This is a genomic window from Hanamia caeni, from assembly GCF_003721595.1.
Taxonomy (GTDB): domain Bacteria; phylum Bacteroidota; class Bacteroidia; order Chitinophagales; family Chitinophagaceae; genus Ginsengibacter; species Ginsengibacter caeni.
The window spans coordinates 461,372-576,714 of sequence record NZ_RJJR01000001.1 but is presented as its reverse complement, the minus strand read 5'-3'; the positions used below and the strand labels follow the sequence as shown (position 1 = coordinate 576,714).

The following is a 115,343-nucleotide window of genomic DNA, read 5'->3' as shown; positions in this document are numbered from 1 at the left end:
ACGAATACTAGTAGAAGGCACCGTTGTACCAGAACTGTTCACTAAATTATACGAAATCGTTCCCCCGCTAAATACAGAATCGGCGTTATCCTGGTACTGGTATCCCGTAACTTTTGAAGTAAATGCGGGTGGCTGATCGCCATAAGAAATAATTGCCGAATCGGTCTTCAGGGTGAGGGGCGCAGGCAAAATAGTCAACTTGCCGAGGCCATAAGTTATATCAAAATTTTTAGACAATAAAGCGCCCGGAACTATCGTGTTGGTTCCTGCTGTGATACCTGTGATTAGATTGATAGATTTAAAAATAGTTAACGTATCCGTAGCTGGCGCGGAGACATCCTCCTCATCAATAATTGCAGCAACATTTGAATTGCTGGTATCTCCAATAGTAGCGCTGTTCACCATTGCATAACCATTTACCAGTGCACGGGCATTTACCAGTGCTCTCGAATTTACCAACGCTCTTGCATTCACTAAAGCCCTTGCATTTACCAGTGCCCTGGCGCTCACTAATGTAGTGGTATCGGGCGATACTTCATAATTAAATATAGAAGCTGTTGCTACATCAACAATATTTGTTGTATCATTTACCGTGGTGCCGTTTACCAAAGCTCTCGTATTGACCAGTGCTCTCGTATTTACCAGCGCCCTGGCACTTACTAAAAAGCTCAGGTTGGTGAGATCTGAATTGACCAAAGCCCTTGTATTTACCAAAGCCCGCGCGTCTACCAGGGCAACAGCATTGGTAACCAGGTTTTCCTGGTAAGTTGATTCAAGGGAATTCAGGAAGGCACTTCTGTTGTTAATTGCGATCAAAGAATCTCCATAAGTATAATTGTATTGAAAGCCGGTAATTTTATCTCCATAAGTAAGGGTGGTATCTCTTGGAGTGATCACCAAAGGCATGGGATTAATCGTAAGGATGCCGTTATTGAAAACATATTTGTACTCCTCGTTTAATGCAATCGCTACTGAATCGCCTGTCATAAAGTTTTTCATTGCCGGTTTGATTACGTACAACCCTACATCACTGAGGTTTGTGGCAGTAGTAGCATATTGAACGGTATCAAGGCCAAGATCTTTTAAAGTCAATCCTGTTTGTGACAATGGAATGCTATCTACTAAAACGGTCGAATTAAATGCAGGAATATTCTCTCCATATTTTTTTGACGCATCGCTGGCAGTAACCGTTATGATCTTTTTTACCGGGGAAAAGAAAAACAATGAATCAGATGCGCCTCCATCCACGCCAGTGGATGAAACCGAAGGTGTAAAAACGTGGATAGCAGGGTTACCAATGAAAGAAGGGACAGTGGCTGTAGCTGTAGAGCTGTTTATTATCGTTGTTGCAAGCGTGTCCGACCTGAATATAATTTTGGAACTGATGTCCAGGTAAGAGCCTGTTACAGTCAGGGTAAAGGGTTGAGAACCGGGTGTTACCTGGGTGGTATCGTAAACTAATTTTATCAGTGATGGCTTTGGAGTGGCAAAGGTGCGCATCGCCCTGTCAGCCTGTATGAATCCGTAACCGGTAGTAAAATCAAATCCCGGAGTGCCCATATCGATAGCTGTACTTTCCATTAGTGACCTTATTTCACCAGGTGTGATGGTTGCATTTGCAAATTTTTTCTTGCCTTCAATCAGTAAGGCAGCAACAGCGGCTGCATGAGGCGCGGCTGCAGAAGTACCGGAGAAATTGGGAAACGCATCTCCGTCAATATTAACCCCGCCCATGTTTACGGTAGTGTTTACACCATTCGGTGCGGTAAATTCCGGTTTGTTTCTGACTACTCCGTTATCCGGTGTTCCACCGGTAGAGGAAAACGAAGCGATCGTTGGAATAGTTACCCCATATGCCGGTGTGTTGCTATAAAGTACTGCGCCCACTGCCATAGCGCCTGCTGCATTGGCCTGGCCTACAATGGTAGAATTACCCGAATTGTATTTACTGATCACGCCATTTCCACGGAAGAAAACATACTTAAATGTAACGTTGCCTGTTCCTGCAGCTCTTACGATCATTATGTTGGTCTGGGTAGTTTGAGTTACAGTAAAAGGCAACACTTCAATAGGATCGCCACCGATATTATTCCTGTTAAATCCGAACAGCGTATTTCCGTTATTATCGGTTAAATAAATATCCAGGTCATTCATCGTTCCTGTTTGACCGGCGGAATAAATACCATCCTGCCATTGCAATACAACAGTATAAGTGCCTGGTTGAAGGGTGATCGTTTGGTAAATATCACCATTGCCAAAATTATGTGCACTGCCCGTAATTGCTGCAGGTGCAGCTACCGGATTGAACACACCGGCATAAGATTGATTTCCATAATTGCCCGCTGCAGAGAAATAGGCAACTCCTTTTGCAGCAGCAGAATCCACTGCCCTCGCTACCACACCATCCTGGAAGAAAGGCTCGGTAATATAAGTTACGTCATCTACAATTACATTGCATCCATCCTGCTGCAATTGAGAGATCCCTTGCGCAAAGTTATTCGCATTGATAAATCCGGTATGGAAAGCAAGTTTTGCACCGGGGGCTACATCATGAACAATCTGCAGCATGGCCCTTCCCTCATCAGATTGCCGGCCAAAAGGATAATCCTGCAACACTTCTACCGGTATTGGATAATCGGGGTTCCCGGTTCCCGGCAGATCGCCGTTCAAAACATCTGTTTGAGCACCCTCTAATGTATTATAGCTGTTGGATATAACGCCCACTTTCACTCCATCGCCCGACACGCCATATCCATTGCGAACGAATAAGGATTGAATGGCCGCATCGCCCTGGCTGGTGGTAATTCCGGCATTGCCGATAGACGGGTACAAAGGCCGGCAATAATCTATTAAATTGGGTAAGTTATTCAGTTTTAAGAGATTCTTTATCGGGTATTCTCCGGTTATAATTAATGAATTTGGTCCGTTATCAATCAGATTCGTCATCCCATATTCCGAAGTTTGCAACAGGGATAATAAAGTTTGATATTGGCCCTTCAACGCAATCACTTCAATCATCACACTGTCATCCCTGATAATAAAAATGTTTTGGGCGCTATCTGTTACAAATCCAAAGTTCAGTGCCAGGGAATTCAATTCTGCCCCTATCAGATTATTTATTTTCCCGCCATCAGGTGGTGGATAATAGGGCAGGATACAATTGCTGAAAATTACTTTTACGGTATCCGTTGCGCTACAACCTCCTGCCGGATTGGTAACAGTCAATACATAAGTTCCTACCGCGTTTACAGCAGGAGTTAAGGTAGTAGTTCCGTTAACGATCTTACCATTGTTGAAAGCCGCCCAGCTATATTGCAAACCAGGTGTAGAGGCAGTTCCATCCAATTGAACGGAAGAAGTATTACAATCCAGTACTTTATCAGTTCCTGCATTGGCAATGGGTGTAGTGCATGCTGAAGGCTGTGGCGCATAATTGACGGTCACATTATTCGCAATGTTAATGCTGGTTGCCGAGTAGATAGCGCCGGTAAAAGTGGTATTGGCAGAATTATCAAAAGAACCGATACTGACTCCTCCATAAGGTGCCCAAACGGTGCCCAGCCAATTGGATCCTCCTCCCACAATCCAGGAATATTTTGCGGTTGACTGATTTCCATTTCCGTGGGTTTCACAAAAAATTCTTGTTGCATCTCCGCCGTTGATGACTGTTGCATTTACTTTACCCAGGTTCACATCGCCAACAATATAGATTTTAAAAGTTCCGCCAGCATTGTTCTTAAAATCAAAAACGATTTTATTTGATCCACTGTTATTAATTGAATTAAAAACATAAATACCGGTGCCGGATAAGGTGAGCTTTTTATTTCCATTCAGCCTGATGTCGCCATAATAACCCGGGGATACACTCTTTGAGGAATTGAAGCCGGTTTTGCCTGCGGCAGGAAATGAAGAAATGGGTGGAAGATCCGGTAGTTGGGGCAAGGTGGGTGTACCAGTTATATCTCCTTTCAAAGGAGTTGGGCCACTATAGGTTGTTCCTGCCGGATGGGTAACTGTTCCGCCTACTGAGCCACTCTCGATGGTTGTATTCCCATTTACGTCAATGTTGCCTGATATGGCCGCCTTCGAACCGACTAAAATGGCATTCTGTAATCCTCTTGAATTGGCTGCAGCAATATCCCCACCGATGATATTATTATTGTCAAGTTGTATGATTCCGCCGCTATACACATTTCCATAGACGGAGGTATTCACGTTCGTTGTTATCGAGGTGTGGCTTCCTATTGACCCGCTAAATTGGTCAGGACTGGAACTTTTATGAGAAAGGAAACCGGTGCCGATAGTTATGCTGTCACTGCTGTATAACGCAAACTCATTTATTTGTAATTTTTGCGCAGTTGTGTTGGCAGAAAATTGAAATAATGAAAAAAGAATAAGAACAAGCCTGGGAGCTATCCTGTAAAGTAATCGGGAGTACATAGATGTTAATTAATGATCAATAAAGCAATTCTGGCTTTTATGAGGGATAGCAGTAACGTATAATACAGTACAGTCTTGAATGTCACCTATCTTTTTCAAAGCTACAAAATACGGAATACCTCAGTTATTTAAAAAAGAGTAGAATGATTAATACTTCTTTAAGGGGTTATACCTTTTGCATCCCGGAATTCTATAGTTATGGGAAGCAGATAGCGTAATTTTAAAAGGTCTTATGACCAGATATTAAAATGTAAATGTAGGGGTATTATCAGACAATTCAAAAAATCTATACTAAATCCACAATCTTTTTACCCGTTTTATAATCTTTATTGATTACATCATGTTTTTATTACATAAATGAAGACCACAGTCCGCAAATGTTTGAATGTATTGAAGGATACGACCAGGCTGCAACCTTATAAATAGTCTTTTAAAAAGCAATAATTTTTTCCTGGCCCGAAACGTTTCCTGGTTAATTTCCTCTACATTTGGGTTATATATATAAGATTCTTTGTAGTTTTAAATAATCAAGTTTCCACTCTAATACTTTAATACATGGATCACAATCAAAAATTATCACTGCTTAAAAAGACAGCAATCTTCAGGAACACGCCGGAAACAGACCTCGCTGCTATAGCTGATATTCTGGATGTGATATCTGTAAAGCCAGGCGACTCCATATTTTTAAAGGGCGATAAAGGCGATAGTATGTACATCATTCAAAAGGGAGTCATCCGCATTCATGATGGAGCCTATACTTTCGCATTCCTTAAAAAAAATGAGGTTTTTGGTGAGTTATCCCTGCTTGATGCTGAAACAAGATCTGCCTCTGCTACGTGCGACAAGGAAAGCACGATTTTGAAACTTGAACAGCCGCCCTTTTACGAAATTTTAGCCAAAGACCAGGAAGTGCTTAAAGGCATTTTACAAATGCTATGCCGCAGGATACGGGCTTTAGATGAGAAAAGTGCACATGAATAAACAAAACCATTATTCGCCAGAATAACGAACCGGGAGCTAAACTAAAAACCAAGGAACAGGAGGTTCCATTCCTGCAAATACGCGTCAAGCCCTGGTAAAATAAACAAAACATCGCAGGAGAACCTTTTAACCGCAAAGTCCCCGGTTATTCCATCACAGAATTTCTTCCAACAATATCCAGCGACTCAGGTTCTTCTTATCAACCCGGGATCCATCCGTTCATTGTCATCCTCTTGCCAATATTACCTCCGGTGGATCGGCGGTCACTTGTTTTGTGTCGTATCCGGGCTTTGCAAAGACCAGTCGCTATCGTTGTAAGCTGTGATAAAGTAGCGGGAAGTCACAGGTCGGCAGACCTGCGCCAAATGCAGTAAACAAAGAAATAACGCGGTATTTGGTTTTCTGATCAGCGGTCACTTGTTTTGTGTCCTATCCGGGCTTTGCAAAAACCAGTCGCTATGGTTGTAAGCTGTGATAAAGTAACGGGAAGTCACAGTTGAGCAGACCTGCGCCAGATGGAAAAATTTATGATCGCTGGCATTGTAAATAAATGAAAAGAGAAGGAATAACCGTTGCGGATTTATTCCCTTTTGTTTTGCAACAAAAGTAATTGTCCGCGATGATTGCTGAGATGAATGGTGCGGTCTAATAAAACATTCAGCCGGTTGCGATGAGGCTCTTTGATAAAATCTTCTTTAGAAATATTCGCATGACGGGCAAACCAATCCTCAGCAGGTAAATCCTGGATATGATTTAATAAAGCTTCATTTACCTCTTTCCATTGTTGTCGCAACTCCGGAGCTGAAGGAATGGCTTCCACTGCTTTATCAGGCGCGTCTAAAAACACAGGTTTCAGTTCAGGATATTTTGCTTCCTCAAAACGAAGCAACGGCAACATTAAATCGTGCACTGCTGTTAAATGGCCTAATAAATAGATGCCGCGATTTCTGCCGGGCGCAACTTCGTGCTGTAACTCTTCGTCGGATAAATTGTCAAAAATTTTGTTGGTGGCCGCAATTTGTTTCCGCCAGCTATCTGTTGTCATCTTTATCAATAGTTCATTATTCATTCTATAGTTTTTAAACAAATGTAAAGGAAAAAGAAGTGGCGGGTTAGAGGCTGCTGTTACCGGCCCGCCAACCGGCAGGAATACAGTTTAATTCATAATTATCTTCTTAGCGATTCAAGTAACAAACACAGGCCCGGCCCTGTCTTGGTTCGCTACATAAATCCTTCTTCAAATCAATGTTGCATAATATAGAATTAGTCATATAATAGAATCCACCAATTATAGTTAATTGCAGAAGGATAATAAAAAAACCAATCGAATCTTTTCAGTTTTCATCGATTAATGATTTTAATTACCTGGCGTTCTCTATTGTATATTACGTCGCGAAGATTTCCCCTTGGCCGGTGTCCTCATCTGCGCCAATTATTTATTTTCTTTTTTATCACTCCATTCAAACCAATCTTCCATTTGCTTTATTAACGACGCCGACTGTTTCTGAACTTCAGACTGGTCAAAATCTTCATCATAATATATCACGCCGGTGGCATCTTTTGAAGACACCTCTTGTATATTCACATTAAAAGGGCCGGCACAGGCAAGAGAATAAGTGGTATCGTCACCATCATGAAATGTTAGTTTATAAAAATAAAACCGGGACTGCCTGCCTTTAAAATTGATTACTTTTTGTAAAAGATAAGTAACCGCTGCAGGGGTATTGTCTTCATCAGCAGTAAACGCATAGCTTTCTCCAAAAGATTTTTGAGTAAAATAAGCAGCAGGGAATAGATTCGTTTTATGGTACGCCTTTAAAGTATCATATAATTCTATCAGGCTGCTGTTATCTTTTGCCAATGCCGCGATGGCGACCGGGTTAATTGGCTGGTTGTTCCGAAGCAGTAGGTTTACTGCTTGTAAGGCGGTGTAAGATGGCTTTGAAAGGAGACTCCATTTTTGAAGCACTGCATTAAATTCAGGAGTATTCATCTTGCCCATCAAATCCACCAGCAAATAGTCATAGTAGCTATAATTATCAGGATCTTCCTTTAGAAGCGCCAATTCTCTACCTGATAATTTTAAAATATCAGGATGATACGGTTTGAAGATATTTTTATGAACCAGGCCGCTATCCAATAATTGGTTTGACAGGTTAATCAATGACGGGCCCATGGCAGTATCTTTTAGCAAAGGCAAAAGATCCGGTAATATGGTAGCTGTAAGTTGCAGCGAATCGCTTAATGGATTGATGAACTGGTAACCAGGGTCAACCATAGGTGGCTGTTTCAACAACAAAGTTTTGATATCATTATAATTTTCCTCAGTTGGAAAGGAAGCCATAATGGAGAGCAACAAATTGCGTGTGGTATCATTTGCGGTGGCATAATTATTTTTGGCAAAGATGAATGAAGACGGGTCTTTAAAATTAAGAATGATTTTCTTTAGCTTGTTTTTTATTTCACCGGCAGAATAGTCCGGTTCAGGATAATTTTTCAATAAGGCGCGGTGCAGCAGAGGAAGGTCTTCTTTGGTAAAAGGCACAATAGTTAAATATTTTACAGCGCTGCAACTTACAGAAGAATCTGGTGAACCCATATCCGTGAGCAAGAGTGCTGCTTTTGAAACCAGGACATTTGTATCAGGGTGAATAGAAGTAAAATGAAAGGATTCAAAAAATTTATTGGTGTTTTCATTATTGATCTCTCCGGCTGCCTGAAGGGCCATAAGGGTGTACAGTTTGCCATTGTTTAAAAAGAATCTTAATCGTTTTACATTTGACGAACCATTTGCCTTCAACGCTAACTCATACCCTTTTAAGCCGTTATTGCTGATTTTTTTCTTAACAATTACACTATCTGAATTATATCTGCCTGTCACTTCGTTCCATAAAGCAGAATCGCTGTTTTGCCAGTAATACTTACTAAATTCGTTGGCGATTATTTCATAATTATCACCTCTTGAAGAGTCATAACATTCATAATTCCATTCCCGGTTTCCATCTTCATCTTTTTTATTTGGCTGATAGGTAAACGCCGTTGGCGACCAGGTAGAAAAGCTGTTATCTGCCGCAGTATGATTATCCCATTTTACGGGTGCATAATCAAGAGTAGTAAAAGAACTAAAGAATCTTTGCACTGATGATTTATCTTTTGCAGTATCATAAATAGCCACCAGGCCATACCAACGGTTTCCCCTGAATTGAAAGCGCGTCTTCATCATCAATGGTGCCTGCGCCATCATTCCTGCAAGGTCAAGTATTCTGCAACCATTTTTGATATACGCCGTATCCATGCTCATCCTTTTAAACTTTGATAATTGTGATGCACGAATCGCAACCAGCATTACACTATCGTTTTCTAAATTGTAACCAGGGGCAGCCTCATTGGTACCAAAGAAAAAATAAGCACCGGTTACCGGATCTGAGGCAATATTTAATTTAGTCACGATCCCGCTGTCCTTTTTCGTTGCTTTGGAGTAATCGTCACCTGATGTTGGCTCGCCGGGAACTTCTAAACGATAGGCTTTTATTTTGTTGGTATAAGTGAAGATGCGACTGGTATCGGGCGCCTTTTCTGTTATGGAAAATGAATGCAAAAAGCGGTTAATAGCCGGCTCACCTGCACGGCCACTTTTTGTGCTCAAACCTAAAGCAATATACATTTTCCCATCTTTAAATAACAGGTAGCCGTGACTGTAATTTTGCTTTTCTGATATAAACTCCTTCCCGGGAATATTATTTATGGTGATCGGTTTTCCTTTCGCATTTCCAAAATAATAGGTGGCCATTGCACGGAGCACGCTGTCAGCCATTTTTGGAGAATACGGAGTTTTTACAGCCGTGGTCATGTAGAGGGTACTCGAAAAAATATCAAAATACATTTTCATGTTCATGATACCGTACAAAACCATATCGCCCGGCTTACCCGGCATAGACGCCGTATATAATCCCTGTTCATCTTTTACGTCATACCACTTTAACGGCACTTCCTTAACTTTATAATCCGACGGTTTTATTTTCTTTGAAGAAAAGACAGGCGTTACTGTAAATCCTTTTCCTCTTAAAAGAGAAATCAATCCTTTTGCTCCCGGCAAATGCGCCGCTCCAACGGCAAATACCATACTACGAAGCTGTGACAGGCTGTCCATGCGCCTGGCCATTTTTACGTTACGCTTAAAAAGAAGTGCCTCTTCAAACAAGCTATCCTGTGAATTGGACATCCTGTCAATCTCATTCAAATCATTATCCAGATAAGCCTTTATAAGGTATTCTGCATTCTTGTTATCTTCCTTCATGTTCTCCCCGCTTCCACCGATGGCAATCTGTTCAATGTCAGATTCATCCACGAGGTCTAAAATGCCTTGCTGATCTTTCAGGTCCTCAACACCGCCGGTCCATTTCCCCAGTCTCCTGGCTATGTCAAACAGGTATGCATCGAGGAATGTTTGCATTTTGCCATTTTTGAAACTCTGGCGGATCCATTTATTTTTTTCCTCGAGTATATCAGATGTGGTAATTTCTTCGGCATTTTTATTTAATTTTTTAGCCAGCATCTTTCCATACTTTTCGTACTGCGCGCTACTCATTAATTCTTTAATGGGTTGCCCCTTTTGATAGATCTCCTTTTTGGCTTCATCAATCATTAAAGGTGTAAACTCCTGCGGGTCAATTTCAATTGCAAAGCCTTCACTTTGCTCAATTGATCTATAGAGCGAATCGCCCAGGTTGAAAACTCTTTCATCAGTCAGATGCAATGTTCCAAACAGGTAGGATGATTTTTGCAGCCCATTACCACTGATCCGCCATAAAAGTGTTGAAGGCAATTGTTGAGAGAAGGATGATTGACAGAACGATAGTTGAATGCACGTTGCAATCAGCAACAGCAGCAGATGGTTTTTCTTTTTCATAAGCAGTTGACAGGAGTTGTTCAATTCGGGGGTTAAAATTAATAAAACACCTTAAATATCCAAAGCTTAATAGAAATTTTCCTTACCTGGTGAATGGTAAAATGAAATTTATGTTTATTACCCGTAATCTTTTGAACCTATTTTAATCTCCCACAAGATGATAAGGACCAACAAAGTAATCGTGATCGTTGCAGGCAATGATTGAGTAACGGGAAGCCAGCCAGAAGTAGCGTTATTTTCCCTGGCATAGTCGCAAAAATTATCCGGTCCCAGGCAACCTTTTATCTTTAAGGTGCATTTATCTTTTTATAAACATCCTCAGTCATTGTTTTTATGGATATATCACAACTAATCAAAGAAGCGAAGCAGGGAAGCACTGCCGCACAGAAATGCCTCTTTGATGAAATGGCGGATAAGTTGCTGATGATTTGCCGCCGGTATGTGAAGAACCGCGAGGATGCAGAAGAAATGATGCTTAACGGATTTTATAAGTTCTTTAAAAATTTATCTTCCTTCAGCTACCAGGGCGATGCGGCTTTATTTGCATGGCTGAAAAAAATCATGGTCAATGAATGCCTGATGTTTTTGCGAAAGAAAAATGTGTTTACCATTTCATCCGACCTGGTGGCAGAGGAAGTTTCATTGCAGGAAGAAGCGCTGAACAACTTATCAGCCGCTGAAATTTTTAACCTTGTTGTGCAACTGCCGGTGGGTTACCGCACTGTCTTTAACCTGTATGAAATAGAAGGAATGAGCCACAAAGATATTGCGGCATTGCTCAATATTTCAGAAGGCACTTCAAAGTCGCAGTTGAGCAAATCAAAAGTTTTATTACAAAAAATGTTGCTTAAAAAAGGCGTAGAATATGTCAAACGAAAATCACAATAGCATACATAACTGGAAAAGCAAGCTGGAAGAATTACAAAGTTTGCCAGGTGAAACCATGCCGGATAAAAATGCAGCCTGGGAAAAGATTCATGCAAGGCTGGAAGGCAAAAGACCCGCAAAAAAACCGGTATGGTACTGGCTGGCAGCCGCTTCTGTTGTGTTTTTATTGATGGTAACTATTTTTATTTCAAATAAAAATAGTGAGCAGATGCCTGGCACGGCGTCAAAGCAAATTCAACCTGAAACAAAACAAAAACTGACGGAAGAGAATGTTCCTGCCAAAACAGAAAATCATCATAAAGATTTGTTTACTGCCGAAAACCCGGCACTCCAGAAAAAAAGCATCCCGGTTATTTTTGATAAACGGAAACACAATGAGACGGCACAACAAAATATCGCAGAAAGGAGTAAAGATGAACTTCGCTTGTACGATTCCGTTAATGCGCAGGATCAAACAACAGTAACGATAAATAACCCTTTGCCTGCCACAGATACCGCTTCCCGCATCGCCTCAGTGATGCCGGTAAAGAAAAGATTACCGGTGGTACAGATTAATGAATTAGGCGATCCTGATGACCTTCCACAGGTGGCACACAGTTCCGAAAAGTCATCTGTTCCTTTTCTAAGACTGGGGAGCGGCGAAGTGTATAAAAGTCCTTCCTCCATAACAAAGAATTTTGCAACGATCAATTTTAAAACTTCTCCAAACTAAAATAACATGAACAAATTATCCATCGTAATGATGCTTTTGATAAGCATCCCGGCAAGCGTTTGCGGCCAAACCAAAACCAGCAGTACAAGCGATAAAGCTTTTGCAGTGCCTGAAAATATCATCATGTCGAGGCGCTTTTATATTGACCTCGGCAAGAAAAATAAACTCACGATTGAAGTGACAGATCTTTCGGATCTTCAAATAATTGATAATATGGATTCGATCCTGGAGGTTTTTAAAAAGGACATGGCGCCTTTTAAAGATTCTTTTTCGAATCAGCTTACTTCAAAAAAAGTGGATTATGTATCTGATGGCAAGGGAAGAAAAAAGATCCGGTTTCAGCAATTTCAGCCTGGGGGAACCAGCTTCCTCCTGGACAATGGCCAACTGGCTTCGCTGAAAACAGAACAGGACACAGTAAATATTATCGGCGTTATTACCAATCCTCCAAAACCTGAAGATCGCATCAACACAAGCAGACCCCGCTATTACCATCTTACCTTTTACTTAAACAATATAGAGGAATTGGCTACCTATATGAATGGGCGTTTAAACGAAAAAATAAAAACGATCCGGAATAATATCACCGGCAAATGGCCCACTGTTTTGGGAACCGGCTATCACTATATCAAAAATGACGCAAGCATTTATGCCGATCATCCCAAAGGCTTTACCAACGCTGGCAGCGGAGATTTTATAAACGGCTACATCACCGTTAATGTACAGAATTACAAAAACTATTTTGTGCCTTCTTTTAGTGTAGGAACACAACTAACGCTGACAAACCGCGACAGAAGTTACAAGTGGGTGCCGGGATTATTTTGGGAACCGCATTTTTTATTTGCGAAAGATGCCGACGGTAAATTGCGGACTTACAGGAATGATTTTCTCACACTTACCTACGGGCAGGGTGGCACTACTGACCGTGATCCGCACAAGGATTTCTCTTACAGTGCGGTATTTTCCCTCGGTTATCTTATCAGGCGGGAAGGAGAGTTCATGGAGAAAAACACTTTCCGTTTAGGCGTGGGTAGACTGAAATTGTCAAAGACCACTATCGAGCCTTCCATGTATTTCAATAACTTTTTTAAAGGTGTTACACCCGGAATCAGGATCAGCCAGACCTTTTAAAATAAAGCGTTTCATGTGTTACGGGGATCGGGTAAACCGTGTGGGGGGGTCACCTCAACGCTGAGCTGTCAAAAATTCCACCAAAAATTTAGTAAACCTGTAAAAAGACTTCATTTTCTAAATAAAGATTAAGGGGAACCTGTTTTGCTTTCAATCACTCAAAAAATAGTAGTTCGTGGGGGGAGGAAGGCGTGGATAAGCGCCTGGAACCTAAAATCCATTTGCTTATGCTTGCACCGGTTTCTGTTTCTGTGACCGGCCTTCACTTGATTTTGTGTTCTATCCGGCTTTACAAAAAGTAGTTACCATGGTTATGCAGTGATGGAGTGGCGGGAATTCCAGGACTGTAGATATACGTCAGTGCCGGGTGAATGTTACCATTAAGCGTTACAAGCATGGAAAAGGCAGAAAGGAATCGCTGAGCTCCGGGGGTAACCAAATAAATAGCATAATTTTTTTTTGTAATCACAGTCAGGCCTTACGCTGGCGCAGGTCTGGAATGAAAGTTAACTTTTACCTGATCAGTGTAACAGTTCCTTTTTCGGTTTTTAGAGGCATATTATTAAATTGGTAATTACAATACCATACATAAATGCCTGCGGGCTGAAATGCTCCTTTAAATGTTCCGTCCCAGCCAATCCTTTGATCATTGGTTGAAAACACAACCTCTCCAAACCTGTTGTATACCTTAAGAGAATATTTCTGCAGGAGCGATCTGATAACCGGCTTGAATTGTTCATTTATTCCATCACCGTTTGGTGTAAATGCATTAAAAAAATAAATCTGGCCAGAACAACTTGGTTTCTCCGATACGATAATGGTATCTTTTCCTATACATCCATTTTGGTCTGTAACGGTAAGTTGAAAAGCACCAAAGTCTTTAACACTTATAAAACTGCCCGCTTCTCCGGTTGACCATTCATAATTCATGAACTGCTTTGTGGGTTGCAATATAACTCCGTCTCCATAACAGATTTCCATTTGATACGGTAAAAAATTTTCAGGTTTATTGTAAACATTTAGAATGTTGATGGTGTCAGATGCAATACAACTATTTTGATCAGTAACTTTCACCCAGTAGACACCCTTATTATATACGGTTATGGAATTATCGGTGATTACTCCATTACTCCACTCATAGGTTTTATAGTTATCGGGCAGAAGATGAATAACTGTGCCTTCGCAAATTGAAGTGTCGTTACCCAAAAAAGGCTTGATAAAAGGATATTTATTAACCTGGATCGTATCCCTGGAAATACAATTATTGGAATAAGTAGCACTAAGGAAATATAAGCCTGGAGAGGTTACCTCGATTGAAGAAGAAGTGCTGCCCTCACTCCAATCATAATTTGCAAAACCGGTTGATGCCGTTAAAATTATCGACTTGTCCTCACAAATTGAAGTATCATTTCCCAGGTTCAGGGATGGAGAAGTATTTACGGTTAGGAGGAAAGAATCTTTTAAAAAGCAACCCTGAAGAGTTTCAGCGGTTGCATAATACCAGGTGCTCTTTAAAGGGCTTACTTTTACTGTACTTCCATCAGAAATCAAATTCCCCGAAGGAGCCCATTGATAATTTGCATAACCTCCATTAGCCGATAAAATAACCGTATCATTATTACACTTTTCGGGCGCACCAGTGATGTGGAAGTTGTTTTCAATAAATGTCACTCTTATTGAATCTATAGCTTCTTCTCCACATTTATCTGCTACTTTCACAAAATAAACGCCCGGAGAGGAAACGGCAATAGTTGAATCGGTGCTTGAATTATTCCATAAATAAGATGAGTAAGCTGCTCCGGCGTGCAGGGTGATAGTGCTTCCCGAACAAATAGTTGTATCTGATCCAAGATTTAATGAGGACGCTTTTAATGAAACGGAAGCCAGAATACTATCCGTTTGTATCGAGCAACCGTCTGCTATGGTGGCATAAACAAAAGATTCACCTGTCTTTTGCGGAACTAACCGCATACTATCTGCTTTTGATGAGATCAATTTAAAAAATGTGGTGTCGTATTTCCAGGTCGCGACAGCGCCACACCGATTATCTGCGAGATAATACACAAGCGTATCTTTTTCATTGCATTTATTCCCCCTGACGGATAAAACAACCGGCGGGCAATCGCTTTTTTTATTAACATCCAATGTTGCGTCATACGCCACATCAAGCGATATTGGATTAATATCAGCCAGGGCTACACTTTTAACATTAATAACAGAATCAATTCCCGAACTGGTTTCGGTAGTGCTGATTGCAGAAGTATTGAGAACAGCAGGCGCAGGACTGTAAGTTCCTGAAGCATTCGGGCTGATTTCACCATTACCATTTAACTTCATTAAAAAGGCATTGGTGAAATAGGGATCCTTATTCCTGTTAGCAGTACCTGCAATTGTAAAACCAGTTCCATCGGGATGAATGTTATATACAAAATGAGTAGGCAGGCCCGGATAATTTTTTGACCATTTTACGGTTCCGTTTTTATCGAATCTTGAAACATTCAATTGGGTGCCGGTGGTTGTTCTTACCTGGTTGCTCATCACGAAATCATTTTGGCCGGTAATGGCAACCGTTGGGCGGTCTTCATCGAGATAATCAAACCTGTTGGTTAAGTAGGTGATGGGATCTCCCTCAAATGATATTGCACTAACAGAAGAACCGGAGTCAGTAACTTTTAGAAGGTAAATGCCAGGCTGCGACATATATGGGTTAATAGCCACCAGGTTATTTATAAATGCATATAGCGTGTCATTGCTTACAATTAATTTATTCATCCTCACCAGGGTACTTTGAAAGACAAATCGCTTGTCCCAAATATTTTTTCCGGTTGCGTAATCTAATTTTTGCAGCCCTATTTTATCCTGGTCATAACTATTGTATGAATCATTTGAAATATAAACAGCATCTTTAGTACAAAAAACAGAACGGAAGATGGGAGCGGCGAAGGAATGAAAATGAGCAAGTTCCTTTTTCCATACTACCTGCAGATTGGAATCAAACCGGATTACATAGGAAAATAGAGAGCCGGTACCGTAACCATCATTAACAAGAATAACAAATCCCCCATCCGGTGTAGCAAAAACATCACTCATCTGTGCATATTCTAAATTGTAGCTGGCGTTTAATTTAAGTTTTTTTGCAAAAAGAATGTTTCCGTCAGTATTTAATTTATAGATATCTAATTCACTATGTTCGATATGATTCAGTGTGTAATATTTGTTAGCGAAAGCAATAATATTATTGTCATTGGATATCACTCTTTCGAACAGTTGGTTGCCTCCGGTAGTTCCTATGTTCTTAGCCCAGTCAACGTCCCCATTTTCCTTAAATTTCACGATCAATCCATTTCTTTCTATATCTCCTACAGCCACTTTACCACCATCAGATGTATTCACAAAATCGCGCAGAATACTAAATCCGTTTGCTGCATACTCAATAAGCGAAGTGTTATTGCATCCCGGAGGCAGGGGTGTAATATCTTTACAATAAATGCTATCACATATTCTTTTTTGAGCAATTGTAAAAGAAGTCGTGGTGAGAGAAATTGATTCAGCTATTACTACAGTCAGTGGCGGCTCTTGAATCCAGGAAAACGGCTGCTCTGAAATAGTAGCTGTATCCATAACAAAAGTATTTCCCCCGGCCTGGCAATCGCCTGTTTCACCCATGGCATTGGTTCGCGATACGATCATTTTATTAATTGCACCATTGTTGTAATCCGGGTAATAGCCTGCCGAAACACTGCCTCCGGCGCTGGTTGTATCTACACTGTAATTTTTTTGTCCATGATCATACCACAGATTTGATTGAAACGCACTCCATTGTATCAGGTTAAATTTGTTAAACTTAATCACGTCCGGATTGTAGCCCCATTTATTCATAGAAAGCAGCAGCAGGAATCCGTCTTCAGTTCTTTTTAAATACGATGCTTCATTACCAGCCCAATCCTCTATTACACTCTTATAGGTTTTATTGCCCTGCAGGTCCATCTTAACAACAAGCATTTTATTGAGCGAACTATTTTTTAAACCGTAAGAAACCTGGTTATCGTAAACTTCCATATCCGTAACTTCCTGGTCAATAGTGCTGTCTCCGGAATATAATTTTTGAGAGGCTATCACCGAACCATCCATGCTTTTCATCGTAGTGATTACACCCTTTCTTTTCCGGTCAGTGTAAAAGCCGCCCACATAAATTTTGTTATTATCAAATCCTATCGAGGTAAAGCTGGTGGCGGAATGATTATCAAACCGGCGAGCCCATTGTATTGTTCCATCTAATGCTATTTTAAAAACAACAGGATTACTATTTGTACTGCTGTCATTACTGTTAAATGTACCAATTAAATCGCCATCAGCAGACTGTTTTATTGCTTTTATCCTATCAATAGTATTTCCTGGCAGTCCCAATTGCTTGCTCCAGATTAAGTTTCCATTACTACTTACATTTACGAGCAGGATCTTTCCCCCTGTATGCCCAAATGAAGTAGTAGTACCATACAACAAATAACTACCATCATGAAGAAGGTCGATACCACTAAACCTGTCTTCAACATTTCCTCCCAACATGATGCTCCATATAACAGAGCCGGAAGAGGATAATTTAATTGCCATCGCTTTATAGGGTGAATTTGCAGATAAAGTGCCTTTCCCGGCTATCAATACTTCACCATTACTTAAACTTTTTGTTGCAAAAGGTTCAATATTTCCTGGTGCCGTGTATTCGTGCAAATAGCCATGATCGCAAACCATTTGTGCATGGCATATAAAACAGGCAGACATATTTAGTAACAGGCTAATCGTAATGTTAAGCGTATATTTATATAAGTGCATCTTAAACAGGAAAGCGTTATACTTTTTACAGTGATTTGGCTATTGATCTAAGCAGTAGCTATAAAATAAAACGAAGATAAAAAGATATTAGTATTGTTTGTCTGAACTAATTATCAGGATACAAAACTGACGCAGTCCGGCGTCAAAGTAAGTTCGATTGTTATCATCGCAAACTCAACACTGCGGCGTCATTTGCGGGTTTTAATAAAGCAAGATAAAGTAACGCTCACGCACAGGTCAGGAGACCTGCGCCAGAGCGCAATGACGTACAGATTAGCAAATACACTTACTATTCAAAGGTCGTCACTTCCAATAACTCTCCAAATATTTGGATGATTCCTATTAACACCCAAATAGAGGGTTTGCGAAACTGAAGCAGCATTTCCTCCAGGTCTGCCTTATTTATGATACATATTTTTCCAACTGCTGAATAAGCCAGCCAGCCGTTTTTGAGCCATTTGCCGAGCGTTTTCGGATGCACATGAAGTTTTTGTGCCAATACTGACCACTCATACCAGGTATCTGAAAATACGATTGGTTTAAACTTATCCTGTTCTTCTTCCAGCTTTAATGATTTAATTAATGCTGCATCCTTGCTCATGGCCAATTTTACAGCCATCGCTTTGGACAATTCCTCGCTGGTGGGTTTAAAATTACTTAAACGTGCAGAAGTTGTTTTCTTTTTTTGTGAAACGGTTTTGGTTGCAGTTACATTTTGCTTTCTCATATATATTGGTTTTTAATTGCAGTTATGTTTGGGAAACTCATTAGCACCAAATGCCTGTTAGCAGGTAAAGAACTAATGCGTCATAAATATAAACTGCCGAATTGTTTATTGCAAGAAAAATCGCGGTTTTTTTTGGGAAGCTATAGCACAAACATCCGGGATGAATCATTAAAAAAAGGTTACCACCGTCCAGGTGATAACCTTATCTGTTTCTGAATTAACGGTGACATATTTATTGTGCGAACCATACAGCCACCGTGCTGTATGCAATCTGCTTTCTGCTTCCGATTACTGCAACTCTTACCCAGTATTGTTTTCCGGGAACAAGGCCCTCCCAGGCAAATTTGCTGCTGCTGGAATTTTTACTTATCCAGGCAGTGTTGTCATCCGGGAGTTCGGTTGTCATCTGGTGCACATAACCGGTTGCAGCCTTCTGGCCCTTCACCATGCTGATCATCTGTCCGCTGGTGATGCCCTGTGAAACAGTTACGTTTCCGGGGTTAGCGATGTAGCGCACTTCCCTGGTTTTTACCAGGGTAAATCCGCTGCTGATCAGCATGGCTTCGTTACCATTGGCTTCAGCCATTACGGCCAGGCCAAGCTGTTGTAAAAGGGCAGTCAGCTCAAAACGGCTTTGGTTTTTCTGAGCAACCGCATTTTTGTCGTTTGTAGCCGCTGCAGCAAGATCTGCAGTGTACTTATCGAGTGCTGTTTTTACCACCACAAGAAGCGTAGCAAGGGTTACAAATGCTGTGTTGTTGATCAGTGAGTCGTAAACGTGCTCACCATTTTTCCGGAAATTAACATCGGTGAATCTGCTGAATGAAATACGAATTTTTTTCATCTTTTTGGGTTTAAATTTTTTGGCCAGCATATCGTGGTTAATGGTATAAACTTCTTTTCGTTTTTCATATTGCAGGCCAGGGCATCAATCTTATCATCGTTCCTCCAAAATGCCCGAAATTCCTCCAAATTCCCAAAATATTTTTTTTGGATAGGAAAATAAGCCGGTTTAATGGATGAAACTGACATAAAAAAAAGTATTTTTTGGCCCCGCAAAATCACCCTTCTTTCCGGTTATTCCCACAAATTATAATGGTAAACTTGAGTGATTTGCTGGCAGACAATCGCCATTGCATCTGAAACAATCGCCATTGCATCTGAAGCAATCGCCATTGCATCTGAAGCAGTCGCCATTGCATCTGAAGCAGTCGCCATTGCATCTGAAACAGCCACCATTGCATCTGAAACAATTACCATTGCATCTGAAACAATCACCATTGCTTCTGAAGATATCGCCATTGCATCCGAAGATATCGCCGTTGCATCCGAAACAATTGGCATTGTCTCTGAACAGATTGATAAAGAGGTGACACCTTTTGAAAAGGTGTCACCTCTTAAACACAAGTTGTAATTTTCACACGCCCGGTTATTCTTATAGCACGTCCGGTTGCGATTTTTGCACGTCCGGTTATGATTTCAATACGTTTGGTTGTGATTTCCACACGCCCGGTTATTCCTATAGCACGTTTGGTTGCGATTTCAGTACTCCCGGTTATGGCTTCCATACGTTTGGTTATGATTTCGGTACGCCTGGTTGTAAATATTGTACGCCCGGTTGTAAGTATTATGCATACGGCAGTTACCAGGGAGGAGCCTGTTTTAGGTTCTCCGGATTCTGCGCCCGCCAGCGCATTGTTATTATTATTCTACGAAGCCACCGGAATTTAATTTTGAAAGATCGTTTGGTGGAGTTAGTATCTGGGGAAAAAGAAGTTGTACAGTAAACGAGGAAATAAATGGTTTTTTATTTTGGTGAGTGATGGAAAAAATGATGCAACGTTTTGCCAGATGCCGTTGTCAATAAAACCAAATGTAAATATTCTCTAAATTAAAACGCCCTTTAATGAAAAACATATTCTTCATTTTAATAGTTTTCATATTTGTTACTACTCCCGGTTGCAAAAAGGATGATATAACTGTTGCGGATAATTCCAACCTTACCGGGCAGTGGCAATGGCAATATTCGGAAGGTGGTTTGGCCTTTCATAAAATAAAGGCGGAAAATAACAGTGTGCTTTTATTGAACTTTAACCCCGATTCCTCTTTTTATGTAACTGAAACCGGAAAGCCTCCTTTAAAGGGAAACTACTATGTTACAGGTGATACAACTTCCGTAAAAGTAATTCACTTTAACTCTGATCAGTTTGGCGACCCCACTGGAGAAGCATATACCATCGAAAATAACCAACTGATACTTACTGATTATATGATCTCAGATGGCTTCAGGCATTATTATAAAAGAGTAAAATAAATGGGCTGGAGAGGTAACTTAAGTTTAGCGCTTTGCCCCTAGACGACAACTGGCGCAAGCGTCTCGCTTGTGTTTTAAATGATTAAAAATCTTCTTTTTGAAAGTATGAACCGGAAGTAAGGATGTTGATTAAAGATGAGTAAATTATCTTTTGTTATCAGGAATTAGCGAAAGCCAAAAGAGTTATGTTTGTGGCCGGGCACGAATTGCAAATTTCTCTTTCATTCAGGATTAGTAACGAACAGTCACAGGTCGGAGGCCTGCGCCAGCCGGGTGTTTCTGAAAGCGAGTTATCCGCTATTACTTTTTTACCAATTCTTTCCTGATACGGCTTAATGATTGTGGCGTGATCTTAAGATAAGAGGCGATATATTGTTGCGGAACTTGCTGAGCTACTTCAGGATAACGCTTTATAAACTCAAGATACCTGGTTTTAGCATTTCCAAAATTTAAAAAATCATTGTCCTTTAGTTTGTTTAACAATGTAGATTCCGAAACGCTTTTGAAAAAAATATAGAGGCCCGGGATTTCAACAAATAGTTTTTCAATAGACGAAAAGTAAATCCAGGATATCTGGCAAGGCGTTACTGCCTGTATGGCGTCTGTGGCAGGCTGTGCCGAATAATAACTTATCATATCTGCAAAAAATTGATTTTCTCTCACAAAATATTTTGTTGCATCATCCCCTTGTTCATCTGAACTAAATGTTCTCAAAACACCCTTCTCCACAAAGGCAATCTTATCAGCTATCTTGTTGAACTTTTGGAAATATTCCGCTGGCTTTAGCGCCCGGTGTTGGAATGCTGATGCGATGATAGCAATGTCGCCTTCCGGCAGGATGCCGCCAAATGATAAAGCCGATTTTAATTTTTCCATCTTAGGTTACAATTTTGTTTTCCAAAACACTTTGAGCGCACGATAGTATGGCTTCTTTGGATGATAAAGGCTGCCATTGTAATTCTTTGGCGGCCTTACCGGAATCAATTTTTCTTCTGCGATTTTCAAGTAACACAGGTTTCAATAGTGGCTGAAAAATAGAAAATATTTTTGTCACCAAATCAGGAAGCACTATAGAAGGTATTTTCCTGTCCGGATATTCCTGTTTTAAAATTTGTGCGATTTCTTTATAAGTAAAATGTCCCGAAGCGGCAATGTACCTGTTATTTGCAGCTTGTGGCATTTCCATAGCTTTAATCAGTAAGTCTGCAACCGACCTGACATCTACTATATCAAATTCAATTTTAGGCAATGCGGGAAGACTGCCATTTAACAGGCTGATAATAATGTTGGCAGACGTGCCATAGTCATTATCTATTACCGGGCCTAAAATTGCTCCCGGGCAAATAGTAGCCAATTCCAACCCGTTTTTTTCCTGCTTTATAAAATCCCAGGCTACTTTTTCGGCTATTGTTTTACTTCTGTAATAGGGCGTCGTGTCTTTAAGATTAGAAACGTCTGTCCAGTCATTTTCATCAAAGATAGTATCCAATTCTTTTTTTGTTTTGCCATAGGCGATCGAGCCTAAAGACGATACCATAACTACCCGTTTTACCTGGTTGGTGCTGGCAGCTTTCAGAATATGTAAAGTTCCATTTTTAGCAGGGGTTATAAGCTCATCCTCGTTCGCAGGAACTGTTCTTGGAAAAGGCGAGGCAATATGTTGTATGTAATCTACATTTTTGGTAAGCTTAAGCCATATATCGTTGTCATCCAGGTCTGCTTCAGCAAAAGCCAGGTGGTGAATGTTTTTTGTGTGCTTACCAATGACTGCTTTAATAGCATGTATCCTGTTTTTGCTTCTCAATGTTCCGACAACTTCATACCCCTTATCTAAAAGCTGAATAGTCGTGTGAGCACCTAAAAACCCTGTTACACCTGTTACTAATACTCTTTTGTTTTCCATTGTTTATTGTTTAGTGCAAAGGAAGAAAACAATACACTTGCTGCAATTACCATTTGGTAAAAAATTGATCATTGGACATTACAGATTATCGCCATCGACATGGTTCGAACCTTCGCGAGCCGGAACCGCTTGCTGGCTCTGGCGCAGGCCTCCTGGCCTGTGCATGAGCGTTACTTAAAACCCCCACTGGCGTAAGCGTCGCGCTTGTGTTTTTAATGATTAAAATCTTCTTTTCTCCAGTACGAACCGGAAGTAAGGATGTTGATTAAAGACGAGTAATTAGCGAAGGGCAAAAGAGTGATGTTTGTGGCAGGGCAGGAATTGCGGATTTATTCTTTCATCCGGGATTAGTAACGAACAGTCACAGGTCGGGAGATGCGCCAGCCGGAAGAATTTGGGATCGATACAGTAAATGAAGAAATAACGGTGATTGTTATTTTGGTGTTGTGATTAAGTAGCTGGTAGCACGTGGTGCCGCTTCAAAATTCCAGCAGAATTTAGTAAATCTATAAAAGGTCTTCATTTTCTAAATAAAGAGTAAGGGGAACTTGTTTTGCTTTCACTCAAAAAATAGTGGTTCGTGGGACACGAACCAAGGCGTGGCTAATTAAGGCAATATTACCTGCAAGTAAGCTTCACTGCATATTTGCTCCAGTTGTCATATCCATCAATCCGGAGTACAGTTTTGCCATTCAAACTGACCCAGCTAACTTTTAAAAATTCAGGATCTTTTTTTGGAATATTGAGTTCATAATAGTTGTATCCCGATACCTTATTATCACAGGCTTTAATCAGCCTGGCTTCATATTTTTTGTTCCCAAATAAACTGTCAAGTGTAACCTGGTTATTATATTTTTCCGAAGGCTGGCTAAGCATGCTGAATGAGGAATATCCGCTTCTTGCTCCCTTCAGCATAAGCTGCCATTGCAAAGGTGTGCTTCCCAAATCGTTAGTTAAAATGACTGTCGCATTTCCGCGCCTGTAAAAATTAATACTCGTGTCTTCACTCATTATGATGCCATCATCTTTCCATTTCACCGGGTATTGTTTTGGATTATCTACCGCCCAGTCACCTACATTTTCGTAACCGGTGCTGTCGTACATAAAATTTTTTATGAGATCATATAAACCGGTTTTAGTGGTTTGTGCAGTGACCTGCGATTTAATTGTCAGCAGCATGAGAAAAAGGAAAATGAAGCGCATATTATTCATTTAGATTTTGAAATAAATGGCTCCATTAGTAAGAGGCGTGCTCCGGAAAATCAGCCAGTGAAGGTTTGCTTTTCCGGAGCAGGAATATAAAATTAACGTAATTAACGGAATAGATTTTCTGTAAGCGGCGATTATTTTAATTGCAGGTTTTTACTATATCTATCATATCTTAACTTAAATTTTATATGGTACGTGCGAACATGAAATCCAGGGGATGAGGAAAAGAAGTTGTTGGTTGTACTTATCCGTGGGAAATTCAAACCCTCGAACCGCAAACGAACTCAAGAGTTTGCTGCTCGTATTTGATTTGCAAAAAAAAGTTGCTATCTCTGATAAGCAATGGAGCGTCATAAGCATGGCCAAGGCAGAAAGACATTGCTGCCAGGTTTGCACCAGAAAAAGACTTTGACTTCAATATGATTTTGGATACTTGACCATTTTTTTTATTTTCGGCTCACTAATTTACTTTTATGGCAGATGTCCGGAACGAGGATATAATTACTTATTTCCAAAACCGCAATAATCGTTTCAGAAATTCAGTAGGAATGGAGTTTGGCAAAGCAGAGGGAAACATGCTGTGGACGTTCTTTTCATTATCCAATCACGATTACGGGCCTAATGCCTTCGACATTAGCACTGAAGGAGATACTGTTGATGAATTTATTGCCGGTTTTAAACTGAATAAAACAGAAGATGTTGATCATCTCGGCTATACTCAAAGCTGGATGCGTTATCTTAATGGCGCGGCAGAAATAAGCGTTACGCCATGGGACTTAGAGGCTACGCTGAAATTCAAAATCAATAAACATAAAACGATCATCTTTAGCCTGGAACTTTATTTCTATGATGAGGTATATGAGCACTTAACCATTCCGGAAGATTTTGAAAGATATATTTCCTCTCACGAAAACAGGCTGGCGCTTGCCGGAGAGAACCGTTACAAAATGAACCGGAATTAAATAAGCAGCGCTGCTGCTGAATCTTTGCTGATCTCTTGCTTTATATTGATAAGCTGTAAAATATTCCTGCGACAGACCAGCAACAAGGTGGTAAAGTAACGCTCACGCACAGGTCTGGAGACCTGCGCCAGAGCGGTATACAATCAGAGCTGGTAAGGTAGGCTGAATATCATGAAGCCACTGCTCTTCCGATTCTTTTACAAATGCGCTGCTCATCATTTAGTAATTTAATGATTAAAATATACGGGGAGCAAAATGTAAACCAAATTTCTTACAAAAATTGGGATTTGGATGTACCGGCCTCACTGAAAGGGTACTGGCAAACTTTTTTTTTACAGTACGAAGCCGAAATTAAATTCTTACGCTTTGTGAAGCCGATTGATTGATAATCAAACTTCTCCAGTAATATGGAAAGATGTAGGTTCTATAATGCCTACTAGCTATTAATCCAATTATCCATAAGTTTTCTTTAATAAAATAATAATTGGCCTCTTCGCAATTATTTACATATTCTGTCAAAGTTATTTGCTTAAAATCCTCAAAGCTATCTAACAACTCGATATTGGAAAGACTGTATCCTGTATTTGGATAAGCACATTCTGTATATAGATTTTTCTCTGTTTCATTGTCCGGAAACCAAAGAATCAAGTCAATGTCTTTAAAAAGACGGTTTTTTAATTCAAAGAAATTCTGATATACCTCAGCATCATTTATAACAAGCGCCCACTCTGTAAGAATTAATAATAGGCAAGATGATTTATAGTCATGTTTTTTTCTCTTGTTAATATCAATATCCAATTCGTAAATTTCGTCAATACTGTTATTAAAAGATGGAGCAACATTTGAGAACATTTTTGCACGAGCAATGCCTTCATTAAATTCTAAAAGCAACGTTTTTATATCGTCGTTCTTTTCAAATTTGAAAAGTAAAAGAAAGCACAGATTAATTTCAATAATTTGATCATCAGCACGTGGACTAAAAACAATTACATTATTATTGAACACACCGATAATACCATTTACACATTCCTTCGCGTAATTTATCAGCATTGTAGCAATCTCAGGGCTCTTTGTTGAATATAATTCTGCAAATTGAAGAAATTCTAAACCAGATAAGGCTATAAGGCCTAAATGCTCATAAACCGCTAACGAATAAGTAACAGAATCATGACTATGCTTACTTAACCCATCCTTAATATAGCAGATAGGAAGAATTTTGTTTAAGTATTTATGAAGAAGATCATGACGAGTAATTAAGGTTTTGAAAAATTCATTAAAGTAGTCAACATCAGATACATTTCCATTTTCATTGATTATTTTCCACATTTGCAAACTTGTTATCTCAGAAAGCTTTAATCCTAGTCGTAAGTCATTTTCATATTCACAATAAGAAATAACAATAGTATTTATGAGATTTATTTTTCTTAGTTGTTTTAAATTCTGCTTTTTACTACTCTTTTTAAACTCTATTTGATTAACTATTTCTGCCAATAAAAAAATGTAATCCGCAAAATCATAATCCGGATTTGAAACATTAATAACTATCTTTCTCAACGCTCTTTTAGCCTTGTCTGAAAATACATTTTCATTAATCAATTTTTCTTGCACTAGTGAAACTAATGTTTCCAATTGCCAAATATCAAATTCATAATTTGGGTTCAAATCAGCAAAACCGACAAAATTTTGTTGAATAGCTGAATCATTTTCACCGTTATGTGCTACAAGAATTTTTATTGGAAGATTCTTATGGGCAGGCAAAATGTTATTACGTACAAAGACTGTGGTTATGTTCTGCAGTGAAGGTTGTAAAGCCTGAGGCCCATTTTCCCAATTCTTTCTGTCTAAATTACCTTGTTTAACAGTTATAAGAAACAGTTTTTTGATACCATCTTTCCAATCCGTCCCCACAGCATAAATATCAACACCATACTGTCTTACCCCTTTTTTCGGACTGAACACTATTTCAAAATCATACTCACGTAAAATGTCCTCAATGAGACTGTCAAGTTCCTTTTCCTCTTTTAAAGATGCGATATAGTCAGTGAAAATTAATTTCATTCTTTTGTATTTTTTGATAAGTTCTTCGGATATACTCTTGGTAAATAGGATTTAAAATTTCCCCCGAAGGAAATTCTGAAGTTACAGATATATGACCGAGGTCTCTAATTTCATGCTTTAGTTGTCCTGAACGACGTATTGCCCATTTGCTGGAATTTATCTGGGTATTTTTAAAAAGATTTGAAATCGAGTTTTTTCTTGCAGTCTCTGGCAAACCAGAGAATTGTTTCTGCATATAAAATCTCTTCAGCAAAAGATGTTCTTTATAAGGTTTTAATTCCTTATCCATCAAAATGCTTTTTAACTGAGTAAAATAGTTTTCGAAATATTCAATGGTCTTTTCAAATAATTCTTTTGCAAAAGCCGTAAGCTTATGTTCAATCAAAGATTTTTTTATAAGCTCTAAGGTTCCTCTATAGTTATAAGCCACATACTCAGTTAGAATAAAATACATCGCGGTGTTTAAACTGTCGTTTTCTTTATCTATCGACTCAACTAATGAAAGTATTAGTCTTTGTAATGCAACCATAGAATACACATATCCTACAATTTTATAAGCGATATAAAGTTTGTCCTCATTACTATAGTTTTCAAATAGATTTATGGGAATTTCAAAAAGGCTTTGATTAAGTTCGTGTATAGAACAAATCTCCCGAACAGCAAGATGTAAATATGAATCTTCCTGATTTAACCAGTTTATAAGTTTGGATTGAAACAAATGAAGGTCCTTTTGTACTATATGAATAAAAGCAGCTTTTAGCAAATTAATGTGCGCCATTATTTTCATTCTCGCCTCAAATAATTCATAAGCCTGCTGCAAATCTCTATCTGCAATGGAAATTAAAAAATAATCGAGTTCATTTTGGATAGAATCAATATTTTTAGCAAATAAAAAGTAACTGCTTTTTAGTTTCCAGGACGGTTCTATTTCATTTTTTTCGTCATTAATTAATAGTCGAATAATAGATCTTAGCTCGCTCTCATTCTCGGAAATCTTAATTATATTATCAATTTTTGAAAACAATTCTTGCCGATGCAATTGGAAAATAGAACATAGACTAATAAAATCACTTAACCTGAGATTCTCGTGATTAACTTTGTATAGAAGCAACTGATAATAAATATCAATTGAAGTTTTATCATCTAAACTGATTATTCCGAGCGCATGTAAAATTTTATAAGCATTACTTTCTACAATAATATTTTCAAGTTTTCGAATATAGTATTTATTATTCTTTTGTTGCTTTTCCTTTATACCCCTTAGCAGGGACCCAAGAATGAGATTCACGGAATTATTTGCAGCTAATTCAACTAAATCACGATCTATTTCAAGATAAACAGTCTTGCTTCTAATGATCCATTCGTAAATATATTTTGCAATTCCATTAAGAGCTAAATCCTTTGATTGCTTTTCAACAACTAATGAAATCCATACAATAAATTCATCAAGTTTTGCATTAGAAATTGGTAAGGTTTCAGCTAAGAGATGAATTTCTTGCCAGTCGTTTCCATTGAACCCTTCAATAAATTTTACCCAAGAACTTTTACGTCGATATAAAGCATGCACTAGAGAAATAAACGCCAAATCATTATGTATTTGATATGCCACTTTATATATTGGAATACTTCTAATTTTTTCTAATACAGTTTTGTAATTCGATGATTTGTGAAAATTATATTGATTAACACATAGATTAATGTAAATATCCAATGGAATATCATCAGAAATAGTAGGAATAAAAGGTTTAAATAGCTTCTCTTGATGAATTACATGTGCCAGTGTAGGGCTATGTATTTGATTGTTGTTATGATCAATTGCTTCCTTTTGAGGACTGGCTTTCAAACAAGCATTTAGTCTTTTTATTATTTTTGGGTCTAAGCTATTTATGTATTTAACTAGACTTAAAGTTTTTGTATAATCTATATTCTTAAACATGAATTATTGAGATTAAAGTGCTATATTGAACATGTGCTCATAATCTTTGCTGATTTTAGTGAAAATAAGGTCACGTAAGCTTCGATCAATTGCTGTTTCAAAATATTGTGAGTATGAATTTTATATCATCTCGATACCCCTCTCCTGCAAATATTCAAACGTTCCATCGTAATATTCCGGCTTCCTTGTTGCATCTCCTACATTACTTCTGCAACTATAATTCAGTTTTTTTATTTGCCCATTGTAATATTAATCCTTCAAGGATTTGTTTTTTATTTAGGGTTTCTGATATATTCTGGTGTAAAAATTTCTTCTGATCTGGGGGTAATGATTTTGTGGCTATCAAATAAGCTCTTCGGGTCCATTCGCTGTATCGTGCTTGATCTTCCTTCAATTGATAAATCCAGGACGCATTTTCATAATTAATACTATCCAAAAGAATTTTTCGTCTAACATCCTCATTGCCCTTTTTGAAAACCTTTATTAATTCGCTAATGTGATTTAATCTTTTATTATATACAAAAAGATTTAAAAGAGATATTTGATAGAAGGGATTGTTTTCTACCATTTCATCCTCCATCAGATTTATAATAAACTCGCCTATATTCTTCCAATCTGATTGGTAATTTTCAGCACACGAATTAATATAAAGACACATGTCATTAAGAGCAGGAATTAATTTTTGAAAATTATCTATGGAAAAATCTATAGCATGAGGAATTCCTATTTGAGATAGCCGCCTATAAAGCCAGCGAAGCTTTTCGAAATTCTCTACTTCAAGGTATTCATTCAATAAGTTAATAATGTTTTCGCGGGAAAGTATTTTTAAGTCCTCGTCTTCAATTTCATTTAAGTTGATTTTTGTATAAGAGTTTCCACCAGTGTATTCCCTAATTATTTCGACGATTTCATTTTCAGTTTCATAAGCGGGCTTTTCCATTAGCATTTTTTGGACATAATCCATGAATGCAGTGGTGGTAAACTTTTGGGTTTTTTGACGTTGTAGAGTTAATCTTTGCTCTTTATCCAAAATCTCAGCAATTTGAAGGATTCTAATTCTAGCTTCTTTTTCGCCTTTACAAAAAAACACCATATCGTCTACATATCTGAAGTATTTAATATTTTGAAAAGAAAGATTTGCATCTACTGGAATCAGACTCATTTCTGCAAGTAGGTGAACACTATGTGGTCCTATAGGAACTCCTCTTGAAGTTGATAAATTAAGTTTCTTAATTAAATCAATAATTCGTTTTTGCACTTGGTTAGGAAATCCGCAATCGGTTAATTGGTTTTCAATTGTGTGTAAATAGATCTGATTATAAAAATCAGAAATATCGCAAGTGACAACATACTTGTATGTTTCATCAAAAATATATTTATGATCATCTTCATCCCAAGTAGAAATTTCATTTCGACACGCTTGCCAGAAATCGTTCCAAGCTGTTTTATTGCCATACATACTTCCATCTGTTGTTGGCTTAAATCTATAGCTGAATACTACGGTTTCAGGCTGTCTCTTTTGCTCAATTAAGAATCCGAATTCATAAAGTATTGCGCTAAGTAATATACTGTCAATTGGGTGAAGTTGAGTAGCATTCCTATAAGCCATATTATCTTTAGGCACGAGGAAACGTCTTGCAGAATTCCATTGATAATTTGAGATATCAATATCAACTAAGGTTTTGATAAGACTTTCCTCCATCTCTCGAATAATTGATAACTCAAAAGGACGTGGAAACAAATCAGTATCACTTTCTTTTAACAAGTGTTTTATTGCCCAACGATAGGATGCTTCTTTTAATTTTGACATGTACTCTAACTAATTTTAATTTTGAACAAGATCTCGACTGTATTTTTGGCGTGATAAATTCAATTAATGGGAGTGCCAACTTATATAAATCTTCTATTCAAGTGCTGTTTTCAAACCTTAGCTGTTCTATATTATTCCAACCCCAATTTGCCTTAAATACTCAAACGTCTCATCATAATATTCCTTCTTCCTCGTTTCATCTTCTTCATCACCTTCCGGCGCAACAATCACCATTCCTTGCCGCGCTCTGGTTAATAAAACCCGGTAGGCATTTTTCAAATACAGTTTTCTTTCTTCTTTATTAATGTTATGCCATTTACTACCCACAAATGAAAAAGCTTTCCAGCCATCTGGCGAATATCTTAAATCTCCGTCCCATGTAACGCAAGCCCAATCTAATTCTAAACCTTGCACTTGAAATTCTGTTGCTACATCTTCCAAATAATAAGAAGAACGGATGTCTTCCTTACCATCCAAAAACCAATGTATAGGATCCATTGGCGATTTTACATCAATGGCGTAAGGCTTTAATCTGATTGCTTGTGATGAAACAACAATTCCATACCGCTCTGTACCCCGCGCTTTTTCCCGCAGCCATTGCTTTGCTTTTTTAATATCGCGCGTAAGAACAATTGGATATTTATCTTTTAATTCTTCATAATTTTTTCTGGCTTCTTCCATATTCATGTCCAAAAGATTCTTTACAAAAAGAGACACATTCTCTGCCCGAAAAGAGCGCATCGAAACTGACAAATGAAGGTCTTTGTTAAAAACAACTGTTTTGTGTTTTTCTAATAATTGCAAAGCATGTCCGGCGGCATATTCGCTATCAGTTAATCTATCAGAAACATAAACCTGCCATTCAGGAAAGGAGCGATTTACAGATTCTATCCATTCGCTGATTCCCGCTTCACCGGTATTTATTTCTTGTCCACCACCCACGAGGCAAACTATCACCGCCCAATCTTGATGTCTGTCCAAACAGGAAATAAGAAACTCAGGTTCAGAAATATTAAAGTCAGCAACATTCTTTTTTCGCTTCATGAAGTTGGAAGTCTGTGTAATATCCCAGGCTCTTTGCGCTTCATCAAAGATGGTTACATGTTCAAAAGGAGGAGTAGCATCTATAAGACAGCCATCGCGAAAATTATGAACGTTTTGAATCATTGATTTCACCTGACTGAAAGCATCTCCCTTTCTAATTTTATTTCCCTTCTTCCTTTCTCTTTTTACTTTATCTCTGGTGAGTGCTTCGCGTAACACAGCTACTAAAGGGCCGTTACCTGAAAGAAAAACAGTAGAAGATTTTTCATTGTCTTTATAATTCTTAGCGCCAATATTCAATCCCACTAAAGTTTTTCCCGCACCCGGAACTCCGGTAACAAAACAAATGGCTTTTTGGTGTTGCGCTTTTGCTTGCTTAATGATATTCAAAACAGCATCTGTGGTGGTAGATAAATTTATGGCCGAGGCATCTGTGCGCGCGATTTCTTCTACGCCATGACCGCTATACAAAGACATAGCAGCCTCAATGATAGTAGGAGTAGGCGAATAGCGTCCACCAGCCCAACCATCTACATTAATATTTTCGCCATCGGCAAAGGCAAGAACGGTTTTGATAACCTCACTTAAATTTTCTTCATTGGTTTTTATCGGAAATAACAGATTGTCTTGATGTGGCATTTCCGAAATAAATACAAATGCTTTTTTAGATTCTGTACAAACTAAAACCGGAGCAATTAAATTGGCGTGACTCGTTTCATGGAAATTTTTTAAATCCAATGCGTAATCCCAAACTTGATCAATCGCACTTTGATAGAAATCTTTTTCACCCACTTTAAATTCTACCACAAAAATTACATTCTCGATAATTAAAACGACATCAATTCTTCTTCCCATTCTGGGGATAGAATATTCAAAGAATATTTTGCCGTGATAGTTGATTAAAACTTCTTTTAAAGTTTTTATTTCCTGAGTCCACGCACCCTTTTGTGTTGGCTCATCCGGAAAATCGCTGTTGCGGGTGATAGTTCCAAAAATCTCGTTAGTTGAAGACGTAAGAAAATCTTGAATGGTATTTGAATAGAAGTAAGAATTCATTTATTTCGGCTGCATAATTTTTTTATAGTAAGCAATTAACTTATCTAAATCGCTTTCGATTTCATTATAGTTTAAATCAAGATTGGTATTGTAAACTTCGTAAACATAGGACAGGCCATATGTATGTGGCACTTTGCCAAATTGCCGAAAGTATTGCATAATTGTTTTTGTACCTGGCGGAACGTTCCAGTTCTTATTCGGCTTTTCTTGTTCACTTATTCCATAAGCAAGAATTAGCTTGTGTTCTTGTTTAAAAAAATAGAAAACAGGAAAGATGCCATTGGTTACTTTTTGATCTTTGCCAAGAAAAGCAATCCACGCTATTCTAGCAACTCTTCCTTGTCCGAAACCAGCTTTTAAATTTAAGCCTGAATAAAAACGAGGATAATGACTGGTAGCAAGACTATCCGTTTCGGTTTGTGCAAAGAAAGCTGGAAGAATTACTTTAATATCTTCTTTCATGGAAATAATTTAAAAGTACCGTTAGTTTTCAGGAGCAGTCGTAAACTATATCACAATGTAGCAAATTCTTTCTTTCGAATATGTGTTTATGAAGGTTTTAGGTAAGAAATAATTATTTTGATCAACCTTCACTCATACCTTACGCCATTGGTTTATTTTGAACAAGGTAAAATAATAAATTGAATCAATGTAATCTAAAGGCGAATTGATGCCCCATTTGATATGTTTATGTAAACGTTCAAATTCTTTTGCCCATTCAATAAACTGGCTGATCATTTCGCGGCTGTCGTCGGTGGTATAGTTTTCTTTGGCTGCTATGTAGCTTATGTCAGCAACGGCTTCACATAGTGAATAGACTTTCTTTTTTTTCATTTTGCAACTTAAAAAGGATAACCGTAAAAAGCTGTGGGTTTTAAGACACTATTTGTTCTTGTGTGTTATTTTTTTCTTGAAATTTGCTTTGTCACTTTTTCTCTTGAAAGAAAAAGTAACCAAAAAGTTCAAGGAAAACACCATCGCTCCGCGGGTTTTTCCGGGCTAGCGCGCGGCAAAAGCCGGTGGATAGACTATAAAGGAAGGTGTAGCTATTTCGTGATGCAAGCTGGCAACAGTATCCCAGGCTTTGTGTTCTTGCCTTTGATAGCCGCCATATTTTTACTGCGTATTTCTTTGGAGTGCACATCTGCCATGAGGCACAGTTAAATGCCTTGTATTGCTTTTTCTCCTAAATAAAAAATCACATCATTTGTTGGTTCACTGTTATTCGCGGTCTGACCTTCAGTTCCTTTGCTCTTTCTTTTGTCTTGATACATTTTTGGTTTACTGTCCCACGGAGTTGAGAAGTTACCTATCACTCTAATAACTTGCTTTGTCACTTTTTCTCTTGAAAGAAAAAGTAACCAAAAAGTTATCCGCGGATTGTTGTTGTTTTTTAAGGTGCCTATGAGATCGCTTCGCTAAGTTCAAGGAAAATCCGCCGGTGGGCGGGCAGGCTACCATCGCTCCGCGGGTTTTCCGGGCTAGCGCGCGGCAAAAGCCGGTGGATAGACTATAAAGGAAGGTGTAGCTATTTCGTGATGCAAGCTGGCAACAGTATCCCAGGCTTTGTGTTCTTGCCTTTGATAGCCGCCATATTTTTACTGCGGATTCCTTTGGTATGCACATCTGCCATGGTATAAAGTTACCAAATAAGAATCGTGGGGATTTAACTGTGTGCAGTACAGGCAGGATAGTTCACTTTTACATTGATGACAACATAGAAAGTGATCAGCAGCAAATATATTTCAATCACCTTACTTTCGTGGAATGATAATTCTTCATGCGGTACAAAAGCCTTTAAATACCTCGCGTTTGCCACCGGTGATGTATATATCTGCGCCATCAGAAAACCAGCATATGCACTCGTGGTATGCAAAATTATTGTCCACCGGATTTGCGGGAAAACAATTGGTGATGTACGTCCATGATCCTTCTTTGTTGCTGGTGCTGGCACCCGGGAAAAGCATCAACACAACATTGCCTTCTTTTTATCAACACCTTCCCCTGTTACTGGCGCGTAATAAATTTAAGAAGGAATTTATTGAGCACTAGATGCGGCTGGTGCAGGAAGGGTATGTGATAAGCAAAACGAACAGCCGGTCAATGCTCGGGCGGATGAATTCTATTTCCTATAATATTGAATCGCGATGCCGCATGGCGCCTTCCTATAATGCATTACATCCCGATGAAATTGAAGATAGCTATGTTGATTGGCTGACACAAGATGGTGCCTCAGGCAAATATCTTCGCACCAGGGATTATTGGGCAGAAAAAGGTTTGCTGGATAAATAATCTTACTTCCTGCTGATGCCGGCGTCTCAGCCAACATCCTTCCAAACCGGAGATCAAATCTATAAAATAAAAACCAGCCTTATTTGTCGGTTTGCTGCACGGCTGAGTGTGGTATCCTCGTTGGACTCGCTATGCAGCTTAGCCCTGCCAATTTTTAAGGAAGCGGGCATAAACAGATCTCCAGGCTAAAAAAATATCTACCCACTATAATAATCTTTACTTTAGCCCGTTTTTTAATCACTTTATGGCCCCATTCTCAAAATTGCTTACGATTTTTTTGGTGTTATTTATAGTTTCCCCGGTTACTACAAGGGCACAAACACCATTTCAGCCAGCAAAAGCATTCAGACAAGCAGATTCGGTAATAAATCGCAGATCGCAAAGCAGCTTGAGAGATATTTATCCAAACAGGCGGCCCGCATCTTTCAATAATTATATATCCACATTTATAAAGAACCGGCAGCGAAGTATCGGTAATTACCAACCAGGAGTAATATCAATGAACAAAGAAAGAGTAGCCACTACCCAATGCCAGGATACCAGCCAGAGGCTCGTTTATGAAAAAAGCGGCGGAGTATGGTTTGCCAACGACTTTATTACCAAAACAAGGGATGGTAATGTTTTAATACCCGGATTTGATTATGATCCGTATTCAGGCAATACGAGTGCGCATTTGGTAAAATGTACCCAGCAGGGTGATACGCTCTGGAGCCGATCCATTGAGCGTGACTCTTCCAACCGGTTTATGGATGTATATAAGGCTTTTGAATTAAATGATAACAGCATTTTGCTGGCAGGCAATATGGACATCCGGATGCCTTATAACGGACGGTCAGATTTCATGATGCTGAGGGTATCTTCTACAGGGGATTTGATATGGGAAAAAACCTTTAAAACCAAATTGTGGGATGCCGATACCACTGATGGCGCTATAGATATTATAGACTGCAAACAGGATGCAAATGGCGATTTATATGTAGCGGGGGATGTAAGGCATTATGGCTTCCCGCGGCAGGCGCTTGCTTTTAAAATGGATTTGTCAGGAAATGTGATTTGGAGCAAAGGGGTGGCAACAGGAGATTCTCCGATGTTTATCGGTATAGACATATCCGGCCATACCGTGACCTTTGTGGGAAGAAGGGGTGGATATGTTGGTATGGGTTATAGTTACGATTGTTTGGGAATGGTAGTAAATGCATCAACGGGTGACACCTTGTCCACCAACATGCTGAGAGCAGGGCAACCTAATTTCTGGCATGTATTTTACCCAAACAATATGGTAAAGCTTAACAATGGTAATTTGGCTGTATTTGGCCCGGGCGTTTCTGATGCAACCTCACCGGTAGACCCGGAAATGGCTACTCATTTTGGCATATTAGAAATGACCCCCAAGATGGATTTTGTTCGTTCATGGATTTTCAGGTCGCCCGACGCGAGCAATTCTTATAATACTAAAGTTACCGTATTTGAAGATGGAAGCGCCGCCTATACGCGAATGAATTACATTTCAGGCTATAACGGAAATGTAATTTTTGGCAATTGCAGGAATGGTCAAATTTTGAAAGAAAGGGTGATTAATTACAGGGGAATCGGCATATCATGGATATCTAATTTTCTGCAAATGGATGATGGCGGCCAGATAATAACCAGCTTCTTTGGAGATTCAGCCACTTCCTTAAGCGCTATGGAATTTATGAGACTTCATAATAGTGACACGGCCAGCACCTGCCTTGGCAAGGATACATTGAGCACATTTGTGGAGCCGGTATCTTTTTACAATGCGGTACCCTGGATTGACAGCATCAGCGAAAATGTATTAGCAGAAGACCCGCGCCCTTTTAAAGGCGTTTTCAATAACAGCTTTATTATTTCCAGCAATTGTAAGCAGGTTAGCTTTTGTGATTCACTAAAAATAAGTGTTCCCCGCGATACCATTTGCGCCAACACGACTCTTACTATCAACATAAAAAAGAATAAGGAATGCGGGGCAATACCTGCCTGGGATTATGATGATTCTTCTGTGAAATTCTTTAACCGTGTCAGCGATTCTACTTTTAATATTTCTTTTGACAAACCGTGGCAGGGCTATCTTTATGCGAACGTAAATGGTTGCGGTATGGTAAAGGATTCGGTAAAACTAACCGTGCTTCAATCGCCCACGCAGCTTAACCTGGGCGCTGATACTATGATATGCGCGGGCAACAGTTTTTTATTAAATGCCAAAAAAGGATATGCTTCTTATAAATGGCAGGACGGTTCCGGGGATTCCGTTTTCAATGTAACGCAGCCGGGTAAATATTATGTAACTACCATGGATGCCTGCGGAGGAATATTTAGTGATACAATTGCAGTAAAGCAATATCCTGCGGCTATTCTTAATTTGGGCGCTGATACGGTAATGTGTCCGGGGACCTATTTTTCATTAAATGCCACAAACGGGTTTGCCTCTTATACCTGGCAGGACGGCTCTGCTGATTCTGTTTTCACCGTATGGGGGCCGGGTAAATATTATGTTACTGCCACTGATATTTGCGGGAATATATTTAGCGATACCCTGATAGTGAGCCCACACACACCGACTACTTTTGATTTGGGCGCGGATACGGTGATGTGTGCCGGCAGCAGTTTTATATTACATGCGAAAACAGGCTTTGCCTCTTATAAATGGCAGGATGGCTCCGCGGATTCCATTTTCACCGTAACGCAACCCGGAAAATATTTTGTAGCAACAATGGATGCCTGTGCTATTTTGTTTAGCGATACCATTATTGTAAGCAAGCATCCGACAATTCCTCCATCTCTCGGGCCGGATACGGTAATTTGCCCGGGCAATACGATGATATTAAATGCCAAAAAGGGATATGCATCATACAAATGGCAGGATGGTTCCATAGATTCTGTTTTTACCGTAACGCAGCCGGGGAAATATTTTGTAACTACCCGGGATGCCTGCGGCACTAAACTTAGCGACACTGTTATGGTGAGCACACATCCGCCAATTCCTTTTAGTGCCGGGCCGGACCGGGTTAAATGCAACAGCGATACGATTCAATTACATGCCACACCCGGATTTTTAAATTATGAATGGCGCCCGGATTATCAACTCAGTTCTGCTAATTCGCCGGATTTAATTGCCACCCCTTTAACCAATACTTCTTATACCGTAAAAGCGGAAAAAACACCCGGATGTTTTGCATATGATACGGTTTATGTAAAAGTGAACCACTCCCTGCCGGTAAACCTTGGCGCGGATACCAGCTTTTGCATGGGAGACAGCGTGATTTTTAATGCAGGCAATCATTTTTCATCCTATATGTGGAGCAATGGCTCGGCTGCTTCTTTCATTGTTGCAAAGAAAGCGGGTGTTTATTTGATTAATGCGATGTCAGCCGAAGGCTGCCATTCTTTGGATACGGTAGTGGTAAATTTATTTTCAAATCCTGTGGTCATGCTGGACCCAAATAATACGTTGTGTTCCGGCGGGTCAAGATTATTAGATGCGGGAAATTTTGCTTCTTATTTATGGAATGATGGCAGTAGTGGAAAAGCTTTATTGGTTGATAAACCAGGAACTTATTTTGTAAGGGTAACTGACGAAAAGGGCTGCCGGGGCAATGATACTTCTGTAATTACAAGCATTGTTCCTTTACCGTCGGGCTTTTTGCCAAAAGACACGTCTATTTGTTCCTATGGAACACTTGTCATAGCAGCGAAGCCGGGATTTGTTGATTATTTATGGAGCAATAACACAACTGCTTCTTCTGTAACGATTGATAAACCAGGGAGCTACTGGTTGCAGGTTACGGATAATAATAGCTGTGTGGGTAAAGAGTTTATTACCATCTCACAAAAAGACTGTATGGTTGGGTTTTATATACCCAATGCATTTTCACCCAATAATGACGGCAAGAATGATGTATTTAAGCCCATAATATTTGGCAATGTGGTTCATTATTCTTTTATGGTATATAATGGATGGGGGCAGAAAGTATTTGAAAGTAAGGATTTATTAAACGGATGGAATGGGACTTTTCATGGGGCTGATTGTGATACCGATATTTTTGTATGGATGTGCAGCTACCAGCTTGCCGGCGGAAATGCAGAGAATAAGAAAGGAACGGTGATGTTGATGAGATAGCACAATGAAAAGAAACAGAATTTATCGTTCTGATTTACATTTCAGTATCTTGTACCAACCAAATAAAAATCTTCTTTATTTGTTGCTTTACTGTTCATTGAAAGATACGGTTTGCCGGGGGAGACTTTTATCGTGGAGTTTATAACGGAAGCCGTTGGCATGAAGAAATTTTCTAACGAGCATTTCAGGCTTTGTGTTCTTGCCTTTGATAGCCGCCATATTTTTACTGCGTATTTCTTTGGAGTGGACGTCTGCCATGAGGCAAAGTTAAATGCCTTGTATTGCTTTTTTCCTAAATAAAAAATCACATCATTTGTTGGTTTGCTGTTGTCCCTCTTGCCCGCGGTCTGACCTGCGGTGCTGACCGCTACGTTTCACTGTTGCCCGCGGCCTGACCTTCGGTGCCTTTACTTTTCTTTTGCCTTGATGCATTCTTCGACAGGCTCAGAAGAAACAAAAAATCAGGGAAAATCCGCCGGTGGGCGGACAGGCTCCGATCGCTCCGCGCGTTTTTCCAGGCTTGCGCGCGGCAAAAGCCAATTTAATGCCTGTCTTGTTTCGGAGAGCTGATTTATTATATCGGCTTTGTCGGGAGGCTTTTATTAGAATAAAATAAAAACCGGAGATATTTACCTGCCTGCCGGTAGGTATGGTTTGTTCACTGTTATCCGCGGTATAATTTATTAGGATTGCCAACTTTTCAAAAGCTGACAACCCTTAATGCACAGTAATTTTAAATAAATAGTTTCAGGGATAGATTTAGGAATATCTGTGTGTGAAAATGCTTATTTTTGAGAGAACAAGTGAATACTTAAAGTCAGATTAAAACATGCCGGATAAGCAGGCAGACAATAATTTTATGCCGACATTATTAGTGATTAACGGGTTTAGGTTTTTCTTTTATAGTAATGAAAATAGTGAGCCGATACATGTACATGTGACAAAAGGAAGTGCGAATGGAAAAATCTGGCTCTTACCAAATATAGAAATAGCATATATGAACGGATTCACAAATAGCGAAATAAAAATGATTATGGAAACAATAATAACCCATTCAAAAACTTTTAAAGCTAAATGGAATGAGCACTTCAATAAATAACAGGTATGATGCAGTAGAAAAAATAATCTTTGAAGATGGATTGCGCATTATAGCGATTGAGGTATATCCCGAACTGGATATGATGTTGATCATTCTCAATACTTCGGCCATTCTACGTCAAAAGTTATCATCGTACCCTAATCTCAAAGCAGCAGGTAAAGACGCATTGAATGAATATGAAATAATTGCGGATGGTGCCGGAATCCACTGGCCTGCCCTCGATGAAGACTTAAGCCTGAAAGGCTTTTTGCGCGATGAACTGCGTAATATCGTAAAAGGCGCCAAAGGTTTTATTGCTGCGTAATATTCTTTTTGGCCATGATGTAAGTAACAGATGCATAGCTTCACCATAATGAATACACTTTCTCTTTTTTCATGATGCAACTCAAAAACAGAATTAGAAAATACTGTTGCTTTTAATACCCCATTTATTTTTGCTTGTTATTTTACCAGGAAAGCCGGGGTCGCGGTCTGCAGAAAACTCTTGAATAAGATCGTTCAGACCGCCGAAGGCAAGCGTTCCGACCGTTTTCTAACCAGCATTTCAGGCTTTGTGTTCTTGCCTTTGATGCGGCTCATGTTGTAGCTGCGCATTTCTTTGGAGTGGACGTCTGCCATGAGGCAAAGTTAGGTATTGCTCTTTCTTTTGTCTTGATACAAAAGAAACAAAAAATCAAGGAAAACCCGATCGCTCCGCGCGTTTTTCCGGGCCTGCGCGCGGCAAAAGCCGTTGGATAGACTATCTTTCTTTGCAGCAAACGTCTTAAGTTAACGCCTTGTATTGCTTTTTGCCTAAATAAAAAATCGCATTGTTTGTTGGTTCACTTAATCCGCGGTCTGGCTTGTGCCGACCGCTATGCAGATATTTAAAAACAAAGCCACAAAGCACACGAAGTGGCACAAAGGAAATCTTCTTCTTCGTGAACTTTTGTGCTCTTTGTGGCTTAGTGGTGAAAAAACTGGCATCTTAATCCGTGGAGGATCGAAAAAGACAGCCAAATTAAAAGAATAAAATACCGTCATATTGAGAACTGGTGCAACAACTATCTCATCCTGAAGTTTATATAAAATTTAAGGATGAACGGTGAGCAAACCGGTTTTTTTGAAAGTATTTTTTGTAATTTTATTTCAATTTGATACATCTGTTTTATTCCCCGCCTGCTTCTTCCAATAGGTTTAAATTATAAGTAAAGATGAGCGTCATTACCCGCAATAATGTAGTAGTAAAAGGTAAAGGTTCTCAGCCGATCATGTTCGTTCATGGGTTTGGCTGCGACCAGAATATGTGGAGATACGTATACCCGGCTTTTGAAGAAGCGTATAAAATCATCCTGTTGGATCTCGTTGGCGCGGGCAATTCTAACCTGTCGGCCTACGACCCGGAAAAATACAGTGATTTAAGAGGTTACGCTCATGACATTATTGAAATTGCACAGGAACTGGAGTTAAAAGACATTATATACGTCGGCCATTCTGTTAGCGCGCTGATTGGGATTATTGCCTCTCAAAAAGCGCCGGGGCTTTTTAAATCGTTGGTACTCGTTGGCCCTTCACCTTGTTATATCAATGACGGCGATTACTATGGTGGCTTTACGAAACCGCAGATTGAAGAATTGCTTGAATCCCTGGATGATAATCACCTGGGCTGGTCAATGGCAATGGCGCCTGCGATAATGGGAAACGCGGAAAGAAAAGAACTGGGTGATGAACTTGCCAATAGTTTTTGCAGAACCAATCCGGATATAGCGAGGCAATTTGCGCGCACCACTTTTTTATCGGATGAAAGGGCGCTTATAGGATCGGTAAATATTCCAACACTAATTTTGCAATGTTCAGAAGATGTAATTGCGCCCAGGGAAGTGGGAGAATATGTGCATCAGCAAATTAAAGGCAGCAAGTTAGTATTTATGAACGCTACAGGACATTGCCCCAACCTGAGTGCGCCTGAAGAAACTACTTACGAAATATTACAATTCTTATCACAGTGAAATCTTCCATCGCAAATGCCAAACCACAGCAGGAAAGCTTTGACGACTTTTTCGAAGAAAATCTCTGTGGTTTCATTATTGCAGACTCAAAAGCTATTATTACAAAAGCTAATAAGACGTTAGCGAAGTGGACGGGTTATACGCCGGAAGAATTAGCAGGCAAACGTTTTTCAGACATCCTTACCATAAGTGGTAAAGTATATTATGAAACGCATTTATCCCCGCTATTAAAGATGCAGGGTTTTTTTGATGAGGTAATGCTTGAAATTCTACATACTTCCGGTTCCCGGATGCAAGTGATTATCAATGCCCTTGACAGGAAGGATGAAACGGGAAACGTTGCATTTACCCGGTTTACCATTTTAAAAGGTGGCGACAGGCTTATCTACGAACAAAACCTGAAGCATGCCAAAAAAGAGACGGAAAGGAAACTGGCGGATGAAAAAAGGAATGTCACTTTGCGCGAACAATTAATTGCTGTGTTAGGACATGACCTTCGCAACCCGCTTTCTTCTATTGTGATGGCGGCTCAACTTCTTGATGATTCTACGGATAAAACCAATTCAATATTAATTGGCACTTTAAAGCGCAGCGCCTACCGGATGCAGGAACTTATTACCAATATAATGGATTTTGCAAAAACGCGCCTGGGCGAAGGAATCGTTTTGAACAGGCGAAATATTTTGATAAAGCCTGTGATTGAACAGGTGATTGCAGAATTGAAAATAGTACATCCTGCCACACCAATCATTGCACAATACGATGTGACCGGTACCGTAAACTGTGATTCCAGCCGGATTGCCCAATTGGCTTCCAACCTGGTATCGAATGCGCTTACTCATGGAGAAAAAGACACGCCTGTCATTGTCCGTGTTGTGCAAAACGATACCCAAATGGAATTGTCGGTTATTAATAAGGGCAATCCTATTCCTGAAGTGTTGCACCAAAAGCTTTTTGAGCCTTTTAACAAAGAAAGCCTGAGAGCAAGCCGTCAGGGGCTGGGGCTTGGCCTTTATATTTGTGCTGAAATTGCCAGGGCGCATAATGCTTCACTTACTTTTACTTCAGATGAGCAAGAAACCTCCTTCAGGTTTTATATGGAATATTGAACCCTTTTAAATCCTTGAGAGAGATAGAACACAAATCCCGGACATTTATTGGTTGACTGTAATTGGTATGGACGGTGGTATTCTATAAAGACAATAAGGCAAAGGCATTTACACACAAAACCACGAAGCACGAAGTGGCACAAAGGGAAATCTTTTTCTTCGTGAAGCTTTGTGCTCTTTGCGGCTTTGTGGCAAAGAAAAGTTCCATGTTAATTCGCGGTCTGACCTTCGGTGCCGACCGCTACGTTTTTGAACAAGATTGGATTGTCATTTTCAAATAAGCAAAACAAGAATCGAACATATTTGTTATTTCACTGTTATCCATGGTCTGACCTTCGGTGCAGGCCGCTATGCAGGCATTTTACACCAAATCAAACCACTGGCTTTTTTCCTTGTAATTTTCTACAGGTGTTACTGTATTTTCAGCATGGAAGGAACTTATCAGTGTTGACACATCTGCTTTTATCATGTTGATGCAATTGGTAACCAAATCATTTCTAAATCCTTTTTCTCCCATTTCTATTACAAAATTTGAGGCGATGATGCGGGAAAAAACTTTTCCCAAATCAATCATTTTACGCTGACTAATGCCCGCCGCTAAATTGAAATCAATATCTTTTTTAAAAAAAGAGCAAGCCTTTTGGGTAAGGTTAAATTCTTTCAAAAACCGGTAAATATTCGATTCTTTTTTTCTCTTCATCAACTTCGCAATCATTTCTCCTATTTGCGTATAAAGCATTTCATTTGATCCTTCAAATATCTGGAAAGCCCTGCTGTCCATGATGCCACGGCCACCAATATTACTGATCCTGTAACCATTGGCTCCTGACAATTGGGTGTAGGTCTGTGAAGATTCCTGCATCAGATCTGTTATATAAGCTTTCATTGAATTGGCTTCTATACCTTCGGCTGAAAGATCATGCTCTATGCCGCTTACATAACTGCTTCTGAAACACATGGCAGAAACAACCGTAAACGCACTTTGAATTTGGGAAACCTGGTATTGAACCTCGTCCAGTTCGATCAGTTTCTTTCCGCCAACGATTCTTTGGTTGCATTGTTGTAAAGCCTCGTCGAGCATTCTTTTGATAAAACCCATCGCCATGCCGGGAAATTGCAACCTGCTCCGGTGAAGGATATCCAGCATCATTTTTAAACCCGACGTTTGGGGCACTAATTTATTTTGTTCCGGTACCAGGATGTCTACCCTGTTTCTGCCATAAGGAATCAGCTCAAGGCCTAAATTATTATACACCTGCTCCACCACTATTTGCTGTCTTTCCTTAGATACATCGCAAATAAAAAAATCAATATCGCGGTTAAGTTCACCGTTGGCATTTTTTTCGCGTGAAGTGATCAGCCAGTAATCGGCTATGCCGGTGAGGCCCTGCCAATGCTTTATTCCCTTTACTTTATAAGAATCTCCCACACGCTCATTCCAGGTATGCATATTTAACGCATCACTTCCAAAATCGGGTTCGGTAATCATCAATCCGCCCATATTTTGTTTCTCTAAAAAGTTTTTAAAAATAGCTTCCTTCACAGATTCATTCGCGTATTTAGCTACCGGCTCTAAAAACAAAGCGATGTTGATACCAAACATTAAGGATAAGGAAATAGACTCATAAGATGCTGCTGACAAAATACCCAGGCATTCTTTTACTTTCACACCGCGGCCACCATACTTTTCCGGAATCGCTACCGCCAAAGGCCTCGCCTCCATGATTTTATTTAGTTCATCGGGGCTTAAAGCTCTTTCAATGGTAAATTCATTTCCGCCAAATTTTTTTTCAAAAACTTCTTTTAATACCTTTTTATAATCCTCCAGGTAATCTGTAAACTCACTCTTCATATATTAGCTGTGATTTTGTTCGCTGTAAGCTACCTAAATTATTTTTGTAAAATTACGTCACATAACCTTTGTCAGTGGCAGCGGTCTTTATTGCCGGAACTTTAGCTTCATTAAAATATTGATATGGATAATTGGAAAATGTCTGCAAGTTAGGATATGAACCGGGGATATTTGTTGGTTCACTGCTATCCGCGGTCTGACCTGGGGTGCTGACCGCTATACACTGTACTAACGTATCTAATCAGAAGAAAATAATTTATGTCGCTTCAGGCCAGAGCGATATTTTTTTGACGAAAGCTTTTAAGGAAGCGTTTAAAAGATGATTTTCCTTGTAGTTTTATCAGATGCATATTACTATATGATAGCAGGTACCCAATCTGGACAAATTGATGTATTTTTCATTTTTATATATTTCCCATTTCTTTCTTCAAAAGTAACTTCATGAATTCTATCTTCATAAGCTATCGTAGGGATGATGGAATTGATACAGCACAATTGCTTCAGATAAGTCTTCAAAAAATATTTGGAGAAGAAGCTGTTTTTCTTGATACAAACACCATGAAGCCCGGTGATGAATTTCCGGCGTATCTCCAAAGTGCAATGGGGAATGCGAAAGTGGTAATTGTAATGATTGGCAAAAACTGGAAAGGTTCAAACCCTCAACAAAACAGGCTGGCAAATGAAGATGATTGGGTGCGGAAGGAACTGGAAATGGCTTTGCAGAAAACGGATGCCAGAAAAAAGATATTTCCGGTTCTTGTTAAAGGTGCTACAATCACCGATTCTTTTAAAGACCTTCCCCCATCCCTTCAAAAACTTTCCGAATATAATTGTGCAACGCTCAGGGAAAAGGAATTTAGCCAGGATCTGTTGCCACTGATTCCGCTTATTGAAGCATATATTGATGTAGGTAACCCTTTGGAAGATCTGCCTCTTGATGATGAATCTTATAAATATCCTATAGGTAGCCCCTTTAAAGGGCTGGCATATTTTACTGAAAAAGATGCAAAACTTTTCTTCGGGCGTGGACAGGAAATCCGCCAGCTATATAATATTATCTGCGAAAGAAATATTGTGTTTTTCTATGGACAATCGGGCGTTGGCAAATCATCATTATTATTTGCAGGTCTTAAGCCACGCATGAATTTCAAGGGCTGGAATATCGTTTATTTCAGGAGGGAAACGGGAGTAAACCTTGCCAATAAACTTCATGAATATACTTCTAATCTTAAATCAACGGATAAGCAATTAGTAATTCTTGACCAGGTTGAAGAAATATATACGAATCCTTCTGCTGAATTTTCGTCACAGGAAGAATCTGCTCAATTATTTAAAGAAGTGAAACTGGGTGCTGAAACAAACATAAATATGATTCTAAGTTTCAGGAAAGAATATTTGGCTGAATTTAAAAATTTATTTGTGAACCTGGAAGTGGAAGATTTTTACCTGAAGCCACTTCAGGCAAATGGCGTGTTGGATGCAATACGCGGTGTAACACAAGAGCAAAAAGCCCGGGACATTTACCAATTGCAATTTGGAGACAAAACAGTTCCTGCAACTATTGCCCAGGCTATACTTAGCGATGAACAATCGCAAGTAGCTCCTTTATTACAGATTTTACTGCGAAAGATGTGGGATAAAGTGAGCGACAAAAAGCCCCGCATTTTCACCAAAGATTTATTTAATGAAGTTAAAAGTAGTAGCCTGTTAACATTGATAAATGATCAGATTGTGGCGGTAGGCGTAAAATTTCCCGAGGAAGTTGCCAGTGGGCTCGTTCTTGATATACTCTATTTTTTTACGACACCAAGAGGAACTTCTGCCTCACATACGGAAGAAGAAGTGTTTCAACGCTATGAAAGTAATTTGACCTCCGGATTAGTAACCGAACTCAAAAATAAATATTTACTCACTGAACCAAAAGAAGAAAATGATAGCGTTGCGCGATTGGCGCATGATTCACTTGCGCCCATCATCCGTGAAATGTTTTCTAATTCCACGTTGCCTGGCCAACGGGCATCCATTCTGCTCGATAGTAAAAAATATGAGATTGAAAATCTCCCTGACAAAGTTGAATTTAGTAAGGCAGACCTTTCAATTATTGATGCCGGAAAAGCAGGCATGAGGAAATGTACAAATTCCGAAAGTAGAGAAATTGAAGAAAGCAGGCAACGCATTAAAATTGATGAACAGCAGCGGGAGGAAACGAAGATAAAGCAGCTAAAGCGAACGAGGATATTTTCAGTCGCTATTTCAATATTAGCTTTAATAGCCGCAATAATTGCGATTATTGCGTTTCGTCAAAATGAGCTTGCCGATTCGAATCGTTTGCTTTCCGAAGCTCGCCTTGCTTTGGAAAATAATGATGCCTCACTAGCGCTCCGCCTTGCAGAAGCCAGTATAAAAATGTATAGTGATTCAGTAAACGTAGCCTTCGCAACTTCGACTTATATCAATAATAGCTTTTATTCAACAGAATTTAAAGGCCATTCAGACTGGATTAATTCTGTAGCCTTCTCACCGGACGGGAAACACATTCTTACAGGTTCTGCTGATAGTACCGCCCAACTGTGGGATTTAAAAGGAAACATGATTCAGGGCTTCAAAGGCCATTCCGGTGAAGTTTATTCTGTAGCTTTTTCTCCTGATGGACAATGGATTCTTACAGGTTCAGAGGATAGTACCGCCCGTCTGTGGAATTTGAAAGGAACTATGATCCGGGAATTTAAAGGACATTCCGGTGAAGTTTATTCTGTAGCTTTTTCTCCCGATGGAAAAATGGTTCTTACAGGTTCAGAGGACAATACCGCCCGCCTGTGGAATTTGAACGGAACTGTGGCTCAGGAATTTAAAGGTCATTCTGGAGAGGTTACCTCTGTTGCTTACTCTCCTGATAGTGTACACATTCTTACGGGTTCATCTGATAGTACCGCCCGTCTGTGGGATTTGAAAGGAACTATGATCCGGGAATTTAAAGGACATGCTGGCAAAATAAGTTGTGTAACTTTTTCGCCAGACGGCAAACAAATTCTTACAGGTTCCTATGATAGTACCGCCCGCTTGTGGAATTTGAAAGGAACTATGATTCAAGAATTTAGGGGACATTCTGGGGAGATCTATTCTGTGGCCTTCTCTTCCGATGGTAAAAATATTCTAACTGGTTCTTATGACCATACTGCCCGTGTGTGGAATTTGGGAGGATTTACAATCCAGGTATTTAAGGACCATTCACAGGTGGTTATGTCTGTAGCCTTTTCTCCCGATAGTGTTCATATTCTTACAGCCTCCGGTGATGGAACAGCCCACCTGTGGAATCTGAAAAAAATGATTCGGGAATTTAAAGGACAGGTTGGTCTTGTTTATTCTGTTGTTTTTTCGCCCGATAGCATACACATCCTTTCCCGTTCTGATAACGGCACTATCCGCTTGTGGGATTTGAAGGGAACTATGATCTGTGAATTTAAGAGCGAAAGAGGATGGGTTAATTCTATGGCTTTTTCGCCAGACGGCAAACAAATTCTTACAGGTGCTTTCGATAGTACAGCTCGCTTGTGGGATTTAAAAGGAACCTTAATTCAGGAATTTAAAGGTCATAACGGATGGGTTAATTCTGTGGCCTTTTCTCCAGATGGCAAAGAGGTTCTTACCGGTTCTTCTGATAGCACTGCTCGTCTGTGGAATTTGAAGGGGATAATGATCCAAAAATTTAGAGACCATTCAGAGGAGATCTATTCTGTGGCTTTTTCTTCCGATGGCAAAAATGTTCTAACAGGTTCTTCCGATAATATCGCCCGATTGTGGGATTTGAATGGAACTATAATCCATGAATTTAAAGGTCATTCAGGCAGGGTTACATCTGTTACTTTTTCCCCAGATAGCAAATGCCTTCTTACGGGATCTTATGATGGTACTGCTCGTTTATGGAACTTGAAGGGAAAAATGATCCGGGAATTTACAGGCGGATCAGGGAATGTTTTTTCCGTTGCTTTTTCTCCTGATGGCAAATACATTTTAACCAGTTGTTCTGATAGGACTGCCCGGCTGTGGAATTTACAGGGAACCTTGATTCAGACATTTCAAGGATTTTCAAATTTGGTTAGTTCTGTGGCTTTCTCTCCTAATGGCAAATATGTTCTTACAGGGTCTTTTGACCAATCAGTCCGGTTATGGGCAATAGTTCCTTATGATGAGTATCTCAAAAGTGATAAAATCGCTTCATTGACGCCAGAACAAAAGAAACAGTATGGAATTGGAAAATCGCTATTCGGATGGAAATAAATAATTTTCATATAATTGTTCTGCTAGTAGTCTCTCCGCCATTAATACAATAGATTCTCCTTTGTCGAAATAAAACCATCTCCCTCAAAACAAAATTCCGGGATATTTATAGGTTTACTGTTATCCGTGGTTCTATTCGCGGTTTGAACTCGGTGGTGGGCGCTGCGATTTACTGTTGCCCGCGGTCTGACCATCGGTGCCGAGCGCTATGTTTTCAACAAAAATTACCGTCTTGTATTTTGGTAAAACAATATCAGGTTTGCCGGGGAGGCTTTTATCGTGGAGTTTATAACGGAATCCATTTGCATGTAGAAATTTACGCACCAGCATCTCAAGCTTTGTATTCTTGCCTTTAATGCGGCTCATATTGAAGCTGCGTATTTCTTTGGAGTGCACATCTGCCATGAGGCAAAGTTAAACGCCTTGTATTGCTTTTTTCCTAAATAAAAATCAATCAATTTATCGGTTTACTGTTATCCCTCTTGCCCGCGGTCTGACCTGCGGTGCCGACCGCTATCTCTTATCCGCGGTCTGACCTGCGGTGCTGACCACTACGTTTTAGCCGCGGTCTGACCTGTGGTGCTGACCGCTATGTCTTAGCCGCGGTCTGACCTGCGGTGCTGACCGCTATGGTTTACTGTTATCCGCGGTCTGACCTTCGGTGCTGACCGCTACGTTTTATCCGCGGTCTGGCCTGCGGTGCTGACCGCTATGAAGATTTCAACTCTTACTCCAATTCATCAGGCAGGTAATTGAATAATAAACTCAGTAAAGCCACCCTCTTTACTTTCCACTTTCAATTCTCCGCCATGGGCTTTTATAATATCGTATGATAAGGATAAACCCAGCCCGGTTCCTTGTCCTGCTGGTTTGGTAGTAAAAAATGGCTGGAAGATTTTACCGGCAATATCTTTCGGAATACCGATGCCATTATCTTTAATATAAATACTTATGTGGCCGTCCAGCTTTTTGGTAATTACAGAAATGGAAGGTTCATACTTTTCGCTTTCGTCATTTTGCGTTAGGCCTTTAGCCTTCTGCTTTTCGCTTACGGCATAAAATGCGTTATTAAAGAGATTTAAAATCACTCTTCCTATATCCTGTGATATCACATTTATTTTGCCAATACTTTCATCAAAATCTGTTGTCATGGTGGCATTAAAGGTTTTGTCTTTTGCCCTTAACCCATGATAGCTAAGCCGCAAATATTCATCCGCCAAAAGATTAATGTCTGTTGGTTCTTTTTGCCCTGTACTTTTTCTCGAATGTTGCAACATTCCTTTTACAATGGCATCGGCGCGTTTGCCGTGATGATTTATTTTTTGTTCATTTTCTTTTATATCTTTTAATATCGCGTCTTCCAGTTGCTCATCTCTTTCTGCTTTTGGCTTTAAGCGTTCCGCTTTTAGCTCTTCCAGTAATTCGGCATTTACATCAGAAAAATTATTGACAAAGTTTAAAGGGTTTTGTATTTCATGTGCAATGCCGGCGGTGAGTTCGCCGAGGGAGGCCATTTTTTCTGACTGGATCAGTTGTGCCTGCGCCTGTTTTAAATCAACTAATGTTTTTTCAATGCGGGCTTTCGCCATCATCGCTTCCCTTGCCTGTGCTTCTGCTTTTTCCAAATCAAGAAAACGGGTGTAGGTGCCATCAAAAACTTTGGCATACCGTTCGAGCACGTGCATTGTTTCAGGCGGTAAAGGATCATCAGATATGACTCCTATCACACCTTTGCTGAAGTTAGCCATATTGTAGGCTCTCCTGCCTGACCAGTTACCGGTATTCATGTGAAAGCCTGCTTCCCTGAGATAGCGCCTGTAGCTGGTCAATTCTTCACGCTCCAATTTGATAATAAATGATTGGCTTTTCGTTTTCCAGTTATCATACATTTTCCTGTTTACCGAATGGTCATCTATGCTGCATTTGTAAAAAGTGTTGCGCTGGTCCAGGCTGTTTGCCACATTGATTTCCATCGACAAATCGCTTTCATTCATAATAACAATAAGACAAACCGGAAAATTTACTCCGTTCAGGTGCATCTGTTCCAAAAGAATAAGACCCACTTCTTTCATTTCTTCACTGTGTTGCATAGCCATCGTGGTTTCCCATATCTTTTGCAATGAAGCTTCTATTCTCAGTTCCCGTTTTTTTGCAGCGAGCTCTTTTTGCAGCTCAGCATTTTTTTCCATGAGCAATTGCTCTGGTTGAGAAATCATCATAGTATTTGTGGTTTATTGCCTAAGTCAGCTTTCAATCTCCCAAAATTAAACAATGAAATATCCTGTTAGCAGTATGACGAAAGCCAGTGAGAAAAAAAACAGGTTGGCATCTACATTTTTGAATATCGGGGGAACTCCATTAGGGTCTGATAACGTTCCGGCGTAAAGCTTTCTAGCGCAGACATTTATTAAAAAACTTCCGAGTACAATTAATCCAAGAATAAATGAAAAATTGACGGAGAAGTTTTGGCCAATGCCGGAAAACCATAACAAATAGAGGCTTAACAAGCCAATGCCTGTAGTGATCATTACCTGCCATACCACATGAAACCTTGCATGTGATACCCAAAGCGGATTGGTAGCATGGCTGCGGCTTAAATCCACAATTGGCGGAACAATACAATACATGAGCGTTGCGATAGTAAGAAGGATCTTTCCGGTTAAGTACATTGTAGTCATTGGTTGATATTTAGTCAATACAAAAAAGCAGGTTGCCTGCTAATTGCCCAAAGCATCTTTATGGGCAGTTGGCAGCAGTACGTTTACATACGGTTTATATTCACTTTACAAAAAAATAGGTGGGAGGAGTTAATTCCCAAAGCACATTAGTCTCTTAAATTATTTTCTAAAAGTTCAGTTCCGCCGGATAAGCTAAAAACAACTTTCAAAAGCTGTGAAAAAACAATTGTTTTATTTTTTTGCCCGATAAAAGTAAATAAAATAGTATTCGTTCTTTTCAAAAATATTTTAGGAATCAAAATGGGTTTACCTATTTGGTAGGTCTTATCCGCGGTCTGACCTGCTTTGCTTTTGCCCTTTCTTTTGCCTTGATGCATTCTTCAACGGCGCTCAGAACGAAACATACACGGATTTGCTCTTTGCTTTTTCTTTTGTCTTGATACAAAAGAAACAAAAAATCAAGGAAAATCCGCCGGTGGGCGGACAGGCTCCGATCGCTCCGCGCGTTTTTCCGGGCCAGCGCGCGGCAAAAGCCGGTGGATAGACATTATTTCTTTGTAGTGAATGTTTGAAGTTAAACGTCTTTGCTTTTTTCCTAAAATAAAAAAACAATCAATTTGTTGGTTTACTTTTACCCGCGGTCTGACCTGCGGTACTGACCGCTACTTTAACGACTATTGCAATGAAAACACGCCCTTTAAAAATTAAGGTTTCACCTTCCATTGGTAATGTATCGGCTGAATATCTTTTGCCCGCGAATGCCAAATGCATCCTGGCACTGGCCCATGGTGCCGGCGCAGGAATGAATCATCCTTTTATGGTGGCGCTGGCCAATTCCCTTTCTGACACAGGGATTGCCACGTTGCGCTTCAACTTTCCCTTTGCAGAAAATAAAAAGGGAAGTCCTGATCGGCCGGCTGTCGCGCACGCTACTATTGAAGCGGCTATTACAAAAGCGCATCAGCTATCTAAAGGCCTTCCTGTATTTGCCGCCGGTAAATCATTCGGAGGACGAATGAGCTCCCAATATCTATCAACGCACCCGGAAAGTTTGGTAAAGGGAATTATTTTTTACGGGTTTCCGTTGCATGCACCCGGTAAGCCGTCAACCGACAGGGCAGCGCATTTGAAAGAGGTAAAAGTGCCGATGCTTTTTTTGCAGGGTACGCGTGATGCGCTGGCACAGTGGGATCTAATCGAATCGGTATGTTCGTCACTCCCAAAAGCGACACTGATAAAAATCCAAGGAGCGGATCATTCTTTTAAAGCAGGTAAGACAAATACGACAGAGATACTTTCAAAAGATACGAACCACTGGATAGAGAAATTATTGAAAAGAGGAGCGGTTAATTTACCAGGGACGTTGACCGCTACGTCTTAACCGCGGTCTGACCTGCGGTGCGACCGCTACGTCTTGCCCGCGGTCTGACCTACGGTGCGACCGCTACGTTTTTTCCCGCGGTCTGACCTACGGTGCTGACCGCTATATCTTATCCAAAAAGTATCACGTTGGGGTGAGCGGGTTAGGCGACTCAGAGAGCAGTAAGAGTTTTAATTGACATTAATTTCCATTGCCCCGTTATGAAGGTCGGACATGGCGATCAGCAGATCGTATCGTTTCAGAAATTCATTCCACACATTGTATATGGTGGTAGTCTGGTTGTTCAGATTGGTATAATTGGTAAGTACATTATCGCAACTGTGCAGCAGGTGTTCACACTGGTTTGCGACGGAATTGGCGTATCCTTTGAATTGATTAAATTGCTCGTCGAAAGCTACCGGATCGATGGCATTGTTTTCCGAATTTTCTATATGATCCATTGACAGACTGGTCAGTTCATCATACAAAGCCTCCAGCTTTTCTTCGTCGCTGTCAGCTTCTTCATTCATCTTTTTGTTCAGCGCTTGCGCGGCCTCATAAACTGATACGATTTTAGTATTATAGTCTGATAGCTCCGAGACGGTTTCTTCACGTGCGGCCATCATTTTCTCCAGGCTGGCCTCTTCCGGGTTATAACCGGCCGCGGAGAGCTTATCAGCTATTTCCACGCAGCTATTAAAAGTGGCCCCTACTTTTTCCAGCTCCTTGTGCAGAAACGCTATATTTTGATTGATGGCTACAGATTCGCGGTACAGCTTCTCAGCCTTATTTTTAATATCAAGATGCAGATCGTGGAGCCGGATATAGGCATTTAGCAACAATTCGTCCTGTGTGGTGAGGGTTGTTTTGCCTGCCTCAAATACGATCTCAATTTTTCTGAAAGGATGGTCGATGATGTCTTTTTTTATAGCTGGCTGTAAGGGTTGCATAGTTATAATTTTTGGTGTTAATTCGGTTTACACAAAGAAACGAAAAGAGGGTTCGCGTTAGTATGTGTCCCAGCCTGACCTGCGGTGCTTTTGCTTTTTTTCTTAAATAAAAAATCAATCAATTTGTTGGTTTACTGTTGCCGGGATTTGTGTTTTTTGTGTGATGACCGGCATCTGCCTAAGAAGTTACTTATCGCTTTTTCTCTTAAAAGAAAAAATAACCAAAAGTTATGCGCCGGTTTGTAGTCGTTTTTTAAGGTGCTTATGAGATCGCTTCACTAAGTTAATGTAAGAAAATAAAATTAAATTGCATGTATGTACACGATTGAAACCATAGTGGATAAATTAAAACAACTAAAGCCGGAATTGGTAAAAAAATACCCTGTTACCGGTATTGGTGTGTTTGGCTCATACGCAAGGGGCGAAGCTACGGGTGACAGTGATATTGATATAGCGGTAGATATCGATGGACCAATGGGGTTGAATTTTGTTGCCATGGCTGATGAAATAGAAGCGCTTTTTGGAATTAAAACCGACGTAATACCAAAGCGTTCTGTAAAACCGGAATACCTGCCTTACATCGAAAAAGACATTATTTGTGTCTGAAAGAAAACCTTCTGCATTATAGGTGATATTCTTAACTGTATAAAACACATAGGCGATTATACCGGAAACCTTTCTTTTGACGAATTTTCTTCTGATTTTATGGTTGTTGAGGCCTGCCTCTATAACATTCAGATAATAGGCGAAGCGGTATGAAAATTAGCTGAAGAAGTGAAAAAAAATAACCCTGATATCCCATGGGTATTAATTAAAGGAATGAGAAACAGGCTTATCCACGATTATATTGGTACTGATCTGCAGGTGGTGTGGAATATTATTATAAATGAGTTACCTTCTTTTGCACAAAGGCTACAACAAATTTATGCTTCTCTGCTTATCGAAAAGAAATAAACGCAGCGCTGCTTTGGAGCAAAGGTAAACACCTTGTATGGCTTTTTTGCAGATAAAAAATCGCATTATTTGTTGGTTTACTGTGGCCGGCGGTCTGGCCTTCGGTGCCTTGTTTACTGCTTTATAAGTTGAAGTTAAGAACTAATAGCTTGGCGTTGTTCATCACGCCGTAACTTCTGGCGATACCTGCACTTAACTGAAGCTTTTGTTCATCGTCCCTCTATAGCAGCAAGCCAATGTCGTGCTTTGCATGATATTCAGAAAAAGCGCTAATGGTATTTTCCTAACATAATTTGTTGATAGTAATCCAAAAAACGTTTGATATCTACATCAGTGGCTATTGAAACTAACGGTTTGTTTTTAAAAGCTAAATCTTCAAATTGAAAGGGATACACCGGTGCAATAGTTTGACCTATTGCTAAACCTTCGGTTACTACACGCACTGGTGCTTTAGTAAATTTAAAAAGTGTTGAATCAACCATGTACAGTATAAGGGGTGAACCTGGGTCAATAAGTCCATCAGTGTGTAAATTTTTCATTTGAAAGTCACGGGTAAGTCTTGTGATAGAGTAAATAAAGTTTCCGTATTTCGGATTTTCATTCTTTACCCGTAATAAGATTGAATCGCTTATTACAATCTTCATATTAACGTCTAATCCAAACTCTATTACCTTCCATGGAGCTGTAAAAACCATGTCGGCAGCGTGAGGATCAAACCAAATGTTGGGTTCTGCAACCGGTGTAATAAGTCCGCCTGCGTGAAAAGTGCCTCCGCTTACAAGCACCTCTTTAATGTTTTTCGTCACATTTGAATCCAATCTAATCGCATCTGCCAAATTTGTACATCTTCCTTCAGCCAAAATTGTTATTTCTCCCGGATATTCCTTAGCAATATCTACAATGAACTGAGCTGCGGTTTTTTGTTCAGCAAAAATCTTTGGCTCTGGTTGATTGGTATTGCCTAATAAATCTTCTCCATGAATAGGGTTAGGTCCTGCAGGCAAAGGATCAACTACTAAAGGCCTTATTGCGCCTACAAAAACCGGAATTTTTTTTCCTGATAGTTCTACAATACGCAGAGCGTTTTTTGTTCGTTGACCTATATTAACATCATTGCAGGTTATAGTAATACCAACAATTTCTATTTCGGGTATTTGCAGCGCTAAGACAACTTCCATAGCGTCATCAACGCCGGGATCGCAATCAATGATTATTTTTTTTTGTGAATATATTGGAAGGGAGCAACAAAATAACAATATCGTGGAGATAAGCCGTATAGTTCGTTTCATATATTTCGGCTATTTAAAATTTAAAAAGGGTTGATTTCAGTTTACGTTTTGCGATAGTATTTCGCCCAACGAACGATACGCAAATTAAAACTTGCTTGTCACTTTCCTCTTGAAAATAAGGTAACAAAAAAGTTACGTGCGGGTTAGTTGTTGCTTCCTAAAGATGATGATGTCTTGTATTGCTTTTTCCTAAATAAAAAATCAATCAATTTATCTGTTTACTGCTACCGGCGGTCTGACCTGCTTTGCTTTTGCCCTTTCTTTTGCCTCGATGCATTCTTCAACGGCGCTCAGAACGAAACATACACGGATTTGCTCTTTACTTTTTCTTTTGTCTTGATACAAAAGAAACAAAAAATCAAGGAAAATCCGCCGGTGGGCGGACAGGCTCCGATCGCTCCACGCGTTTTTCCGGGCCTGCGCGCGGCAAAAGCCGGTGGATAGACATTATTTCTTTAGAGTGGTGTTTTAAATTAAATGCCTTTGCTTTTTCCTAAAATAAAAAATCAATCAATTTGTTGGTTTATTTTTACCCGCGGTCTGACCTGCGGTGCTGACCGCTACGTCTTATCCGCGGTCTGACCTGCGGTGCTGACCGCTGCGTTTTGTGACCTGCGGTGCTGACCGCTACTTTACGCGCAACAAACCGGGATTATTAACGTTACCCTACAAATCAACTATTTCTTTTATTTTGTGTGTCAATTAATCTCATGAAGAAACTAACTGCACTGTTTTTTGTCATGTGCATTTTTTATACTGCATTTGCTGATACCTTTATTGTTACCTCAAATGCTGATAGCGGCCCTGGCACATTGAGAGAGGCCATAACGCTGGCTAATGCAAACGGGACAAGTGTTACCGATGATATCCGTTTCAACATCCCGTCTGCCACTTATAATCTGAGAATTATCCGGTTGGTTACCGAACTGCCATCGCTGTCATCCAATATCACGATAGACGGTACTACCCAGCCGGGTTTGGCTTACGGAACAACCGACGCTAAGATATGTCTCCTGAAAAATGACTATGCTCCCTCTTTTTCAATGATCAAAGTTGAAAATGCCAGCAAGGTGAAAATATTTGGATTGCACTTATATTATGGATATTGGCAGGGCCTTTTCGGCATGCCTTACCGGTCATCACAGCTTTATGGTATCAACATCATCAACTCAACCAATATCGAAATAGGTGCGCCCTCAAAAGGAAATGTAATAACCGGGGTGCTGCATGGTATTTATTCCAATTCTGAAAAATGCAGTGATATATTGATCAAAAGCAATTATATCGGGCTGGGAAAGTTTTACGATAATGGCCAGGATGATATTGATCCGGTGGTGATAGGGTCTGAGTGCTGTATTACCCTGGCGAATGTGAAAAACATCACTATCGGGGGAAGCACTGCGGCTGAAGGGAACATTTTAGGAACCTCTTCAAGAGCGATCAATATTGATTCCAAATACGCCGAAGGAAATGGATTTCTGCTGATACAATTTAATCTTTTTGGTTGCTTTTATGATAAAACGACCTTATATCAAAACATAGGCGATTTTTGGGATTGCTATATAAATATTGGAAGAAGCAGAAATAACCCGGTTAACTGGTCATTGGAGCATTTTATAGATTATAAAATTGATCTTTTGGATAATAACATTCGCGCACATGCCGTGTTTAAATATGTGAGCGGGATGATAACCGTATTAAGAAACAGCTTTGCAAAGGATTATCGCACCAGCAATCTGCCCATAAAATTAGGTTTTTATAAATGTTCCGGGAAAGCGATTGTGGGAAATGAAAATGAAGCTGACGCGAATTACTTTCTGACCAAAAACCTGAATACTAATAATAACTCTCTTTCCATTTATGATTGCGGCCCCATCACGATAGGTAAAAATGTTTTTGAGTGTAACTCAAGCTTAGGCTCCACTACTGTTGTAGGTAACATGTACAACAAAATTCCTTCTGTCCAGATAAGCAATACTACGGATCATTCTGTTTCCGGAACAGCGGCTCCTGATACTAAAATTGATTTATATTATGATGATGAATGCACTGCCTGCGAAGGGAAGAAGTATTTGGGAACTGCGCATGCAGATGCGTCAGGTAATTGGACATACGAAGGCCCGGTAACTGCAACCGTGGTAGCCATCGCCACTTCATCAGAAGGTTATAGCGGTGAATTTTCCAGGCCAACCTGCGATGTTTCCAAGGCGATACAAGTGTACCCTACCTGCGGCAAAAATAACGGAAGCGTAACCAACCTTACCGCCGAGGGTGCCGACGCTTATTTTTGGTTAAATATGGAAACCGGCGACACGGTTAGCAGGTCTTTGAACCTGGTAAATGCAAGCGTTGGAAAATATGTTCTGTATGGCGTACACGGAGGAACCTGCATCAACTATTTTTATTATGCTGACCTGGAAGATCATACTCCGAAAATTTATAGCAGCCCTGAATATGCCAATCAACCTTCGTGTGGGCTTTCGAACGGTTCTATTATAGGCTGCATCAATCTTTTTTACAGTCTAAATTCAGATTATAAATGGATCAACAGCAAGGGCGAAACCATAGGCACACAGTGGGATATTGAAAGATTAGGCGAAGGTACCTATCGCTTTGTAGCAGTGGATATAACTCCGGGAGGCGGCTGCTCAGATACGGCAACTTTTGTGTTGAAGAATCTTTCCGGGCCCACTTTACACACGGCAAATATAAAAATCACTTCTTCCACATGCAATAATAATAACGGTAGTATCAGCGGCATTACAGTCACAAACGCAACAGGCCTTCCATTTGTTCAATGGCTTGATTCTTTGAACCATCCGGCAGGAAATGGCTTTGACCTGGAGAATGTATTGCCCGGGAAATATCGCCTTCAATTTAAGGATGAAACCGGCTGTGATACGATTATTACGCCTTATTACGTAGTTGCCGGAAAGGGCAATATTTTAATTGACACTTCCAACAAATTGGTTACAGCCAGCAAATGTTCCGGCGTTTCCGGCAGCATTCAACAGGTGGCGGTAAACGGAGGTGAGGCATTTCAATGGATCAACATGCAGAACCATTCGATAGCTGGCTCGTCACTTAATGTATTTAACCTGTCGCCGGGAAATTACCAATTGAAGGTGAGTAATAGTTTGGGCTGTAACAATGAATCGCCGGTGATTGCCGTGCCGCAGGCAGTTTTTGATGAGATAGGGGTGACGGACTTTACCGCTAAGAATGCAGTTTGCGGGGAAGATAACGGATCGATAAAGCTTAATGCATTTGATAAAGACGCGGGCCTTTATACTTTTCACTGGGCCGACAGTGCGTCAACTCAAACCATTGGCACCGGCACTTCTGTTTATAATTTAAAGGCAGGTGGCTACCTCCTTTTTGCAAAAGATAACAACGGTTGTGAAAAACAAATATTCAGTACACATATCAGTGGCTTCCCCATTCCGGCTTTTGATTATTCAGCAATGGTTAACGAAGATGATCATTGCCATCTGAAGGAAGGAAGCATTTCCGGTGTAAAGGTGAACGGCCTTACAGGGCCATCTGCGTTTACCTGGTATGACCAATACAATAACATCGCAGGCAATAATCCTGATCTGCAAAATGCCGGTGCCGGAACTTATGTTTTAAAAGTTACGGATGCCGGGGCTTGCCCTATACAGTCGCACCCATTTGTTATTACCAATACCAATTATACTTTGGATGCCCCTTCGTATCAAAATCTTATCATTCCCCGGTATGCTGATGCGGCCATTGCGATCCAAAATGGAGAACCAGGTAATTACCACCTATGGGCAGATGCAACAGGGGCTGTTACGCTGCAACAAAATAACAATGGCAACTTTATTGTTCCAAAAATAGCGGCAGATACCAGTTTTTATATCCAATTGATGTTGGGTAGCTGTTCAGCTCCTGTAGTGAAGGTGAACATACAAGTGGTGGACAAATCCTACTTTGCGATTCCTAATGCATTTACCCCCAATGGTGACGGAATCAACGACAGGCTTTCTGTAAAAGCGCTGGGATTTATTGAACTTGACTATTTCAGAATTTACAATCAATGGGGTGAATTGGTTTATGAAACCCACCGGCTAAACGATGGCTGGAATGGCATTTACAGGGGAAATTTACAAAATACGGGCGTATTTGCCTGGATAGCAAAAGGAAAAGATATTATGGGAAAGGTGATAACAGATAAAGGCAGTTTTGTTTTGATCCGGTAACGACTTTGACTCCGATAGAGCTATAGGGATAAATTCGTATTTCTTTGCAATTCACGCCTGTTTTGCTTTTTCTTCTGCTTTAATGCATTGACGGTGCTCAGAAAAAACAAAAAATCAATCAATTTGTTCCTTTACTTTTACCCGCGGTCTGACCTGCGGTGCTGACCGCTACATTACTTTTACCCGCGGTCTGACCTACGGTGCTGACCGCTACATTACTTTTACCCGCGGTCTGACCTGCGGTGCTGACCGCTACGTTTACTGCTACCGCGGTCTGACCTGCGGTGCTGACCGCTCCGTTTACTGTTACCCGCGCTCTGACTTCCGGTGCTGACCGCTGCGTTTGCCCGGCCAGGCAATATTTTTTGCCGGAAAGCTTGCATGAAAAGAGCTCAGCGACTATTTTTAGGGATTATTAACTCACAAAAACAATTACCTATGAGAAAACATCTCCCGCTTTTTGTATTTGCATGCCTTGTCAGTTTTACTTTTATATCGTGCAAAAAATCATCTTCATCCGACAACTCAGGAAGTTATTACATGAAAGCCAAAGTTGACGGCTCAGCCAAAAGCTTCAACAAATCAGTTGCGGCGCTCAAAGGCAACCTTGGCAACGGCTACTATAGTCTCATTATCACAGGCCTTGGTTCCACTGACCAGATGGGCCTGATGCTGTGGTCTGACAAAGACGATTTTACCGCCGGGAAAACGTTTACGTTAGAGGCACTGGGAGGCACCACGTATAACGAGCTGACGTTTGTAGCGCCATTGGGAAGCTCAGCGCCTACGTCGCAATGGGTATCTACCTATGACTACGGCACGGTGCCTGAAACTTTTCAATGTACGATTACGGAGGCAACCTCTACCTACATTAAAGGAACTTTCAGCGGTGTGATCTACCAGAATAACAGTTCTGAGGTGGCATCCAAAACGATAACAGAAGGCCAGTTTTACGCCAGGTATACTATACAGTAAGCCGACGGGCGATCAAAAAAGGATTAAGAGACGATACAATGGGATCGTCTTTTTTTATTATAGCCCTCCTGCCCTGCCGGGCATCCCCGCGGGCAACCCGGAATTACCTTTTGCGGCCGTGTAAAGTGCGAAATAAAACCGGACATATTTCTTTGTTTACTGCAACATGAAAGAAGTAATTCGAAAAGTAGCTGCCCCACAGCCACAGATAAGCCTATAAGGTAGATACTGTCCCTTTCTGTCGTTTCAAAGTGTGAATAACTTTCTCTTGCCCATTCCCTGCATATTTTCGTTATCCATGCCGCGCATACAAATCAGCTTCGGGAAAGATCGTCATTTTTTTGTGAAGTATTATCATTGTTTTTCCTTGATGATCGTGTCAGATTTGCATTAAAAAAACAATGAAAAAAGCATTCAACCCCAAATGGCTGCTGGTAGCCGCAGCAGCACCGGTCATACTGATCTCATGCAGTAAAGACCACCCCGGTATGCCTGCAACAAGTGATCATACCATCACCATAGAAAACGTGTTGCAATCACAACCGCTTGTTGAATCCGGTACGTTTCAAAAGCCTGGTCAACTGATTAATCCAGGGGCCTCCTCTTCCTTTACCTTTTCTGCCGCAAAGGGTGAAGCCATTACGTTTGCTACCATGTATGGCTGGTCAAACGATTTATTTTTCGCCCCTGCAAATCCGGGCATCCATGTATATGATGCCAGCGGCAATCCCATCGAAGGTGATGTTTCTTCTCAAATAAAACTGTGGGATAATGGCACGCGCATCAACCAGCAACCCGGCTCTGCAGTTAGCCATCCGGGAACAGCGGAGACTACCTCTCAAAATATTGTGGAGGTAAACGGATCGGATGCCCAGGGCAATACTTACCTGCCCGCTTCATCACTGATGCAGGCTACTTTAAAATATGAGGGCAATTCAATGTTTACGCTTACACTCAAAAATATCTCAGGAGGCACGGCGAATGAAACGCCGTTTAGTCCCGGTGTGTGGGCAGTGTCTTATATCGCCGGTGGCAATTTGTTGAACCCCCATCCCATTTATACTGAGGGTAAACCTAACGCAAACGGACTCACCAATATCGCTGAAATGGGCAATAACAGCGCATTGAGTTCCTATCTGAAAAATATTACCGGTATTTTCACCCCCTTATCGCCGGTATTGGTAGTGATTTACAAGGGGATCACTAATCCCGTTTATACTGCCGGACAAAATGATGCAGGACATGGCTTGACCGCACTGGCCCAAAAGGGAGATGCCAGCGGATTAGCCGGCTACTTAAAAACTGTCAAGGGGGTCAAAAACGTATATGTTTTGCCGGCAGCAAATACCAAGGTACTGCTACCTGCAATGGATGAACAGCCAGGCAGTAGCGTGTCACAAGAAATTCATGTTGCCAAAGGCGATAAGATTGCTATCGCTACCATGTACGGTTTTTCCAACGACTGGTTCTTTGCTACGAAAGGGGAAATTGATGCTACAAAGGCCGCCGATATTTCTTCACAGGTAGGCCTGTTTGACGACGGCACAGCAGTGAACCAGTTCCCGGGGGCAGGCGTTACCCAATTCAATCTTGCGGGCACACCACTTAGTGAAAGCAAGCCGATTGAAGAGGTACCCAACCCAAACCAGTTTACAACACTCCCTGCTATAAGTAACATTATTAAGGTAACCATCCAATAATTTTTAAGATGGGACTTATTAATTTTGAAAAAAGGTATGATATTGCCCCATTATTTTTAAGGCTGATCATTGGTACAGGATTTATGCTGCATGGCTATGCAAAAATCAGCAGGGGAACCGGGGGTTTTGAAAAACTATTGGTGCAAGCCGGTGTTCCTCTTGCACATGTGAATGCACTGCTGGTACCGTATATAGAACTATCAGGGGGCTTTGCCATCTTAGCAGGATGGTACGTGAGCATCGTTGCCATTCCATTAATCATTACGATGCTGGCGGCGATGCTCACTGTGCAGGTACATTATGGATTTAGCTCGGTGAATACCATCGGGCTTACCCCGGCGGGGCCAAAATTTGGACCACCGGGATATGAGATCAACCTTTTGTACATTGCCGGTCTGATTTCTTTAATGTTTACCGGCAGTGGTATATTTTCGGTAGACAAATGGATGAAGCAAAAGAAACCGGTTTATTTTTTAAGAAAAGATGCTAAGGGAATACAACAATAAAGCAACTCTCGGACAGTTTATCATGCACGTTGGCGATGAGATGTTTAAAGGAGCCGGGATAACTGCTCCTTCAATAAAGCCGATTAACACGTTTGTGTTTAATAAAGGAGGAGAACAGCAGGTGATCATCGATAAGGTAAAATATACCATGCCTGCCCACTCGGTTCTGCCATTAATGTACAATCAGCATTTTGTGTTTGAGCACCCTGAAGCTTTGGTAGCCTGGCAGTTCAACCGCGAGTTTTATTGTATTGTGGATCATGATGCGGAAGTGGGTTGCGTAGGATTTTTATTTTATGGCATTCATCACCCAATGTTTGTCGGCCTTAACGAAAAAGAGTTGCAGGAGCTATCTGCGATTGAAGAAACCTTCTCCGATGAGATTGATGTGGAAGATCATTTCCAGGGAGAAATGCTTCGTTCCCTATTAAAAAGGCTGATTATTAAAATCACCCGCATAGCCCAAAAGCAGGCAAAGGCATATAATCAATTCAGTACTGAAAAGATGGATTTGATCCGCAACTTTTCGCTGGTTCTGGAAGCTAACTTCCGAAAGGAACATGAAGTCAAATTTTATGCGGCTGCACTAAACAAATCGCCGAAAACCCTCGCCAACTTTTTTGCCATGTGTCACGAACCCTCACCGTTAAAGATCATTCACAACAGAATTATCCTGGAGGCCAAGCGTTATCTCTATTATACCGATAAAAGATCCAAAGAGATTGCTTATGAATTAGGGTTTGAAAATCCTGAACACTTTAGCCGCTTTTTTAAATTGAATACCGGTAAAAACATTTCAGCTTTTCGTAAGGAAGATAAGAACGCTTCGTAAGTTGTAAACCTGATATTTACCTGGTATTCCAGGAAATGCCCGTGAATGCTCCATTAGCCTTTTCCGTAGATAAAAAATCAACTAATTTGTCGATTCACTGTTACCGCGGTCTGGCTTGCGGTGCTGAGCGCTATGTCATTGCATCATATCCGTTCGGCAGGTGTTCGTTTCCGGACACTTTTATTGCCGGCTTTTTTGCAAACCATTTATTGGCAATGACTTAGCAAATGGCATAGCTGTTGACTTATTAACTGGCAGCTTTGGCCGAGGAAAGGTATTGAATCCTGCCAGTGTAGCATTTTGAACAAGGATGTAACTAAAATCCGGGCAAAACGTAACACTTTGGTGCAAGCGGGAAATGAAGAATGTCACTCCCCTTTTATAACTGTTTTAAACCATCAAACGACCGATATGATAAAAAATCTTTTGCTGATTGCCCTGCGCAATTTCAAAAAAGATAAATGGTATACCCTGCTGAATATTTTAGGGCTTACTATTGGCATTACGTTCAGCCTCTTCCTGATCTTTTATGTGCGCGATGAACTGAACTATGACCGTTATAACAAAAAGGCAGATCGCATTTTCAGGATTGTTTCCTATATCCAGGAACGCGATAAGAATACCGACTGGACGCTCACCCAGGCGCCGCTTGCACAAACCCTGAAAAAAGATTATCCTGAGGTGGAAGAATCGGCCAGATTTATGGGTAAGGAACGCACTTTGTTTAAAAACGGGGAAAATAATTTTTATGAAACGAAGATCTATTATGCCGATAGTACGGTTTTTAAAATCTTCACGTTTCCGTTTATAGAAGGTAACGCGGCGACTGCGCTCACGGCGCCCAACAGTATTGTAATTTCCAAAACGCTTGCTGATAAATATTTTGGCAAACACACTTCCGCGGTTGGTAAAACACTTAGGACAGTATATGATGTGTATAAAGTAACCGGCGTTATCAAAGACGTACCTCATAATTCTCATCTCCGGTTTGATATGCTAATCTCATGGTCGTCGATCCCTAAAAACCAGGGAGGTGATGGCGGCTGGGGTAATTTCAACAATTTTACTTATGTGCTGCTGAAGCCTGAAACAAGTGCTGCAGCCTTTAATAAAAAACTAGTGCCGATGTACGAAAAATACATGGCGCCAATTTTTGCGCAATTCAATGTGAAGATGCATTATGGTGTTCAACCGATAACGGATATTCATTTGCATTCCCACCTGGAACGGGAGCCCGAAGAACTCGGCAGCATGTCGTATATCTGGATATTTTCGGCAGTCGCGTTTTTTATGATGCTGATCGCCAGCATTAATTATATGAACCTTACTACGGCGAGGTCGGCACGCCGGGCAAAAGAAATAGGCATACGCAAGGTTACCGGCTGTTCCAGGAAACAACTGGTATTCCAGTTTTTGGGAGAATCGCTTATTACAGCGCTTCTAGCGGTAGTATTAAGCTTTTTGCTGGCCATGCTGTTACTTCCTTCTTTCAACGCACTGTCCGGAAAGGAATTTACGTTGGCCACCTTATTTCAACCTTTCAATATTTTCTTATTGCTGGGTATCGGTTTGTTTACGGGATTAGCAGGAGGCAGTTACCCGGCATTGTATCTCTCTTCTTTTCAACCTGTGAGCATATTAAAAGGTGCGCTGTCAAAAGCTTCGGGCAATATAAACCTGAGGCGGGCACTTGTAGTGTTGCAGTTTTCTATCTCGATGGTGATGCTGATATGCACCTGGGTGGTGTATTCGCAGCTTTCGTATCTGCAAAAAAAAGATTTAGGTTTTAATAAAGACCAGGTGATGGTGGTAACGGTAAATACCGGGCAGGACGAGCGGGGCAAGATCAATGCGATGAATAATGATTTTCGAAGTGTAGCCGGCGTAAAGATGGTAGGGTCAGGATATGGCTATCCCGGCAATCCTAATATTAACTTTAATCTTTTCAGCATTCAGACAGACAGTGGTTATGTAGATAAGGGGATTGCATGTTATGCCATTGATGAACACTTTTTGCCGACGTTAAATATCCCGATAGTTAAAGGCCGCAATTTTTCGGGCCTGTCTGATACAGCGCATAGCATTGTTGTAAACGAAGCCATGGCAAAGCATTTTGGATGGAAAGAAGCCATTGGCAAACGGGTAAAATTTCCGGGAGACACTTCTTCCAATTACCTGGAAGTAGTGGGTGTGGTAAAAGATTTTAACCAGGAATCGCTATACAATCCCATCGCGCCCCTGCTGATGTTTTATGGGCCTAATGGCAACATGATCGAGTTAAAGATGAGCACCGGAAATCTTAAATCCTCCATAGCACAGTTAGGAAATACCTGGAAAAAATATTTCCCTAACCTGCCATTTGAATATAAATTCCTCGATGAAGATTTTAATTCGCAGTATGCTGCTGATCAGAAGCGGGGAAAAATATTTGCTGCCTTCTCCGTGCTTACTATCATCATTACATGCCTGGGATTGCTGGGCCTTACTGCCTTTACCACGCAACAAAGACAAAAAGAGATCAGCATCCGGCGGGTAATGGGCGCCAATATAGCACAGATCGTAAGCCTGGTAACTGTTGGTTATTTATGGCTGGCATTAATCGCAGCGCTGATCGCCTTTCCGGTCGCCTTTTATTTTATGCACAGGTGGCTTAATATATTTGCTTACAATCCCGGTTTATCGGTATTCCCCTTTATTTTGTCTGCTTTGGTGATTGTGTTGACAGCAGTGATAACAGTGATGATTCATTCTGCAAAAGCAGCACTGGTTAATCCTGCAGAGAGCTTGAGGACAGAATAGTTTGAATGCCCGCCTGAGCTTAGCCTATCTGATTCTTCGAGGGATAGAAGGCTGGTATAGAAGATGAATCGCTGCAACCCTGTTTGTCATCCTGAGCTTGTCGATGCCAGTAGATAAATATTCTTTTGGAAGGTGTGAAGTTAAACGCCTTGTATTGCATTTTCCCTAAATAAAAAATCAATCAATTTGCCGGTTCACTGTTGCCCGCGGTCTGAGCTTCGGTCCTGACCACTATCTATTTTTTGATTTTTCATTTTCTCTTCATCTTCGGCTTCTAAGTTTGTTTTTGTAATCATTACTCATCTAAACAAAAAGACATGAAAAGGACACTATTATTTTCAGCAGCATTATTCCTGGCAACGGCTTCTTTTGCACAAACACAGGCAACCAGCCAGGCAACAATTAAAGGAAAATCTGAAATCAAATCGGACAATGTAAAAGCCAAAGCAGATGCTTCTTCTGAAGCCGGTCTCCAGGCAAATCCAATAAAGGAGAATCATAAAGCAGCAGCTTCAGCAAAATCCTCTGCAACTGCAGATGAAAAGGGGAAGCTGGTTAGCGGTATTGCATCCGATAAATCAGTTGCCAGTGTTCAGGGCAAAGAAAAGGGAAAGTTGATTAGTAGTATCGCGTCAGAAGGAAAAAGCGAACCAGGCGCTGCACATTCAGAGGTAAAAGGAAATGCCAACACAAATGCAAATAGCAACATAAAATCACATCTTAAGAAAAACAGGCATTCAGGTAAAAAGGCCCGCAAAGCACTAGCTGCTGAGCAATCTTCGGTATCTGCAACTGCAAATGAAAAGGGGAAGCTCATCAGCGGTATTGCCTCCGATAAATCGGATGCCAGCGTTCAGGGCGAAGAAAAAGGAAAGTTAATCAGCAGTATTGCTTCTGATGGGAAAAGTGAATCAGCGTCTACTCATTCAGAGCTAAAAGGCAATGCCAACGCAAACGCCAACAGCAATATAAAACCACATGTTAAGAAAATCAAACGTTCAGGCAAAAAGATAAAAGCTTCCTCTGCAAACACAATACAAGCCGGCGCTGCTGCAGCGCATGCTGTAAAAGTACCTGTTTCGGTAAAAACCCATGCCGGAATAGGCGTTCACATTAAGTAAGAACGAAAAACAGGTTTTGCTGTAAATTGCAAAACCTGTTTTTTAAAATTAAGCTAATGAAAAGTTCGATAATTTTTAAAGGCGTGGTGGCCCTGTTCTTTGTTGGCTTTCTTCCGGAAATCTCATTGGCAAGCGGAGGCAAACCCAACATTGTTTTCAGCAAAACCCTGATGAATTCTTTCCAGGACACTACCCTGCCAGCTTCCGAACAAAAAGTTGTAAACGTAAAAGATAAACAAGAGGTACAGGTAATTAAAGTACTGCCAAAGGCCCACCGGCAGCCCATTCCTGTTCCTGTTAAAATAAAAGTAAACGTTCCAAAAGTTAAAGCCATCAAACCAGTGGTGAAACCTGTGATTAAAATACTTCATTAAACGAATTGAATGATTATGAAATCGATCTTGTTTATTATCGCTATGGCAACATGCAGTCAATTTTGCCTGGCTCAAACTGATTCAACTGCCGTTGATAGCGCTTCATCCAAATCCACCTTAACCCTTGCTGCGGTATATTCAAATGATGCAAGCTATTACGGGCAACGCGCAGCGGAAAAAATTCCATATGCTGCGGTTGCTGCTAACTACCAGCTTCCGTCGGGCATATATTTTACCGGCCAGACCTATAAGCTTTTAAATGACAATACTTCTACACTTTCTGCCGGCAGTCTTGGCGCCGGCGTGAATTTTAAACTGGCAAAAAATCTCGCTACTGATTTGAGTTACAGCCATAGCTTTTATGCAGCCAATTCACCTTTGCTCCAGGCTGCAAATGGGGATAATGCAAGTGTTTCACTTTCCTGGGAAAAATGGATTACGGCAAGCGTTACGGGTGATTATGCATTTGGAAAGACCAATGACGCCTTTGTAACTACCGCCCTATCCAAACAAATCTCTCTTTTTAGTATCGGCAAAAAAGATGTGGTTACGATCACGCCTTCAGCAGATATGGTAAGTGGCACACAGCATTTTTACCAGTCGTACATCAAACAGAAAAAGAAACGTGATAGTATATTGGGAAATTTACCGATACCTATTTTTGGACGTCCCAATTCCAATCATGCAGACACCATAACAACTAAGGAAACCGCTTTTAATCTTTTGTCTTATAATTTTAAACTGCCCCTGGATTATAACCGCGGAAATTATGTAATAGAAGCCGCCTACCAGTTGTCTTTGTTAAGCAATCATGTGCAAACAACCACCGGTAATGTAAATTCCTTTTTTACTTTTAGCTTTTATTACCAGTTCTGAAGCCATGACAGTATTAATCATCGAAGATGAAAAATCATTAGCCCGTGAAATCAAGCTTTTTTTAGAAAAAGCTTTTTATCTCTGCGACAAGGCTTTTACGGCAGCGGAGGCAAAAAAATTAATGATTGATAATGAATATGATTTTATTCTTCTTGATCTTGGATTACCCGATAATGATGGACTGGAACTACTGGATAAAACAAAAAAAATGTGCCCCAGGGCTTCCTATATTATTCTCACCGCCAGGGGCAACCTCGAAGATCGTATAAAAGGGCTGGACCTTGGTGCAGACGATTATCTTCCTAAACCCTTTTCGCTGCTTGAATTGCAATCGCGGATGCAGGCTATCTCAAGACGTAAATCCGGCAATAACGACCCGATGATAGAATTGGGTGTTTTTACCGTAGATTTAAATAAGCGTGCCGTAAAGATGGAAGAAAAAGAAATTGATTTATCAAAAAAAGAATTTGACCTGTTGAGTTACATGATTCTTCACAAAAACAGGCCACTAACAAGGATGCAATTGAGCGAGCATATCTGGGGATCTTTTTCAGACGACGATTATGATTCTAATTATATTGATGTGCATATAAAAAATATCAGGAAAAAGATGGCCCTACATGGCCCGGTAGATTGGCTTCAGACTTTACGGGGAATCGGTTATAAAATAAAAATGTAAGTTATTTTGAAACTGCTGACTAAGCTTACGCTCTTTATTACGCTTTCAAAATTATTGATAGTAGTGCTGTTTGTATTGCTATTACCCTCTCTCGTTAATTATGCAAGCTTTCAGTACAGCAATTATTACCTGAACCAGCAAAAGAAAAAAGTACTTGCGGTAATTTCTGAAAACGGAGTGGATTATTATCTCCAGGGCGACAGCGCTTTTGCAAGTTATACGATGCTGAAAGAAGAGTATATTTCTTTGCTCCCGGCAGAAGAAGCTCCTGTCAGGGACACCATTGAAACTTCACAACGCGTGGTGGGAGAGGATACCTTAAATTATAGAATTCTTATTCATGAAATAAATACTCAAAATAAAAAATACATTCTTGAAATTGGTAAAACCACTGCAACCATCAGCCAGTACAATAAGCTGCTGCAGCGGTTTACACTCTATATTTTAATTGCCCTCATCATCTGTAGCATTGTAATTGACCTGGTTTATACCCGCATTTTGCTGCGTCCACTAAGCAGGATCATCCAAACCAAATTATTGCACCGGAAATTTCCTTTCAAAGAAAAACTTTCTCCGATAAAAACTTCTACCACTGATTTCAAATTATTGGATGATTCGCTTATCAGCCTGATGAAAAAGATACATGAAGCGTTTGATAAAGAAAGGGAATTTACTTCCAATGCCTCGCATGAATTAATGACCCCGATCAGTATTTTACAAACCAATGTGGAGAACATGATGATGGAAGAAAATATCACTGAAGAACAACAGGATAAAATTTCATCCATGATGAAGACTTTAAACCGGTTGAAAAAGATTGTTCATTCACTTTTGTATATTTCACGCATCGAAAACGACCAGTTTGTCAAATCGGATACGGTTAATATTCACGAACTGTCTTCTGAAATAATGGAAGAACTTTCTGCCCGGCTGGAAACAAAATCCCTTCATTTTACCAACCAGATTTCTGCTAACATTATGGTGAACAAAGTGAACCATGATTTGTTTTTTCAATTGTTATATAATCTCATCAATAATTCAATCCGGTACAACAGGGAAAATGGTTCCATTCTTTTGCTCGACCACTATGTGCCAGGCGAGCCTTATGTTTTGGAAATAAGAGATACCGGCATCGGCATAAAACAGCAAGAGTTGGGATCCATATTTAACCGCTTTAAATCCGGAAAAGATAAAAGCGAAGGATATGGCCTGGGATTGTCTATTGTAAAAAGCATTATCTCGTTTCTCGGCTTTGAAATAAAAGTTACTTCAGCATATGGCGAATGGACGGTTTTCAGTATCACCATTCCTTCAGAAATGATTGAAGTTATACAGCCGTTCAAGAATTAAAAAGACGTCCGTTGAAAGGGGAAATATGGCTCACTCTTACCCGCGGTCTGCCCTTAGGTGCTAACCGCTACGTTTTTATCCAAGCAGCAAAGGATGCAAGCACGCCGTATGCAGGTTTCGCCATACACGGTTGGTTGCTGAGGCCAGATCGGCCGCAACAAGTCCGCACAAAGGAAACAGCTCATCCACTACTTCCCTTGAAGTGGATGCTAAATGCCTGCTTGTGCGGCTTACATTTTCTAAAGCAGGTGTAGCAAAATCTTTTCGGTCATCCCAGCGGTCCCATGAAATTTGAAGCGCCTGGTAAAAGCGCTCCCTTGCATTTTGATGTTTGTGCCTTGCAGCTTCACTCCGGAGCAAAAGCGAATGGCGGTGATCTTCCGTAAAATAATCAGATAAATTTCTTTCGTTAAGCTGCTCCGCCAGCAAATCCATAAAATGAATGGCCATGCCTGACATATTCACGGCCAGCGTACTCTCAGCAAACTGTAGAAAAGGATATTGATATATTGTGTCTGGCAACACGGCTTTACGCTCATCAATTTGAAAGCGCCTGTTTTTATTGACTCTTACCCCGCTTACTTCAAAGCTATTGCTTGAGGTGGCAATCATTCCCATTCCTTTCCAGTCTTCATTTATCTTCACTTCATTTCGCAAAAAAATAAACGCTGCTACGAGGGCGTTGCCATTTTGATCCCGGAGAAGGCTGCCCTCTTTTTCCAGGTGACAATTGGCAGTGAACGCAGTGGCATGGGCAGCGCCGGTGGCATATTGCCAGCTTCCGGAAATCTCATATTCATCATCGCTTATTATTTTGGCAATTCCAGACGCGCGTCCACTTCCTGCAAGACATACTTTTTCAGAACAGAACAAAATGGCGGCGGTGCCTGGTGAAAGAAAGCCAACGAACCAATTGGCGCCGCTACAGAGTGTAACTGTCCAGCCTATACTGCCGTCAATCCACGCGAGAGATTCTTCTGTTTTTAGTCCTTCAGGCAGCGATACACCAAGGCCTCCATATTTATCAGGTACGTACAAATTAAACCAGTGATTTTTATAAATTAGGGCCAGTTGCCCGGGATGTAAAGACCGCATCTGTTCCGCTTTTGCGGTATATTGGCGAATGATAGCCACTGATGCGGAATCAATAAAAAAAGAAGGGTGCGGAATTGAGTCCATGCTACTTTATTTAAGGCAAAGAAAGTGGTTTCAGTCGTAGATAAAAAAATCAATCAATTTATCGATTCACTGTTGCCCGCGGTCTGACCTTCTATACCGACCGCTCCGTGCTTCGGGCCACAGCGGTATTTTTGCCAAAAGCTTGCAATAGAAGAATTCAACAACTATTTTTGGGGGTTATTCACTCACAAAAACAATTACCTATAAGAAAACCTCTTCCGCTTTTTTTATTTGCATGCTTGATCAGTCTCACTTTTACTTCGTGCAAAAAAATCATCTTCATCAATGGGTTCTGAAAGCGTATAGGTTTATACTTCCGGTTAATAAATAATCAGTATAAAATCTGAAATTTTATATTGTGTCCCGCCTTGACCAAACTAAATGTAAATAGCCGGTGCTTACATTTTGACGATTCCTTTTGTTTCCCTATGAAACGTGCATCGAAATAAAAATAAGAATCTCGTTTATTTGTTCGTTTGCTGGCAATAATATTTTTTATTGCATAAATAAATTTTCTTAGTTTAGTTAACTGATTGACGTTCTTTAAATCTGAGATATTAAATACTATTATCAAATTCAGTATTTTCTGATCTTTCAAAAGAGAATTTAATTGCTTTCGCAATTTATTTCTTCAGCAACCTGCACCATAATTATTTATTCAACTAAAAATTGTATAACATGGACAAGGCTGCTTTTAACGATTATCTTGAAAAAAGATATTATGACCAATTAAAATACTACAGCTCTGCATCAAAGAAAAACCAAAAGCGGTATAAAAATATCCAATGGATATTAATTATCCTTTCAACAGTAACTACCATCCTTGCGGCTTTGCCCGGCACAGACCACTTTGACTTTAAATATTTAATCGTGGTAACTGCTGCATTAGTAACCATTTTAACGTCCGGGTTAAAAACATTTCAATACCAGGAGTTGTGGGTAAGTTATCGTTCAACCATGGAACAATTAAAACCGGAAATCTATTATTATAATTTTGGCGTTGGCGATTACGGCAAACCCGGTGCAGATAAAGAATGCATTTTTGTTTCACGGGTTGAACAAATTTTGAGTAAGGAACATACTGAATGGCCGGCTGTAAAAAAACTAAAAGAACAGCAGAGTCAACAACAACAGGAAGATCCGGGAAAAGCAAACGCAGAGCCACCTGCCGGTGTAAATCAATCGCAGGAACCTGATGTAAGTGAGCAGCCTGCAGCCCCGGCAAATCCCTAACGCTATAGAAAAGAATTTTTTTTTAATTATGAGTAAGAATTTACCAATGCAACAAGGTTTTGACTGGTACGATCAGTCAGAACGCAGATAAGATTTACAACATCGATAAAATAGATACGGCAAACTTCTCCTGATAAATCAAGAAGATTCAAATAAGATTATCATCATCTAAATTCATAAACAATGAAACAATTTACAGCATCTAACTTTAAAGGTCAGTGCACTATTGATGAGGATTTTGAGCCAACTCTCATTAAGATGAATGCGATTGCACAGAAGTACAACATCACCGTAATTGTAAATTCATCCTTCAGGATTGACGCGAATGTGCCGGGAGCTATTGTCACTCCCGCCACTCATAGCAATCACATGATAGGTCATGCCATTGATTGCAACCTGGAATATGCCGGCGGCTATTATAACTCCCATCGGATGCAGAACGACACCGGCATTGTACGACAGTTCATCAATGAACTAAAAGCGGGGGGTATCAGATGGGGTGGCGACTTTCACGGCAGTCCGGATCCGGTACACTTTGATGACGCTCTTAATGTAAAAGATATGACTGCGTGGACGACAAAGTACCGGCAGGCGCATGGTGTAGATACTTCAACAATTGCCTGAGTTAGCAAGATGGAAGATTTTTTTCCTCTGAAATAAACTAACGGTAATGGCTATTCGAAAAAGGTGATCTTCTAAAAGCCATGTCAAATAAAAAGAGGAAGTTATTAATCCATCAGAATCAAGATTGCTTACATTTAGGAATTGTCGACTAAAATTGTTTAAACATAATGAGATACTTCCTCCACATTATACTATTACTTTTAATAGCTAACTCTTCATTTGGCCAACGTGTTGAAAGGCGATCGAAAGAGTCTGCTGAGCAACTCGTAAGCAAGTATATGCCTGAACATTCAAAACTTGCTTTTAATGTGTTGGATACCATGTGGAATGGTAGGCCTGTTATTATTGCTTTTTTTGAACAGGGCCATAAACTTTCGATGGAAGAAGATCCCGGCCAGCAGACTTATCACCGGGTTATCGGAGAAGTTTTTTTTAAAAACGCCGGCAACGATTACACACGGTTCTTAATTGACACCATAAAAAGCGAAGGTGGAGACCCTAAAATTGAAAATGTTTTTTTTGCGAATGCAGATAAAGGAAGAAATAAGGAACTGATAGTGCTGGTTAGCTGGCCCCAGCTTCATGCCGATGTATCGGGCACTCTTTATGGCGCCTTTGTATTTGATGACTATAAAATAGAGGGCAAAAAAAAATTGAGGTATTTAGAAAATATTAGCCGGAAACTTTCGGGCAGTTGCGACTGCGAATATAAAGATGGTAAAAAAACAAAAGCAAAATTGAGAAACGAAGCTGATATCAGAGCGGAGTTAAGAAGGCTTGGGTATAGATAATAATCCGAAAAGTTGCTGCAGGTTGATATAGCAAAGGGGTATTTTTATTATTCCGGACTGTATGAAAATTAGTTCAATCAATTGATTGTAATGCCGTGTAAAGCCGAAAAACGGTATCATAGAGTAGGCAAAATAAAACCACTTAACAATGGAACTTAATAAGCTTCATGGATTGATACCCGGCAGCATTCTTGCTATTTTGCCAAATGCTTTTGCCAGATATCAGATCAATACCAATCTGAGAACAGCTCACTTTCTGGCCCAGGTAGGCCATGAGTCCGGCAACTTTGCCGTCAAAACGGAGAATATGTATTATTCAACTCCACAACGCATTGTTGCCGTGTGGCCAAGCCGTTTTAGTATGAATGGATCAGCCGGTAAAAAAAATGCAAATGACTATATAAAAAATCCTGCAAAATTAGCCGAAGCAGTATATGGTGGCCGCATGGGAAACGACCAGCCAGGCGATGGTTTCCGTTATCGCGGTGGAGGGTTTCTGCAACTTACCGGCAAGGAAGCCTACGTGGGATATGCCAAATACCTGGGAAAGGATACAGGAACAACAGCAGATCTTTTGAGGTCGGATGATAATTATGCATTAGACTGCGCGTTATGGGAATATGTTTTGAATAAGGGATTGAATTCAATAGCTGATACGGGCTCATCAGATAATGTAATAACTATTATTACAAAGAGAGTTAATGGAGGTACCATTGGCCTGGCCGACCGCATTAGTAACTTTCATAAGTATTATGACGCTTTAAATAACCCGGCATAATTTTAAAAGCGCACCAAACGTGATAAAGCACTTTACTTTATCCTGCTCCACGGGAAAAAATATGTAAACAATTCTGCCAATCAGGTTTTTAAAATTCTTAAAATTATGGCCGATTCAACAGGAGCTAACGATATAAGTATTCAAACCGTGTCGCCTGCCAGCTTGCAGGTAAATGTGAATGGTGAAATAAATGAGATTAAAAATAATCTTGACGAATTAAAATCGCTGTTGCAAAAGATGATGTAGCCATTGGCTTTCCGCGTATAGCGTACCTGCGTTTCCCAATCTTCTTTGGTGTATAATTTATCAACTTATTCGTTGAATGTTAACCGGAAGCTATCTAAGAAAAAGTTTTTATGTCAAAACGTTGGCTGAGAGCTATTCTGTGCCAATCGCTATACCTTCCTGCCAGCTATTTAATTTTCTTAACCCTGATCTCGCTGCCTGATTGATGAAAGATAAAGCCATCAACTTCATTTTTATCATTTCTTGTAAAATCCAACTGGACATCTTTTTCTTTTTCAAAGAAAAAATCTTTCTTTTCCGCATAAAGCGTTTTGTAGCCCTGGCCAGTAGGGGTCGCAATCAATACGCTGTCCTTTGCATTAATTGTTACTATCAAGCCAGGCTTTAGCTCATACTGCCCGTTATATTGATGCATGGTTTGCTCATCAAGGCTAACACAGCCTTCCTTTGTTTCGGCACCTCATATTTTTGATTATAAAGAATCGCATAAATACCATTTGAAATCTTTCCTATAGTAGGATTGGACGCATTGCTTAAAAGGATAATGGTCACATCGTCAGCAGGAACACGCGATATAGTGGTGATATAACCGGGAATACCACCGTTATGACCTACTCTCCTTTTTCCGTTAATACTATCTATGCCCCAGCCATAACCGTAATTATTTTTTACGGGCGTGTAGGCCTCGTTTTGTTCCGATGCGGATAAGATAGTATTATTTTCCAGTGCCTGACTCCACCGGTACAAATCACCGGTGGTAGAATAGATAGCTCCTGCAGAAAACGAAACGGTGGAATCAACGATCGGCGCTCTCATTGTATCGTGCGTATTTAAAACAAAATATCCTGTTGTCTTATCCGGGCTTTTCAAATCAGTAAAATCGAAACCACTATGCGTCATCTTCAACGGTGAAAAAATATAGTTATGAACTGCCTCTTCGTAGGAAGCTTTTGTTACTTTTTCAATAATGTAGCCGAGCATAGAATAGCCACTGTTGCTATAACTCCATGAAGTGCCGGGCGAAAAATCGAGTGGTTTATTTTCGAACAGGGCCATCATTTGTTCGCGCGTCTTCGGTTTGGTAATTTCATTCTTCATGAAATTTTCATCGTTGGTATAGTTATAAATTCCTGCGGTATGTGTCAGCAGCTCTTTGATGGTAATACTGTCGCCCTTAGGATACGCGGGGAAGTATTTACTGAGCTTGTCGGATACTGATAATTTATGTTCTTCCTGTAGTTTTAAGATCACCGCTGAAGTAAACTGTTTGGTAAAAGACCCTAGCTGAAAAATTGAATGTTCATCATTTAGCACGCCTGTTGCAGCATCGCGATAACCATACCCTTTGTTCAAAAGAATTTTACCTTTTGCAGCTACAAGGGCTGAGCCATTGAATTGGTTGAGGTTTGTATAAGCATTCAGTAAAGTGTCTATCCGCGCTGCCTCATTTTGTGCGAAGCAGTAATTCTGCAGGAAAAGAACAGCTACAGCCACCAGAATATTTTTCATCTTTTATGTATTTATAAACAATGAATTTAATATATAATTATTTCTTGAAGTAAATAATTTCAAGTGCATAATTTGTGTTTTTGAACACGAAGGCACAAGGACACAGAGATCGGTTGGCAACTTGCAAGGGAGTATAGAGCTCAACAAGATTTTAGATAAATATTTTGTTTTAGCAGTATAAAGAATACTGTGTCGGAAAATGCCTGTTTTTGAGAGAACAAATGAATATCTAAGGTCAGAATAAAAGATGCCGGGCAAACAGACAGAGCAATAATTTTTATGCCACCCCGTATTAGTAATTAATGGGCTTAGGTTTTTTCTTTTTTAGTAATGAAAATAATGAGCCGTTACATTTACATGTAATAAAGGGAAGCGCGAATGGGAAAATCTGGCTTTTGCCCAGCATAGAAATAGCTTACATGAACAGATTTACCAATAACGAAATAAAAATGATAATTGAAACGACAGAAACCCATTCGGAAACTTTTAAAGGTAAATGGAATGAACACTTCAGTAAATACCAGATATGATGCAGTGGAAAAGATAATTTTTTAAGACCGGTTGCGTATCGTATGGATTGACGTATATCCCAAACTCGGCATGATGTTAATAATTCTCAATACGTCGGCCATTCTCCGTCAAAAGATATCATCGTATCATAATCTCAAAGCTGCAGATAAAGGCGCATTGATGAATACGAAATAATTGCGGACGGAAGCTGCCTAATTTACTGAAATTACAGATGGCAAATCTTTAACGCCAGCCCAACTCAGGCGCTACATATTCCAAAACAGACTTCAGCACATGTACATTATAATCAACGCCCAATGTATTGGGGACAGTTAAAAGAAGCGTATCCGCTTCCTGTATCGCTTCATCTTTGGCAAGCTCCTTTATAAGTCGTTCAGGTTCGGCAGCATAACTTCTTCCAAAAATGGCGCGTTTATTTTTTTCGATAAAGCCCACATGGTCACTTCGCTCTGCTTCCTGTCCGAAATAATAGCGGTCCATGTCGTTAACAATCGCAAATACCGAGCGGCTCACGGAAACGCGCGGCTCACGCCGGTGGCCTGCTTTCTTCCAGGCTTCTTTGTAAAGCCTGATTTGTTCTGCCTGCTGCACATGAAAAGGTTTTCCGCTTTCGTCTTCTTTCAGCGTAGAGCTTTGCAGGTTCATGCCATGTTCAGCAGCCCACACGGCTGTGGCATTAGAGGCAGCGCCCCACCAGATACGTTCGCGCAAGCCTTCAGAATAAGGTTCCAGGCGCAATAATCCCGGCGGATTCGGAAACATCGGATTGGGGTTTGGCTGCGCAAATCCAACGCCTTTCAGCTTATCGAGAAACTCCAGGGTTTTGCGGCGGCCCATGGCTACGTCATCCTCGCCATCATTTGGCTCATAACCGAAATAGCGCCATCCATCAATCACCTGTTCTGGCGAACCGCGGCTGACTCCCAATTGCAAACGTCCGCGCGAAATGAGATCAGCCGCCCCTGCATCCTCTACCATGTACAGAGGGTTTTCATAACGCATGTCAATAACGGCGGTTCCAATCTCTATCCTGCTGGTTTTGGCGCCAATGGCCGAAAGCAGGGGAAACGGCGATGCCAGTTGTTGTGCATAATGGTGTACGCGAAAATACGCGCCATCAATACCAGTTTCTTCTGCAGCAACCGCCAGGTCAATAGACTGGAGCAATGTATCACTTGCTGAACGGACTCTGTAAGAAGGATGATTGGCCCAATGCCCGAAAGATAAAAATCCTATTTTCTTCATACGCTAATGAAATTTTTGCTGAGAAAATAATTGTTGCAACTTGTCGGCATTTTTAATATGCCAATACAAAACTAACGATTCAGCTTTGGACATAATCGTTCGATAGTTTTCCAACAGGATTAAGACAAACAAGTAACTATCAAAAATTTAAAGTAACAATACTTATCCGAAAAAATTCGTTGTTAAGTCAAATCAGTCTATTATGAAATCAAAAAACCTCATTCTATTTTCGATTGGCGCCGCTTTACTTCTCGTCGCCTGCCAAAAAGATAAGCAACCCGATACCAATAATGTTCTCAAGGTAAAAAGCTACAGCGAAAAGGTTGTTTCCTCTGATGGAGATTCCATCGTGGCCAATTATAATTTAAGTTATGATGCGAAGAACCGGATAACAGCCATAGACCAGGTAGAAGTACCGGGAAATAAATTTTTGTTTACCTATGAGTCTGACAGCAAATTTTCCATAGAAATTTATGTAATGAGCGCGCTTTCTATTCACGAAGATATTTTCTTAAACAGTAACCACTTCGTCGACAGCACGTATCAATATAATGACGAGAAAGATACTACATCTGAAAAATATATTTATAATGCAAACAATCAGTTGAGCACGGTGAAAGAATTTTACAAATCAGTAGTGGATAATGTGACCACCTATTCTTATGACGGCGATGGCAACCTGGTGAAGACAACAGATACAGACAAACAGGTGGAAACTTTTGACTATTATCCTGATCTCGTATTTGCAATGCCCTTCATCAATCCGCTGCAATCATCAACACCCGCCCATTTGGTAAAAAACCATAAAATAACTTCAAACGGTTATGTGGTGGCAAATATCGTAAGCACCTACACTTTTGACAGTAAAAATCGCATTAGTACCATCACGCAGACGCTGGATGACGGAAGCCTTGCTGTACAAACCTTTACTTATTTCTGATACCAGGAAAATATAAATTTGTATTATTTATTGATTTACTGGCAGCACGGTTGGCCGCTTTTGAAATTGAAGCAGTAATTTGCCGTTGCTTCTTATTTACTATCCAGGCTTCTCATAAAAGCAATGATATCTTCTTTTTCTTTTTCAGTGAGATGAAGATTTTCTTTGGAAAGCGTTTGATTGGGAAGATTGATTCCTAAGCCTGCGCCGCCGCCATTATTGTAAAAATCCATCACCTGCTCTAAAGTCCGGTATACGCCATTGTGCATGTAAGGAGCGGTTTTATCTACATTTCTTATCGTGGGAACCTTAAATGCATATTTATACGAATCAATTTCTATCACACCATAATAACCCATGTCCGGATCAATCGTAGAATCTTTCTGAGAAACCGGCACGCCTAATACTTCTGTTTCACTCATCACATATTTGGGTGGCGTGATGCCATTAAACAAGGGCGCAAAATGGCAAGTGGCGCATTTGGCTTTGCCCATAAATAAATTAAATCCTTTTAATTCCTGAACAGATAAAGCATTTTCCTTCCCACGCATATATTCATCAAAGCGGCTGTTGAGTTTTACCAGGCTGCGCACGTAAGAAGCGAGCGCATTGGCCACTTCGTTCGCAGTGATTTCTTTATTTTTTCGGGGAAAGGCGTTTACAAATAAGGTGTGATAGCTGGTATCTGCGGAAACATATTTTATAATCGCCTCCATTGAGCCATCCATCTCATGTTGATTTGCGATAACATCTTTTACCTGGTCTTCCAGCGTTAATGCCCGCATGTCGTAAAAATAATTTGACTGTAAAGCGGCATCCAGAAGCGTGGGCACGTTTCTTAAAATCAACCTGGATGTATCATGCAAATCGCGCTCCTTTGCCAGTCCATCAGTAAAAGCGAGGCGGGGATTATGACATGAAGCACAGCTCCGCGTTCCTGTTCCGGAAAGTGAGGCATCATAAAAAAGTTTTTCACCCAATACTACTTTTGCATCCGTCACATGATATTCGGGGCCCGGAGTAAAAGCATTTACATTAAAAGCGCCTGAATCAAAAAGCGTGCGGGCTTCCTGCCTGAGCATACGGTTGTATTTTATGCCAGGCCCATGCAAGTCCCGCTCCAGCCGGGCAATCTTCGCGCTTATCTTATTTGCAAACCTTGTAATAAATACCGCTCTATCGAATGAATCAAAATCAGCGTTGTCATGAAGATAAGAAATGGCTGCGGACAAATCCTGCAACAAAGGCGTGCTGTTTTTGTTTAAATAAAAACGAAGAACGTCTTGAAGGCTATTTAATGACTCCGCGCATTCGTTGATGCTGTTCCCGGAATGCTGGGCATCAAAGCCGGAAATTCCCAGGGCGATAATCCTGAACACTTCCAGCTTGGCAGCATCCAAAATGCGCCAGTCAGCAAGCGGGTGATCGGTAAAATAGGAAACCAGGTAGCCTGTGTTGGTCACCAAATTTGTTACTCCGACTACCAGCTTATTTTTTCCGGAAGTATCGAATTGCGGGTAAACAGATTCTTCTATTACCTGCAAGCCCATTGGATCTATGGCACGCGCCAACGAAGGGTCTAATAAATCAGCGTTCTCAATTTCCTGCACGGGAGGGCCGTTAAGCCTTTCAGCAAGATCAGCGGCAAAATATTCTGCCGCCCACTCAAATTTTTTGTACAGCAATCTTGATTTCAGAAATACCTGCCGAATTTTTTGGCTGTCGGGGTGATCTTTACCAACTTCAACAAGGAAAGTGTCTTTGATATAATTTTGAAAAGACATTACCTGGTCTAAAACGATATTTTGAATTCGTTCTTCGCGCGGGCTTGCGGCAGTGTGTTGTGTATAGCTTGAGTAAAAGGGAGTAAAGCTTGCAATAGATAGCCCTGTCACTAAAAAGACTACTATTGCCATTTTCCTATACATAGCTGTTCATAGCCAGTAATAAATCATTTAAAAATCAGCGCATTCCTGAACGGGTTGGCATTTTTATCCCTTTCAGCCAGCGGCTCGAGGCCCCAGCGGTGTTCAATAAAAGAGAGAATACTCACGGTTTCATATTGACTGGAATCCACGAAACCTTTTTTCGCAAACGGGCCAATTATAATCGCCGGAATGCGACTTCCCGGGCCCCACCTGTCGATTACCGGCGGATTTACATGATCAAAAAATCCACCGAACTCATCGTAGGTGAGAATAACCAGCGCGTCTTTACCGTTAGGCCCGTTCAATACCGCGTTGATCAGCTTAACCGCGCCTTGTTCAGAAGGGAATACTGCGGAACCGCCGGGGTGCTCATCATTTCCACCGCCGGGTTTCACAAAAGAAACGGCAGGCAACGTGCCTTCATTGGCCGCTTTAATAAAGTCATTTTGATCTTTCAGATGCGTTCTTCCTTCTGTTCCTTCGGCATATTTGGCAAAATACAGGAAGGGCTCGTGATTATACGCAAAGTTATTTGGCCTTCCTGCCACGGCATCGTCCCATCCCTCAGAATACCATGCCCACGATACTCCTTTCTCGCTCATCCGGTCGCCGATGGTAGGCATGGTTTGCGGCGGTAGTAGCCTGGCAGTATCCGACTTGGGTGGATATGGCTTGTCTTTGGAAATCACCGTATTCACCGCGTAGCCATCAGGCGTAATGGCACCATCCTTTACCAATTTGCCATCAGCATCCACTTTTGCAACCATTGATTCCGGCGCGTTTGGCCATACGGGCACTGCGGCGGAAATGAGATACACATGGTTAAAATAAGAGCCGCCAAAGACACTTTGGAAAAAATTGTCACAAAGCGTGTATTGTTTTGCAAACGGATACAATGGCAATTTTTCAGTATTATAATATCCCATGGCCAGGCCTTTGGAATTGTTGTAGAGGGCAAACTTGTTCATCTTTCCCCCGTTAATTTGCATCTGGTTATGATAAAAACGGTGCGTTACATCCGGCGTTTTTTTGTCGGCCGGAACGTACTGATCAATATTAAAAAGTTCATTGGGCAGGTTAGTCGGAAACGAATTGTTTCTTGGAATTTCCGGCAGGTATTTATAAGGCTGGCCGTTTTCATCCACTTGTACAAAATTTCCTTTCCGGGCGTTTTCAATACCATTGGCGCCTTTGAATTCGCCATACAGGTTGTCGAAGCTGTGGTTTTCCATATAGATAATTACCACGTGGTTGATTTGCCTAATGCCCTGATCAAATGAAATTGCGTAAGGTTGCGCTTTTCTGCTGGTACCGCAACTGCTGATTGCAAATACGACCAGCAATAGAATAAAGATTCGTTGTAATGACATTCTGTTTTGAAGATTTTATTTTTAATAAAGCAAATACGCCGTTTAAAGACTTCGGCCCAGTATGTGATTTGTAAACTTCGTACTGAGCGGCAATTAAATTTTATTGAAATGGCCTAATTCAATTTCCAATAAACTGCTATCGATTTTTTGAATTGGGCTGCTACAAACTTACAGTATTCTCATAAAAATCTTCGACATCAATTATAACCCATTTAAAAAATTTGCAGGAATGATAGTAAGAATACATCTATCCAAACTTTTTGTATACAATTTCCGGGATATAAAATTGAATTATTTATTGGTTTACTGTTTATTTCGGCCCCGGTTCACGCGTTTGTAACAGCTCTTTTACGGCGTTTCCATTTCTTCCAGATAATACCCTTGTGTTCCACCGGCACTTCGCTTCCCAATAATTTTCCCCAGGGTTTTAATCCATCTACACGGTCAAAAATTATCTTAAGCACTGCAATAAACGGCACCGAAAGAAACATGCCTGAAATTCCCCAGATAGATCCGCCAAGCAATACGATCACCAAGGTGACCAATGCATTGATTTTTACCTGCGAAGAAACAATGCGGGGAACGAGGATATGGTTGTCAACAAATTGAATCACAGAATAAGAAACAATAATCCAGATCTGGGTTGAAAATCCATCTTTAGTTACCGTGGCAATCAGGATAGGAAGAATGATAGCAATAATGCCACCGATATAAGGCAACACATTTAAGAGTGCGCCGATAATGCCCAGCAATATGGCATAGGGAACGCCCAAAATAAGAAGAGCCGTTATATTCAGAATGGCAATAATTATGGCCTCAAGCAACAAACCCACCATATAGTTCTGGATGGCATTTTTGGTTTGCGATAATACCGTGCTCACGCCTTCAGAATTTCTTTGCGAAAATACTTCGTACAAAAAATTCAGGATAAGCGTTTTGTAATACAACATCAAAAAAATATACACAGGTAAAAGAAATACAACGCTCAGCGTGCCCAGAACCGTGCCCAAAGTCTGGCCTATTAAAGGTTTCAGGCTCTCGCTTAATTCAGATAAATACTCCTTTTGCTTATCAATGGTGAATGAATAATTGTTTTGCAGCCAAAGCTGAAGATTGTGGAAAAGAAGAGAAAACTTTTTTTGAAGGGTATCGATGTTCTCTGAAAACTTCACAATCTGTGACGAGATAAAATAGCAAACGCCGGCAACAAACAAGATGGCTAAGAGCAGTGCAAGAGAAATAGCTACTACCCGGTTCAATTTTTTGTTTGTCAAAAAATTTACTAAAGGATTTAAAAGAATAGCAATCATTATGGCGAATGCAAGAGGAATTAAAATACTTCTCAGCTCAAAAAGCACAAATACAAACAGGATTATTCCAAATAAAGTGACAGTAGACCTGAAAAAAAAGGGATATTTCTTTTGCATAAATTAGTTTATAAGCCGGAAGATAATTCGATAAATTAATGAATAGGAAATTATTTAAGAAAGCTAACGATTAATCCAATGCGGAAGAATATTTTTATAACAAAAAAAGAGGAAACCGCCGGGCTTCCTCTCTAAAAAAATTGTATTGTACTTTTAATTGCAGTCTGCCAGTTTATCTTGCACCACTCTGCCTCCGCAAATAAATCTTTTGGAATAATAATGGTCATCAAGGTTGCTTATCGTGACGCCGTGTGAAGAGGCCTGGACAAAATAATCATTATCGAGGTAAACACCTACATGCGAAACGCCACCGCGGGTATTAAAGAATACCAGGTCGCCTTCTTTTAATTCATTTTTGCTGATGTGCTCTGTAGCCTCATATTGTTCACGGGCAGTGCGCGGCATATTGAATCCATACACAGCAAGCAGTAAAGCGCCGGTAAGCGCACTGCAATCAATTCCTCTTTTTGTTTCACCACCGTAGCGATAGCGGGTGCCGAACCAATCATCTATGAACCCAAGCAAGGTCAGATTTTTTAAAGATTCTACATCCACGTCCATCATCATCGCATATTTATACTGAAGCGAAGAAAGCTTTTCAATAAGTGAATGTGATTCTATCTCTGGTTTGGCCGCTTCTTTGGTTACCACAGCGGCAGGAATATTTTTTATGCTTTTTGTGCCTCCACTTTCAGTATTTCTTAAAATGCCATCCGGAGTAAAAGAAATCCCATCGATTTGGGAAGAAGAGCTTGCGTCACTACCTAAGTTTGCAGTGCTTACAGCATTTACGCCTGTTTGGGCATTCGCGAATTGTAGGGAACATGAAAATAGTATTGCCAGGCAGATTAATGCAGGTTTTTTCATTCTATCGGGTTATTTATCATTTATTAAAAAGATTAAGCATTGAGTTTGGTTTCACAGGCTTAGCTTTTAAAACAAACGAATCGCTTCACATTTTATTTTCTGAATGTGACGAAGGTAAGTTTCACCTCAGAAAAAAGCAAATAATTCACAAATATTTTTTCATTAAAAAAATCTTAAAATCCTGTGAGTTATGTTGATAATTTACAAAAAGAGGCGGTCGCTTTTTTGCGATATTTGCGGAGCCGGGAATGGTCAGTGGTCAGTGGTCAGTGGTCAGTGGTCAGTGGTCAGTGGTCAGTAGTCAGTAGTCATTTTCAATTTTCAATTTACAACTCTCTAAATGAAATTTTCTCATCTTCATGTTCATACGCAATTCTCCCTCCTCGACGGGGCAGCATCTATAAAATCTCTTTACAATAAAGCGATAGCTGATGGTATGCCGGCTCTTGCCATTTCAGACCATGGAAATATGTTTGGGGTTTTTGAGTTTGTAAAACATGCGCATACACTTAAGAATGATGATGGCACTTTAAAAGTAAAGCCGATTGTCGGATGTGAGTTTTATATCACCGAAAACCGGCACCAGAAGCAATTTACAAAGGAACAAAAAGATCCCCGCCATCACCAGATATTGCTGGCTAAAAATGCAGAAGGGTACAAAAATCTTTCAAAGCTTACCTCTCTTGGCTACATCGAAGGAATGTATTCAAAATACCCGCGTATTGATAAAGAATTAATTCATAAATACCACAAGGGCTTAATCGCCACTACCTGCTGCCTCGGTGCACTGGTGCCGCAAACGATTTTAAAAAAAGGCGAGGCAGAGGCGGAAAATGAATTCAAATGGTGGCTGAATATTTTTCAAAAAGATTACTATGTGGAACTGCAGCGCCATGGAATTCCTGAGCAGGAAAAAGTAAATAAAGTGCTGCTCAAATTTGCCAAAAAATATGAGGTAAAAGTAATTGCCAGCAATGATTCGCATTATGTAGATGAAAAAGATTTTAACGCGCATGATATTCTTCTTTGCATCAATACGGGTGAAACTCAGGCCACTCCTGCCCTTCGCGAATTCACGGATGATGACGTCAGCATTAAGAATAAAAGATTTGCATTTCCCAATAACCAGTTCTACCTGAAGAATACTTCAGAAATGCTTACCGCTTTCCAGGATTTACAATATTCGCTGGATAATACCAACGAAGTAATTGATAAAATTGAGGTGCTTGATTTAAAAAGAGATATTTTGATACCTCATTTTCCGGTGCCCAAAGAATTTGAAAACCAGGAAGCTTATCTCGATCATTTAACATGGAGCGGCGCAAAGAAAAGATATGAAACCATCACACCCGAAATAGAAGAGCGGATAAACTTTGAATTATTTACCATCAAAACAATGGGCTTTGCGGGCTACTTTTTAATTGTGAGCGATTTCATTGTTGCGGGAAAAGATCTCGGTGTATTTGTAGGCCCGGGGCGTGGCTCAGCCGCAGGTTCGGTGGTTGCTTATTGCATCGGAATTACCAATATTGATCCCATTAAATACAATCTTCTTTTTGAAAGATTCTTAAATCCTGACCGTAAATCCATGCCGGATATTGATACGGATTTTGATGATGAAGGAAGGCAAAAAGTGCTCGATTATGTGGTGGATAAATACGGGAAAAACCAGGTAGCGCAAATTATTACTTACGGCACAATGGCAGCCAAGATGAGCATTAAGGACGTGGCCCGCGTGATGGATCTGCCGCTTTCAGAAAGCAATGCTTTGGCAAAGCTGGTTCCCGACCGGCCGGGCACTTCGCTGAAGAAAGTGTTGATGGCTCCTGTTACGGGCCCAAAATCTTTAACTGAAGATGGCGTAGGGCCTGATGATCTCAGCAATATCATGAAGCTCCGCGATATCTATAATGGCGACGATATACGAAGCAAGGTATTACATGAAGCAGAAATCCTTGAAGGTTCTGTCAGAAATACGGGCATCCATGCTTCCGCGATAATCATTGCTCCACAAGACCTTATGGAACTGATACCGGTTGCTTCTTCAAAAGATTCGGAGTTGTGGCTGACGCAGATTGATGGCAGCAACATCGAAAGCGCCGGTGTTTTAAAAATGGATTTTCTCGGATTAAAAACGCTTAGCATTTTAAAAACGGCGCTCAGCCTCATCAAAAGAAATCATGGTGTATCAATTGACCTTGACTTGCTGCCGCTGGATGATGGAGAAACCTATAAGCTTTTTCAACGGGCAGACACCAATGGCACTTTTCAGTTTGAAAGTACGGGTATGCAAAAATACCTGAGAGAATTAAAGCCGGATAAGTTCGACGACCTGATTGCCATGAACGCTTTATATCGCCCGGGCCCAATGGCTTATATCCCGGCCTTTATTGAACGGAAACACGGACGGCAGGAAATTGTTTACGACCTGCCTGAAATGGAAGAAATTTTAAAAGATACGTACGGCATCACGGTATACCAGGAACAGGTAATGCTGCTTTCGCAAAAATTAGCCGGCTTCAGCAAAGGCGATGCAGATATCCTGCGAAAGGCAATGGGGAAAAAGAAAAGAGACGTATTGGATAAAATGAAGGCGCAGTTTATCGAAGGCGCTAAAAAATTACACCATCCTGAAAAAATATTAGAAAAAATTTGGTCGGACTGGGAATCATTTGCCCAATACGCGTTTAACAAATCGCATTCCACCTGCTATGCATTTGTGGCGTACCAAACTGCTTATTTAAAAGCGCATTATCCCAGTGAATACATGGCGGCCGTTTTAAATCACGCAGGCGCCATTGAAAAGATAACCTTCTTTATGGAAGAGTGTAAAAGGATGGGCTTAACCGTGCTGGGGCCAGACATCAACGAATCGCAAAAAGGATTTGCGGTGAACAAAAAAGGCGAAATAAGATTTGGTTTCAGCGGAATGAAAGGCGTAGGCGAAGCGGCCATCGAAAACATCATTGAAGAAAGGGAAAAGCACGGCCTTTTCACTTCCATTTTCGATATGATTAAGCGCGTGAACCAAAGAACCGTTAATAAAAAATCGCTCGAAAGCCTTACTTATGCAGGCGCTTTTGATTGCTTTAATAATTTTCACCGGGCCCAGTTCTTTTTTACCGTGCCGGGAGAAAATATGACATCGCTGGAAAAAATAATTCGCTTTGGCCATCAGTTCCAGGCGCAGCTAAACAATAACACCAACACGCTTTTTGGCGATCTGCAAATGGATAACGTAACGCCACCGGCAATTCCTGACTGCCAGCCGTGGCCGCTGGTTCAGTTGCTCAACAATGAAAGGGACGTAATTGGCATGTACTTAAGCGGCCATCCACTGGATAATTTTAAATTTTTACTGAAGTATTATAAATTCGATACCATTGCAGACTTTAATGAATTTAAAGCGGCGGTTAACCTGTTTCCCAATCCTTCCAGGGCATTCAGGATAGCAGGTTTGGTGACGGAAGCGCAGCATCGCATTTCAAAAAAGGGAAATAAATTTGGCATCCTTCACCTTGAAGACTACACAGAAAAAATGGAGTTGATGCTGTTTGGGGAAGATTACGCTAAGTATAACCATTATCTTGAGCCCGGCATGGTGCTCTGCATTTCGGGCGCATTCAGGCAACGCTTCAGCACATCGCCTTATGAATTCCGGATTAACCAGGCTTGTTTGCTGGAAACAGTAATGAAAAGCAATACTAAAAAATTAAATATCGGAATCAACCCGAAAGATGTTTCCGAAGAAATGATCACCTTTGTAGGTGAAAATCTTCAAAAATTCCCGGGAAATTCAGGCCTCAGGATAAATATTTGCGATGATATATCCAACCTGCGCTTTGCTATGTGCACGATGGATAATGCTTTTGAAATGAATGACGAAATGGCTAATTATCTGCAACACATGCCGGAATGTGAAGTAACGATAGAATTAACATAATACCCATATGACAATTCAACATGGAAAAGATATTGGCTTTAACTTTGCAACTTACAGGATATTAAATTAATTTCTAAATAAAAAAAATAAACTATGGCTCAGGAATATACCGATGCGAACTTTAAAGAAAAAGTTTTGGATTCAGACAAATTAACTATGATAGACTTTTGGGCAGAATGGTGCGGCCCTTGCCGTGCAATAGGCCCCGTGGTAGAAGAACTTTCAAAAGAATATGACGGAAAAGTAAATGTAGGTAAAGTAAATGTTGATCAAAATCCCCAGCTTAGCGTTAACTACGGCATTACCAGCATTCCCGCTATTCTGTTTGTGAAGGAAGGAAAAGTCGTTGATAAGTTAGTCGGCTCTCAACCAAAGGCGAATTTTGTAAAGAAAATTGAAGCCCACAAATAAGAATCAAAAATTTGTTTCAAAAAGATCTCCTGTAACCGGGAGATTTTTTTTTACAGTAAACCAGGAAATAGCAAGATTTTTTATTCTGAAAATCAGCTAAAAACCTATTCATCCCCGGCACCGGTCATTCCTGTGAAAAATTTGATGTGCATCCATCATTGCTCTAATGAGAATTATCTTGACAATGTTTTCATTAAGAGAATCATAAGACACTATAAGTTTGGTGTGCAATTTGAGATACATGATTAATAACCAGTTACCAGTATGGAAGTAAAGGAAGAAGGTATTGAACCCCAAAGAAAAAAATCGGTCGGATATGTGCTCTTAAAGGTTTTATTATGGATTATTGCTTCAGTTTTGTTCCTTGTAATGTTGGTTTTGATCCTGATTCAAACCTCTTTTGTCCAAAATTTTGCCCGAAAGAAAGTGGTAGGATATCTTCAAAACAAACTACACACAACGGTTCAAATTGGTAAGCTGGATATTGATTTTCCCACGACCCTATCTTTACAAAATATTTTCATTGAAGACCTTTCTAAAGACACCCTTCTCTACGGAAAGGAATTGAAAGTGAAAATGGATATGGTGAAGCTGATAAGCAGCAATATTGATATTAAGAAGATCACACTTAATGGAATTGTGGCCAAAGTAAAACGATTGCCTCCTGATTCTGTTTTTAATTTCCAGTTTATTGTAGACGCGTTTTCAAGCCCCGACACACTCAGCAAAAGCTCTTCTGATACTTCCACCCTGCAAATGAGCATTGATGAAATACTGGTAAACAAAACAAGAATCATCTATAAAGATTTGTTTACTGGTAATGACATGGATCTTACATTCGGGCATTTTGATACAAAGATTTCAAAATTTGATCCTTCTCATCTATTATTCGATATTCCTTCAATAACGCTTGACGGCCTTCATGGCCATTTTAACCAGTTGAAACCATTGAAGGAGCCAGTAAAAACTACGGTTTCGGAAGCCGCGGCAGAACCCGATAACTATTTGCAGCTTCTTAATAGAGAGATCAATTTGTCAGATATTGATGTGGCCTATAACAGTGAACCTTCACATTTAAACACTTCATTTGTGATTGGCAAAGCGCAGGTTCATCCCAAAACAATTGATCTTAAAAATAGTGTGGTTACCTTAGAGAGTGCGCTTTTAAACAATTCAGATATCAAAGTGCAAACCGCGTCTCAAAAAGCAGATGTGAAGCCTCCGGATTCTGTGTCATCGGCTCCTGAAACGCCTTCCATGAAAATTATTGCGGGCAATGTGGAAATTAATAAGCTGAATCTGAATTACGATGATCAGTCAAAGCCCAAAGCGCCGTCAGGCATGGATTTTTCGCACTTAGGCATTGAAGGCCTTTCCATAAAAGGATCCAATATTGTGTTCAGCAGCGATACCATTCGTGCATCCGTTGAATCAGCCAGTATGAAGGAACAAAGTGGCTTTGTTTTAAATAAATTGACCACCGATTTTGAAATGAATCCTACAGGAGTTTCATTGAAAAATTTGCTGATTGAAACACCCGGCTCCGATATCAAAAAAGAAGCTGTCATATCATATCCCTCATTGGCAGCGCTGAAAAGTGATCCGGGCAAATTGGGGCTTGACATTGATTTGGAAAACAGCAAAATAGCCATTAAAGATCTTTGGACTTTTGTGCCGCAATTAAAAGCTCAAACCTCATCGCTTCCGGCAGATGCTACCCTTTTTGTGGATGCGCGCATCACAGGCCAGGTGAATAATATGAATTTTCAAAAACTCATATTAAAAGGATTATCTTCCACAGATATCAATGTGAATGGATCTGTAAGCGGCCTGCCCAATGCCAAAGCGTTATACACAAATCTTACGATCAATAAATTTCAAACATCCCGAAGGGATATTGTTTCACTGCTTCCGCCAAATACATTACCACAAAATATTTCACTTCCTGCTGCGCTCTCGGCCAATGGAAAAATAAAGGGAGGAATGAAAAATTTATACGCAAATCTTTCTATCAGGTCTTCGTACGGAAATGCTGCCGTGGATGGCACGCTGGAAAATATTACGGATAAAATAAAAGCCAGGTACGATGTAGTATTACATACCGGATCGCTGCAATTAGGAGCTCTCATGAAAAATCCTAAATTAGGAGCTGTCACCGCAAATTTTAAAGTAAAAGGTTCAGGGCTGGATCCCAAAATCGCGAATGCTACTTTCAGCGCAGTGATTCCGTCAATTGTTTTAAACAAATACAATTATCACAACATCGAGGCTCATGGAACGATAGCGAATAAAAATTACTCAATTAATGCTACGTTTTCCGATCCCAACCTCACTGCAAGAATAGACGGCAGCGGAAATTTTTCCGGAAAATATCCTACGCTCAATTTGAAATCGGTAATCGACAGTATTAAAACTTTGCCGCTGAATCTTACTGCCAATAAGCTAATTTATCACGGGGATATTGACGCAGATTTTACCAACCTGGATCCTGACCACCTTGCGGGAAATTTAAACGTCACCCATTCAATACTGGTTACAGACAGCAACCGGATTACGCTTGATACGCTTTCATTGCTCGCCACAAGTTCAGAACAAAATGAAACGATTGAAGTAAGTTCAGATTTTTTTAATGCTTCAATAAAAGGGAAATATAAGCTCACACAACTGGGAAGCATTATCCAGCAATCTATTCAGCCTTACTACGCCATAGCCTCATCAAAAGATACTGTAACGGTTGCCCCGTATGATTTTGCGGTAAATGCTTCCATAATTTACAATAAAACGTTACACGCATTTTTGCCAACCTTAAGCGAATTAAGAACAGTGGTGCTACGTGCAAATTTTTCTTCAGACAGTGGCATGTCAATGTATTTCAAATCACCGCACATTGTTTATGGATCGATGGTGATCGATTCGTTGAATTTTGAAGCCGCCACAAAGGATAGCGTTCTTGCATTTAATACTTCTTTGGAAAAATTTGCAAGCGGTAGCTCGCTGGCGATTTTCAAAACATCATTAGACGGAAGCCTGCATCACAACAATCTCGATTACACACTCAATATAAAAGACCAAAAATCGAAAGATAAATATCGCCTGCGCGGAAGCTTTGATCAATCTTCCTTAAATAATTATGTGATACACTTGAGTCCTGACAGCCTTCTGCTCAATTATGATCCATGGACTATCAGCCAGGACAATCAAATCAAAATTGACAGCAGTAGCATTATTGCAAAGAACTTTGACTTAAGCAAAGGCAATCAGCATCTGGTAATTAACAGCCAGGGCGCTGGCGCTAATTCGCCACTTGAAGTAAACTTTAAGGATTTTAAAATTTCCACACTTACCGGATTTATTCAAAGCGATTCGTTTCTGGTAAATGGTTTATTGAACGGTAATGCCCTCATAAAAAATTTGCAAACACAGCCCACATTCACAACCGATCTTGTGGTGACTAATCTGAGCGTGCACGCTGATACGATTGGCACATTCACAGCGAAAGTCAATAATAATGTTGCCAATAAATATGAGGCTGATGTGAGGCTGGAAGGCAACGGAAACGATTTAAAAATTAAGGGGGTCTACAATGTAGATCCCACTAACAGCACCTTTGATTTTGTGGCAGACCTAACCAGCCTGCAGATGAAAACGCTGGAAGGCGTTAGTAATGGTGCCATTAAAAATGCAAGAGGAAATTTATATGGCAAGGTTGCCGTGAACGGTTCTTTAAAAAATCCTAACGTAGATGGAAAAATACATTTTAATAATACGGCTGTGTATGTCGCCAGCCTGAATAGTGTTTTCAAAGTAGACAATGAAGCAATTGCCATTGTCAATAACGAAGGTATTCGTCTGAATACCTTTACCATCAGGGATACCACCAACAACACAATTGTGTTAGATGGAATGATAAATTCAAAGGACTTTCTTAATTACACTTTTGACCTGAAAATAAAGGCCGATAATTTCCAGGCAATAAATTCAACCAATAAGGATAACCAGTTGTTTTACGGGAAGATGATCTTTTCAACCAACCTGACAGTCACAGGTTCACCGACGCTTCCTAAAGTGGATGGTAGCCTCGTAATAAATAAGAACACCGATTTTACGGTCGTTTTGCCTCAAAATACTGTTGGCATTGAAAAAAGAAAAGGCATTGTGAGGTTTGTAGACAGAAGCGCAACGCTGGAAGATTCTTTATTTATGTCGCCTTACGATTCATTAAAAGATGCGCCGTTAAAAGGATATGATGTTTCCTTAAATATAAAAATTGATAAGGAAGCAATTTTCAACATGATTGTGGATGCGGGCAGTGGCGATTTTTTAAAATTACAGGGCGACGGGCAGCTGACAGGAGGAATAGATGCGAGTGGAAAAGTAACGCTGACAGGAACCTATGAAATTAATGATGGAACGTATAACCTATCGTACAATTTCATCAAGAGGAAATTTAATATTCAAAAAGGCAGTAAGATTATCTGGACCGGCGAACCAACATCGGGCCAACTGGACGTAACCGCAGTTTATATTGCCAATACAGCACCAATAGACCTCGTGCAGGGGCAGATACAAAGCGCCAATCAAGCGATCTATAAACAAAAGCTTCCGTTTGAAGTTGATCTCAAATTAACAGGAGAACTGCTTCAGCCGCAGATAGGTTTTGATATTGTACTTCCAAAAGAGCAGAGCTATGAAGTATCCACCACTGTAACTACAACAGTAAGAACCAAGCTGGCTCAATTGCGTGAAGAACCCAACGAAATGAATAAACAGGTATTTGCCCTTTTACTGCTGAACCGGTTTGTAGGCGAAGATCCCTTTTCGAGCAGCGGCGGATCCACCAGCGCTAAGTTTGTGGCCATGCAAAGTGTGAGCCGCCTGTTGTCTGAACAACTCAATAAATTAACTTCCAACCTGATTCCGGGAGTGGACATTAATGCGGATTTAGCTACCACACAGGATTACACAACAGGTACAGAACAGGATAAAACCGACTTAAACGTGGGGCTTACCAAACGGCTTTTAAATGACAGGCTTTCCGTTACCGTTGGCAACGATTTTCAACTGCAGGGCCCTGAGCAAACGGCCAAGCCACAAAACGGATTTGCCGGGAATATTTCTATCAACTACAAGCTTACCAAAGACGGCAGATATGAAGTGAGAGTGTATCGGAAAAATGATTACACCGGCGAGCTCGAAGGCTATGTAATTGAGACAGGTATCGGATTTATTGTTTCGGTAGATTACAACAGATTCAATCAAATCTTTCTTAGCAAAGAACAACGCAAAAAGAAAAGGCAGATAAGACAGCACAATAAAGAACTGAAGAAAGAGCAAACACAAAAGGAAATTGATGCTAAATCAGTAACGCCTCCATCAAAAGCAGCAGAAAAATGATCAATCGAAAAGGCACCGTATTTTTTATAGTCTCCATTTTAGTATTCACATCTTGTAACGTTACTAAATTGGTTCCAAAAGGAGATGCGCTTTACACAGGAGCCACCGTAAAAGTTAAGGACAGCACCCTTTCAAAAAAAGAAAAAAAGAAAGTGGAAGAAGCCACCGAAAATTTACCGCAGCCAAAACCCAACGGCCGCTTTTTTGGCATTCCTTTCAAGCTTATTGTATACAACATGGCCGGTGATACTTCTAAGCACGGCTTTATCCGAAAGTTTCTCAGGAAAATCGGCACTCCGCCTGTTTTGCTAAGCAGCGTCAATCTGGAGTACAATGTAAAACTGCTGACGAACTACCTGCAAAACCTGGGTTATTTCAAAACAGTTGCATCAGGCGATACTATTGTAAAACACAAAAAAGGACATGCCTATTATACCGTTACACCCGGTAACGCCTACACGATCAAGGACGTTACGTTTGAAACTGACAGTTCTTCACTGGGGCAAGCGATAAAATTAACAAGACCGAAGTCTTTTCTTAAACCGGGCGATGATTTTAATCTTGCCATAATAAAAGCAGAGCGGGAACGGATTGATGGAATTTTGAAAGAAAGAGGCTATTACTTTTTTAGCCCCGACGCGCTTATTGTAGAAGTAGATTCTACGGTTGGCACCGACCAGGTAAATATGTTTTTGAGGGTAAAAGAAGATGCGCCTGACATTGCAGAAAAGCCTTATGTTATTGACAGCGTTTATATTTTTACGGACTACCGGTTAAATGGAACACGCTCTGATACTTCGCTTCAGAGAAAGGCGTTGTATGGCGGCTACTATATTGTAGATCCGCGAAATAGGTTTAGGCCAAAATTATTTCCTCAAATTATGCGGTTTGATTCCGGGGATGTTTATAACAGGAACGATCACAATCTTACATTGAGCAGGCTGATCAATTTAAATGTATTCAAATTTGTAAAAAACCGGTTCGATGTTACTCCATCACCGGGCGCGGACACAGGAAGACTTAATGCATATTATTACCTTACACCACAGGAAAAAAAATCCCTGAGAGCTGAGCTTTCGGGGAATACAAAATCAAATGACTATGTAGGTTCACAACTTACGCTTTCATTTAAAAACAGGAACACTTTTAAAGGCGCTGAAGAATTGGAAATTCATGGTAATTTGGGTACAGAAGTTCAATATGGCGGCGCAAAAAGTGGCTATAATACTTACACATTTGGCGCCGGTGCCTCGCTTACGTTCCCAAAATTTGTAGTGCCGTTTTTCCACTTCAATACTACCAATGCATTTGTTCCAAAAACTAGGATCAGTTTAGACTATGACCTGCTAAACCGCAGGAAACTTTATACGTTAAGTTCAGTAAAAGGAGAATTAGGATATGAATGGAAACCAAGTTATGATGTGTCTGAAAAATTTAATCTTTTTTCGGTAAACTATGTGCACTCTGTAAATGTGACCAAAGAGTACCTGGACAGTATTATCAAGAACCCGATTTTAAAACACTCGATAGACACCCAATTTATTATTGGCTCTAATTATACGTTTACTGTTAATCCCTTTGTCAGCAATGAACTCGGAAGCGGATTCTTCTTTGAAGGCCTGGCTGATTTTTCCGGTAATGTTTCCGGCCTGTTTATCCCTGAAGACCCGGTAACAAAGCAAAAGAGGCTTTTCGGGGCAGCCATTTCCCAATACCTGAAAGCCCAAACAGACGTAAGATATTATTTGCAGCTTAGCAGTAAAGCCAGGCTGGCAAACCGGCTTCTCCTTGGCTTTGGCTATCCCTATGGCAACTCACGGCAATTGCCCTATATCAAGCAATATTTTATAGGCGGAAATAATAGTATCCGGGCATTCAGAAGCAGGAGCATTGGCCCCGGCACTTACAGGCCAGCCAATGCAGACAGCGCCACATTTTTTCCTGACGAATCCGGGGATTTGAAATTAGAAATGAATACTGAATTAAGATACCAGCTTAATAAAATAGTTGGCGCAGCAGTTTTTCTTGATGCCGGAAATATCTGGCTGTATAATAAAGACACAACGACAGTTCCGGGCCATCCTGACCAATTGCTCAGGCCTGGCGTGCAGTTTACGTCTCATTTCCTGAACCAACTGGCTGTAGGAACCGGAATTGGTTTACGCTTAAATTTTACCATCCTGCTGTTAAGATTGGACCTTGGGATGCCGCTCAGAAAACCCTGGTTGCCGGAAGGTGAGCGATGGGTGCTTAATAAAATTGATTTTGGAAGCAGCGAATGGAGAAGAAAAAACCTCATATTAAATATCGCAATCGGTTATCCATTCTAAAAAGATTTTATTAAATTACCCGTATGAAACAAATTATTTTTTTATTGGCTGTACTATTTTTTATGAGCGCCTGCAATTCAAACCAGGAGGATACAGTCAAAACCCCGGCACCGCTGGAAGTTACAGATTCAGTTACTACCATTGTCAACAACCCGGATTCTATGCGCACAATTATCAACCGGTCAATGATTTGGACCGTTCAGCCGGAGGGAGCCAATAAGGATAAATTAAAAGCTCCGGATTCGGCTCAAATAAAAAATTATTCCTATTCACAACTGATCGATCTTTTAAACTCGAACTATCCTGACATTCAAATGGATTTTGAAAAAATTTCTCATGATACTATCTATATCAAAATTCCCGATAGTCAAAGGCTTACCAATGGTATCGGCGATACCGGCGCAGAAAATTTCCTCGCGTCAGCTACTTATACGCTTACTGAAATGCCAAATATTCATTTTGTAAATATAAAAATGAAATCGGGCGACCATGCGGAAGCCGGCGTATATAGCAGGGACGATTTTAAGGATTTGAGATAAACAGTGTTGAGATAAACAGTGAACGAACAAATATTGAATATTTATTCTCCGATAGATTGAGGTACCCCTAATGTCTTTTTCATGCCGGCAAAAATTGTTTTCCATACCAGGTTAAAGAAAGATTTATAAATATTGCGATCAGATTCTGCCTCAACTGAATTACCTGAATTTTTATTTTCTACAAGAAGATTAGCCGCAAAGCTAAAAAGCCCTCTTTTTTTAATTTTCTTTGTTTCTTCATCACGTTTCAATACATCTACTTTCATGTTCTCATAATTCATCAAAAAACTTCCGGATGCTTTTTTATTATTTCCCTTGAAATGAAAATCAATTGAATGAATTTTTCCTGAATTGATTTTCACAAGCGCCATTGGTATTGAAACCTTATTCAACACCTTCGCATCAAAGGCCGCAACATGCGCATTTACAAAGAAATTGCCATTTTGATTGCCTAACACAAATTTAAAGTTACCCTTCATGGGTATTGCTGCCAGCGCGTTGGCTTCGAAAGCAATATTCAGCATATTATTCTTTTGAATTGCATCCGGCATATTTGTAATGTTTGAAATATCAAAACTGGCTTTTGAGAACTGAACAACGCCAACACTATCGCTTGTTTTTTGATTTTCGCGGTATTCCACATTGGCATTTTTGATTTTCATATTTTTGATATTGACCGGGATATCCAATTTCATTAACATTTGTGAAGGATAATTTCCAATCTTGCTTTTATGCTCAAGCGCTTTGTGGGTATCCCTTGAAATTTTTGCATTTGCATTTTCAATCACGAAGTCAGAAGCCTCAATCTTTTTATCGAGCAAACTATTCATGTTGATATTCTTCAAGGTGAGGCCTGTTAAAGAAAGGTCGTAGCGGTCTTTTTGAAAACGAAATGCATCAGCAAATTTTTGTTCGGAAGTAAATGGAACAATTTTAAATGAGCGGATACGAAGTGCCTGCTGCAATGAATTTATGCTGATGCCGTCGAAATTAAACCGGTAACTTTTGTCCTTCGATTCCAGGGAAAATTTATCAACATCCACTTCGGCTTCTTTGGTAAAATTCATTGGATGATTTTGAAACTGCACAATCTTGTCTGCATTTACATCATTCAGTTTAATAGCTATATTCCCGATGGAAAATTTACTTTTTGCAAAGGGTATAAAAGTAACTTTTGGAAAGTGAAGATGCTTTAACGAAACACTGTAAACGTTCGTAAAACCAGTACTATCTAATGAATTTTTCTTACCGCCCGGAGCCGTTGTCTTCAGATTCTCCACAGGAAGTTCGTAAATATTAATTTCCCTGCACACAATGGTGTCCACCCATAAGTTTTTATTTTTTACAATCTCATTTGTATTTACACCGGTAAGCATGAGGTCGCCTGCATCCAGCAAGCTCACTGGCCGGGAAGTGTCATTGGCAAACCTGTTTACTTCAATGCGTTTAAATAAAAGCTTTTTCTGTTTGCCCAGGAATTGAACCTGTTTCACAGCAAGCTCTCTACGGTCATGGTTAAACGAAAAAAAAGAATCAATTGTAAAAGCGGCTTGCTTACAGAAAAGAACGCGGTTGGTATCGTTGTTATGTGAGCTGTCAATTAAAACATCTTCAAGCAAAAATTTTCCGTTTATCAACTCGAAATTGTTTTCTTTTTTAAAAAAATCAATGCCTTTTACATGCACATTATTTACAAAAACAAAACCCACTTTTATGACATCAAGCTTGCCCAGAATCTGTTGATAGAATTCGCGCGCTTCATTTTGAAATATCGTTTTCTTTTGCAAAGGCTTAAGAGAATACAGCGTTATTTCAGGATTGTCAATAACCACCGAGTCCCCTTCAATTTTATTACCCTGTAAGGCTTTCGCGGTTTTAACGCCAGTTACCAGCAGCGACTTTATGGTAATGTCAAGCATGATATCGGGCATATTTTCCACATCCATGTTTTTAATGCGTTGCGTATCCGGAATGATGCGTACATTTTTCATGGTGGCGTGACCGGCCACTGCATCAAACGAAAGGGAATCATATTTGATAGAATATAAGCTGTCTGTTTCTTCCTTTACAGTTGTCGCCAGTGCATTGTTGGCTACTTTATATTTAAAGTGTTGCCAAACAAACCACGCCGCTACCACCAGGATTATTATCGCGCTGATGATATAAATTATCTTTTTGGAAAATCGTCTCATTAAGGCAAAGCATAAGCAAATGAAGTTCCAAATTAAATAAGAATTAATGTTTTAGATTTGAATCTAATAAATAAGTCATGGATATAGAGATGAATAAAAATGAGGATGCTAACCGGCTGGCACTTTCAAATGTGAAATTATTGTTAGATAAAATAGAAGAAGGCGGAGGTAAGAAAGCCATTGAAAAACAAAAAAAAAGAAACAAGCTTACTGCACGGGAAAGGATTAATTACCTCGTTGATAAGGATAAAATTTTTATCGAGATTGGCGCATTTGCGGGATATGGCATGTATGAAGAATACGGTGGATGCCCCGCAGGCGGAACAGTTTCCGGAATAGGTTATGTTTCCGGAAAACAATGCGTGGTCGTTGCCAACGATCAGACGGTAAAAGCGGGGGCATGGTTTCCCATCACCGGTAAGAAAAATCTTCGCATGCAGGAAATTGCCATGGAAAATAATTTACCGGTAATTTATATTGTAGACAGCGCGGGGGTGTTTCTTCCCATGCAGGACGAAATATTTCCGGATAAAGAGCACTTTGGGCGCATATTCAGAAATAATGCAAGGATGAGCGCCATGGGAATTACGCAGATTGCAGCCGTGATGGGCCCATGCGTAGCAGGTGGCGCTTATTTGCCTATCATGAGCGATGAAACGATAATGGCAGAAGGCAATGGATCTATATTTTTAGCAGGCCCTTATTTGGTAAAAGCAGCTATCGGAGAAAACACGGATAATGAAGCCTTAGGCGGCGCGGTAACTCATACTGAAATCAGCGGCATTGCCGATTACAAATTTGAAACAGAACAGGAATGCCTTGATTGTGTAAAAAGTATTATTGCAAAAATCGGCAAAACACCTTCAGCCGGTTTTGACAGGATTGAAGCGGTAGCGCCTGCAAAAAAACCTTCTGATGTGTACGGCATTTTTCCGGAAAAAAATCTGAAGCCGTATGATATGCACGAAATTCTTGAAACAATAATTGATCAAAATTCATTTGTTGAATTTAAAAAGGATTATGGTAAAACGCTTATCTGTGGCTACGCGCGGGTAGATGGCTGGGCAGTTGGAATAGTTGCCAACCAACGGTTGAATATTAAAAACAGGATGGGCGAATTACAAATGGGTGGCGTAATTTATAACGACAGCGCTGATAAGGGTGCACGGTTTATAATGAACTGCAATCAGAAAAAAATTCCATTATTATTCTTCCAGGATATCACCGGCTTTATGGTGGGCAGCAGAAGCGAGCACGCCGGGATAATAAAAGATGGCGCAAAAATGGTAAATGCGGTAGCCAATTCAGTAGTACCGAAAATCACTTTTATTTTGGGCAATTCATACGGTGCCGGAAATTATGCCATGTGTGGAAAAGCGTATGATCCAAGATTTATTTATGCATGGCCTTCTGCAAAAATAGCGGTAATGGGTGGCGAGCAGGCTGCGAGAACTTTGTTACAGATTGAAGTGGCCTCTTTGAAAGCCAAAGGCCAGGAGATTACATCCGAAAAAGAAGAAAGCCTTTTAAAAGAAATGATGGATAAGTACGCCACGCAAACCACCGCGGTATATGCAGCATCACGGTTATGGGTAGACGCAATTATAGATCCGAAAGATACGCGCAAGCTCATTTCTGAAAATTTATCTGCAGCCAATCACAATCCAAAAATGGAAGAATTTAAAACCGGCGTGTTCCAGGTTTAAAAAGAAAAAAATTTCTATTCATTTCACTTTGTTTTCAATTCAAGAATACGCCTGTGCAACAAAATCAAATTACAATCTTTACAGATGGCTCGTCCCGCGGAAACCCCGGCCCCGGAGGCTATGGAGTTATTTTAATTTGGGGGAAAGTAAAAAAAGAATTGTCCCAGGGATACAGGCGCACTACTAATAACAGGATGGAGCTAATGGCCGTAATTGCTGCATTAGAAGCGTTAAAGAAAAATAATCTTGATATTACTATCTATTCCGACAGTAATTATGTGGTGAAGGCGGTGATGCAGCGCTGGCTCGACAAATGGATAAAAACAGATTTCAAAGGAGGAATTAAAAATAAAGACCTTTGGTTAAAATACAATTCGCTGTCTAAGAATCACCACATTAACTTTAATTGGGTGAAAGGCCATGCTGAAAACCCGATGAACAACCGCTGCGACCAGTTGGCCACCGAGGCCGCAGATGGCAATAATTTATTAATTGATGAAGGTTATGAAAAATCCCAATAATATTTTGAACGATACCCGAACAAAATAAAATCTTAGTTATTTGTTGGTTTACTGCTTCTCTCTTTTTACAACCTCCCGAAAAAGTAAAAATTGCTATTTTTGCAAAAAATAAAAAATGAAAAACTCAAAACAACTTGCCATCAGTTTTATCATATTAATTATTGTTGCTTCCCTTTACAGGATTATGCCGGGCAGGCCTTATGGGTTTGCGCCAATGATTGCTATGGCTATCTTTGGCGGAGCAGTTATTAAAGATAAAAAGTTTGCTTTCCTGTTCCCGCTCCTGGCAATGTTCATCTCTGATGGTTTATATCAATTATTATATATTAATGGCGTGGGTAATATTACCGGATTTTATGACGGCCAGTTAACCAATTACATTTTATTTGGCGGCTTAACAGTGTTTGGGTTTTTTATTAAAAATTTCAATGTTAAAAAAATTGCCATTGCTTCCTTTGTGGCTCCCACCGTGTATTTTCTCATATCCAATTTTTTAGTTTGGGCAAGCGCTTCCCCGCTCGCAGGTTATGCAAGGCCTAAAACTTTCAGCGGTCTGCTGATGTGCTACAGCGATGGTCTTCCGTTTTATCCCTGGAGTGTTGCTGCTACCTTTATTTTCTCCGCATTGTTTTTTGGCAGTTATTATTTTATGATTACAAGGCAAGCTAAGGCAAGAGTAATCGCTAAATAATCTTTTTTTATTACAGTAAGAAGTATGGCACATCATAATCGTACCGGCCTTATTGGCGAACAGATGGCTGCCAAATACCTCACTGAAAAGGGATTCACCATTCTGCATCTAAACTGGCGGCACAGCCACTGGGAAGTGGACATCATTGCTTCGCATAAAAATACACTTCATTTTATCGAAGTAAAAACACGACGGACACAAAAATTTGGATACCCCGAAGATGATGTATCAAAAAAGAAAATGGAAAATTTGATCAACGCTTCAGAAGAATATTTGATTCTTTATCCACAATGGAAATGGATCAGGTTTGATATCTTATCTATCACTTTAATAAAAAATATGCCGGTTGAATACTTTTTTATTGAAGACGTGTATGTTCCGCCAAATATTTAATACATCAGGTCGGCCAAAACAATTGCTGTTACGGCCTCCAGCACTACGGGCACTCTCAGCGCAATACACAGGTCGTGCCTGCCTTTAACAGAAAATGGCTCTACATTGCCTGTTTCCAGGTTCAGGGTTTCCTGCACTTTCGGGGTAGAAGAAGTTGGCTTCACCACGATGCGAAAAACCAGTTCATTGCCATTGGTAATTCCTCCGACAATACCTCCTGCATTATTGGTTTCCGTATTGCCTTGCAGATCAATAATTGAATCATTGTGCTGGCTTCCAAACATTTTAGCCGCCGCAAAGCCGGCTCCAAATTCTATACCTTTCACCGCAGGAATTGAAAATACAGCATGGCTGATCAAAGATTCAGCAGAATCAAAAAAAGGCTCGCCCAATCCCAAAGGAAGATTGGATACTTTGCATTCAACTATTCCGCCCACCGAATCTTTTGCATCCACTGCTTTTTGCAATCCTTTCTCAATATCTTTCTCCCCTCCTATTTCTAAAATAGATGCATGTGTTTCAATCTTATTTTCAGAAGAATAAGATGCGATAACTTTTTTCGCGATCACGCCCGCCGCCACCAGCGACACGGTAAGCCTTCCGCTAAAATGGCCACCACCGCGGAAGTCTTCAAATCCTTTAAATTTTTTATGGGCAACAAAATCCGCATGCCCCGGGCGCGGCACGGCTCTTTGCTTTTCATAATCGCCGCTTCGTGTATTGCTGTTTTTAAAAAGTATCGTGATGGGTGCGCCCGTACTTTTATCATTAAAAACACCGCTTATTATTTCAGGAATATCATCTTCTTTCCTCGGTGTAGTGCCTTTTGCGCCTGGCTTCCGCCTGTCGATATCTTCCTTAAAATCTTCAATCTTTATTGAAATCCCCGGAGGGCATCCGTCAATTACAATCCCCACATATTCTCCATGCGATTGTCCTAAAATCTGTACCCGAAAATTTCTTCCAAATGAATTCATATTTTGTGTTTTTTCTAAACTATCTAAACTTGATAAACTATCTTTAAACTTTTATAAAACCGGTGCCGACCTTCGGTCTGACCTAATATCCATATTCTCTTAGATGAATCTCATTGTCGCGCCATTTCGGTCTCACCTTCACAAACAATTCCAAAAAAACCTTTCCGCCGATAAATTCTTCAATGTCTTTCCTGGCAAGCGTTCCAAGCTTTTTAATCATACTTCCGTTGTGGCCAATAATAATTCCTTTCTGCGTTTCGCGCTGAACAATAATATCCGCCGTAATTTTTGTAAGCGTTGTTTTTTCCTTAAACTCCTGCACCAACACCGTGGCATGATAAGGAATTTCTTCCTGGTACAGGTAAAATATTTTTTCGCGTATCAATTCTCCCACAAAAAATTTCATGGGCAGATCGCTAAGATTATCGTCATGGTAAAAAGGTTCTCCTTCAGGAAGAAGGCTGATAATCGCATCTATCAATTCCTGGATTCCCGCATGATTAATCGCTGACACAGGAATCACCTTTTGACAATATTTTTTTTCTGAAAAAAAATGAATTGCCTTTTCAATGGAAGCCGCGTCTGACAAGTCAATTTTATTCAACACTACAATCGACGGCGCTTTGATGCCCAATGAAGAAAAAATTTCATCCGCTTCCTGCAAATTGTCTTTGATGTCTACCAGCAACAACGCCACATCCGCATCTTCAATGCTGCTTTTAACAGCGGCCATCATCTTTTCATGCAGCTTATATTTTGGTTCAATAATTCCTGGCGTGTCAGAAAAAATAACCTGGTAATCTTTTGTATTCAGGATTCCTTTAATCCTGTGCCGCGTGGTTTGCACTTTTGGTGAGACTATCGCCAACTTCTCTCCCATCAGGGCATTCATCAATGTGCTTTTGCCTGCGTTTGGCTTTCCAAAAATATTTACAAACCCTGATTTCATAATCCTGCAAAATTAATTCATTGCAAATTAAATGCTATTGAAATCAAGGTGCATGAAAGGCTTTTGAGAAATAACAAAACAAAAATCGTGGATATAATTTGCTTTACTGCTTAAATTCCCCAACCCCATTGCAGAAATTCAGGAAAAGCCCTTGCCCAGGTGGCTACGTTATGGCCGCCATCTGCCAACTCGAGGTAACGAATATTTTTCTCGGTATAACCCTTTTTTTTAAGCTCCGCGATTAAGGCCAGCGTGTCGTCAATCGAATCTATGATTCCATTATGATTGCGATCTGCAGTTTCATCCAAAATTCCTGTTTCAAAAAAGAATTGCAGCCAGGGATAATAGCCGCCTTCCCTTATTTCGTTATGGATGATGCGGTGTTTGTTTTCATCAAATTGCGGATTATCCTGCTCAACAGAGCGCCACCACAGCGATCCGCTGAACACCCCCGCTTTAGAAAATTCACTGGCATGGTTCCAAACTATATCAAGCGCACTAAGGCCGCCCAGGGAAAATCCGCCAAAAGATTTTTCACTGAAAGAATTAATTGCAAATTTTTTCCGGGCAAAATCAAGTAGCTCTTCCATTACAAAACGTGAGTACAAAGCAGCTTTTGCACCTTCACCTTTCGAATTTAATTTGTGTGCTGTGCCATACTCATTCTTTCTGTCGGCGCCGCAATGAATGCCTGCACAAAGCAAAGGCACCATTTTATTTTTTGCATAAAGTGTCTCAAGAATGTTTTTAAAATCCATCGTAATCAAATCCTGGCCATCATTTATTAACAATAGTGGGCAATTATTCAAATTCTCTGCAAGAGGAGGCATATAGAAGTCAACAACAACTTCCCTCTTTAAATACTCAGACTTAACAATTTGCCGCTGGCGCTTAATTTCAAATTTCATCGTGCCAAAATAATACAATCAGGTTCTTAAATCAGTTAAAAAATTTCGCTTTGTCTATTCGCTGCCTGGATAATGCTGAGAGATTTGTAATCATTAAAGTTTTTTCAAAACACATAGTTACAAAACAGTAATATATTATTATTATAAAATTCATCCGGATTTATATCAAAATAAAAATCCCGCTTATTCATTCATTCACTGCTGTTTAAAAAAAAGAGCTGCATTTCTTCGTTAATCGTCAAAATCTTTCATATTACCAGATTTTAAATGTGCATAAAAATCGCTTTGAAAAGGGCATTCTACGGGAATTATTTCGGTAATTTACTTTTATGAAAAAGTGGATTATTGCAGCGCTTATGATGATGTGCGTTCATGATTTACACGCGCAATATCTGCATTATTGGGACGACTCCAGGCCACGACGGCAGATGCGGCCTGCGCCAAACCCTGAGCCGCCTGCTGAAACGCCAATTGTAGTGCCTCCTCCGAAAGAAGAAACACCGCCACCTCCTCTGATAGCTAAGCCGGTAACCATCCAGGCGCCTGCTTTGATAGCCTCTGTTACGGCCTCAGCAAATTTTGTTGTCATACCACTTCTGCCGGTGCGCGAACCAATGATTTTTCACGACTGGCCTGATAAATGCCCCGGTTTAAGTGGTGCCATGCCTGTTTTAATAAATTATGTTCCTGCAGAAATTGTACTTATTATAACTGAAAAATTTAAAGGCCACCTGTATTCCATAAGCACCAATACCGGGTCTGACAACCGTCCCCAATATAAGTTGAAAGTCTGTGAAGATGGCATGATCCAATATAAGTATGCAGATTATAAAGGAAATATTATTTCCGAAAACGAAGAGTAGTTATTTTTCGTGTACGGATTACCGTTAGTATATAATTTTAACCGACAACTTTATTTGGATTTAATCAGCACCCGATATTAAATTAACATTCTTAGCTTTCCACTGGCAGGTTTTTTGAGTTCGATAAAAAAGAAATCTAAAATAAAATTATTATGGCACACGCAACATGGAAACCCCACACAGAACACGGCAAAATAAGTACAAAAGAACAAAACGATTTGCCCGACAGCGTTTTCGCATTTCCCAAACAACGCAAAGAACCCTTAACAGATGCATCTCACGTCAGGAATGCGCTGGCACGGTTTGACCAGGTAAAGGATGTTTCAGACAGCGAACGTGATGAAGCATTTGCCAATATTAAAAAGGCGGCAAAACATTATGATGTGAACATCGAAGAAGATAGCTGGCACGACCTCGGGAAAAAACCGCACACAAAAAATTCTGCCCATTAAGCAACGGGAGTCAAAATCCTTTTTAAAAGAAGCCAGTATTTAATGAAAAAACCATTGCTTGTGGTAATAACCGGTATGCCGGCATCGGGCAAAACTACGCTTGCCCATTTGATAGCTGAAAAAACGCACTGCCCCCTTCTTTCAAGAGATGAGCTAAAAGAAGGTTATATCAATACGACAGGTGTTCCGCATGCGCAATTGAACGACGATTCGGCAAAACACATTTACGAGGCTTTCTTTGATACTATCGGATTACTAATATCAAGAAAAATCTCGCTCGTAATTGAGGCGGCCTTCCAGGATAAATTATGGCAGCCTAAATTATCCATCCTTCAATCGGGTGCGGATATAAAAATTGTTATTTGCAAAACGGAGCCTAGTATTGCCTTATCAAGATTCGAAAAAAGATATTTACAGGAATCTTCCAGGGAGAAATATCATGGCGACAGGTCGGGGGTGAAAGATATTGCTAACAAACTATTTTATAATTACAATCCCGTAAAATCAGGTTTTCCTACCATGGTGATTGATACGACTGATAATTACAATCCTGGAATTGAAGAAATCCTGGGATTTATTCATCAGCAATAAAAAAAATTCAAAAACACGATGCTTTCACAACAAAATAAAAAATCAACACTATTTGCCCGTTCACTGTTTTTTTTAAAAAAAAATCCTGCGTGCCATTTCAAAAAAAGTGGCACGTAATATGTAACTTTTTTGGAATAAATCAAATTGCATAACGATGGCAGAATTACATGTTCAACCCAAACGAAACAATTATTGGTGGCTTTGGCTATTGCTTATCCTGATAATTATTGCTGCACTTGTTTATTACTTTTATTATTATCAAAAGGGAAAATCACTTGAACTTCCGGGCGCCGCCGATTCAACGGCTACTATTAATAACGCGGATTCGGCAAGCCCGGCAGTGGCTCCCACAGCCAATTTGTGGGACCAGGTTGATTTTGATTCACCCGACACTTCTTATCCTGAAGTGTCTGATAAAAATCTAGTTACAAAATCAAATTCACATTTTGTTATTTATTCGGAAGATGTATCTAAGCTTTTTGAGAATGGGAAAAGTGATTTAAGCAAAGAGGGAAAACAAAGTCTTGACCAGGTGGCATCCTCTATTAATAAAAGATTTAATACTGCAGATGTCCGTATTTATGCCCAATCCGATACCGCGCATGCAGACCAGTTGGCAATGCAAAGAGGCGAATCTGTTAGCAATTACCTGGCGAAAAATACCAATATTGATCAAAGCCGGATATCGGTATTTCATCCGGGAGAGGGAACTTCTGTACCCGGTAAAAAGGACCAGGTAAGCATCGTAGTAAAAAGATAATCACTAAAAATATTCATTAAAAAATATTAATCATGTCAGAAAAACCAATGGCTAATTTAAATCTTAAAGAACTTCGTTCAAGCGGATATGAAATCAGGGATGGCGAACCTGATATCCGGGGATGGAAGGTTAAGAACAGCCAGAACATAGAAATCGGGAAGGTAAATGAACTCTTATTTGATGTTGAATCTTTAAGAGTCAGGTATTTAATCCTGGATTTGGACGGAAAACCGTTAAACCTTGTTTCGCGGGATGTAATTATACCCATAGGATTAGCCATCGTTGATAAGCCTAATAAAGTGGTCTTGTTACCGGAAGTTTCGGTTGGCCATCTGGCCTCCCTTCCGGATTATAAAAAAGGGAATTTAACTATCGCTACCGAAAGAGAAGTTAGAAATGTATTTGCCCCGGTTGAGAGAGTTGAGTATGACGACCCGGACTATTTCGATCCAAAGGAATTTTATAATCACAAATATTATAGTCCTGGCGCCACATTTGACCCCCTGGTGCCCCCACCGGCAGACAACACCTACGTCAGAAAAAACCCGCCTGACATCATAGATAGAAGCGATGATATTCCACCTGAAATAGAAGAAGGTCGCAATCCATATTAGAGGTTAAAAAATTATAGTATCTTTCTACCGGTAACATAAAATTATTAAAATAAACACAAAGCTATGTTTGATCAAATTTTAGATCTTGTAAAAGATCATTTAGGCAATAATCCTGAAATTGCTTCACAAATTCCTGACGATAAAAAGGAAGAAGTGCATAAAGAAGTTGCCAGTCAAATCACTAGTAGCATCAAAGACCAGGCGGCTCAACAGGGCGGCATTGGCGGGCTTCTTTCTTCACTTCAAAACAGCGTTGCCGGTGGTGGCACTATCCCCAGCGCTATAGAAGGAGGAATTGTGGGAAGCCTGACTAGCAAGTTGGGATTATCTCCTGCAATTTCAGGGGCTATCGCTGCTGCGATTCCGGGCATATTGCAAAAATTTGTGCATAAGGTAAATGATCCCAATGATTCAAGCATTACGAAAGAAGGCCTTGGCGATACGCTGTCAAATATTACCGGAAGCATAGGAAAAATGTTTGGAAAATAAATAAAGTGGTGAACAGGCCGGAATACAAATTCCGGCTATTTGCTGCTTCACTATAAACCGCTTTATCAATGATATAATTTACAATCATGAACATACCAGAAGGCTACCAGGCTGTAATGCCCTACTTAATTTTAAACGACCCTGAAGGGTTTATTGACTTCACACAAAAAGTATTTAACGCCACTTCCAAATACAAAGAACTGAGGGAAGATGGCCATACTATTCGTCATGCTGAAATGGAAATCAGCGGAAGCGTTATCATGTGCGCTCAGTCTACGGATCAATTCCCCGTTCAGACAGCCAATTTATTTGTTTATGTGGATAATGCGGATGAAACATACGCCAAAGCCCTGGAAAATGGCGCTACCTCCGTCAATGAGCCGGCTGACCAATCGTACGGAAGGTCGTGCGGAGTGTCAGATACGAACGGAAACGTATGGTGGATTACTTCTGAAATAAAATAATTAGAAAAATTTTTCTAATCCAGGCTACTAACAATTACTTTCACAATTTCGTCGGTATCGCCATCAAAGTGATGGCCACCCGGAAGCACCTCGCGCGTAAATCTTTTTAAAGTAATCCGCCCCACATCAAGCGTTTTATCATCGCTGGCGCTAATAATGACTAGGCGTTCATCGCGCAGTTTATTTATTTCCGACACCACATCCATGCTGCGTTTTATATTTTGGCCCATAATATCTGCCCAGTGAATTTCAAAATCTGTAGTGCCTGAAGATGCCAGCAGGAAAGAAACTAAAACTTTATCATCAATTTCATCGGGCATGCGGTTAAGGATAAAGGGTACTACATCGGCACCGAAAGAATATCCTATTAAAACAATTTGCTGATTTTTTCTTCCTGCAAGCTTTTCGTGTAAAAGGCGTGAGATATCATCTGCCGTTTTCTCTGGTGTTTTTTTGCTCCAGAAATAAGATTTCGAATTTAGTGCAATCACATCAAAACCTTTGCTGTTAAGCCCTTCACACAAAGCGATTGAAAATTTATTCATACCACCGTCGCCGCTTAAATATACCATCAATGGCTTATTATGACTTTTGGCAACCCATTCTTTAATGGGTAAATTTTGAGCATACACAACATTAGTTTTTAAACCGGATACTGAAAATACGCAATAGAAAATTAATATTCCTTTCATAAATAATTCAGGGTTGCATCACTTTATTCAATGCCAAAGGTAATTGCAGAAGGTCATAATCATTTTCATAGACAAGAAATTTATCCTTCCACGTAGTAGCATATTTTTCTTTAAAATCCCTCAGGCCATGATAGTGTTTAAACCTTTTTAATTTTTTGCCGGCAAATTTTATTAACTGTTCTGCCGGGCTGGCGGGCTCTTCCATGCCTGTCATTGGAACCATGCCCATATTTATAAACTGGCAATTTCTTCCTTTTGCATATTCCACTAATTTTACAATCAGTGCATCCATGCATCCGCCGGGCGCGTCTGCTGTCTTCCTTATCAAATCATAAGTGCATTCGCCGGGAGAATAGTCCGGAATGATATTTAAAAAGGCAACCACTTCCCCGCCGGCATCAGAGATGGTAATCACATCATGATGCGCTATTTCTTTTTCTTCAAACTTTCCCTGGGAAAAAGTCTGCTCTTCTTTATCATAAGCCGCTAACCACGCGTCCGATACCGACTTCAGCGTTTTTAAAAGATGGCTATCCAAAGGCGCATAATGAATAGCAGTTTGAAAACCTTTCTTCTGCAGGCTGCTTAACCCATTCCTTAATGAGCGCTTGTCCCTTCCTTCCAATGTAAAATTTGATGCATCCAATATGGCTTCCTGGCCAATAAATATTTTTTGCTTCCGAAGCTGGTCAAACCATAAAATGCTGTTTTCATCTACCCGGTAAAAAACGGTTTTCAATCCCATCTTTTTACACAATTGGTAAAATTCGGCAATCACCTCCTCTTTATTTTCCTCAGCACACACCGGTTCTTCCAGCACAATCGCAAAGCCATTAGCAATTTTGTAGGACACGAAAGCATCGTGCAGCTCTGAAAAAAATAATAATTTATCAGGAGCAATTTTAAAATAATCAACAGCAGAATTGCCAAACTGGTTCAGTAAAAACTTCGCCTTTTCGCGAGACGATTCCGACGGCTCCTCTACGCTGAGGAAGGGCTTTATGATCGTAAAAAGAAGAAATCCCCAACTTAAAAATCCAAGCACCTGGACTAATAAGACGAATTGCCGGCCAAAGGCCGTATACGGATGCAGCGTATCTTCCTGCAAAAAGAAACTGCGCGCTGCATAACCAAGAGACTGCTTCCATGTAAAATCAATTCCAAAATGCCTAACTTCAATAAAATAAAAACCAACAAAAGCAAACAGCAATACCGAAAGAAAAATAATAAATACCGAAACGAAGCCCATTCTTATCCATCGCGGGCTGCTTCTAATCCGGTATTGGCTGCGGCTCATCAATAACAAAATAATTATGATGGCTGCAAATGCTGCTTCTTCGTAATCGAGCGCCTTGGTGATATTGCCTATTACAGAAAAAACAGATAATGCCAAAGCGAGACGCCATGCGTTTTTCAAACCTTTAAACATATACGCCGATGTAATCAAAAGCGCCAGCCCTAAAAAGAGAACAAAAATATTAGTAGCATTGATGGCTTCCAACGGAAGGAAAGTTCTAATCAGCTTTAAACGGGGATGCAACGGCGGCGTGACTACAGAAATGATATCAATTACCCCGAGAGAGAAAATTAAAAGCGCGGGCACAATCCTGATAAACAAATACCGGCCACGCCATAAAAAAGAAGATATGCCTAAAAGCATGGGAAGCCAAAATTCAAAAACGCGGTAAAGCACCGTGATAGATAAGGCATCTATGGTAGAATAGCCGTACATCTGTAAAATATAAACCAGCGAAAATTCTACTGCGCCAAGGCCTCGTAAAAATGGAGAAGTTATCATCAGCAAAACCGAAACTATGTAGGCGATGGCAGCCACCGCAACCGAACCGGGCAATCCAAGCGCCCACATAGAGATGTAAATGTGAACGATGCCACACAACTCCACGCCGGTGGAATACAAAATGCTTCCGGCATATTTTTTTGTACTGACATTGGCAGCAAAAAGGTCATCAATTATGGAAGCTGAGCGCGGAAACCTTGATACTATTACATGGTAAAGTTTTCCTTTTGCCTTCAATGCCCTCGCAATGAAAAAAATTACTGTGATAATTGACATCAGCACGACTAATGCTATCCACGCGCTATAGGATTCATTTTTAGCCGAAAAGGCAAAAAGGGCAATTACAGGCAGGCCTACCAGGAAAACAGTAAACAGCCCCGCGAAGGCATACAGGCCGCTTGCCTGGTGAACCTGGGATTTATTAAAGCCTCTTTTTTTTAATTGAAGCGGAGTATAGGCCAATGCGCTGACGCCGCCTGCAGGCAAAAAAATGCTGAGAAAATTTCTCTTCAAAAACAGCTCAATGGCATCCACCCACTTTAAACGAAGCCCGATAGAAAAAAAACTGCTGACATACATACCACTTTGCAATACAACGTACAGCAGGGTTACCATAAGCCCAACCGCCAGCCATAGGCCGTTCGCCTGTTCAAGATTGGGCCCGAT

The 115,343-nt window shown here is 40.3% G+C and carries 90 protein-coding genes and 1 pseudogene (2 of these 91 running past the window's edge); 53 read left to right on the top strand and 38 right to left on the bottom strand.

The genetic code is table 11. The features are described 5' to 3' along the window. Window positions 1–4,440, bottom strand: partial view of an MBG domain-containing protein gene (locus tag EFY79_RS02630; protein WP_123119102.1) — the 5' portion only. 1,014 nt of this gene lie to the left of the window's left edge; 4,440 of the gene's 5,454 nt are visible here — the first part of the coding sequence; the start codon lies at window positions 4,438–4,440; the stop codon falls past the left edge of the window. Between the two features lie 555 nt (window positions 4,441–4,995). On the opposite strand from EFY79_RS02630, the gene EFY79_RS02625 reads away from it, so the two are divergent. Beyond that, complete coding sequence (locus tag EFY79_RS02625) at window positions 4,996–5,421, top strand: Crp/Fnr family transcriptional regulator (RefSeq protein WP_123119101.1); 426 nt, start codon at window positions 4,996–4,998, stop codon at window positions 5,419–5,421. A gap of 580 nt (window positions 5,422–6,001) precedes the next feature. On the opposite strand, the gene EFY79_RS02620 is transcribed toward EFY79_RS02625, so the two are convergent. Both EFY79_RS02620 and EFY79_RS02615 read right to left on the bottom strand, forming a co-directional pair. Then, window positions 6,002–6,490, bottom strand: coding sequence for a DinB family protein (locus EFY79_RS02620; protein ID WP_123119100.1), 489 nt, complete (start codon window positions 6,488–6,490; stop codon window positions 6,002–6,004). Window positions 6,491–6,853: 363 nt separating this feature from the next. Next, window positions 6,854–10,330: a TraB/GumN family protein gene (locus tag EFY79_RS02615; RefSeq protein ID WP_123119099.1), complete on the bottom strand. Its 3,477-nt coding sequence runs from the start codon at window positions 10,328–10,330 to the stop codon at window positions 6,854–6,856. A 333-nt stretch (window positions 10,331–10,663) separates the two neighbouring features. Between EFY79_RS02615 and EFY79_RS02610 the strand changes: the two genes are divergently transcribed. From EFY79_RS02610 to EFY79_RS02600, 3 genes are read left to right on the top strand one after another with little or no spacing between them, the layout of a single operon-like run. Next, window positions 10,664–11,218 (top strand): RNA polymerase sigma factor, encoded by a 555-nt coding sequence (locus EFY79_RS02610; protein WP_123119098.1) that lies wholly within the window; start codon window positions 10,664–10,666, stop codon window positions 11,216–11,218. Then, complete coding sequence (locus tag EFY79_RS02605; RefSeq protein WP_123119097.1) at window positions 11,196–11,930, top strand: hypothetical protein; 735 nt, start codon at window positions 11,196–11,198, stop codon at window positions 11,928–11,930. The genes EFY79_RS02610 and EFY79_RS02605 overlap by 23 nt, the downstream gene beginning before the upstream one ends. Window positions 11,931–11,936: 6 nt before the next feature. Beyond that, complete coding sequence (locus EFY79_RS02600; RefSeq protein WP_148041835.1) at window positions 11,937–13,061, top strand: hypothetical protein; 1,125 nt, start codon at window positions 11,937–11,939, stop codon at window positions 13,059–13,061. Between the two features lie 513 nt (window positions 13,062–13,574). Here EFY79_RS02600 and EFY79_RS02595 read toward each other — a convergent pair. From EFY79_RS02595 to EFY79_RS21365, 4 genes are all read right to left on the bottom strand, one after another. Further along, complete coding sequence (locus tag EFY79_RS02595) at window positions 13,575–17,840, bottom strand: gliding motility-associated C-terminal domain-containing protein (RefSeq protein ID WP_158605128.1); 4,266 nt, start codon at window positions 17,838–17,840, stop codon at window positions 13,575–13,577. Window positions 17,841–18,180: 340 nt separating this feature from the next. Beyond that, complete coding sequence (locus EFY79_RS02590; RefSeq protein ID WP_123119094.1) at window positions 18,181–18,618, bottom strand: helix-turn-helix domain-containing protein; 438 nt, start codon at window positions 18,616–18,618, stop codon at window positions 18,181–18,183. A gap of 232 nt (window positions 18,619–18,850) precedes the next feature. Next, window positions 18,851–19,462 (bottom strand): hypothetical protein, encoded by a 612-nt coding sequence (locus tag EFY79_RS02580; RefSeq protein WP_148041834.1) that lies wholly within the window; start codon window positions 19,460–19,462, stop codon window positions 18,851–18,853. A 233-nt stretch (window positions 19,463–19,695) separates the two neighbouring features. Further along, window positions 19,696–19,962: a hypothetical protein gene (locus tag EFY79_RS21365; RefSeq protein ID WP_158605127.1), complete on the bottom strand. Its 267-nt coding sequence runs from the start codon at window positions 19,960–19,962 to the stop codon at window positions 19,696–19,698. A 129-nt stretch (window positions 19,963–20,091) separates the two neighbouring features. Here EFY79_RS21365 and EFY79_RS02565 point away from each other — a divergent pair, with 129 nt between their 5' ends. Further along, on the top strand, window positions 20,092–20,349 hold the full coding sequence (locus tag EFY79_RS02565; protein WP_123119089.1) for a hypothetical protein: 258 nt from the start codon (window positions 20,092–20,094) through the stop codon (window positions 20,347–20,349). Window positions 20,350–20,524: 175 nt separating this feature from the next. Next, complete coding sequence (locus EFY79_RS02560) at window positions 20,525–20,932, top strand: hypothetical protein (protein ID WP_123119088.1); 408 nt, start codon at window positions 20,525–20,527, stop codon at window positions 20,930–20,932. Window positions 20,933–21,232: 300 nt separating this feature from the next. Here EFY79_RS02560 and EFY79_RS02555 read toward each other — a convergent pair whose 3' ends face one another. The 3 genes from EFY79_RS02555 to EFY79_RS02545 all read right to left on the bottom strand — a co-directional run bounded on the left by EFY79_RS02555 (window position 21,233) and on the right by EFY79_RS02545 (window position 24,038). Then, window positions 21,233–21,808, bottom strand: a complete 576-nt coding sequence (locus tag EFY79_RS02555) for a Crp/Fnr family transcriptional regulator (protein ID WP_123119087.1) — start codon at window positions 21,806–21,808, stop codon at window positions 21,233–21,235. 1 nt (window position 21,809) lies between these two features. Continuing rightward, a complete protein-coding gene (locus EFY79_RS02550) occupies window positions 21,810–22,835 on the bottom strand; it encodes an SDR family oxidoreductase (RefSeq protein WP_123119086.1) in 1,026 nt (341 codons plus the stop codon). A gap of 618 nt (window positions 22,836–23,453) precedes the next feature. Continuing rightward, window positions 23,454–24,038 carry a hypothetical protein gene (locus EFY79_RS02545; RefSeq protein ID WP_148041833.1) on the bottom strand — a complete coding sequence of 195 codons (585 nt, stop codon included), beginning with the start codon at window positions 24,036–24,038 and terminating at the stop codon, window positions 23,454–23,456. A 479-nt stretch (window positions 24,039–24,517) separates the two neighbouring features. Between EFY79_RS02545 and EFY79_RS02540 the strand changes: the two genes are divergently transcribed. Next, on the top strand, window positions 24,518–25,006 hold the full coding sequence (locus EFY79_RS02540; RefSeq protein WP_123119084.1) for a hypothetical protein: 489 nt from the start codon (window positions 24,518–24,520) through the stop codon (window positions 25,004–25,006). A 351-nt stretch (window positions 25,007–25,357) separates the two neighbouring features. Here the strand turns inward: EFY79_RS02540 and EFY79_RS02535 are convergent, their stop codons facing one another. The 6 genes from EFY79_RS02535 to EFY79_RS02510 form a co-directional block, all read right to left on the bottom strand. Further along, complete coding sequence (locus EFY79_RS02535) at window positions 25,358–27,064, bottom strand: hypothetical protein (protein ID WP_123119083.1); 1,707 nt, start codon at window positions 27,062–27,064, stop codon at window positions 25,358–25,360. Continuing rightward, entirely contained in the window at window positions 27,045–29,000 is a 1,956-nt protein-coding gene (locus tag EFY79_RS02530) for a hypothetical protein (RefSeq protein ID WP_123119082.1), read from the bottom strand. Before EFY79_RS02530 ends, EFY79_RS02535 begins: the two co-directional genes overlap by 20 nt. A gap of 214 nt (window positions 29,001–29,214) precedes the next feature. Continuing rightward, the gene (locus EFY79_RS02525; protein WP_123119081.1) at window positions 29,215–30,810 is read right to left on the bottom strand and encodes an RNA-directed DNA polymerase; all 1,596 of its coding nucleotides are present in this window, start codon (window positions 30,808–30,810) and stop codon (window positions 29,215–29,217) included. Between the two features lie 126 nt (window positions 30,811–30,936). After that, window positions 30,937–32,910 carry a DUF2075 domain-containing protein gene (locus EFY79_RS02520; RefSeq protein WP_123119080.1) on the bottom strand — a complete coding sequence of 658 codons (1,974 nt, stop codon included), beginning with the start codon at window positions 32,908–32,910 and terminating at the stop codon, window positions 30,937–30,939. After that, window positions 32,911–33,372 carry a 5-methylcytosine-specific restriction endonuclease subunit McrB gene (locus EFY79_RS02515; protein ID WP_123119079.1) on the bottom strand — a complete coding sequence of 154 codons (462 nt, stop codon included), beginning with the start codon at window positions 33,370–33,372 and terminating at the stop codon, window positions 32,911–32,913. A gap of 132 nt (window positions 33,373–33,504) precedes the next feature. Then, a complete protein-coding gene (locus EFY79_RS02510) occupies window positions 33,505–33,744 on the bottom strand; it encodes a hypothetical protein (protein ID WP_123119078.1) in 240 nt (79 codons plus the stop codon). Window positions 33,745–34,677: 933 nt separating this feature from the next. Between EFY79_RS02510 and EFY79_RS02495 the strand changes: the two genes are divergently transcribed. From EFY79_RS02495 to EFY79_RS02485, 3 genes are all read left to right on the top strand, one after another. After that, window positions 34,678–34,962, top strand: a complete 285-nt coding sequence (locus EFY79_RS02495; RefSeq protein ID WP_123119075.1) for a DUF6933 domain-containing protein — start codon at window positions 34,678–34,680, stop codon at window positions 34,960–34,962. A 63-nt stretch (window positions 34,963–35,025) separates the two neighbouring features. Further along, window positions 35,026–35,202: a hypothetical protein gene (locus EFY79_RS21360; RefSeq protein WP_158605126.1), complete on the top strand. Its 177-nt coding sequence runs from the start codon at window positions 35,026–35,028 to the stop codon at window positions 35,200–35,202. Window positions 35,203–35,464: 262 nt separating this feature from the next. Beyond that, window positions 35,465–39,340, top strand: a complete 3,876-nt coding sequence (locus EFY79_RS02485; RefSeq protein ID WP_158605125.1) for a T9SS type B sorting domain-containing protein — start codon at window positions 35,465–35,467, stop codon at window positions 39,338–39,340. 87 nt (window positions 39,341–39,427) lie between these two features. Here EFY79_RS02485 and EFY79_RS02480 read toward each other — a convergent pair whose 3' ends face one another. Further along, on the bottom strand, window positions 39,428–39,598 hold the full coding sequence (locus tag EFY79_RS02480) for a PDDEXK family nuclease (protein ID WP_123119072.1): 171 nt from the start codon (window positions 39,596–39,598) through the stop codon (window positions 39,428–39,430). Window positions 39,599–40,169: 571 nt separating this feature from the next. Here EFY79_RS02480 and EFY79_RS02470 point away from each other — a divergent pair. Both EFY79_RS02470 and EFY79_RS02465 read left to right on the top strand, forming a co-directional pair. Then, the gene (locus tag EFY79_RS02470; RefSeq protein ID WP_123119070.1) at window positions 40,170–40,439 is read left to right on the top strand and encodes a DUF4160 domain-containing protein; all 270 of its coding nucleotides are present in this window, start codon (window positions 40,170–40,172) and stop codon (window positions 40,437–40,439) included. Next, entirely contained in the window at window positions 40,420–40,743 is a 324-nt protein-coding gene (locus EFY79_RS02465; protein ID WP_123119069.1) for a DUF2442 domain-containing protein, read from the top strand. Before EFY79_RS02470 ends, EFY79_RS02465 begins: the two co-directional genes overlap by 20 nt. 194 nt (window positions 40,744–40,937) lie before the next feature. On the opposite strand, the gene EFY79_RS21690 is transcribed toward EFY79_RS02465, so the two are convergent. After that, window positions 40,938–41,057, bottom strand: a complete 120-nt coding sequence (locus EFY79_RS21690; RefSeq protein WP_262683435.1) for a very short patch repair endonuclease — start codon at window positions 41,055–41,057, stop codon at window positions 40,938–40,940. A 575-nt stretch (window positions 41,058–41,632) separates the two neighbouring features. Between EFY79_RS21690 and EFY79_RS02455 the strand changes: the two genes are divergently transcribed. Continuing rightward, complete coding sequence (locus EFY79_RS02455) at window positions 41,633–42,427, top strand: alpha/beta fold hydrolase (protein WP_123119068.1); 795 nt, start codon at window positions 41,633–41,635, stop codon at window positions 42,425–42,427. After that, the gene (locus tag EFY79_RS02450) at window positions 42,424–43,536 is read left to right on the top strand and encodes a PAS domain-containing sensor histidine kinase (protein WP_123119067.1); all 1,113 of its coding nucleotides are present in this window, start codon (window positions 42,424–42,426) and stop codon (window positions 43,534–43,536) included. The genes EFY79_RS02455 and EFY79_RS02450 overlap by 4 nt, the downstream gene beginning before the upstream one ends. 361 nt (window positions 43,537–43,897) lie before the next feature. Here the strand turns inward: EFY79_RS02450 and EFY79_RS02440 are convergent, their stop codons facing one another. Then, window positions 43,898–45,388, bottom strand: coding sequence for an acyl-CoA dehydrogenase family protein (locus EFY79_RS02440; protein WP_123119065.1), 1,491 nt, complete (start codon window positions 45,386–45,388; stop codon window positions 43,898–43,900). Between the two features lie 441 nt (window positions 45,389–45,829). Between EFY79_RS02440 and EFY79_RS02435 the strand changes: the two genes are divergently transcribed. Further along, on the top strand, window positions 45,830–49,666 hold the full coding sequence (locus tag EFY79_RS02435; protein WP_123119064.1) for an eIF2A-related protein: 3,837 nt from the start codon (window positions 45,830–45,832) through the stop codon (window positions 49,664–49,666). A 132-nt stretch (window positions 49,667–49,798) separates the two neighbouring features. Here the strand turns inward: EFY79_RS02435 and EFY79_RS02430 are convergent, their stop codons facing one another. The 3 genes from EFY79_RS02430 to EFY79_RS02420 form a co-directional block, all read right to left on the bottom strand. After that, entirely contained in the window at window positions 49,799–50,071 is a 273-nt protein-coding gene (locus tag EFY79_RS02430; protein WP_123119063.1) for a PDDEXK family nuclease, read from the bottom strand. A gap of 335 nt (window positions 50,072–50,406) precedes the next feature. Next, complete coding sequence (locus EFY79_RS02425) at window positions 50,407–51,885, bottom strand: sensor histidine kinase (protein ID WP_199727414.1); 1,479 nt, start codon at window positions 51,883–51,885, stop codon at window positions 50,407–50,409. A gap of 45 nt (window positions 51,886–51,930) precedes the next feature. Beyond that, window positions 51,931–52,344, bottom strand: coding sequence for a hypothetical protein (locus EFY79_RS02420; RefSeq protein WP_148041832.1), 414 nt, complete (start codon window positions 52,342–52,344; stop codon window positions 51,931–51,933). Between the two features lie 682 nt (window positions 52,345–53,026). Between EFY79_RS02420 and EFY79_RS02410 the strand changes: the two genes are divergently transcribed. Further along, on the top strand, window positions 53,027–53,725 hold the full coding sequence (locus tag EFY79_RS02410) for an alpha/beta hydrolase family protein (protein WP_123119060.1): 699 nt from the start codon (window positions 53,027–53,029) through the stop codon (window positions 53,723–53,725). A gap of 170 nt (window positions 53,726–53,895) precedes the next feature. On the opposite strand, the gene EFY79_RS02405 is transcribed toward EFY79_RS02410, so the two are convergent. Then, the gene (locus tag EFY79_RS02405) at window positions 53,896–54,654 is read right to left on the bottom strand and encodes a hypothetical protein (protein ID WP_123119059.1); all 759 of its coding nucleotides are present in this window, start codon (window positions 54,652–54,654) and stop codon (window positions 53,896–53,898) included. 315 nt (window positions 54,655–54,969) lie between these two features. Between EFY79_RS02405 and EFY79_RS02400 the strand changes: the two genes are divergently transcribed. Beyond that, window positions 54,970–55,260: a nucleotidyltransferase family protein gene (locus EFY79_RS02400; protein WP_123119058.1), complete on the top strand. Its 291-nt coding sequence runs from the start codon at window positions 54,970–54,972 to the stop codon at window positions 55,258–55,260. A gap of 15 nt (window positions 55,261–55,275) precedes the next feature. Further along, window positions 55,276–55,608 (top strand): annotated as a pseudogene (locus EFY79_RS21685) (HepT-like ribonuclease domain-containing protein). A gap of 269 nt (window positions 55,609–55,877) precedes the next feature. Here the strand turns inward: EFY79_RS21685 and EFY79_RS02385 are convergent. After that, window positions 55,878–56,897, bottom strand: coding sequence for a nucleoside hydrolase (locus EFY79_RS02385; RefSeq protein WP_123119056.1), 1,020 nt, complete (start codon window positions 56,895–56,897; stop codon window positions 55,878–55,880). A gap of 147 nt (window positions 56,898–57,044) precedes the next feature. On the opposite strand from EFY79_RS02385, the gene EFY79_RS21355 reads away from it, so the two are divergent. The 12 genes from EFY79_RS21355 (at window position 57,045) to EFY79_RS02325 (ending at window position 72,332) form a co-directional block, all read left to right on the top strand. Next, a complete protein-coding gene (locus EFY79_RS21355; protein ID WP_158605124.1) occupies window positions 57,045–57,341 on the top strand; it encodes a hypothetical protein in 297 nt (98 codons plus the stop codon). 266 nt (window positions 57,342–57,607) lie between these two features. Further along, a complete protein-coding gene (locus EFY79_RS02380; RefSeq protein ID WP_123119055.1) occupies window positions 57,608–61,120 on the top strand; it encodes a T9SS type B sorting domain-containing protein in 3,513 nt (1,170 codons plus the stop codon). A 438-nt stretch (window positions 61,121–61,558) separates the two neighbouring features. Next, the gene (locus EFY79_RS02375) at window positions 61,559–62,095 is read left to right on the top strand and encodes a hypothetical protein (RefSeq protein ID WP_123119054.1); all 537 of its coding nucleotides are present in this window, start codon (window positions 61,559–61,561) and stop codon (window positions 62,093–62,095) included. A 401-nt stretch (window positions 62,096–62,496) separates the two neighbouring features. Beyond that, window positions 62,497–63,795 (top strand): spondin domain-containing protein, encoded by a 1,299-nt coding sequence (locus tag EFY79_RS02370; RefSeq protein ID WP_123119053.1) that lies wholly within the window; start codon window positions 62,497–62,499, stop codon window positions 63,793–63,795. An 8-nt stretch (window positions 63,796–63,803) separates the two neighbouring features. Beyond that, a complete protein-coding gene (locus EFY79_RS02365; RefSeq protein WP_123119052.1) occupies window positions 63,804–64,301 on the top strand; it encodes a DoxX family protein in 498 nt (165 codons plus the stop codon). Continuing rightward, window positions 64,279–65,133, top strand: coding sequence for an AraC family transcriptional regulator (locus EFY79_RS02360; RefSeq protein ID WP_123119051.1), 855 nt, complete (start codon window positions 64,279–64,281; stop codon window positions 65,131–65,133). Before EFY79_RS02365 ends, EFY79_RS02360 begins: the two co-directional genes overlap by 23 nt. 411 nt (window positions 65,134–65,544) lie before the next feature. After that, window positions 65,545–67,932: an ABC transporter permease gene (locus EFY79_RS02350; RefSeq protein ID WP_123119233.1), complete on the top strand. Its 2,388-nt coding sequence runs from the start codon at window positions 65,545–65,547 to the stop codon at window positions 67,930–67,932. Window positions 67,933–68,249: 317 nt separating this feature from the next. Next, window positions 68,250–69,053, top strand: coding sequence for a hypothetical protein (locus tag EFY79_RS02345; protein WP_123119049.1), 804 nt, complete (start codon window positions 68,250–68,252; stop codon window positions 69,051–69,053). Window positions 69,054–69,109: 56 nt separating this feature from the next. Then, entirely contained in the window at window positions 69,110–69,427 is a 318-nt protein-coding gene (locus EFY79_RS02340) for a hypothetical protein (RefSeq protein WP_123119048.1), read from the top strand. 15 nt (window positions 69,428–69,442) lie between these two features. Further along, on the top strand, window positions 69,443–70,303 hold the full coding sequence (locus tag EFY79_RS02335; protein WP_148041831.1) for a hypothetical protein: 861 nt from the start codon (window positions 69,443–69,445) through the stop codon (window positions 70,301–70,303). A 4-nt stretch (window positions 70,304–70,307) separates the two neighbouring features. After that, on the top strand, window positions 70,308–70,982 hold the full coding sequence (locus EFY79_RS02330; RefSeq protein ID WP_123119046.1) for a response regulator transcription factor: 675 nt from the start codon (window positions 70,308–70,310) through the stop codon (window positions 70,980–70,982). Window positions 70,983–70,988: 6 nt separating this feature from the next. Next, window positions 70,989–72,332: a sensor histidine kinase gene (locus EFY79_RS02325; protein ID WP_123119045.1), complete on the top strand. Its 1,344-nt coding sequence runs from the start codon at window positions 70,989–70,991 to the stop codon at window positions 72,330–72,332. A 75-nt stretch (window positions 72,333–72,407) separates the two neighbouring features. Here the strand turns inward: EFY79_RS02325 and EFY79_RS02320 are convergent, their stop codons facing one another. Continuing rightward, window positions 72,408–73,511, bottom strand: coding sequence for an acyl-CoA dehydrogenase family protein (locus EFY79_RS02320; protein ID WP_123119044.1), 1,104 nt, complete (start codon window positions 73,509–73,511; stop codon window positions 72,408–72,410). Between the two features lie 678 nt (window positions 73,512–74,189). On the opposite strand from EFY79_RS02320, the gene EFY79_RS02310 reads away from it, so the two are divergent. From EFY79_RS02310 to EFY79_RS21350, 5 genes are all read left to right on the top strand, one after another. Next, window positions 74,190–74,744 (top strand): DUF4231 domain-containing protein, encoded by a 555-nt coding sequence (locus EFY79_RS02310; RefSeq protein WP_123119042.1) that lies wholly within the window; start codon window positions 74,190–74,192, stop codon window positions 74,742–74,744. Window positions 74,745–74,927: 183 nt separating this feature from the next. Then, window positions 74,928–75,368 carry a M15 family metallopeptidase gene (locus tag EFY79_RS02305; RefSeq protein ID WP_123119041.1) on the top strand — a complete coding sequence of 147 codons (441 nt, stop codon included), beginning with the start codon at window positions 74,928–74,930 and terminating at the stop codon, window positions 75,366–75,368. 167 nt (window positions 75,369–75,535) lie between these two features. Then, window positions 75,536–76,159 carry a hypothetical protein gene (locus tag EFY79_RS02300; protein ID WP_148041830.1) on the top strand — a complete coding sequence of 208 codons (624 nt, stop codon included), beginning with the start codon at window positions 75,536–75,538 and terminating at the stop codon, window positions 76,157–76,159. A gap of 148 nt (window positions 76,160–76,307) precedes the next feature. After that, complete coding sequence (locus tag EFY79_RS02295) at window positions 76,308–76,937, top strand: glycoside hydrolase family 19 protein (RefSeq protein ID WP_123119039.1); 630 nt, start codon at window positions 76,308–76,310, stop codon at window positions 76,935–76,937. Window positions 76,938–77,042: 105 nt separating this feature from the next. Beyond that, a complete protein-coding gene (locus EFY79_RS21350; protein WP_158605123.1) occupies window positions 77,043–77,183 on the top strand; it encodes a hypothetical protein in 141 nt (46 codons plus the stop codon). 166 nt (window positions 77,184–77,349) lie between these two features. On the opposite strand, the gene EFY79_RS02290 is transcribed toward EFY79_RS21350, so the two are convergent. Together EFY79_RS02290 and EFY79_RS02285 are read right to left on the bottom strand one after the other, a co-directional pair. After that, the gene (locus EFY79_RS02290) at window positions 77,350–77,598 is read right to left on the bottom strand and encodes a DUF3471 domain-containing protein (protein ID WP_123119038.1); all 249 of its coding nucleotides are present in this window, start codon (window positions 77,596–77,598) and stop codon (window positions 77,350–77,352) included. Next, window positions 77,568–78,692, bottom strand: coding sequence for a serine hydrolase domain-containing protein (locus EFY79_RS02285; RefSeq protein ID WP_123119037.1), 1,125 nt, complete (start codon window positions 78,690–78,692; stop codon window positions 77,568–77,570). The genes EFY79_RS02290 and EFY79_RS02285 overlap by 31 nt, the downstream gene beginning before the upstream one ends. Before the next feature lie 302 nt (window positions 78,693–78,994). Between EFY79_RS02285 and EFY79_RS02280 the strand changes: the two genes are divergently transcribed. Then, the gene (locus tag EFY79_RS02280) at window positions 78,995–79,222 is read left to right on the top strand and encodes a DUF4160 domain-containing protein (RefSeq protein ID WP_123119036.1); all 228 of its coding nucleotides are present in this window, start codon (window positions 78,995–78,997) and stop codon (window positions 79,220–79,222) included. Window positions 79,223–79,445: 223 nt separating this feature from the next. Here the strand turns inward: EFY79_RS02280 and EFY79_RS02275 are convergent, their stop codons facing one another. Continuing rightward, window positions 79,446–80,468, bottom strand: a complete 1,023-nt coding sequence (locus tag EFY79_RS02275; RefSeq protein ID WP_123119035.1) for an LLM class flavin-dependent oxidoreductase — start codon at window positions 80,466–80,468, stop codon at window positions 79,446–79,448. 202 nt (window positions 80,469–80,670) lie between these two features. On the opposite strand from EFY79_RS02275, the gene EFY79_RS02270 reads away from it, so the two are divergent. Beyond that, window positions 80,671–81,408 carry an RHS repeat domain-containing protein gene (locus tag EFY79_RS02270; RefSeq protein ID WP_123119034.1) on the top strand — a complete coding sequence of 246 codons (738 nt, stop codon included), beginning with the start codon at window positions 80,671–80,673 and terminating at the stop codon, window positions 81,406–81,408. A 92-nt stretch (window positions 81,409–81,500) separates the two neighbouring features. Here the strand turns inward: EFY79_RS02270 and EFY79_RS02265 are convergent, their stop codons facing one another. The 4 genes from EFY79_RS02265 to EFY79_RS02250 all read right to left on the bottom strand — a co-directional run bounded on the left by EFY79_RS02265 (window position 81,501) and on the right by EFY79_RS02250 (window position 87,000). Further along, the gene (locus EFY79_RS02265; RefSeq protein ID WP_233577904.1) at window positions 81,501–83,324 is read right to left on the bottom strand and encodes a cytochrome c peroxidase; all 1,824 of its coding nucleotides are present in this window, start codon (window positions 83,322–83,324) and stop codon (window positions 81,501–81,503) included. Window positions 83,325–83,359: 35 nt separating this feature from the next. Beyond that, window positions 83,360–84,706, bottom strand: a complete 1,347-nt coding sequence (locus tag EFY79_RS02260) for an alkaline phosphatase family protein (protein WP_123119032.1) — start codon at window positions 84,704–84,706, stop codon at window positions 83,360–83,362. Between the two features lie 326 nt (window positions 84,707–85,032). Next, window positions 85,033–86,133, bottom strand: coding sequence for an AI-2E family transporter (locus EFY79_RS02255; protein WP_123119031.1), 1,101 nt, complete (start codon window positions 86,131–86,133; stop codon window positions 85,033–85,035). A 153-nt stretch (window positions 86,134–86,286) separates the two neighbouring features. Continuing rightward, window positions 86,287–87,000 carry a C40 family peptidase gene (locus EFY79_RS02250; protein WP_123119030.1) on the bottom strand — a complete coding sequence of 238 codons (714 nt, stop codon included), beginning with the start codon at window positions 86,998–87,000 and terminating at the stop codon, window positions 86,287–86,289. Between the two features lie 340 nt (window positions 87,001–87,340). Here EFY79_RS02250 and dnaE point away from each other — a divergent pair, with 340 nt between their 5' ends. The 5 genes from dnaE (at window position 87,341) to EFY79_RS02220 (ending at window position 99,617) form a co-directional block, all read left to right on the top strand. Further along, window positions 87,341–90,943: a DNA polymerase III subunit alpha gene (dnaE, locus tag EFY79_RS02240; RefSeq protein ID WP_123119028.1), complete on the top strand. Its 3,603-nt coding sequence runs from the start codon at window positions 87,341–87,343 to the stop codon at window positions 90,941–90,943. A 93-nt stretch (window positions 90,944–91,036) separates the two neighbouring features. After that, a complete protein-coding gene (gene trxA, locus EFY79_RS02235; RefSeq protein WP_123119027.1) occupies window positions 91,037–91,354 on the top strand; it encodes a thioredoxin in 318 nt (105 codons plus the stop codon). A 264-nt stretch (window positions 91,355–91,618) separates the two neighbouring features. Next, a complete protein-coding gene (locus EFY79_RS02230) occupies window positions 91,619–96,748 on the top strand; it encodes a translocation/assembly module TamB domain-containing protein (RefSeq protein WP_123119026.1) in 5,130 nt (1,709 codons plus the stop codon). After that, window positions 96,745–99,078: a translocation and assembly module lipoprotein TamL gene (gene tamL / locus EFY79_RS02225; RefSeq protein ID WP_123119025.1), complete on the top strand. Its 2,334-nt coding sequence runs from the start codon at window positions 96,745–96,747 to the stop codon at window positions 99,076–99,078. The genes EFY79_RS02230 and tamL overlap by 4 nt, the downstream gene beginning before the upstream one ends. A gap of 23 nt (window positions 99,079–99,101) precedes the next feature. After that, entirely contained in the window at window positions 99,102–99,617 is a 516-nt protein-coding gene (locus EFY79_RS02220; RefSeq protein WP_123119024.1) for a putative periplasmic lipoprotein, read from the top strand. 41 nt (window positions 99,618–99,658) lie between these two features. Here EFY79_RS02220 and EFY79_RS02215 read toward each other — a convergent pair whose 3' ends face one another. After that, entirely contained in the window at window positions 99,659–101,809 is a 2,151-nt protein-coding gene (locus EFY79_RS02215) for a hypothetical protein (protein ID WP_123119023.1), read from the bottom strand. Between the two features lie 77 nt (window positions 101,810–101,886). Here EFY79_RS02215 and EFY79_RS02210 point away from each other — a divergent pair, with 77 nt between their 5' ends. The 4 genes from EFY79_RS02210 (at window position 101,887) to EFY79_RS02195 (ending at window position 105,120) form a co-directional block, all read left to right on the top strand. Next, the gene (locus EFY79_RS02210; RefSeq protein WP_123119022.1) at window positions 101,887–103,515 is read left to right on the top strand and encodes an acyl-CoA carboxylase subunit beta; all 1,629 of its coding nucleotides are present in this window, start codon (window positions 101,887–101,889) and stop codon (window positions 103,513–103,515) included. 53 nt (window positions 103,516–103,568) lie between these two features. Next, entirely contained in the window at window positions 103,569–104,036 is a 468-nt protein-coding gene (gene rnhA, locus EFY79_RS02205) for a ribonuclease HI (protein WP_123119021.1), read from the top strand. Between the two features lie 115 nt (window positions 104,037–104,151). After that, window positions 104,152–104,727 (top strand): DUF6580 family putative transport protein, encoded by a 576-nt coding sequence (locus tag EFY79_RS02200; protein WP_123119020.1) that lies wholly within the window; start codon window positions 104,152–104,154, stop codon window positions 104,725–104,727. A gap of 24 nt (window positions 104,728–104,751) precedes the next feature. Beyond that, a complete protein-coding gene (locus EFY79_RS02195; RefSeq protein WP_123119019.1) occupies window positions 104,752–105,120 on the top strand; it encodes a YraN family protein in 369 nt (122 codons plus the stop codon). Here the strand turns inward: EFY79_RS02195 and EFY79_RS02190 are convergent. From EFY79_RS02190 to EFY79_RS02180, 3 genes are all read right to left on the bottom strand, one after another. After that, window positions 105,117–106,097, bottom strand: a complete 981-nt coding sequence (locus EFY79_RS02190) for a chorismate synthase (RefSeq protein ID WP_123119018.1) — start codon at window positions 106,095–106,097, stop codon at window positions 105,117–105,119. The two genes, EFY79_RS02195 and EFY79_RS02190, sit on opposite strands and share 4 nt — an antisense overlap. An 82-nt stretch (window positions 106,098–106,179) precedes the next feature. Then, the gene (era, locus tag EFY79_RS02185; RefSeq protein ID WP_123119017.1) at window positions 106,180–107,046 is read right to left on the bottom strand and encodes a GTPase Era; all 867 of its coding nucleotides are present in this window, start codon (window positions 107,044–107,046) and stop codon (window positions 106,180–106,182) included. Window positions 107,047–107,156: 110 nt separating this feature from the next. After that, the gene (locus tag EFY79_RS02180) at window positions 107,157–107,954 is read right to left on the bottom strand and encodes an alpha/beta hydrolase (protein WP_123119016.1); all 798 of its coding nucleotides are present in this window, start codon (window positions 107,952–107,954) and stop codon (window positions 107,157–107,159) included. Between the two features lie 329 nt (window positions 107,955–108,283). Between EFY79_RS02180 and EFY79_RS02175 the strand changes: the two genes are divergently transcribed. From EFY79_RS02175 to EFY79_RS02145, 7 genes are all read left to right on the top strand, one after another. After that, the gene (locus EFY79_RS02175) at window positions 108,284–108,817 is read left to right on the top strand and encodes a hypothetical protein (RefSeq protein ID WP_123119015.1); all 534 of its coding nucleotides are present in this window, start codon (window positions 108,284–108,286) and stop codon (window positions 108,815–108,817) included. A gap of 152 nt (window positions 108,818–108,969) precedes the next feature. After that, window positions 108,970–109,269: a DUF6582 domain-containing protein gene (locus EFY79_RS02170; RefSeq protein WP_123119014.1), complete on the top strand. Its 300-nt coding sequence runs from the start codon at window positions 108,970–108,972 to the stop codon at window positions 109,267–109,269. A 42-nt stretch (window positions 109,270–109,311) separates the two neighbouring features. Then, window positions 109,312–109,860: an AAA family ATPase gene (locus EFY79_RS02165; RefSeq protein ID WP_123119013.1), complete on the top strand. Its 549-nt coding sequence runs from the start codon at window positions 109,312–109,314 to the stop codon at window positions 109,858–109,860. A gap of 154 nt (window positions 109,861–110,014) precedes the next feature. Then, complete coding sequence (locus EFY79_RS02160) at window positions 110,015–110,620, top strand: OmpA family protein (protein WP_123119012.1); 606 nt, start codon at window positions 110,015–110,017, stop codon at window positions 110,618–110,620. Window positions 110,621–110,652: 32 nt separating this feature from the next. Then, complete coding sequence (locus EFY79_RS02155) at window positions 110,653–111,234, top strand: PRC-barrel domain-containing protein (protein WP_123119011.1); 582 nt, start codon at window positions 110,653–110,655, stop codon at window positions 111,232–111,234. A gap of 63 nt (window positions 111,235–111,297) precedes the next feature. Beyond that, the gene (locus EFY79_RS02150; RefSeq protein WP_123119010.1) at window positions 111,298–111,723 is read left to right on the top strand and encodes a hypothetical protein; all 426 of its coding nucleotides are present in this window, start codon (window positions 111,298–111,300) and stop codon (window positions 111,721–111,723) included. 86 nt (window positions 111,724–111,809) lie between these two features. Further along, on the top strand, window positions 111,810–112,187 hold the full coding sequence (locus tag EFY79_RS02145) for a VOC family protein (RefSeq protein ID WP_123119009.1): 378 nt from the start codon (window positions 111,810–111,812) through the stop codon (window positions 112,185–112,187). Between the two features lie 14 nt (window positions 112,188–112,201). On the opposite strand, the gene EFY79_RS02140 is transcribed toward EFY79_RS02145, so the two are convergent. Both EFY79_RS02140 and EFY79_RS02135 read right to left on the bottom strand, forming a co-directional pair. Beyond that, entirely contained in the window at window positions 112,202–112,819 is a 618-nt protein-coding gene (locus EFY79_RS02140) for an alpha/beta fold hydrolase (protein ID WP_158605122.1), read from the bottom strand. A gap of 67 nt (window positions 112,820–112,886) precedes the next feature. Then, window positions 112,887–115,343, bottom strand: the 3' portion of a protein-coding gene (locus tag EFY79_RS02135) for a phosphatidylglycerol lysyltransferase domain-containing protein (protein ID WP_123119007.1). Its footprint extends 54 nt past the window's final position; only the last 2,457 of its 2,511 coding nucleotides appear in the window; the start codon falls outside the window, past its right edge; the stop codon is at window positions 112,887–112,889.

Coding starts and splice junctions, on each gene's coding strand:
- EFY79_RS02625 (WP_123119101.1), top strand. CDS start 4,996: ATGGATCACAATCAAAAATTATCACTGCTTAAAAAGACAGCAATCTTC.
- EFY79_RS02620 (WP_123119100.1), bottom strand. CDS start 6,490: ATGAATAATGAACTATTGATAAAGATGACAACAGATAGCTGGCGGAAA.
- EFY79_RS02615 (WP_123119099.1), bottom strand. CDS start 10,330: ATGAAAAAGAAAAACCATCTGCTGCTGTTGCTGATTGCAACGTGCATT.
- EFY79_RS02610 (WP_123119098.1), top strand. CDS start 10,664: ATGGATATATCACAACTAATCAAAGAAGCGAAGCAGGGAAGCACTGCC.
- EFY79_RS02605 (WP_123119097.1), top strand. CDS start 11,196: ATGTCAAACGAAAATCACAATAGCATACATAACTGGAAAAGCAAGCTG.
- EFY79_RS02600 (WP_148041835.1), top strand. CDS start 11,937: ATGAACAAATTATCCATCGTAATGATGCTTTTGATAAGCATCCCGGCA.
- EFY79_RS02595 (WP_158605128.1), bottom strand. CDS start 17,840: ATGTCTGCCTGTTTTATATGCCATGCACAAATGGTTTGCGATCATGGC.
- EFY79_RS02590 (WP_123119094.1), bottom strand. CDS start 18,618: ATGAGAAAGCAAAATGTAACTGCAACCAAAACCGTTTCACAAAAAAAG.
- EFY79_RS02580 (WP_148041834.1), bottom strand. CDS start 19,462: ATGAAAAAAATTCGTATTTCATTCAGCAGATTCACCGATGTTAATTTC.
- EFY79_RS21365 (WP_158605127.1), bottom strand. CDS start 19,962: ATGCCAATTGTTTCGGATGCAACGGCGATATCTTCGGATGCAATGGCG.
- EFY79_RS02565 (WP_123119089.1), top strand. CDS start 20,092: ATGATTTCAATACGTTTGGTTGTGATTTCCACACGCCCGGTTATTCCT.
- EFY79_RS02560 (WP_123119088.1), top strand. CDS start 20,525: ATGAAAAACATATTCTTCATTTTAATAGTTTTCATATTTGTTACTACT.
- EFY79_RS02555 (WP_123119087.1), bottom strand. CDS start 21,808: ATGGAAAAATTAAAATCGGCTTTATCATTTGGCGGCATCCTGCCGGAA.
- EFY79_RS02550 (WP_123119086.1), bottom strand. CDS start 22,835: ATGGAAAACAAAAGAGTATTAGTAACAGGTGTAACAGGGTTTTTAGGT.
- EFY79_RS02545 (WP_148041833.1), bottom strand. CDS start 24,038: ATGCGCTTCATTTTCCTTTTTCTCATGCTGCTGACAATTAAATCGCAG.
- EFY79_RS02540 (WP_123119084.1), top strand. CDS start 24,518: ATGGCAGATGTCCGGAACGAGGATATAATTACTTATTTCCAAAACCGC.
- EFY79_RS02535 (WP_123119083.1), bottom strand. CDS start 27,064: ATGAAATTAATTTTCACTGACTATATCGCATCTTTAAAAGAGGAAAAG.
- EFY79_RS02530 (WP_123119082.1), bottom strand. CDS start 29,000: ATGTTTAAGAATATAGATTATACAAAAACTTTAAGTCTAGTTAAATAC.
- EFY79_RS02525 (WP_123119081.1), bottom strand. CDS start 30,810: ATGTCAAAATTAAAAGAAGCATCCTATCGTTGGGCAATAAAACACTTG.
- EFY79_RS02520 (WP_123119080.1), bottom strand. CDS start 32,910: ATGAATTCTTACTTCTATTCAAATACCATTCAAGATTTTCTTACGTCT.
- EFY79_RS02515 (WP_123119079.1), bottom strand. CDS start 33,372: ATGAAAGAAGATATTAAAGTAATTCTTCCAGCTTTCTTTGCACAAACC.
- EFY79_RS02510 (WP_123119078.1), bottom strand. CDS start 33,744: ATGAAAAAAAAGAAAGTCTATTCACTATGTGAAGCCGTTGCTGACATA.
- EFY79_RS02495 (WP_123119075.1), top strand. CDS start 34,678: ATGATAATTCTTCATGCGGTACAAAAGCCTTTAAATACCTCGCGTTTG.
- EFY79_RS21360 (WP_158605126.1), top strand. CDS start 35,026: ATGAATTCTATTTCCTATAATATTGAATCGCGATGCCGCATGGCGCCT.
- EFY79_RS02480 (WP_123119072.1), bottom strand. CDS start 39,598: ATGGCAGACGTCCACTCCAAAGAAATACGCAGTAAAAATATGGCGGCT.
- EFY79_RS02470 (WP_123119070.1), top strand. CDS start 40,170: ATGCCGGATAAGCAGGCAGACAATAATTTTATGCCGACATTATTAGTG.
- EFY79_RS02465 (WP_123119069.1), top strand. CDS start 40,420: ATGAGCACTTCAATAAATAACAGGTATGATGCAGTAGAAAAAATAATC.
- EFY79_RS21690 (WP_262683435.1), bottom strand. CDS start 41,057: ATGGCAGACGTCCACTCCAAAGAAATGCGCAGCTACAACATGAGCCGC.
- EFY79_RS02455 (WP_123119068.1), top strand. CDS start 41,633: ATGAGCGTCATTACCCGCAATAATGTAGTAGTAAAAGGTAAAGGTTCT.
- EFY79_RS02440 (WP_123119065.1), bottom strand. CDS start 45,388: ATGAAGAGTGAGTTTACAGATTACCTGGAGGATTATAAAAAGGTATTA.
- EFY79_RS02435 (WP_123119064.1), top strand. CDS start 45,830: ATGAATTCTATCTTCATAAGCTATCGTAGGGATGATGGAATTGATACA.
- EFY79_RS02430 (WP_123119063.1), bottom strand. CDS start 50,071: ATGGCAGATGTGCACTCCAAAGAAATACGCAGCTTCAATATGAGCCGC.
- EFY79_RS02425 (WP_199727414.1), bottom strand. CDS start 51,885: ATGATGATTTCTCAACCAGAGCAATTGCTCATGGAAAAAAATGCTGAG.
- EFY79_RS02420 (WP_148041832.1), bottom strand. CDS start 52,344: ATGACTACAATGTACTTAACCGGAAAGATCCTTCTTACTATCGCAACG.
- EFY79_RS02410 (WP_123119060.1), top strand. CDS start 53,027: ATGAAAACACGCCCTTTAAAAATTAAGGTTTCACCTTCCATTGGTAAT.
- EFY79_RS02405 (WP_123119059.1), bottom strand. CDS start 54,654: ATGCAACCCTTACAGCCAGCTATAAAAAAAGACATCATCGACCATCCT.
- EFY79_RS02400 (WP_123119058.1), top strand. CDS start 54,970: ATGTACACGATTGAAACCATAGTGGATAAATTAAAACAACTAAAGCCG.
- EFY79_RS02385 (WP_123119056.1), bottom strand. CDS start 56,897: ATGAAACGAACTATACGGCTTATCTCCACGATATTGTTATTTTGTTGC.
- EFY79_RS02380 (WP_123119055.1), top strand. CDS start 57,608: ATGAAGAAACTAACTGCACTGTTTTTTGTCATGTGCATTTTTTATACT.
- EFY79_RS02375 (WP_123119054.1), top strand. CDS start 61,559: ATGAGAAAACATCTCCCGCTTTTTGTATTTGCATGCCTTGTCAGTTTT.
- EFY79_RS02370 (WP_123119053.1), top strand. CDS start 62,497: ATGAAAAAAGCATTCAACCCCAAATGGCTGCTGGTAGCCGCAGCAGCA.
- EFY79_RS02365 (WP_123119052.1), top strand. CDS start 63,804: ATGGGACTTATTAATTTTGAAAAAAGGTATGATATTGCCCCATTATTT.
- EFY79_RS02360 (WP_123119051.1), top strand. CDS start 64,279: ATGCTAAGGGAATACAACAATAAAGCAACTCTCGGACAGTTTATCATG.
- EFY79_RS02350 (WP_123119233.1), top strand. CDS start 65,545: ATGATAAAAAATCTTTTGCTGATTGCCCTGCGCAATTTCAAAAAAGAT.
- EFY79_RS02345 (WP_123119049.1), top strand. CDS start 68,250: ATGAAAAGGACACTATTATTTTCAGCAGCATTATTCCTGGCAACGGCT.
- EFY79_RS02340 (WP_123119048.1), top strand. CDS start 69,110: ATGAAAAGTTCGATAATTTTTAAAGGCGTGGTGGCCCTGTTCTTTGTT.
- EFY79_RS02335 (WP_148041831.1), top strand. CDS start 69,443: ATGAAATCGATCTTGTTTATTATCGCTATGGCAACATGCAGTCAATTT.
- EFY79_RS02330 (WP_123119046.1), top strand. CDS start 70,308: ATGACAGTATTAATCATCGAAGATGAAAAATCATTAGCCCGTGAAATC.
- EFY79_RS02320 (WP_123119044.1), bottom strand. CDS start 73,511: ATGGACTCAATTCCGCACCCTTCTTTTTTTATTGATTCCGCATCAGTG.
- EFY79_RS02310 (WP_123119042.1), top strand. CDS start 74,190: ATGGACAAGGCTGCTTTTAACGATTATCTTGAAAAAAGATATTATGAC.
- EFY79_RS02305 (WP_123119041.1), top strand. CDS start 74,928: ATGAAACAATTTACAGCATCTAACTTTAAAGGTCAGTGCACTATTGAT.
- EFY79_RS02300 (WP_148041830.1), top strand. CDS start 75,536: ATGAGATACTTCCTCCACATTATACTATTACTTTTAATAGCTAACTCT.
- EFY79_RS02295 (WP_123119039.1), top strand. CDS start 76,308: ATGGAACTTAATAAGCTTCATGGATTGATACCCGGCAGCATTCTTGCT.
- EFY79_RS21350 (WP_158605123.1), top strand. CDS start 77,043: ATGGCCGATTCAACAGGAGCTAACGATATAAGTATTCAAACCGTGTCG.
- EFY79_RS02290 (WP_123119038.1), bottom strand. CDS start 77,598: ATGCATCAATATAACGGGCAGTATGAGCTAAAGCCTGGCTTGATAGTA.
- EFY79_RS02285 (WP_123119037.1), bottom strand. CDS start 78,692: ATGAAAAATATTCTGGTGGCTGTAGCTGTTCTTTTCCTGCAGAATTAC.
- EFY79_RS02280 (WP_123119036.1), top strand. CDS start 78,995: ATGGGCTTAGGTTTTTTCTTTTTTAGTAATGAAAATAATGAGCCGTTA.
- EFY79_RS02275 (WP_123119035.1), bottom strand. CDS start 80,468: ATGAAGAAAATAGGATTTTTATCTTTCGGGCATTGGGCCAATCATCCT.
- EFY79_RS02270 (WP_123119034.1), top strand. CDS start 80,671: ATGAAATCAAAAAACCTCATTCTATTTTCGATTGGCGCCGCTTTACTT.
- EFY79_RS02265 (WP_233577904.1), bottom strand. CDS start 83,324: ATGGCAATAGTAGTCTTTTTAGTGACAGGGCTATCTATTGCAAGCTTT.
- EFY79_RS02260 (WP_123119032.1), bottom strand. CDS start 84,706: ATGTCATTACAACGAATCTTTATTCTATTGCTGGTCGTATTTGCAATC.
- EFY79_RS02255 (WP_123119031.1), bottom strand. CDS start 86,133: ATGCAAAAGAAATATCCCTTTTTTTTCAGGTCTACTGTCACTTTATTT.
- EFY79_RS02250 (WP_123119030.1), bottom strand. CDS start 87,000: ATGAAAAAACCTGCATTAATCTGCCTGGCAATACTATTTTCATGTTCC.
- dnaE (WP_123119028.1), top strand. CDS start 87,341: ATGAAATTTTCTCATCTTCATGTTCATACGCAATTCTCCCTCCTCGAC.
- trxA (WP_123119027.1), top strand. CDS start 91,037: ATGGCTCAGGAATATACCGATGCGAACTTTAAAGAAAAAGTTTTGGAT.
- EFY79_RS02230 (WP_123119026.1), top strand. CDS start 91,619: ATGGAAGTAAAGGAAGAAGGTATTGAACCCCAAAGAAAAAAATCGGTC.
- tamL (WP_123119025.1), top strand. CDS start 96,745: ATGATCAATCGAAAAGGCACCGTATTTTTTATAGTCTCCATTTTAGTA.
- EFY79_RS02220 (WP_123119024.1), top strand. CDS start 99,102: ATGAAACAAATTATTTTTTTATTGGCTGTACTATTTTTTATGAGCGCC.
- EFY79_RS02215 (WP_123119023.1), bottom strand. CDS start 101,809: ATGAGACGATTTTCCAAAAAGATAATTTATATCATCAGCGCGATAATA.
- EFY79_RS02210 (WP_123119022.1), top strand. CDS start 101,887: ATGGATATAGAGATGAATAAAAATGAGGATGCTAACCGGCTGGCACTT.
- EFY79_RS02200 (WP_123119020.1), top strand. CDS start 104,152: ATGAAAAACTCAAAACAACTTGCCATCAGTTTTATCATATTAATTATT.
- EFY79_RS02195 (WP_123119019.1), top strand. CDS start 104,752: ATGGCACATCATAATCGTACCGGCCTTATTGGCGAACAGATGGCTGCC.
- EFY79_RS02190 (WP_123119018.1), bottom strand. CDS start 106,097: ATGAATTCATTTGGAAGAAATTTTCGGGTACAGATTTTAGGACAATCG.
- era (WP_123119017.1), bottom strand. CDS start 107,046: ATGAAATCAGGGTTTGTAAATATTTTTGGAAAGCCAAACGCAGGCAAA.
- EFY79_RS02180 (WP_123119016.1), bottom strand. CDS start 107,954: ATGAAATTTGAAATTAAGCGCCAGCGGCAAATTGTTAAGTCTGAGTAT.
- EFY79_RS02175 (WP_123119015.1), top strand. CDS start 108,284: ATGAAAAAGTGGATTATTGCAGCGCTTATGATGATGTGCGTTCATGAT.
- EFY79_RS02170 (WP_123119014.1), top strand. CDS start 108,970: ATGGCACACGCAACATGGAAACCCCACACAGAACACGGCAAAATAAGT.
- EFY79_RS02165 (WP_123119013.1), top strand. CDS start 109,312: ATGAAAAAACCATTGCTTGTGGTAATAACCGGTATGCCGGCATCGGGC.
- EFY79_RS02160 (WP_123119012.1), top strand. CDS start 110,015: ATGGCAGAATTACATGTTCAACCCAAACGAAACAATTATTGGTGGCTT.
- EFY79_RS02155 (WP_123119011.1), top strand. CDS start 110,653: ATGTCAGAAAAACCAATGGCTAATTTAAATCTTAAAGAACTTCGTTCA.
- EFY79_RS02150 (WP_123119010.1), top strand. CDS start 111,298: ATGTTTGATCAAATTTTAGATCTTGTAAAAGATCATTTAGGCAATAAT.
- EFY79_RS02145 (WP_123119009.1), top strand. CDS start 111,810: ATGAACATACCAGAAGGCTACCAGGCTGTAATGCCCTACTTAATTTTA.